The following is a 107,195-nucleotide window of genomic DNA, read 5'->3' on the forward strand; positions in this document are numbered from 1 at the left end:
CCGACGGGAATCACGGGTCCAACTGGAGCTACTGGAGCGACGGGTTCACAGCCGACGGTTGCTTTTCAGAATGCGGTTGATCAAGTGGTGATTCCTTTAGATGGTACTCCGACAAGTGTCTTGACGGCAACTATAACTGCAGTTGCCACTCAATTGGTGAAGATTGATACGACAATTCAGCTTAATATCACCCTTAATCCGCTGACACCTGATTTCTCCCTCGTGCTTTCTCTTGACTTGGAGAGAAATGGAATTATAATCAGCACCGAAACTCTTGAATTGAATCTATTCTATTCAGCCGGGCAATCTATTATTATTCCTCATACGTTTGTTGACCAAGTTCCGGCTTCCGGAATAACTGTGTATAATATGGTATTAACAGTTGGAAATACAAATAATGTAACACAAGTCGATATTACAAACCGGGCTTTAAACGCAACATCATTCCCTCTGCCATAAATGTTTAAAAGGTGATCGTTTTTTCAGTCACCTTTTTTGTATCGCTTTGATAACCATGAGTTTAGATACAATAGTTATGTAAAGTCGGCTGCAATGAAAATACGAATACAAGAGAGGGGGAGTGAATTGGCGATTGGCAACCTCATTGTCAATGGTGGTTTTGAAAGTGGAGATTTAACCGGGTGGGACGTGGCAAATGCCACTGTTAACAGTATATTTGCCCATTCAGGAACATACTCAGCACAATTTTTGATTGAAACAAACACTGCTTCACTTTCACAAATCGTCCCGGTTACGGTCGGTCAGGCATATCATTTTCAAGTTTCATTAGGAACCATTGGAACGGCTTCAAACCCTCAGGTTAACTTGCAAATCTTATATTTAAATTCATTAGGTGTACCGATTGCAACAGGTTTAGATGCAGCGATCACGATAGGCCATTTACCGAATGTAATTTTTAATACATGGACAGAGGTATACCAAACAACAGCTGTTGTTCCTGATGGAGTAACTGATGCTCAGATTATGATCAGTAAGGCATCTGTGAATACGAACACAACAATACTAATTGATGACGTGTCTCTCCTTCAAGTCATAGAGAATTCCGGTCCGACAGGCTCTACAGGATCAACAGGCCCAACAGGACGAACCGGGGCAACAGGAGCGACAGGAATAACAGGCCCAACAGGACGAACCGGGACAACGGGACCAACGGGAGCGACAGGAATAACAGGCCCAACAGGACGAACCGGAGCAACGGGAGTCACAGGATCGACTGGAGCCACGGGAGTCACAGGATCAACCGGAGCGACCGGAGTAACCGGGACAACGGGACCAACGGGAGCGACAGGAATAACAGGCCCAACAGGCCCAACTGCTAGTGCACCGACCTTGCTCTTCACAAGAACCAACGGGCCGCTCACTGTTTACCCGCCGTTAAATACAGAAGTTCCTGTTGCTGAACTGGAAATTCCAGTTAATACTTTGCAGAATGTAAAGTTTGATTATTCAGTCAGCGTCGATGTAACATCTACAGCCAATTCAAACTTTGTCTTTGAAATAAGATTATATAGGGGAGCAGTACAGATTCATACAAGACTTTTGTCAAGGTCTATTATTAGCGCAACTACTCAACGGTTTGCAGTAGCTGATACTACAGTGGATACAGCGCCGACCGCGGGAACGAACACGTACCAGCTGAGAGTTATTTTTACAACTGCTAATAATGTAACAGCCGCAACAGCTCTCAATATTGATTTTAACAGCATTCGTTTCCCGACAACATAATGACAACAGCAGACTGATATTTTAAAGATGAAAGACCTGACTTATGCACAGTTAGGTCTTTTTTCTCTAAAAGCTGTGCATGGTGCAGCCTTAAGAACATTTGAAAATGTGCCCAATAGAAGTGGGGTTTTGCCACACCTTTTTTCTTCGTGGAAATATTATGAAAATAGAGGTGGTGTAATGAGAAAAGGAGATACTTGGTATAACAGATACGATTCTTGGGATTGCGACTGCCGAAATTGTAAGGATTGTTGCTGTCATTTTCAACATAAAAGAAGAAATCAAAGGCGCAGTTATCATAATCGGGCACATTGCTGTGAAGGGTGCTGTTGCGAAAACTCTTGCTGTCATGAAAGATGGTGTCCGTGCTGTCATCCAAATCATTTTCATGTAAGAGGAGCGACTGGAGCAACAGGGTGCACCGGAGCAACGGGGCTGACCGGAGCAACAGGGCTGACTGGAGCAACGGGGTTCACTGGAGCAACGGGGTTCACTGGAGCAACGGGGCTGACTGGAGCAACGGGGTTTACAGGAGCAACCGGCGTCACTGGAGATCCCGGCGCGACTGGAGCAACCGGCGCCACGGGAGTAACGGGAGCCACGGGAGTAACCGGGGCGACAGGAATAACAGGAGCAACCGGGGTAACGGGGGCAACTGGGGTAACAGGCGCTACCGGAGTAACCGGAGCCATCGGGATCACCGGCGCTACCGGAGTAACCGGAGTAACCGGAGCAACTGGGATAACGGGAGCAACCGGGATCACCGGAGCGACCGGAATAACAGGAGCTACTGGAGTAACGGGCTTGACCGGAGCAACCGGAGATACTGGATCTACCGGAATAACGGGAGCCGCCGGAGTAACAGGAGCAACCGGGATAACGGGGGCAACTGGGGTAACAGGAGCAACCGGGGTAACAGGGGTAACCGGAGCGACAGGGATAACGGGAGTAACCGGAGATACTGGAGCGACGGGAGTAACCGGAGATACTGGAGCAACAGGAGTAACCGGGGTAACCGGAGCGACCGGAGTAACAGGAGCAACCGGAGATACTGGATCTACCGGAATAACGGGAGCCACTGGAGTAACAGGCGCCACCGGAGTAACAGGCGCTACCGGAGTAACTGGGGATACTGGAGCTACCGGGATAACGGGCACGACCGGAGTAACGGGAGCGACAGGAATAACAGGTGCAACCGGGGTAACGGGGGCAACCGGGGTAACAGGCATAACCGGAGCGATTGGAGTAACCGGAGCGATTGGAGTAACCGGAGCGACTGGAGTAACCGGGGATACTGGAGCAACTGGGATAACAGGAGCCACCGGCGCCACCGGAGCAACAGGAGCAACAGGAGTAACGGGCTCGACCGGAGAAATCGGCGCCACCGGAGTAACGGGAGCCACGGGAGTAACAGGCGCTACCGGAGTAACAGGCGCTACCGGGATAACGGGCACGACCGGAGTAACGGGAGCCACCGGGATAACGGGAGCCACGGGAGTAACAGGCGCTACCGGAGTAACAGGAGCAACCGGGATAACGGGATCAACAGGAGTAACAGGGATAACGGGAGCGACAGGAATAACAGGAGCAACCGGGATCACCGGAGCGACAGGAATAACGGGATCAACTGGAGATACTGGAGCCACCGGAGTAACAGGATCAACAGGAGTAACCGGGATCACCGGAGCCACTGGAATAACCGGAGCAACAGGAGCGACAGGAATAACGGGAGCCACCGGAGTAACCGGAGTAACCGGAGTAACGGGATCAACTGGAGTAACAGGAGCCACCGGAGTAACAGGAGCGACCGGAGTAACAGGCTCGACCGGAGCAACCGGAGATACTGGATCTACCGGAATAACGGGTGCAACCGGAGTAACGGGAGCCACAGGTGCAACTGGGGTAACGGGAACAACCGGAATAACCGGCGCAACAGGAGCAGGCGCAATCATTCCTTTTGCTTCAGGTCTCCCAACTGCCGTGACGACCATTGCCGGCGGATTAATCGGAACGGTGAGCCTTGTCGGGTTCGGCAATTCTGTGACGGGCGTCAATGTCGGAGGGGGAGGCGCAATTGATCTTACAGGAGCCGGAGGGACTCTGCTGAACTTTGCTTTTTCTGTTCCGAGAAGCGGAACCATTACATCAATTGCCGCCTATTTCAGTACAACCGCAGCATTGTCGCTTGTCGGCTCGACTGTTACGATAACCGCACAATTATACAGTTCCACAGTGCCGAATAATACGTTCACGCCGATTCCCGGAGCATCCGTCACTTTAGCTCCTCCCCTCACCGGCGTATTGTCAATCGGCAGCATCAGCAACGGAATCACGACAGGGCTGAACATTGCGGTAACTCCTCAAACCCGGCTGTTAATGGTATTCTCCGCCACTGCGACAGGCCTTTCGCTTATTAATACAGTGGCGGGATATGCAAGCGCGGGAGTTACGATTTCCTGATAGATTGCCAGACTGACTTCGGTCAGTCTTTTTTATGTGTTATATCAATTGTGTAAAAGTAAATATATATCTATCATCACCTTTTTGGTAAGCCACAAGAGAAAAAGATCACGAAAATTCTCAAAAATGAGAAATGAAGATTTAAAAAATGGTATGATTTTAGGAGGAAAGGACGGCTGGTGCTGTGTTGGAAGCGAAGCGGTTTTATGTCTCTCTGCAAATGAAAATCGCCGGATTAATTACGGCTTTATTAATACTTGTCATCGGAACGCTCACGGTTATATTTGCCTTTCAGCAATTAAAGGAAGGGCAGAAGCAGGCTGAACAGCTGGCGGTGCAAACGGCAAAAACCATTTCATACATGCCTCCTGTAAAAGAGGCGTTCCGGCTTGCGGATCAAGAGGCTTTTACAAAGTTAGATGTCATTGAACAAATGAAAGAACAGGCAGGCGCGCACGCCGTCTACATCACTGATCAAAAAGGGCATGTTGCATTTCATTCGGCCCGAAGCAGTATTCCGAAAGAAAATCAAAATCTGCAAAATAAAACCATCATGTTCGGCGGGTCACCGGTTTCCGACGGAATGAAGGCTGTCCGGGGGAGCGCCCCGGTTATTTTGGAGGAAAAAAATCATAACGAAGTCGTCGGAACGGTGACAGTCGAGTTTTTACAAGATGAGATAGAAAAAGATATGAAAGCGCATCTGCGGCATTTAGGCTATTTTGCATGTTTGGTGTTTCTTATCGGCATCGGGGGAGCGGCGGCGCTCGCAAAAAGCATCCGTAAAGATACACTCGGCCTTGAACCGCATGAAATTGCAGCGCTGTACAGGGAGCGCAATGCGATGCTCCTTGCGATTAAAGAAGGGATTATCGCCGTAAACAAAGAAGGCGCGGTAACCATGATGAATTTATCTGCGGCTGATATGCTGAATCTGCCGGAACCGATGATCGGAAGGCATATAAAAGAAATCATGCCGGGCGCAAATCTCATGCCGGTGTTGGCAGGGGGAGAATTACCGCCGAACGTGGAGGTGCGTGCCGGAAATAAAGTATTTATCTTAAACGTGAAAGAAATGAAGCAGACCGGACAAGTATACGGAGCGGTGATCAGCTTCCGGGAGAAAACAGAGCTCAAGAAACTGATTAACAAGCTGACTGAAATGAAAAAATACTCGGAGGATCTCCGGGCGCAAACGCATGAATTCTCGAATAAGCTTTACGCGATACTCGGTCTGTTAGAGCTGGGAGAATATAATGAAGCCATTGAACTGATAAAAGAAGAGTACGCCATCCAGAATGAACAGCACGAAATCCTCTTTCAAAACATTCATTCACAGCGGGTTCAGGCCATACTATTAGGAAAAATGGGAAAGGCGTCTGAGAAGAAAGTGAAGCTTTCAATAGATGAAAACAGCTTTTTAGAATCGCTGCCGGAGCATGTGGGTTCATCCCAGCTCATTACGATCATCGGAAATCTTATTGATAACGCTTTCGAAGCCGTCGCCGAAAAAGAGAAAAAAGAGGTCGCCTTTTTTATGACTGATATCGGCAGGGATATCGTCATCGAAGTGGCGGACTCAGGGGATGGCGTGCCTCAGGAAAAAACAGAAACCATATTTGAAAAGGGCTACTCTTCAAAGGGGACAAGGAGAGGATACGGCTTAGCCAATCTGAAAGAAGCCGTCAGTGAATTACAGGGATCGATAGAGATTTCGCAGCAAAAGAGCGGCGGAGCCGTATTTACGGTGTTTATACCGAAAGAAAGGCCAAAGGGGGAATCGGAGTGATTAACATCGCGATTGCAGAGGACGACTTTCGAATAGCGCAAATTCATGAAAAATTTATCGAACATCTTGATGGATTCAATGTCATCGGCAAAGCAATCAATGCCAAAGACACCATATCGCTGCTTGAGAAACGGCAGCCTGATCTGCTGCTTTTGGATATTTATATGCCGGATGAGCTGGGAACAGATCTGCTCCCGCTTATCCGCGGCCGTTTTCCTTCCGTTGATATCATCATTATTACGGCTTCTGCCGAAACAAGACTGCTGCAGGAAGCGCTCAGATCAGGCGTTTCCCACTATGTCATAAAGCCGGTGTCGGCACATAAATTTACAGAAGTGCTTTTGCAGTACCGTGAAAAAAGAGAATGGCTGCACTCACAGCCGGAGCTGAGCCAGTCCGTTATCGACATGTTTTTCGGAAGCGGTCAGAAAGAACAAAAACAGCTCAATGATCTGCCGACCGGGATTAATTCGATTACACTTCAAAAAATCAAAAACGCGCTCAGGGCAGCCCAAAAAGGGATGACGGCTGAAGAACTGGGCGAAAAAATGGGCGCCTCCAGAACAACGGCGCGGCGCTACGCCGAGTTTCTCGTTTCTCAGGAAGAAGCGCTCGCTGAATTAGAGTACGGCATTATCGGCAGGCCGGAACGGAAATATTATTTAGCACATGAATAAGGGATGGGAGAAATGAAGCGGTTGGGAGTGCTTCTTGTCATGCTGGCGGCGCTGGTTTCTTTTGACGGACGGCAGATGGCGGGCATCCGTTCAGCCGAAGGGCCGGTTGAAATTGTCGTCTCGGCAGCGCCTCAAGGGGGCTGGGACGTAACGGCAAAAGCTTTGCAATCGGTAATAGAGCGGAAGCAAATATTAGGCCGGCCCGTAAAGATCGTCTATAAACCCGGCGGAGGCGGAGACAGCGGCTGGAAATATGTAAACGAACGAAAAACGGATGTCATCAGTATGAATTCAAGCCTGCTGTTAAGCAATGAAATTTTGGGACAAAGCCGGCTGAAGGCAGCTGATTTTACGCCTTTGGCCATTATCGCAAAAGAGTGGCAGACCGTCGCTCTTCCGAAGGATTCAAAGATAAAAAGCGGAAAGCGGCTGCTCGGCGATATTAAAGCACATCCGGGCGGCATAAAAATCGGATTTGCGCCCGGCCTCGGAAATGATGACCAGCTCTCCTTTGCGAGAGCGGCGGAAATGGCCGGAATTTCTCCGTTTGATATCCGCTTTTTTCAATACGGGAGCAGCAATGAAGTCATTGAAGCTCTTATCAGCCACGAGATAGACGCCGCCTCAATGACCATTTCAGAAGCGAGAGACGCCTATCGGAAAGGGAAAATCACATTGGCGGCCGTTACGTCGGACAAAAGGCTCTCCGGCTTCAGCGATGTGCCGACATGGAAAGAGCAGGGGGTGCCGTTTGTCTTTGCGCACTGGAGAGGCATCATGGGGCCGAAAGACATGACCGAAGGCGAGATCGCCTATTGGGATCAGGCTTTGAAACAGATTACCTCATCCGCGGAGTGGAAGCAAATGTTGAAAAAACGGGATTGGGAGAGCTTTTATAAAAACAGCAGCGGCGCAAAACGCTTTTTAGAAGAGCAGACCGAGTTTTATAAAGAGATGATGAGCAGCGAAAAATAAGCCTTCCGCATATTTGCGGGAGGCTTTTTATTTATAAATGAACAAAATGAACGAAAAGGTTATAAAAAATTAAAAATCTTTAAAATCCAAAATATTTACTTCAATATCCAATTCTCATAAGATAGCAAAAAGGCGGATAAAGGGGATCGGGCCTTTAAAATGTAAGCGTATTCATAATAAGGGGGACATACTGTGTTAGCAATCTTAGGCTTTCTTATGATGCTTGTTTTTATGGTGCTGATTATGACAAAACGGCTTTCAGTGTTAACGGCGCTCGTATTAACGCCGATCGTGTTTGCGCTGTTTGCCGGGTTTTCTTTTAACCGGGTCGGCGAGATGATGATTTCCGGGATTGAACAGGTGGCGCCGATTGCAGTCATGATTATGTTTGCGATTCTTTATTTCGGCATTATGATTGATACCGGTTTATTTGATCCGATGGTGTCGCGTATTTTAAAGCTGGTTAAAGGCGACCCGCTCAAAATTGTAGTCGGAACAGCCGTTTTGACCATGCTTGTCGCACTGGACGGAGACGGCTCGACGACGTATATGATTACGACAAGCGCAATGCTGCCTTTGTATATCATGCTCGGAATCCGTCCGATTATTTTAGCGGGAATCGCCGGTGTCGGCATGGGTATCATGAACACGATACCATGGGGCGGCGCGACGCCGCGTGCGGCGAGTGCGCTCGGCGTTGACCCGGCAGAGCTGACGGGGCCGATGCTGCCTGTCATTGCCAGCGGCATGGTATGTATGATTGTGGTCGCTTATGTACTCGGAAGGATGGAAAGGAAACGGCTCGGGGTGATCGAATTAAAGCAGCCGTCCCATACAAATGAAACGGCTGCGGCTGCGGAAGATGAATGGAGGCGGCCGAAACTGTGGTGGTTCAATTTACTGTTAACGCTTTCTTTAGTGGGATTTTTAGTGTCAGGAAAAGTGAATTTAACTGTGCTGTTCATCATTGCGTTTTGTATCGCGCTGATTGTCAACTATCCGAAGCTTAACGATCAAAGGGAGCGTATTTCAGCCCATTCGAGCAATGTGCTTGCGATCGGTTCGATGATTTTTGCCGCAGGCGTGTTTACCGGAATTTTAACGGGGACGAAGATGGTTGATGAGATGGCCATTTCCCTCGTATCGCTTATTCCGGAACAGATGGGGGGATTTATTCCGGCGATTGTTGCCTTAACGAGCGGTATCTTTACGTTTCTGATGCCCAATGACGCCTATTTTTACGGCGTGCTGCCCATTTTGTCTGAGACCGCCGTGGCGTACGGTGTAGATAAGGTGGAAATCGCCCGCGCTTCGATCATCGGCCAGCCGATTCATATGTTAAGCCCGCTCGTGCCGTCGACGCATTTATTAGTCGGGCTTGCCGGGGTCACCATTGATGAACACCAGAAGTTTGCGATGAAATGGGCGGTTCTTGCCGTTATCGTCATGACGGCCTTTGCGCTCATCATCGGCGCAATCACGATTTTTTAACATAAAACACCCGGTTCGTCGCACACTAAAGGCATCAGAGGAGGTGCCATGATGAGTGATCCGTTTATGCCGCTTTTTTCAGTGAGAAGCGGCGCCGGTTTTAAAGCGGCGGACGGCGTTTACGGACTGACCGTGCAGATTGCGAATGTTTACTTTATCGAAAATCCCTCAGCTCCGCGGGAAATCATTCTGGTTGACGCGGGAATGCCGCAATCGGCAGAGATGATAACAGAAGAAATGAAACGCCGATTCAAAGAGGGGTATCAGCTGAAGGCGGTCATTTTGACACACGGTCATTTTGATCATGTCGGTGCGATTGAAGAGCTGCTTGAGCTTTGGGATGTGCCGGTTTACATTCATGAAAAGGAGCTCCCGTACGTCACGGGGAAAGCGGATTATCCGCCTGCCAGGCCCGATGCGAAAAAAGGGCTTGTCGCAAAGCTGTCACCGCTGTTTCCGCGCCATACGATCCGCATTCCGTCCGTTCAGGCACTGCCTTCAGACGGTACCGTTCCGTTTCTTGAAGAATGGAAATGGGTGCATACGCCCGGTCACACCCCCGGCCATATTTCATTATTCCGGGATAAAGACCGCGTTCTGCTTGCCGGTGATGCCGTGATCACTGTTGAACAGGAATCGCTTGCGGACGTTGTCATTCAAAAGCAAGAGCTTCACGGGCCGCCCGCTTATTTTACAGCGGATACGCAGACGGCGGCCGCATCCGTTCAGAAACTGGCCGAACTGGAGCCGGAAGCGCTTTTGACGGGTCACGGAATTCCGATGACGGGAAAAAACTACCGTGAGGATTTGCTTACACTGGCTGAAAAACTGCATTCCGTTTTGTAAAACACCTGCGAACATCACAGGTGTTTTTTCTTTGCAGTTTCCAGTATGATACAAAAAAACCATTGTGTTCACTCCTAAAAACGATACAATGGGAAACAGATGTAAATTGAAGGAGAGAGTTTTTTGAAACATACGGAAATACTTTGGGATGAGGCGAAGGATTTTATTGATGTCTGCTATCAGGAACTCGGAATGGAATCGCAAATCAACGCGCGTCTGCACGCGATAAAAGATGAGATAGATCGGACGGGAAGTTACGTCCATACGGCGGAAGAGCTTGAACACGGGGCGAAAATGGCGTGGCGCAACAGCAACCGCTGTATCGGGCGTCTGTTCTGGCAATCGCTGAACGTCATTGACCGGCGCGGTGTGAACACGAAAGAAGAGGTGCGCGACGCATTATTTGAACATATCAAAATCGCCACGAACGGCGGAAAAATTAAACCGACGATTACGATTTTCCCTCCTGAGAAGAATGGGGAAAAACAAGTGGAGATCTGGAATCACCAGCTCATCCGCTATGCGGGATATGAGACTGAAAAAGGAAGAGTCGGTGATCCGGCATCATATGAGCTGACGGCTGTCTGCGAAAAACTCGGCTGGCGCGGGAAGCGGACCGATTTTGATATTCTGCCGCTGCTTTTCCGGATGAAAGGGGACGGGCAGCCGGTCTGGTATGACCTGCCTCAGACGCTCGTGAAAGAAGTGCCGATCACCCATCCGGATATTGAAGAGTTTGCCGATTTAAATCTCAGATGGTACGGGGTTCCGATTATCGCCGATATGAGGCTTGAAATCGGCGGGCTGTCGTACAACGCGGCGCCTTTTAACGGATGGTATATGGGAACCGAAATCGGCGCAAGGAACCTTGCTGACGAAAAACGGTATGATATGCTCAAAAAAGCCGCTGCGGTCATGGGGATTTCCGCCAGCCTGAATACCGACCTGTGGAAAGATCAGGTGCTGGTGGAACTGAATAAAGCAGTGCTCTATTCATACAAAAAACACGGTGTCAGCATTGTCGATCACCATACGGCGGCGAATCAATTTAAACGCTTTGAAGAACAGGAACAAGACGCGGGCAGAAAGCTGACGGGCGACTGGACCTGGCTGATTCCGCCGATCTCGCCGGCTTCCACCCACATTTTCCATAAATCATATGACAATACGATTGTGAAGCCGAATTATTATTATCAGGACAAGCCTTATCAGTAACTGATGGTAAAAGTGCGGTACCCTTTCAGACGGTGTGATTCTTCGATGGTTACGTCTGTGACATTTGAGAAGGGGCTGCCTTTTCTGACTGCTTCGGCAAATTGTTTTAACGACTCTTCAGGACCTTCGGCAAGGATTTCCACCCGGCCGTCATCACGGTTTTTTACCCAGCCGGCTACCTTATGTCTGTCGGCTTCCATCTGGACGAAGTAGCGAAAACCTACGCCCTGAACCCGGCCGTCTGCAATCATATGATATTGAAGCATGGAAAAACCACCTTTTTCTTACTATGATAAAGGAAAGATATGAGATTTCGCAAAGGATGTGAACGAGGTGACGCAAGACTATTCTGTCTTATCTATCAATCTCGGAAAGCCCGCAATTCATGAATTTGCCGGCAGACAAATCAATTCCGGCATCATAAAGCGGCCCGCAGATTCTCCCGTCATGCTGTATAAAACCCATTTTGACGGGGACGGGCAAGCCGACTTGAAGCATCACGGAGGCCCCGATAAAGCGGTGTGCGTGTATCCCGCCGAGCATTATTCATATTGGGAAACAACGCTCGCGAGAAAACTTCCCGCCGCCGCGTTCGGGGAGAATGTAACGGTCATAGGACTTGCCGAACAAGACGTGTGGATCGGAGACGTCTTTCAGCTGGGGGAAGCCGTCGTTCAAGTAAGCCAGCCGCGCCAGCCCTGCGTCAAACTTGCGCTCAAATATGGCATCAAAGATATGGTGCTCCGTGTACAGCAGACGGGATTTACCGGCTTTTATTTCAGGGTGCTTGAAGAAGGATATGTCGATCCGCGTCCCGTCCTCAAGCGTCTGTCGAGAGGAAAAGAAAGCATTTCCGTCTGGTATGCGAATGAAGTGAAATATCGTGATTCCGGCAATCTGTCAGCGATTGAAGAAATACTGCGGGAAGAAGCGCTGTCAGAAAGCTGGAGGGAGTCCTTCCTTAAAAAAAGAGACAGGCTCACTAATGTATAGAAAAAAGCCGTGCTGCACTGACAGCACGGCTGATTTACGTTATGCTTGTTTTTTTGTTTCCAGCAGATTGGCAAGGAAGTACTTTTTGAAGCTTTGAAGCTTTCTTCCTTCATAGTGGGTAATTCCTTTTTTCTTTAACTCTTCTACATACCAGCCTTTACTGCCATAATGCATGTCAGAAAACTCCTTTCTCCGTTCTCCCGCTGGGGAGGTTTCTTCAGTTTTTGCCAAACTTTTGGCATTGTAACATCTATAAAAAGACGCTGAAAAGGGATAACGCAAAAACTGAGACTTTCGATTCAGAGATGTAAAGCTTTCTTACATATATATGTAAAGGGCGGTCTTTTCATGCTTAATGGCCGGTTAATTTTAACAGCACCGTTCCGAGTGTCATGATTCCGAAAACGACGCCGAAATAAATCAGCATCCCCTTCTTTTTCTTCACTCCGTAAACGGTGAGAATGATGCTTTCAATAAAGAAAATAAACCCGAAGATAATAAACCACATGTTGAAAAATGGCTCCTTTCACAGACATATGTCCAGTGTAGCACAACTCTTATAACGGAGCATAAAAAAGCCGGGCACTGTATCAGTGTCCGGCAAGTTTGACGAGAAGCTGGGCCAAATGCTGTTTTTCATTGTCATCCGCAATGTCCCACAGTTCTTGTAAGAGTTTTTCTTCCGCATTGCGGGGCTCCTCGTGTTTGGCGAGATAGTCCCCGAGGATGGCGGCGCTTTTGATGATTTTGCTGTCATCCAGACCCAGTTTTTTTCCGGCGGAAATTTTCTGATGAAGGTACGCCTTAAATTCCTCGAAATCCTCTAAAATCTGCTGTTTCGTTACGCCGTGCATGGCGTGTATTTCGTTTTCGATTTTGATTTTTTCTTTATCTTTTTTCATGCGTCTCCCTCCTTCGGGTTAGTTGTTGTATACCTGTTTGGAAGGGAGATGAAACATTACAATGCAGTTAAAATAATCGGTTTGTCTTTTGTGATCACGATGGTATGTTCCACTTGGGCGACAAGGCTTTTATCCGGCGTTTTAAACGTCCAGCCGTCTCCCGCTTCAACAATCGTTTCCGCTTTCGTGGAAATAAACGGCTCAAGCGCGATCACGGTTCCGTTTTTAAACAGCGCGTTATCAAACGGATCGTAGTAATTCATGATGTGGTTCGGCGCTTCGTGGAGGTTTCTGCCGATCCCGTGGCCCGTCAGCGTTTTAATGACGGTAAATCCGTTGGAGCGGGCTTCATGGTAGACGGCTCTGCCGATCTGGTTTTGGCGTTTGCCGGCTTTTGCCTGATCCAATCCTTTCTGAAATGCGGATGCTGCGCAGTTACAAAGCTTTTGCAGACGTTCATCGCCTTCTCCGAGCACAAATGAAATTCCCGTATCGGAATAAAAACCGCCGAACTCCGCCGAAATATCGATATTTACAAGATCTCCGGCTTTTAAGATTTTAGAGGCGCTCGGAATGCCGTGAGCGACTTCGTCATTTACGCTGATGCATGTCACGCCCGGGAAATCGTATTCCTTCTCCGGAGCGGAAGCGGCTCCGTGCTCGTCAAGCACCGCCTTTCCGATCAGGTCAAGATCTTTCGTGCTCATGCCGGGCTCGGCTTTTTTCTTCATTTCTTCACGCGCCAGCGCGACGATTCTGCCGATTTTTTTAAGGCCTTCTAATTCTTGATCGTTCGTTACAATCATTGTCATTCCCGCTTTCTATTTTTAATCATCTGATTCAAGCTTACCACAACTGGTTTATAAATAGAAAACCAACAAGCCTTATGTGAATAAATGAAGGAAAATTGGTATAGATCACTAGATAACTTATGTGGTATATTTAAGAAAAAAGAAGGGGGATGGGTAAAATGCTTCAATTTTTGCAAAAACTCGGAAAATCATTTATGCTTCCGATTGCCGTTCTGCCCGCCGTTGGTATTATTTTGGCCATCGGCAGAGAGGACTTATTAAATATTCCGTTCATTTACGCGGCGGGGACCGCGGTATTTGATCATCTGCCGCTGATTTTCGCGATCGGAATCGCGATTGGGATTTCGAAAGACAGCAACGGGGCCGCCGCTCTGTCGGGAGCAATTTCTTATATCATGCTGGACGCTGCTGTAAAATCAATCAATTCGACAAATAATATGGCCGTTTTCGGAGGGATTATCGCGGGGTTAATTGCGGGATACACGTATAATCGCTTTAAGGATACGAAGCTGCCCGAATATCTCGGGTTTTTCAGCGGGCGCAGGCTCGTTCCGATTGTAACGGCGCTGATTACCATTATTTTGGCGGGGATCTTCGGATTTGTGTGGCCGCCGATTCAGTCGGTGATTACGTCTTTCGGGGAATGGATGATCGGGCTTGGCGGAATCGGCGCCGGGATTTACGGGATTTTTAACCGGCTTTTGATTCCGTTCGGTCTTCATCATGTGCTGAATAATATTTTTTGGTTCCAGTTTGGCGATTTTCACGGAAAAACGGGAGATCTGGCCCGCTTCTTTGCGAAGGATCCGACGGCGGGAACTTATATGACGGGATTCTTCCCGATTATGATGTTCGGGCTTCCTGCCGCATGTCTGGCAATGATTGCCGCGGCTAAGCCAAGTAAGCGCAAAGCGACGGCCGGAATGATGATCGGTCTCGCGCTGACGGCATTTATTACCGGAATTACAGAGCCGATTGAATTTGCATTTATGTTTTTATCACCGCTTTTGTACGGGGTTCATGCTATATTAACCGGGTTCTCTTTATTTATCGTGAATGTTCTCGGAATCAGGTCAGGTTTTTCATTCTCGGCGGGGGCGATCGATTATCTCCTCAGCTACGGCATTGCCGAAAAACCGCTTTTGCTGCTCGTTGTCGGGCTTTGTTATGCAGTGATCTATTTTGTCGTCTTCTATATGCTCATCAAAACGTTAAACTTGAAAACGCCGGGACGGGAAGATGATGAGGGAGAGGAAGAAGTGCTTAGTGAAGATACGGCCGGTTCCGTCGAAGAACATGCCATGCTCAAGGGGCTCGGCGGCAGGCAAAACCTCGAAACGATTGATCACTGTGCGACCCGCCTCAGGCTGACCGTGCAGGATACGTCTCTCATTAATGAGGCGGCGCTTAAAAAAGCGGGAGCAAAAGGGGTTATCAAAACGGGGAATAAAACGGCGCAGGTCATTATCGGGCCGAACGTCGAATTTGTCGCGGAAGAGCTGAGAGAAGCCGTCCGCCGTGACGACCAGAAGCAGACTTGAAAAATCCGGATCACCTAGGTGATCCGGATTTTTTTTGAACATATATCAAGTTTCACATAATGTACAAAAAACAACGTTTTCTTCTATGTTAAGATTCATGTAGAACAAGTATGGAGATGATGTAAGGTGACATGGATTGCAGTTGTTTCAATTGTTGTCATAAGCCTGATTAAGATTGTGCTGACATGCCTTCCTACCGGAGCGGTGGAATGGATCCTCCGCAAGTTTGAAACCCATTCAAAGCTCAGTGACGCGTCCGCTGCCGTTTCCCTCGGCGGAAAACGTCTGGAAGGCGAAGACAAACGCCGGGTGATTGATGATTTTAACGAAGCCGTGTTTATCGAACGGCATTATATATACCCAGGGGATGAAGAGCGTTATCTTCATCCGCAAAACGGAGCCGATCCGCTTGTCATTAAGACGAGAAAAGGAAAAAAAGATGTGACGGTGTTTGTATACAGCTACGAAGATCATGTAGATGTCGTCAAACAGCAGAAAAAGAAAGTCGTCGCTTATTCAGTTCTTTCCGACAGCCTGCAAAAGCGCTCTATGGCCGCCGCCGGGAGCTGAACATAAAAAAGCCAGATCATTGATATGATCTGGCTTTTGTTTATTCTTTTTGATCATCTGCTGAGGAATCTTCACGCTTCGTATAATCAAATTGTGAAGGGTCCACTTTCTTAAAGCCTTTCGGCTGATAGAAACGAAGCAGATCGCCGTTGATGATCTTATCAGACATTTCAAGCTCAGTCTTGACGAGAGAGTCTTCTTTTTTGTCGACTTCTGAATCATCTAAAAGTCTTCCGGTTTTCGTATCGTAATACTTGCCGGACACTTTCGTATAGTTCGGCGAGATGAAGTCTCCGTTACGGAACGGAATGACTTCTCTGTGTTCTTTCGATAAGATATCTGAACCTGACATGAGATAATCTTTCGTATCGACGCCGAGCAGATGAAGAACGGTCGGCGCGACATCGACTTCACCGGCAAATTTATGATTGCGGCCGCCTTTCACGCCGGGAGCGTGGATAAAGAGCGGCACCCGCTGAAGCTGGGCATTGTCGTATTCAGTGATCTCATCTTTGCCGAGCACTTTCGCCATCGCTTTATTATGGTTTTCGGAGATGCCGTAGTGGTCTCCGTACATCACGATAATCGACTTATCGTACAGGCCGTCTTTTTTCAGGTCATGAAAGAACTGTTCAATTGATTCATCCAGATAGTTCGCGGACTGGAAGTAATTATTGACGACTGAATCGCCAAAGTCTCCCGCCGGGAAGTCCGTGTCTTCTTTATCCATTCCGAACGGGAAGTGGTTGGACAGCGTAATGAACTTCGTATAGAACGGCTGCGGCAGGCTCTTTAAGAGCGGCATGGATTCTTCGAAATACGGTTTGTCTTTCATGCCGTAGTTTTTCGTGTTTTCTTCGCTCATGTCATAATAAGCGGAATCGAAAAACTTATCGATGCCTTCCGCTTTGTACATTTCGTTACGGTTCCAGAAAGTCTGCGTATTTCCGTGGAAAGCGGCAGACGTGTACTTTTTGCCTTTTAAGATCGCAGGAACGGACTGCAGCGTGTTTTGCGCTTTATTGACGAAAACCGAACCTTGCGAAAGCGGGTACAGAGAGTTCTCCATCATAAATTCCGCATCAGATGTTTTACCTTGTCCCGTTTGGTGGAAAAAGTTATCAAAGTAGAATGTTTGATTATCGTGCGCCAGCTTATTTAAAAACGGCGTCACTTCCTTGCCGTTAATTTTATAGTCAATGATAAAGGATTGCAGAGACTCTAATGAGACGTAGATGACGTTTTTTCCTTCGGCTTTTCCGAAGTAGACGTTATTCGGCACGTCATAGTTGGCCTTCATATAGTTTTCCACATCCGTTACATCGCTTGAATCGGCAAGCGCGCGCTGGCTGTTTGATTTCACATTCTGCACGGCATCGTAAATCGTAAAGTTGTACGTGCCCAAGTATTTCACCAGATAGTTTCGGTCAAATGAGCGTGTCAAAAGCTCAGGACGGTCGGATTCCGCGACGGCGAGGTTGATCAGGAACATAAGCACGGCGGAAGCCAAAACGATTCTGAATGATTTCTTCGCCGGTTTTTCAGCCGGTTTTTTCATCTTAAGGGCCAAAATAATCAAAATGACGGTATCCAGGAAGTAGAAGGCGTCTGTCCATCTCATTAACGAGAACGCGCTGTCTCCGAGCTGGCCGCCGTTTGTCTTTGCCTGCATCATGACCGGGATGGTAATGAAATCATTAAAGAATCTATAATAGACGATGTTTGCAAAAAGCAAAAAAGACAATAAAAAATGAATCACAATAATGGCTGTCTGCTGTAATTTTTTCTTGAAAAGAAGCCCAAATCCAAGAAAGAACAAGCTGGAGCTCAGCGGATTCACAAAAAGCAATATTTTCTGGATCGTGTTGTCTATGCCGAGGTTAAAGTTTAAAATATAAGCGACATATGTTTTCACCCACAATAACACGACCGCTATCAAGAAGAAGGCAAGTCCTCTTTCTTTTATAAATGTTTTCATTGTTACACTCCTTTTTTCCGATCACGGTTTACACGGAACGATAGAAAAAACGAACGTAATCAATATACCATGAAACCAGCAAATAGAAAAGGTGGAAAAGGCTCATCGGAAAAAGGGCGAAAAACGCTGTCGCAACGGGGGTTGATCTGTTGAATTACAGCTTTGAAACATATAAATGGCACAAACTGGGCTTTGTGTTTCCGTTTAATCATACCCGGTTCTATTGAAAAAAGAGGTGAACAGTGATGGATATTGCCTATATCGTGGCTGAAGATAAAATCAAGCGCGCCATTAAGGATGGAGAGTTCGCCGGCATCAAAGGAATGGGAAAGCCCCTGCCGAAAGACGATGCCGCACATCTTCCGGAGTCGCTCAGAATGGGCTACCGCATATTAAAAAACGCCGGGATCGCCGAGGATGAGGGCGCGCTGAAGAAAGAGCTGATGACGCTCGATTATTTGATCGCCAAGTGCCGCAATGAACAGGAGCGGGATCACCTGCGGAACAAACGGACGGAAAAACAAGTCAGACTCGACAAACTGACGGAGGAGAAAGCCATGTTCTCAAAACCCGCATCTTCTCATTATAAGGAGAAAGTGTACAGACGGCTGGGCCGCCCGTAAGCCGGCTCTTTAGATTTTTTTCTGAAAAGGAATGTGCTCCATAAGGCGCGGGCAGGAAATGTGGAGCAGGCCGTTTACGCACTGCGCCTGTAACAGGTGGGGCTCAGCCGGTTCAGGAAGCTCAATCGTCTCATCGATTTCCCCGTAATACCGGTTTTGGCAGACGCCCATGTTCTTTGGAAAAAGGGGTGTGATGTTTCCTCTTATATGCAGCCGTGTTCTTGACAGCAGCCTCAATGTCAATTCTTCTTCGTAAACGCCGGGCATTTCCACAATGACGAATGTGTGCTGTTCATCCTGATAAATATCATAAGTCAGGGTGTTTTTTTGTAAGGAGAAAAAATCTTCGGGAGATTTCCGTTTCAGGACATTGGTCCAAAAGTCGCTGGGCTTGTGCTCGTTCGTAATCTCAAGCCACTTTCTCATTTTTTCGATATCCACTTCGGCAGAACCTCCCTATATTTGATTTGCGATCGGCATTGACGGGTTGGCGATCTGATCCTGGTCGCTCACGTCAGGGTCAAGATGGCCCGAATTCAAACATCCGGCGGCCGGCGAAAAATCCCCTAAAGAAAAGTTCGCGCCGACAAATTTGCTGTTGGCGGTGTGGCTGTTTTGTACGGTCTGACCGATATCGACGTTTCCGTTTTGCGTTGCTCCGTTTACTTTTATATTGACGACGTTAATTTGGTAAGGCATTCATAAAAACCCCTTTAATCTATAATGGGCGGCACCGGCGTAATATTTGCGGTATCTGCGGTTCCGATGGCTGTCTGGTCGTTGACATCAGGATCATTTAACAAGTTCTCCATCATCGATTCTATAGGTGACGTATCGCCGAATGAAGAGTTCAGTCCTTGTGATTTGTTATTTGTGGTGGGACTGTTGTATGCCGCTTCCCCAATCGTAATAGATCCGTTGCCAGAAATACTGTTAATCTTCAAATAGTACAGGTTGATAACAGTGGATGGCATCTCTTCACACCTCTTTAACTTAGTTGTACAGTACTGTATGCTTTTTGTGCTCCTGTTGTGAATTCCGCCCGGACATGTTCCCGATAAACAAGAAGTCAAGGCCCGGTTCCGGCGGGGCTTTTTTTGTTTCAGGGTCTTTCGCAGTATATTTGTGATGAAAGCGCTATAAAAATAGATTGACGACATGTATATACATCATTACAATAGAGTCATAAACATGTATATACAAGTTTGTGAGACAAAATGAAAACGGTTACGGAGGGGATGGCATGGGTGAGTTTAACCGGGCTGCGCGGCAGATCGCTGAAGCTGTCGGCGGAATCGAAAATATTGAGGCGGCGACTCATTGTGTGACGCGTTTGCGGTTTGCATTAATAGATGAAACCAAAGTAAACCAAAAAATGCTTGATGCAATAGACATTGTCAAAGGATCTTTTGCGGTAAACGGGCAGTTTCAAGTCGTGATCGGGCAGGGGACGGTCAACAAAGTATATGCGGAATTAGTGAAGGAAACGGGGATGGGTGAAGCGTCCAAGGATGACGTGAAGAAGGCGGCGGCGCAAAACATGAATCCTTTACAGCGTGCTGTGAAAACGCTTGCGGACATCTTTATTCCGATCTTGCCGGCGATCGTCACGGCCGGGCTGTTAATGGGTCTGAACAATATATTAACGGCGGAAGGCATTTTCTACAGCGCCAAATCGATTGTCCAAGTGTATCCGCAATGGGCGGATCTCGCCAATATGATTAATCTGATCGCGGGGACGGCCTTCGCTTTTCTGCCGGCTTTAATCGGCTGGTCGGCAGTGAAGCGGTTCGGAGGAAGCCCGCTCTTGGGTATCGTGCTCGGGCTGATGTTGGTGCATCCTGATCTGTTAAACGCATGGGGCTACGGGGCTGTCGAGCAGAGCGGCGATATTCCGGTGTGGAACCTGTTCGGCCTTGAGGTGCAGAAAGTCGGATATCAAGGTCAGGTGCTCCCGATCCTGCTGGCGTCTTATTTACTTGCCAGGCTTGAGCTCTTTTTGACGAAACGGACGCCGGAGGGCATTCAGCTGTTGGTCGTCGCGCCGGTGACGCTTTTGGTCATCGGTTTTCTATCCTTTGTCATCATCGGTCCGATTACCTTTGCGATCGGTAACGCGCTGACGGCGGGATTGATTGCCGTTTTCGGACAATTCTCCGCCATCGGAGGCCTGCTGTACGGAGGGCTGTATTCGGCGCTTGTGATCACGGGGATGCACCATACGTTTCTCGCGGTCGATCTTCAATTAATCGGATCAAAGCTCGGCGGCACATTTTTATGGCCGATGCTCGCATTGTCAAATATCGCTCAAGGATCGGCGGCTTTGGCCATGATGCTGATTACAAAAGATAAAAAACAGCGAGGGCTTTCACTGACGGCCGGCATTTCCGCATATTTGGGCATTACCGAACCGGCGATTTTCGGCGTGAATCTGCGTTACAAATTTCCGTTTGTGATCGCCATGATCAGTTCGGGAATCGCGGGGATGTTCATCTCCGTCAAAGGCGTTCTCGCAAGCTCGGTCGGAGTCGGCGGCGTGCCGGGGATCTTCTCCATTATGAGCCGGTACTGGGGTCCGTTTGCGATCGGAATGCTGATCGTGCTGATTCTCCCGTTTGCGGGAACATACGGGTATGCGCGGCTGAAACGGCAAAAATAGAAAACCTGCGGGGCGCCTTCTATCAGGCTGTCCCTTTTCCCTTTCAATTCAAAACATTACAGGCGGTGAAGAAAAATGAAAACAGACAGCACACCATGGTGGAAAAAGGCAGCGGTATATCAAATTTATCCGAAGAGCTTTAATGATACGACGGGAAACGGGATCGGTGATCTGAACGGTATTATCGAGAAGCTTGATTATTTGCAGAAGCTTTTGATTGATGTCATTTGGCTTACGCCGATTTACGATTCGCCGCAGAATGACAACGGTTATGACATTCGCGATTACTGCACCGTTTATGAAGAGTACGGAACGATGGAGGATTTTGAACGCCTTCTCGATGAAGCGCACAAAAGAGGAATCAAGGTCGTTATGGATCTTGTCGTCAACCATACATCAGTCGAGCATCGGTGGTTCAAAGAAGCGGTCTCGTCACCCGACAGTCCGTATCGGGATTTTTACATTTGGAAAGACGGAAAGGAAGACGGCCGGGCGCCGAACAACTGGGAATCAAAATTCGGCGGTTCCGCTTGGGAGCTCGACCCGGCGTCAGGCCAGCACTATCTGCATTTATTTGATGTGTCGCAGGCCGATTTGAACTGGGAAAATGAAGAGATGAGAAAAGAGGTTTACGACATGATGCATTTTTGGTTCCGAAAAGGAATCGACGGTTTCCGGCTGGATGTGATCAACCTCATTTCTAAAGACCAATCGTTTCCTGATGCCGAGGATGGGCGTGACGGGCGCCCTTATTATACGGACGGGCCGCGCGTGCACGAATTTCTCCATGAGATGAACCGGGAAGTGTTTTCGAAATATGACAGCATGACGGTCGGTGAAATGTCCTCGACAACGGCTGACCACTGCATCCGGTACACAAACCCTGAGAATAAAGAACTCGATATGACTTTTAACTTTCACCATTTAAAAGTGGATTATCCGAATGGTGAAAAATGGGCGCTCGCTCCGTTTGATTTTCTGAAGCTGAAACGGATTTTAGCGTTTTGGCAGACGGAGATGCAAAAAGGCGGAGGCTGGAACGCATTATTCTGGTGCAACCATGACCAGCCGCGGGCCGTATCCAGATACGGAGACGACGGCGTATACCGGACGAAATCAGCCAAAATGCTGGCGGCGGCCATTCATATGATGCAGGGCACGCCTTACATTTATCAAGGTGAAGAGATCGGCATGGGCAATCCGAAATTCGATGACATCGGCTCATACCGCGATGTCGAATCATTGAATATTTACAAAAAGATGAAGGAAGAAGGCGTGCCCGAAAAAGACATTATCGCCATTTTAAAAGAGAAATCAAGAGACAATGCAAGAACCCCCATTCAGTGGAACAGCGGGCCGCACGGCGGTTTCACGACGGGCACGCCTTGGATTCCGGCGGCGGATGATTATCGGGACGTTAACGCGGAAGCGGCTTTGCGGGACCCGGATTCAATTTTCTACCATTATCAGAAGCTCATCATGCTCAGAAAGGAATATGACATCGTGACTGAAGGAACGTTTGAGCTGCTTGCTGAAGACGATCCGGCGGTTCTGGCGTACGTCAGACACGGCAAGGATGAAAAACTGCTGTGCATCAACAACTTCTACGGGAAAGAAGCGGACTTTACGGTTCCGTTTAAAGACACGGACGGCTGGCGGTTTACGGTGCTGCTGACGAATGATGAACCGAGGGAAGGGCGGCCGGAACGATTGACGCTCCGTCCGTATGAATCGATCGTTTATCATCTGACAAAAGCGTGATACACTAATCTGGGTGGTCAAATGAAAGTGAATAAATACATCACAATCTATAAAGATATGGTGCGGCAGATCGAAAGCGGCCAGCGGCAGGCTGAAGACGTTCTTCCGTCTGAAAATGATTTGTGCGATCAATACGGCACATCACGAGAAACCGTCCGCAAAGCGCTCAATATGCTGGCGCAAAACGGCTACATCCAGAAAATCAAAGGCAAAGGCTCCGTCATATTAGACAGAGAAAAAATGCGTTTTCCCGTCTCAGGCCTGATCAGCTTCAAAGAGCTTTCGGAAACGCTCGGAAAAGAGACGAGAACGACGGTTCACCGTCTCGGGCTGATCCTGCCTCCCTCAGAAGCCGCAAAAGAGCTTGGTACAGAAGCGGATGAAAAGGTGTGGGAAGTCGTCAGATCAAGACGGATTGACGGAGAACATATTATTTTGGACAAGGATTACTTTGTGAAAAAACATGTGCCTCTATTGACGAAGGCGATTTGTGAAGATTCGATCTATGAGTATCTCGAAGGAGAACTTGGCCTCTCCATCAGCTACGCGCAAAAGGAAATTGTCGTGGAGCCGGCGGGGGAGGAGGACCGGAAGTATTTGGATCTAGGCGGGTTCAGCCATATGGCGGTCGTGAAAAACCGCGTCTTTTTGGAGGATACCAGCCTCTTTCAGTACACGGAAAGCCGGCACAGGCTCGATAAATTCCGTTTCGTCGACTTTGCGAGAAGAGAAAAATAAAAACGGACTGCCGCGGCAGCCCGTTTTTTTGTCAGTATCAAAATGAATACTATCCCACAAAAATGTGCGTACTGGTACTTTCAAAAATAATGGCTACAATAGTACATAACGATTGAAAAGGAGAGATCATGAATGTCAGATAAAAAACAGCAGATCATCGAAGCGTATCAATTCAGACACGCCACAAAGGAATTTGATCCTGAGAAAAAAATTTCAGAAAGCGATTTTGAATTCATTTTAGAAACGGGAAGATTATCCCCAAGCTCACTCGGTTTGGAGCCTTGGAAATTTGTCGTCGTTCAAAATCCGGAGCTTCGTGAAAAACTCCGCGAGTTCACATGGGGCGCGCAAAAGCAGCTGCCGACCGCAAGCCATTTCGTACTTCTGCTTGCCCGGACGGCAAAGGATATCCGTTTTGACGCCGACTATGTCAAAAACCACTTGCGGGAAGTCAAAAAAATGCCGGAAGATATGTATGAAGGCTATATCAGCAAAACGGAAGACTTTCAGAAAAATGATTTCAATCTGCTTGAATCAGATCGCGCGCTGTTTGACTGGGCATCCAAACAGACATACATCGCTCTCGGCAATATGATGACAGCCGCTGCGCAGATCGGAATCGACTCCTGCCCTGTAGAAGGCTTCAACTACAAAGAAATTCACCGGATTCTTGAAGAAGAAGGGCTTCTGGAAAACGGAAGTTTCGACATCTCTGTTATGGCCGCATTCGGCTACCGTGTCAGAGAACCGCGCCCGAAAACAAGATCTGCCTCAAAAGACGTTGTAAAGTGGGTATAAGATAAAAAAAGCTGCCGGGCGTGTCCCGGCAGCTTTTAACGTTTATTTGGTTTTGCTAAAAAACAGGCGGTAATCCAGGACGTAACGGGAATGATGATGCCGATCCCGATTCCGGCACAAAGAATGGTGACGGCTTCCGCACTGAATACTTTTGAGTTCACTATTTTTTCAGCTGAGTATGATAAGTCTTTAAACCAGATAATTAAAGCCAAATAGCTGCCGAAAAAAGCAAAGAATAACGTATTCGTATTCGTTCCTAAAATATCTCTCCCGATGCTTAATCCGAATGTGTACAGATCTTTTCTGCTCATGGACGGATTATGACTGTAAATTTCCCGCATGGGTGAAGTAATGGAAATCGCGACATCGGTAATCGCCCCTATCGTGCCCATGATGATCATGGCTGCGGTAACCTTCACAAAATCCACCCCGACAAACAGTGTGAATATGCCGATATCACCCAATTCTTCTTCACCGAATCCCTGAATCGAAGTATGTTTTGTTACAGACATAATAAAAAACAGCAGCAGTACAATCGTCAGCATTGCGGAAATAAAGGCGGTTACGGTTTTGACGTTTCCTCCATTAATATAAAAAAGAGTAATGCTGCAAATCACGGCGGAAGAGAGCAATGTTAAAACAATCGGATTGATATGCGGGTCTGTCATGAAAATGATGGTGAGAAAGAGAACACCGAAATTTAAGAATAACGCAATAAAAGACCTCGCTCCTTTTTTTCCGCCGATGATGACCATCAATAGAAATAAAATCGCCGCGAGAATTACGATGACATTCATGAGCTTGCCTTCTTTCGTTTAATAAAAAAGATAGAAGCATACAGACTGGCGGGTATGGCTAATACGATTCCGATCCCTCCGGCCAATGCTCTGGCTATTTCCAAGGAAATGTTCATAGAAAGAGTGAATCCTATCGGGGAATCATTTTTCAAATACAAAAGCATCATCGGAATAGAGCCGCTTATATAAGCAAAAAACAGAATGTTGGTCATCGCCCCCATGATGTCTTTTCCGATCTCCATCCCGGAACGTCTGAGAGCTTGTAATGAGATACCCTTGTTTTCTTCATATAATCCGAAGACAGATGACGTCATGGTAATGGCCACATCCATGACCGCTCCCAGTGATCCGATAAATACCCCGGCCATGAACACCGTGTGATAAGGGCGGGTTAAATACTGCATTTCCTCATATCTGAGACCTTTCTCACCGGTTGCCAGCATCACCAGATACGTAATCAGCAGGGAAACGAAAGTGCCTGCGAGCGTCGCGGCAATGGCTGCGTATGTTTTCGCGTGAAAACCGCTGACAAGCAGCAATGAGATGACAGTAAAGATGAGAATACAGATACCGCAGATGAAAATTAACCCTATATTAGGATGCTTCCTGTACAAATCTAATGCAAACGACAGTAAAACGGCGTTAAACATCAGGCTGACGATCGAAAAGAAGCCTTGTTTTTTGCCGACGATAAGCAAGGTGAAGATGAAAACCCAAGCGATCAGCAAAAGCTGCTTATCCCGTTTTTTATCTATAATGCTTCCCGATATATCCTTGTTTGATGGTTTCCCTTTATCAATAGAAACGAATACTTCATCGCCAATCGAATATTTCTGATCATTCGCTCCGGATGATGAATACTGATTGGACAAATGAATGAGCTGTCCTTTCTGACTGCCGTTTTCAAGTCTGGCAGTGATCGTCTGATTGAAAATCTTATCTTTGTTTTTATGCATGTCCTGTACGTCAGACTGATGTTCCAATGTTGTTTTCGTCACTTTGGCAATCGGCCGCTCATAAAAAGAAGCGTTGTGAGTGACGAAAATGAGCGAGCTGATAAAACAGAGCGCTGTTATCACGTAAAACAGCTTTTTCTTGTAAGACATGCGGTTTCGTTTGTGTCCTGTTATCTTCAAAAAAAGTCCTCCAAACAGGCGGCGCCGTATGAAAGAGAGGCCCTGCCGTGAAGTGTTAAACGATGCGGATGTATGTCTTTCGCGAATAACGTTCATATTTTATCACTCGGCCGTACGGCTGTCGACTCAGAGGGGGACCGAGAGAAAAAGCTCCCCTGAAATCAGATCAGGAGAGCTTTTGGATGAACCGCCCGATAAAAGCGGTCTTTTTATGCTTCGTTCACTTTTTTTGCTTTTCTTCTTTGATGCAGATACAGTGCCGTTCCGAGCGCGCTGATGAGAAACCCGGCAAGAAGGATGGAATACATCGTTGTGGCCGTATCAGGAAGCAGGCCGCCCGGCGATACTCCGTCCTGTGCAGGGCCGGATGACGGTTTTTGTCCGCTTGGCTGCTTTCCGGAGCCGTGGTCTCCGCTTGTCGGCGGCGCGCTCTTCGTGTTTGCGTTTAATATGGTGTATTCACTGAAATGATTTGTATAGCCCGTGACGAGATCGTGTGAAACCGAACCGTTGTCTGTTTTTGTATAGACGTTCTTTTTCCGGTCTACATGGTAAATGCCCGGCTGTTTCGCCTTTTTCGTATTCTCAATGCGCAGGGTGAGCTTTACCGGCGCTTTGAATGTTTTGATGTCTTTGTTTTTCTGCTTCATTGTAAAGTCGTATACATTTGAAAGCGCCCCGCTTACTTTTCCTTTCGGCGTCACGCCGAATCGTGTATCAGCTGAAGCAGCGTTTGCCATCGGCATTTTCATGCTGAACTTGTCATGCAGGATCGTAAGGGAAGAATCCGATGTTCTGTCCTTTAACAGGCCGATTTGTTTTTTGGTCACGCTGAGATCAATCGGCTTTTTGGCGCCGTCATTCTTATCGTAATACACGATCGGCGTGTTGGCGTTTTTGGCATAAACGGCAAATGCGCTGTCATCTTCAAGCGTCCACGAACCGTTTTTTTGTTTCGTCGGCAGATACACTTCCTGCGCGCGGCCGTCAACTTTCGGTTCCACCGCTTTTCCCACTTTTTCAAGCTGCTCGGTGAAGACCTCATAGTCGACAAAGCCAAGGTCTTCTTTATGGGACGCTTCGTTAAAGACGGAATATCCGTCTCCGCCTTCACCGACAAAGTTACTGGTGGCGACTCTGTATGTCTTCTTATCAGAAATCGGCTTTACGCTGCCGTCATCCTGTACGGCCGCAGCTTGAAGAACGCGGTGTCCCGGCTTTTTATTCAGTGTAAACGTGTATGTTAAACCGGCAACTTGAGGGAAGGCGCCGCCTTGAGCCTCAATTCCGCTTAACCCTTGCTCCAAGGCTTGTTTGATCTGTTTTCCGGTTAAATCCGCGACGTAAAGCGTGTTGCCGAACGGCATCACATTCAGCACATCGCCGAGTGTGATGTCTCCTTTATCAATGCCCGCGCGGATGCCGCCCCCGTTTGTGATCGCGATTTGGGCGCCGGCCGCTTCCTTCGCTTTTTGCAGCATGCCGTCCGCGATGAAGTTTCCGAGATTGGTTTCTTTGGAGCGGACATGCTCGCGCTGGCCGTCAAGTGCGACCTTTGTTGAGCCGACTTTTTCATTTTTGACGGAGACGAGCTCTTTTTTAAACGGATCAAGCTCTTTTTTCAGATCCGGGTCTTCTTTCGTCTGCTCGTTCACTGGCAGCGCCTGAAGAGAGGATTGTTCCGGCAGGACGATGCCGTTTTTGTCAAATGCGACATCGACACGGCCTAAATATTCGCCATATTCTTTTGCCTGGGCGACGATGGTCGGCTCTTCGTTTTTGACAACTTCCATTTTATCTACAAGCGTATGCGTATGTCCGCCGACGATCAAGTCGATGCCTTTTACCTTTTTGGCAAGATCGAGATCACGCTGATGCCCGATATGGGTCAGGGCGATAATTTTATTGACATGTTCATTATTCTGTATTTCTTTTACTGTATCTTGTGCGGATTGGAAGGCATCATGAAAGACAATGCTTTTTCCCGGGCTTGATGTGACGGACGTATCTTCTGTCGTTAAGCCGAATACGGCGACTTTTTCTCCGTTTACATCAAGCAGAATGTATGGATAGATGCCTGCTTTTTTCTTTTTCCCTGCCGTAAATGTGTCTGCTTTTTTCATGAATGGTCTGAGTTTTGACTCTTTGGACACATCGACATTTGAGCTGACGAGCGGAAAGTCAGGCGCTTGAAAATTGTATTTTCCGGACGGGTCAGCCGCGCTTCCGTTCCCGCTCAGGAAGCTGGCGAGAGCACCCGGGCCTTTATCAAACTCATGATTTCCGAAAGTCATTGCGTCGTAACCCATGCTGTTCATCAATTTTAAATCAGCCAGCCCCTGCCACTTTGTGAAATAGAGATCGCCTGAGAAAACGTCTCCCGCATCCAGCAAAATGCTGCGGTCGGTTTCGCTTCTGATTTCTTTGATTTTCGTCATCCGCCTCGCCGCGTTATCAAGGTGGGCGTGCGTGTCGTTTGTATGCATAACGGTGAGTTTCCATGCGTCATCTTTCGGCGGATCTGTGCCCGGTTCATCATCTTTGAATTGGAGCTTGTACTGTCCGTAGCCCGCGTTTTGTGATTCACCGATATAGGCGACGTCATCTGCGCGGTCGGCAAACGGCTTTGCGGCCAAGGAAGATTCAAATGTCATGTTTGCCCCTTTGACCGGAAGGATGGACCAGTTATGATCAGCCTGCGGATTAATCGTTTTCTGCTGGATGATGTAATCCATTAAGACCTGCCTGTTCTCATCGGCAGAAGAGTATACGATTTTATCATTGCTTAAGTGAGGGAATCCTCCGCCGCCTGAAGCGCGGTAATTATTTGTGACGATCAGAAATTCCTGCTTGGCGCTGACGGGCTTTCCTTGATAAGAAAGGTTGACGATCCGGCTTGCATCGGGATGAATGACTGTTCCGTTTTCGTTGTATTTCGCCGGTTTTGTGACATCGACCTGATAGGTGACACCGTCAATGACATCAAAATTGTATGAGCGGTAGGCGTCATTTAAAAGCGCTTGGCTGCCGCCTTTTGCCTGATCGATCTGATTAAATTGCCCTGCGGACATTTCGAGCCAGTCCTTCACTTCGCTTCCGTTCAGCTTGACGATCTGAACCGTGTTGTCATACAGGTACAAATCGCCGATATTTTTGATGGCGAGGTCGCCAGCGGAAATGTTTGTATAGTAGTTTGAGCCGTTCCGCCCGCCGGCTTTAAACGGGGCGCCCGCCGAGAGGATAGGCAGATCTTTGTATTCCGTATCCTTCATCTTATTTTCGGCGTACCATTTTTGCGCATCCGTTACGATTTGAATGGACGGATCATCTTTGACTTGGGCGAAGAAACTGTTGATATCGGCTTTTGTCTGGCCGACGGGTTCTCTGATGTATTTCAATGTGCCTTCGTGCGCTTTTTTGACGGTATTGACGACGGTTTCGTTTTCCGACGTCACATTGCCGGCAATCGGCTCGATGCTGCCTTTTGCATCTTCCACATGCCACGCGCTGTCTGTTTTTTCAAGCCGGAGGTCGATGACGCCCGCATATTTGCCCCAGCTGCTTGACATGACAACGGGGATGCCGTTAATCGTGCCTTTATCGACGTCAAATTGATCAGCGCCTTTGTATTCGGCATCAGGGAAAAGCCCGTGCTGATGGCCGGATACGATCGCATCAATTCCGCTGACTTTCGTTGCCAGGTCAAAAACGGCGTTTTCCGCTCCGGAAGACTGCGCTTTTTTTTCGATGCCGCTGTGGGCGAGGGCGATGACGATATCGGCTCCTTCAGCTTTCATTTTCGGAACGGTTTTCTTTGCGGATTCCACAATGTCTTCGACCTGAACGCGGCCTTCGAGATTTTTCTTATCCCACGTCATGATTTGGGGAGGAACAAAGCCGATGTAGCCGACTTTTATCTGATGCTTGCCGCCGTTTTCATCCGTGACGGTTTTGTCTTTTATGACATAAGGCGTATAACGGTTTTCGCCGCTTAATGTTTTCACATTGGCGTTAACGATCGGATAATCAGCGCCTTTGATTGTCCCGTCCAGAAATTCAAGCCCGTAATTAAATTCATGATTGCCGAGTGTTCCTGCGTCATAATGCAGACTGTTCATCACTTCAATGATCGGATGGGTCTTTGCGCCTGAAATAATATCATTTTTCTCATATTTTACGGCGTATTCTCCGAGGGGATTCCCCTGAATCAGATCCCCGTTATCGACAAGCAGCGTATTCGGGTTTTCGCGCCTGTGCTTCTCAATAAGCTGAGCCGTTCTGGCCAGCCCGAATTCCGTTGTCGGTTTGTCGCTGTAGTAATCGTAGTCCATCATGTTAGCGTGAACGTCAGTTGTGGCTAAAATGCTGAGATTCACACTGGAGGATTTGTTTTCTTCTGCTTTAATGGGTGATGTTGGGAGGATTAGACTAAGTATCATAACTAGGGGCAGCAGAATACGGAGTGTCATATTGACGCTGCATCGTCTTTTCTGTATTCTCACCTGTTCTCCACCTTTCAACAAATTTTGTCATGCAGTACCATTGTAAGAATATTTTGTGAAAGTTCATATAGATTTCATGATGATTCTTGTAAAAAGATGAAAAATGAGGATAATGACCTATGTAAAACGGATGAGCGGCAAACGCGTTACCTATGTTTGATGTTAGTGTGGCTGGGGTACATGGTTTTATGTAGACTTCATCAAGCAGGAGGTAGTAACTATGGGTAAAAAAATTGCAGTTGTATTAACCGATTATTTTGAGGATGTCGAGTATACTGAACCTGCGAAAGCTTTTAAAGATGCGGGTCATGAATTAACCGTAATTGAACAGGAAAAAGGAAAAACAGTCAAAGGCAAACAAGGGGAAGCGGAAGTGAAAGTAGACGCGTCCATCGATGATGTAAATCCGAAAGACTTTGACGCATTGCTGATCCCGGGCGGATTCTCGCCTGATATGCTGCGTGCGGATGATCGTTTCGTCCAATTTGCCAAAGCGTTTATGGATGACAAAAAACCGGTGTTCGCCATTTGCCACGGACCTCAGCTTCTCATTAACGCGAAAGCATTGGACGGGCGCAAAGCGACAGGGTTTACATCAATCCGAATCGACATGGAAAACGCGGGCGCGAATGTTGTGGATGAAGAAGTCGTCGTCTGCCAGAACCAGCTGGTCACAAGCCGCACACCGGATGACATACCGGCATTCAACCGCGAATCATTAAAACTGCTTGCGTAATATAAAAGCGGAGCGCCGTATCAGGCGTTCCGCTTTTTTTGTGAAGATTCCCGGATAACCAGCTCAGGCGCCAGAATAATGCGTTGTTTTTTGTGCTGGGAATTGGTGATTTTATGATGCAGCAATTGAGCCGCTTCTTTTCCCGACTGCCGCGGAAAGGAAGAAACGGTTGTAAGCGGGGGATAAGAAATTTCAGCTTCCGGCACGTTATCAAAGCCGACAATGTCAATATCTTCGCCCGGAACGAGCCCGGCTTTTCTAATCCCTTGCATGACGCCGAACGCGACCAAATCACTGAAGCAGAAAATCGCGGTCGGGCGCTCAGACCGGCGGAGGAGCTCCGTCACGGCTTCACAGCCTGCTTCGCGGGTCGGCGCGCTGTCAATGACATAGTCATTTTTTACTTCCAGATCCGCTTCACGGAGCGCTTTTTTAAACCCTTTCATGCGCTTCGTCCATGTTGACGAGTGCTTCACGCCGCCCAGAAACGCAATCTCCTGATGGCCTTTCTCAATGAAATGACGCACTGCCTTATAGGTGCCTTCCTCATAATCGGCTCCGACAAAATCACAGTCGGCATCGGCAATCTCCCTGACGGCGAGCACGACCGGAATGTCAAGCTGCTCAAGGCGGGAAAGGGTTTCCTCAGCCGTACCTGAAACCGGACACAAAATCAATCCGCCGACCCTGTGCTCCAGCATGGTCGAGATCAGCTGCTCCTGCTTCGCGACGGAATCAAATGTCGTGCCTAACAGCACCGTTAATCCGACTTCCTCAAGCGTATTCTGAACGCCGATCAGAAACTCTGAGAAAAACGTATTGGAAATGTCAGTAATAATCAATCCTACCGTTGTGGACGTCTGTGATCGCAAATTCGCGGCGACCCGATCATATACGTACCCCAGCTCCCGCATGGATTGCAGCACTTTCTCACGGGTCGCTTCGGAAATTCGCGGGTTATTGCGGACGATTAATGAAGCGGTGGATGTTGAGACGCCGGCATGTTCAGCGACCTGCTGCAATGTCACCCGGCGTTTTTTTTGCTGTTTCATACGTCGCATTCCTCACTTGGTTTTTATTCGTTACATCCATTATAAGCGTTTTGGCGCATGAGAAGAAAGAGAGAGGGGGAGAAAATGACAAAGCGCCGGAAGACGGATTGTCCTTCGGCGCTTCTGTCACAATAGGTTATTCAAACATTTGCTCTTTAATATACTGAACCGGCATTTCACGGCCTGTCCAATATTCAAACGCCATGGCGCCCTGCCAAAGCATCATGCCGAGGCCGTTAATGGTGTTGCAGCCGGCCGCTTGAGCTTGTTCAAGCAATTTCGACGTAACGGGGTTGTAAACGACGTCTGTCACAATCAAATCCGGACGGAGCATGGATGTATCTTCAATGACGCTCAAGCCTTCAAGCGGTTTCATGCCGACACCCGTTCCGTTTGTGAAAATATCGCTTGAAGCGATTTCAGCACGCAGCGCATCTTGATCTTCGAGCGGGAAGACTTTCGCTTTGCAAGAAGATCCCTTCATTTCTTCATTGATGATGCGGACGTTTTCTTCCGCTTTTTCGAAAAACGCGTCATTGCGGGCGAAAATAGAGATTTCTCCGAGGCCTTCCAATGCGGATTGAATCGCTATCGGAGTGGCGGCCCCGCCGGAACCGACCAGCGTCATTTTTTTGCCCGTGATATCGATGCCGTGTTCTTTTAAGTTGCGGACGTATCCCATACCGTCAGTGGAGTGTCCGATCAGTCTGCCGTTTTCATTAACGACTGTATTCACCGCGCCGGTGAATTTCGCTGAATCCGCGAGTTCATCGAGGTAAGGGAGAATGTTCATCTTGTTCGGCATCGAGACATTGAAGCCTCTGACGTTTAAGGCGCGCATTCCCGTTACCACATCTTCCAGCTGTTCATTGCCGACTTCAAACGCGAGGTAAGCGTAGTTCAATCCTAATTTTTTAAACGCCAGGTTGTGCATCGCCGGGGATAAAGAGTGTCCGATCGGTGTCGCGAATAATCCGATAAGCTGAGTTTTTCCGTTAATCCGTCCTAAATCTTTCTTCATGATGTATTCCTCCGTTAGTCCATTCATTTGTTTTTCATCCCGCTTTGAGGGCAGAAAAACGCTGATTACATATGATTATTTAAAATGCTGAGTACGCTGCGCAATTCTTCAACGGGAATCTGTCCGGGCGCTGATGCTTCTTTGCCCGCTCCGAACGTGCACGCTGAACCGAAGACTTCGCCGGCCAGGCGGCTGATCAGACCTGTTCCCGCCATTGACATCGTGATGATCGGCCGGTCTGCGTATTGTGTTTTCATCGTGTGAGTGGCATCCAATAAGACGAAAACATCTTCAGTGCTTTGCGGCATCACCGCGATTTTCGGAATGTGCGCGCCGTACGCCTGCATGTTCCGCAGCCGAGAAATGATTTCTTCTTTTTTCGGTGTCTGATGAAAATCATGATTGGACATGACGACATATACGCCGTTGTCTTCAGCGGTTTTCACAATTGATTTGACTTCCGCTTCTCCCGTAAACAACTCAACGTCTGCAAGGTCAATGTGTTTTGTTTCGATGGCGGTTTTAAGCAATTCAATGTAAAAGCGGTCATCAATAACTTTATTTCCGCCTTCTTTATGAGTTCTGAATGTGAAAAGCAGCGGTGTTGCGCCTGCGGCTTTCCGCAGCTTTTCAAGCATGCCTTTTACGGCGTCCAGGCTGTCAACGTGCTCGTACACATCCGCCCGCCACTCAATGATATCCGGGCGAAGCCTGTTGACGGCTTCAATTTCTTCGAGCAGTTCTTTCTCTCCGGCCGCCATCAGCGGCACAATGATCTTCGGAAGCCCTTCGCCGATGACCGTGTTTCTGATCGTGATAGATTGCATGATAAATCCTCTCCCTTAAAAAATAGTCAGGCTTTCATCACTTGCTTAAAGCGGATTCCGATAAACAATGCGAGAAGGGCGCTGACGGCCGCAATTCCGATATCAAGCAGAAAAACAGGCGTCAGGCCGGCCGCTTTGGAGATCGCTCCCGTTACAAGCGGAATGACAATAAAAGATAAGCTTGATGCTATATTAACAAAAGATGTGATCGTACCTTTATTTTTAGGGAATAAAACAGCCATAACCGTCATCGCCAATTGCAGAATGCCCGCAGTTGAAAGTCCGATGACAAAGGAGCTGATGACTGATACGGCCGGCTGATGGATGAAAATCAGAGCAAGCAGCGCGATTGCCGCGATCACAGGGTACAGCACCATTACCGTAATCGGCTGAATCACTCTGTTTAACAGCACAGCCAGCAATAATACGGACACAAGCGCACCGATGCTGTAATAGCTCAGCAATTTGACAGCCTGCACCTCAGGCATGCCCAAAACGGTTTGCCCGAACTTAGGAAGCCATACTTGAACGAGCATAAACAGCGCCGTAGATGAAAAGCCTAACAGAATGATCGCAAGACCTTCGCGCCATATCGACGGCTGTGATGTGAACGCGTCATCAGACGGAGAGGCTTCCGTCCGGCCGCCGTCTTCTTTTTGCTTATGATTCGGAAACGGAACTTTTAACAGGAAAAAGCCGTTCAGGAAGAAAATAATGCCCGGTACGAAAAACGTCCAGCCGTAAAACAAATGCCTGTCCGCAATAAACGCGATGAAAAACGGAAGCACCGTCGCGCCGATGGATACAAACGCTTTGATTAACACGGTTGCAGAGCTTGCGTTTTTCGGAAATCCTTCAATAAGCGCCGGATATGTCCCGGAATCCAAAAAGGAATTGGCGATCCCGGCGAAAATGGCGAAGATAAACGCGGCCGTATAGTTTGTCGAAAGCGGAATTCCGATTAGGAAAATCAGATACAGAAAGGCGCCCGACACGATAAACGGCCGTCTCCCGAATGTATCCGAAAGCTTCCCGGCAAACAGAAGCGAAATCAGCTTCCCGATCCCGATGGCGGAGACCAAATAGCTGACCCCGGCTGCGGATGTATGAAGCTGTTTTGATAATGCCTCCATATTGGATGCGATAATAATATTGATCATGCCCAGCAGGAAATAATTAATATAAAGACCCGCTGCCATTTTGGTGTATATGTTTTTCATGATGACATCCCCTAATGCGGTTAATAAAGAATTAAATTAATTTTTAAATTAACAAAAGCACAGAACCATTCCCCTTTATTGAACCACTGCCTTTCTTTGAAAACTGGTTTGATAAAACGGTTGCAGATACAAAACTTGAATAACGCTGATATCACAACGAGTATATCGTTCTACTAAATAAAAAAAGATAAGCGGCCCGCTCATTTAGTATATCGTTCTACCAAGTTCACAGTTACTATACTCCTTCTTTTTATATGTGTCAAACCGATGAACTTTTATTTTTTACTTTTTTAAATCAAAAAAAGACCCGCCGTTTTTCGGCAGGTCTGACACGGGTTTATTTTCTGAGAGAGGCGAGCTCCTCGGCAATGGCCTGCATTTCACTCGGGCTGAATGATGCTTTTTTCATGACCATTTGATGAAGGTATGTAAGATCTTCTATTTTTTCATCACTGAAATCTTCCGCTCTAATGACGCCGACATTGAGCATGTTGAGCTTTTGCGAAATGTCTTCAATCATTTTGTTTAACGTTTCTGTTTGTTGGCTCGGCAAATTCATGCATCCTTTCATGACCGTTTTCGTACCCTTTATTCTAACAGAATTCATTTAGAATAAAAGCTTATTTCCACAGCGGCAGAAAAGTTGCTAAGATGATGATAAGGTTTTTGATCCTCAAAATGCGGGGAAAGAATAGGGAGGTTATCGATATGATACATGTGCTGTTTGTCTGTCTGGGAAATATTTGCCGGTCGCCTATGGCAGAGGCGGTATTTTCTGATATGGTGAAGAAAAACGGGCTGAACGGGCAGATTAACATTGATTCAGCGGGAATCGGCGCCTGGCATGCGGGAAATCCGCCGCATGAAGGGACAAAGGAGATCCTAAAGAAGAAAGGGATCAGCGTAAGCGGCATCACGGCGAGGCAGGTGCGTGAGTCTGATCTGACCGATTTTGATTACGTCATTGCGATGGATGCAGAAAATATCGGACATCTGCGCAGCATGGCCGGTTATAAAAAAGCGGCGCCGCGTATTGCAAGGCTGCTTGATTATGTACCGGAGTCGGACCTTGCGGACGTGCCCGATCCGTATTATACCGGGAATTTCAGCGAGGTGTACGCTTTGGTCGAGTCCGGGTGCCGTCATTTGCTGGAGACAATAAAGAAAGACCATCATTTATAAGGGGGATTGACCGATGAAGCAGATACGCATCATGGCAAAAGCGATTCTGATCGGCGCTGCCGCCGGCGGAGCACTGTCCTTATTACATAAGCCGACGAGAGAGGCATGTTTCCGGAACATGGACGCGTGCAGGCGGCGTGCGGCATTTTATCGAAAACATCCTGAAGCCCTGAAACAGCAGGCTTCTGCAAAACTTGATCAAGTGAAAATCATCGCCAATACCGTATCGGAAGATCTGAGTTTTTTAAACGGGCAGATCACCAAGCTGAAGCAGACGACGCCGCAGGTCATTGACCTGTTAAAAGAAACGAAGGAGCATTTTTCGAAAAACGATCATTGAGGTGGGATGTCATGAGTTTTATAAAGGAGCTGTTTGCAAGGTTTTCTCTCCATGAAGGACAAAGTAAATCGGCGGAGCTGGCGTATTTTTTCCTGCTGTCATTGTTTCCGTTGATGATTTTCATGCTGACGCTCACCGCCTATCTTCCCATATCGGCAGAAGACGTGCTCGGGGCGGTCGATCAATACGCGCCCGACAGTGCCATGTCTATGGTGAAATCCATAACGGAGCAAACGCTGAACAAGCGCAGCGGCGGGCTTTTGTCATTCGGGATTATCGCCGTCATCTGGTCGGCTTCGAATGGTATGAACGCGATTGTCAGAGCATTTAACCATGCCTACGAAGTCGAGGAAAACCGCTCATTTATCATCATTCGCCTGACCTCAATTTTTTTAACCATCGCGATGGTGGTTACGATTTTAATCGCATTGCTTCTGCCGGTGTTCGGCAGAGAAATCGGAATGCTTGCCGCAGATTTCATCGGCGCCTCCGGCCTGTTTTTGCAGGTGTGGTCGGTTGTCCGCTGGGGTATCAGTCCGCTTATCCTTTTAATCGTGTTTACCGCGCTTTACATTTTCGCGCCGAATAAAAGGCTTTCCCTCCGTTTTGTGCTGCCGGGAGCCGTATTTGCGGCAGCAGGCTGGATTATCGTCAGTATGCTGTTCTCATTTTACGTCGGCACCTTTGCCAACTACAGCGCCACATACGGGAGCATCGGGGGAATAATCGTCCTTATGATCTGGTTTTACCTTACGGGAACACTGCTGATTTTAGGAGGAGAAATCAACGCGCTTTTACATAAACGTAAAAAGCTTCCTGATGAAAATCCGTACCGCGGGAGCAAGCTATAGAGGAACGGAGACGTTCAAGCTGAAAAACGGAGGGGAATCGATTATGACCAAGCATACGAAAAAAGGCGGAAGCCATAATAAACAAAACTCCAAAAACGGCCCGAAGAATAAAACAAGCGGAAGCGCTAACGGGCAGAACGGATACCACTAGAAAGAAGCCGCCTGACTTAGATCAGGCGGCTTTTTTATGAGGCCGGAAAAGAATGGGATTCGGATGCGGGACTGTGCTTTGTTTTCCCGAAGACGAGCGCAAGCCAAATACAGACCAGAATCACCGTAATAAAGTAAAACAAATTGGCGTTTTCAAACCGCTGCATATACCAGCCGCCCGCCACCGGGCCGATCATGCTGCCGAGGCTGAAGGAAATGCCGCAGAGCAGATTGCCCGCCGGCAGCAGATGGGACGGCAGCAGGTCGCTCATATAGCTGATGCCGAGGGAAAACATACTGCCGACCGCCATTCCCGCCGTGAAAAAGCAGCAGCCGATGACAGAAGGCGACGGAAACAGTCCGGCCGTCAAAAAGCAAAGGGCACCCGTTAATAAGATGACGAGCAGGACACGTTTTCTCCCGAATCGATCGCTTAATAAACCGAGAGGGAACTGGAATACAATACTCCCGATGGCAAAAGCGGGCAATATCAGCGCGACGGCATCAACGGATATGCCTAAGCGCAGGGCGTACACGGGAAAGCTTCCGTTCAGCGCCGTTTCTAAAAAACCGTACCCGAAAGCCGGGAGAAAAGCGACCCAGCCGAAAAGAAGGGCGCGGTAAAACCGTTTTGCGCTGTTGTCCCCGGATGTTTCATCCGGACCTTGCGCCGGGTACTCGTTACGTAAGACAAATACAAACAGCCAGGCGGCAAGACTGATACAGCCGGATACGATAAACGGAAGGGACGGACTTGTTTTCACAAGAGGGACCATGAACGGGCCGACAGCGAATCCGAGCCCGAAGGACAGTCCGTACAGCGAAATGTTTCTTCCTCTGTTTCGGGGCGTTGACTTTGACGTCACCCACGTTTGGGTTGAAAAATGCAGCATATGATCCCCGATTCCGATAAGCAGCCGAAGAAAAAACCATAACCATATGGATTGAAGCCAAATAAAACTGAATAAGCTGATGATAACAAGAAATCCGCCCATGACCATCAGAGGTTTGAATCCGAGCTTGCGCAGCGGGGCCTCCATAAACGGCGACGCCAGAAGCACGCCGATATAAAGGCCGGTTGCGTGAAGTCCGTTTATAGCGGCTGATTCCCCGTTCGTTTCAAAAATGACGGAGATCACCGGCAGAAGCATGCCTTGGGAAAATCCGGAGATGGAAACAAGCAGAACCAAAATAAAGAAGTACAGTCGTGACATCGCGTATTTTCTCCTTCGTCAGTATCTTTCTTGATCGTACACGGATTTGTCGCGTCCGGCAACCTGAAAATGCCAATTCGGGCTGCCGCGGAAGTGTAATTGAGGGAGTTTTTGAGAAGAATATAAAAAGACTCATTCGAAAAAAGGAGCCAGGCAGATATGAATCGGATTTTTTTCTTTACGGCTGCGGCGGGAGTGCCGCTTTCAGTCATCGGCGGCCTGATGCACTGGCCGTCAGCGGTTTTGTTTATTATTTATTGCTTGACGATTATTGCGCTTGCAAGTTATATGGGGAGAGCGACTGAATCTCTTGCCATTATCGCGGGACCGCGGATCGGCGGTCTGCTGAATGCCACGTTCGGCAATGCGGTAGAGCTGATAATATCGCTTTTCGCCTTAAAAGAAGGGCTGACGGGCATCGTGCTTGCCTCACTGACCGGTTCGGTGCTCGGCAATCTTCTGCTCGTCGCGGGACTGTCGTTTTTTATCGGCGGTTTGAAATACAAGCGGCAGGAATTCAATATTCATGATGCCCGGCATAATTCAGGCCTGCTGATTTTTGCCATTATCGTTGCTTTTGTCATTCCCGAAGTGTTTTCCATGGATATGGGGGAAAAAAACAAGCTTGATTTGAGTGTCGGCATCAGCATCATCATGATCCTTTTGTACGTGGCAGCTCTTTATTTCAAGCTCGTCACCCACCGCGGTGTTTATCAGCCGAATCAGCCGGAGGCAAAGGAAGAAGAGGAGCAGCCTGAGTGGTCGGGGAAAAGAGCGACAGCCGTCTTATTTATTTCAACCATTATCGTCGCCTACATATCTGAAAATCTTGTCCATACGTTTCATGCGGTGGCTGAACAGTTCGGCTGGAGCGAGCTGTTTATCGGGGTGATTATCGTCGCAATCGTCGGAAATGCCGCAGAGCATGCGTCGGCGATTATTATGGCGTACAAAGACAAGATGGATGTCGCCGTTGAAATCGCGGTAGGCTCGACTTTGCAGATCGCCATGTTTGTGGCTCCGGTTCTTGTGATCTGTTCCATCTTTTTTCCGGTCAATATGCCGCTTGTATTCACATTGCCCGAGCTTGTCGCGATGATCTCATCCGTCCTTTTGATGACGATGATTTCAAATGACGGTGATTCGAACTGGTTTGAGGGGGCTACGCTCCTTGCCGCTTATGTCATTATGGCGATCGGTTTTTTCCTGCTTTAACCTGTAAAAAATGCGGATAACAACGTTTGCGGAGGAAAAGACTAAAGGAAAATGCTATAGAAAGAGTGATATGATGAGAAAGCTGTTTCATGCCACACTGATTCTGCTGTTATCCTTTAGTTTTTTCGCAACGCCGTCTGCCGCTGCAAAGAAACCGTTTAAAGTTCCCAACTCTGTCGTAAGCATTTCAAAGGAAAATACGTATCCGAATGCTTCACAGGACCAGCCGATGCTTCAGCCGAGCAAACTGGCAAAGGAATTGTTAGATACATCCGAGATCAACATCGAAAATCCGCATCTGATAAAGATGCTGAATGAATCCTCGGTTTCCGGTTCACCGCTTGCCATCGGATACCGGGCGACAATATTTCTCGGGAAATGGGCGCTCGGCTATCAATCGAACGAAACCGTCGCCAACTGGGAATATAAAAAAATCAATACGAACAGAGCGGATAACCGGGGCGGGCAGCAAACCGCGGTTATCTCATACGCCCAAGAACAGCAATACAAAATCAAAGGCGGGCTCACAGCGAAGGTGCCGAACGCAGAAGACGTAAAAAGCATGATGATGCAAAAAGCGATGAAGAAAACAAAACTGCCGCTCGCGTTTGAAACGGTTATCGGCGCAGGCACAAAACGCGATCAAACCTACAAAATTTCTCCGCAGCGGCTCGGCTACCTGCACGCCTACGCTCCGGCCGTTAATGAAAAAGGAAAAGTAACATACGGTGAAGTGTATTTGGTGCTGAAAGGCAGCAAGCGGAAACTTGTCGTCAAAAATGTGACTTCGCAAGGAATCGGGGCTTGGATTCCGGTGCAGGATCACGTCACATTCGGTTTTCAAATGACAGCGCAGCCGAGATAAATAAAAAAAGCTGATTCCGGTTCGGGAATCAGCTTTTTTGTGTGTGATACATTTCCTCGAGCAATTGCACATTGTTGTTGTACAGCTCCCGGGCAAGAACGCGTCTCACCGCAAGGCTCGCCGAGAAGTATTCTGTGTCTTGAACCATGCCTTTCACTGTAAATTCAATGCCTCTGGTTAATTTGTTCAGACTCATAATTCCATGCACTTGAAACGGCTCCGTCGCATTGAGAAATTCATCCCGCTTCAGTGAATCGCGAAGCTCATCATTGAGCATGTCGCAGGCTTTTTCTAACACGGCGTATACCCGCTCGGGATCTTCCTTGTAACTGATCACGACGGACTCGGTAATCCGCATAAAATCAATGTTATAGTTTTGAAGCTGTCTGACCTCACCGTTAGATATGGTAAGCAGCTTGCCGGTCCACTCACGGATCTGGAGGGAACGGAGTCCGATTTCTTCGACTGTGCCGTTGAACAGATTGTTAATCGTCACGTAATCACCTTTATGAAGCTGGCGTTCGTATATTAAAAAGACACCGGCCAATATGTCCTTGATTAACGACTGGGCGCCGAAACCGATGACGATACCGGCAACACCCGCCCCGGCTAAAATTCGGCCGAAATCATGAACGAATAAAGAAATGACGTAAAAGATAAAACCGATCGTCGCCGTATACTGGGTGATGGATCGGACGAGGCTTTCAATCGTTTTCCCTTTCCGTTCCTCCAAGAAATCCGTGCGTTTAAATAACACCTGGACAAAGCGGTTGATCAGAAAAACACCGGCGTAAAGCACGAGAGCGACGATGATGATCTCAACCACTTTGCTTTTCAAAATGTCCGTAATTGTCGTTTCCATCTTTTGTTAACCTCTGGCTTTTCGTAATGAAAAATCTGTGTCCTGATAATAACTGTTTTTGACAAGGACGTTCGGGCCGAGGCACCGGACGTTTGTGCAGCGGCAGTTCAGCTCTTTGCTCAGCTTCGTCTGTCTCCACTTGTCATATGCTTCGGGAAGGCTGTCTGTTTTAATATTGCCGAGCGGCGGTGTATCGCCGAAATCCGTGACAATGATATTTCCGTCAAAAATGTTGACATTCAGGCGGGAGCGGCCGTCAGGGTCGTTTCGCACCGTAACGTTTTTCGCTTCCCGCAAGCGGCGGAGGAGCTTCTGGTCTTCTTCATCAGGGCTGCATGCGTAAAACGGGAGCGTGCCGAACAGCATCCATGTCTCTTCATCGCGAATGTCGAGCAGATGATGAATGGCCTGTCTCATGTCCTTCAGGCTGAGTGATTCAAGCGCGCTGGCGAAATCACTCGGATACATCGGATGGACTTCGTGCCGCTGGCATTTCATTTCTTCGGTAATTTGCCGGTGAATATGTTCAATATGCGGCAGCGTCCGTTTGTTCAGCATCGTTTCCGCTGAAACCATTACGCCTGCTTCGACAAGCGTGCGGCTGTTTTCAATCATTTTGTCAAAATAGCGCGCCCGCTGTTCAAATGTCGGTTTCTTCTCCATCATCGCAAATCCGATGTCGGCAAAGTCCTCGACCGTTCCCCAGTTGTGAGAAATGTGAAGAACGTCCAAATAAGGAATAATCCGTTCGTAGCGCCCGATATCAAGCGTCAGGTTTGAATTGATCTGTGTGCGCACCCCGCGTTCATGCGCATATTTTAAAAGCGGGACGACGTATTCCTTTACCGATTTCAGCGAAAGCATCGGTTCGCCGCCCGTAATGCTGATAGAGCGTAACAGAGGAATTTCATCAAGCCGCTTTAATAAAAGGTCGATCGGCAGCGCATCCGGGTCTTTCGGCTGGAGCGTGTACCCGACGGCGCAGTGCTCGCATCTCATATTGCACAAAGTCGTTGTTGTGAATTCAACGTTCGTCAGTTTCATATCTCCATACTGGTCGACATCCATGTACGCTTCCCAAGGATCGTACTCCGGTGTGATCGGACGCAGTGTTGTGTTTTGTGTCATGACTATCTAACTCCTTTATAAATGGGGCATACTAACGTCTGCCAACTGTTAATTTTAGACCTGATCTGCCAAGATCGCAAGTAGCGGAACCATTGAAAAACGGCAAAAAATACGCTACCATTATAAAAAATGAATGGAGTGGAAGTATGGGGAATGCAGTAAACAGCAAAGATCAGCAGCTCGATTACCTGAAGAACAGACTCGATATGTTTATGAATGTCATTGATTCATTAGACCCTGAATCAACGGACGTTGAAGATATAGACCGGCTCATCGGCATGCTTGATGATCTGGAAGCAAAATACGAACGCTTTAAAAAGGATTGGGAATAAACCCCGGCGGATGCCGGGGTTTTTCTTTTTCCATAATGCGGCTGTATAAAAGGGCAGAGCCTACTGCAAAATAAGGAAAAATGCAGAAGGAGTGCTGGTCATGAAATGGTTTTGTTCAATTTGCTGCATGGCCGTTTTACTTGCGGGAGGCATCAACAGTGCAGAAGCCGTGCCGAATGAACGGATAAACTGGGGCTTTAAACGCAGCGTCAATCATCAGCCGCCGGATGCCGGCAGACAGCTGGACAATCTGGTCAAAAAATATGATGCCTTTTATTTGGGCAATACGAAAGAAAAGACCATCTATTTAACGTTTGATAACGGATATGAAAATGGGTACACCCCGAAAGTGCTTGATGTGTTAAAAAAACATCACGTCACGGGCACTTTTTTTGTCACGGGTCATTTTGTGAAAGAGCAGCCTGATTTGATTAAACGGATGTCAAAGGAAGGCCATATCATCGGCAATCATTCTTTTCATCATCCTGATCTGACGACAAAAACGGGCGATCAGATTCAAGACGAACTCGATTCCGTCACGGAAGCTGTGTACAACATTACCGGAAAGCGGGACAACCTGTATCTCCGTCCGCCGCGCGGCGTATTCAGCGAATATGTCCTCAAAGAAACGAAGCGCCTCGGCTACCAAACCGTTTTCTGGTCCGTCGCATTTGTCGACTGGAAGGTTAACGAGCAAAAAGGGAAACAATACGCCTATGATCACATGATAAAGCAGGCGCATCCCGGCGCGATCTACCTTCTCCACACCGTTTCAAAGGACAATTCAGAAGCTCTGGACGATGCGATTACCGATTTGAAAAAAGAAGGCTACACGTTTAAAAGCATTGATGACCTGATGTTTGAGAAAGAAATGAAGCTGCCGTGCCTGTAGAAAACACCTCTCCTGGTAATGGAGAGGTGTTTTGTTATTTCAGGCATTTAATCAAAGCGGCCCAATCCAGATCCCCGAAGCCTTGTGCGATCCCGCTTTCAAAATGGCTCTTGGCCAGTTCGGCAAGAGGGAGTTTTGCGGAAACGTGTTCTGCGGCGGCGAGCGCCAGATTGGTATCCTTCAGCCCTAAAGACATTTTGAAACCGGCCGGCTCAAATTTCTCCTCAGCCATGATCGTGCCGTAATTTTGATAGACGGGAGAGCCAAAGAGCGCGCCGGCGATTTCTAAAAATTGTTTTTGCTCTAACCCGTACTTCTCCATCATTAAGAACGATTCAGATAACGCCTCAAGCATGGACACCAGCAAGAAATTGACGCTGATTTTCGCGGCATTGGCCGTTTTTGTTTCTTCACCAGTGTCAAATACTTGCTGACTCAGGATGTTAAGCAGCGGTTCGGCCTTTTTCTTCGCTTCCGCCGGTCCGGCTGTGATGATGCGAAGCTCGGCCTTCTCGGCGGCATCGGGGCGGCCGAGGACGGGAGCGGCAATAAAGGACTGTCCTCTGCCCGAATGTGCGGCGGAAAGCTGTTCTGACAGCACCGTACTGATCGTGCTCATTGAAATATGAATGCCGTTTTCAGATAACCCGGCAATAATGCCGCAAGCTCCGAACGTTACATCTATTACGGCGTCATCGTCTGACAGCATGGACAGCACGATGTCCGCATGTTCAGCTGCCTGTCGGGGCGTTTCGGCATATTCTGCCCCTTTATCCAGCAGGTCAGCCGCTTTTTCTTTCGTCCGGTTATATACAGTCAGACTGTATCCGGCTTTCATAATATTTTCGGCGATGGGGCGGCCCATATTGCCGAGTCCGACGATGGCGATCTTCATTTGACAGTCCCTCCAATGAAAAGTTTTCCACCATTATACATGCAAAATGGTTAATCTGCTGTGTACAGGATTGCCACTTTCAGTTCAGGTTCTGAAGACCATCCGGAGTCTGAAGCGGATTTCCCCTTATAAAATCCGGTAAATCGGGTTTTGATGATTGTTTTTGTACGGGGTTTTACAGTGAATGTTTTTGATTTGAATGTGACGTCCTTTATGTTTTCTGATAAATCCGGGGTGACAGAAATGGTTTGTTCCCCTTTTCCGTAATGATTGATATAAAGCGTGCAGCTCATGCCCGCTCTTTTTCGCTCAACCAGATGACTGCATTCGCTGCGGTGCTTCACATATTCGACAGCCTCTTTTTCGGGCGCGAACTGTTTTAAGGAAAAAGCGGCATATTCGGTGGCAGGACTGATACCGGAAGCGGCCCCCATACTGAGAAAGATCAGAAACAGCCCCGCCGCGGGAAGCGTCCGCCTGAACGCGGCGGCACACCAGATTAACGCCGCAAAGTAAAGCACGACCCCGGGGATGACGGAGATATGGGCTCCATCTTCCGGCCAAGAGGAAAAGCCGAGTAACTCAAAGATGTAATCAGACACCGTACGGCCGTTATACAGCGGTGCAATGGACATGACACTGAAAGCCAGGAGGACAGAAGAAATGATTTTGTGAGAAAGGATGGTAACGGTGCACACCTCTTTACGTTTTTTTCCAGACTATCATGTTTTCTCAAAAAAAAGAACAGCCGGCAGCCGTTCTTACTTGAAAATATTAAACCAGCCTTTGCGGGCGAACCAAAACAGCATGGCGGCCACAAGAACGGCCATTACGCCCAAAACGATAAAATACCCGTATTTCCAATGAAGCTCAGGCATGTTATCGAAATTCATGCCGTAAACCCCTGCGATGAACGTCAGCGGGATAAAAATGGTCGAGACGATGGTTAATGTCATCATAATGGCGTTCATCCGGTTTGAATTCAGCGTCACATAGCTGTCCCGCAAATCTGACGTCATATCACGGTTTGACTCGATCAGCTCAGCCAGTTTTAACAGGTGGTCATAAATATCGCTGAAATACGCTTTCGTTTCACGGCTTTCTTTTACATGGTCAAGGCTCAAAATCCGGTACATTAAATCGCGCATCGGAATGATCGTCCGCCTCAGGTTCAAAAGATCAGTCCGCAATTCAAACACTTCATTCATTAAAGTGCCGTAAGATTTATGGGTTCTGCTGTCTTCAATTTCATTCAGCCGGTCTTCAATTTTGTACAGCACGGGGAAATATTCATCGACAAGCTGATCCATAATCATATAAGTGATGTGCCCGGGCCCTTTTTTGGCTAATCCCGGAGAAGCGAAAAACCGTTCTCTCACCTTTGAGACGCCGGGCGATTCGTGCAAATGGAAGCTGACGATGAAACGGTCGGACTGAAAAATGTCCACCTCTTCCATTTCCAGTGTGTCCGGGTTCAGAGCGTGGAGCACATAAAAACGGTAGCCGTCATAATGGTCGATTTTCGGCCGCTGCATATGCTGAAAGCAATCCTCGATCGCAAGCGGATGAAAGTGAAAATAATCACGCAGCAGCTCGGTTTCATGCATCTCAGCGCCGAAAAAATCAATCCAGTACCATGCGATGTCCGGTTGTTCTGTACGTGATAGGGGGATATTATCTAATATCTCATTATGTGTTGTGATTGCGGTTATATGTATCATAAACAACCCTCCGCCTGCCATTATATCATGCGGCGTTATGAAGAAAAGTATACGAATTGCCGCCCGGCCGCTTCATGATATACTTGGACAAAAAGGGGTGGAGCATATGTGGAAGGAAACGGTTTCGGTCACACCGCCGTATCATTTTGATAAAGTCCTTGAAAGACTGTCGCTCGATCCGCTGAATGCGGTCGATCTTCATACAAGATCAATCAAAGTGCCGCTCAGAACACGGGACGGCAAACTGTCCGTCATCACGGTTCAAGCGGAAGGCACCGCCGCAGACCCGGTCTTTCTCGTCAGCGGAGAAACGGACCGCGAGGAGATGATTGAACGGATCAAACACATTTTTCAGTGGGAGCAGCCGCTTCAGCCTGTGCTTGATCATTTCTCAAAAACAAATCTGTCGGCGCTTTTTGAGGAGCATGCGGGAACCCCGCTCGTCTTGGAATATGGCGTCTACAACTGTCTCATGAAATGCATCATCCACCAGCAGCTCAACCTGTCCTTCGCTTTTACTTTAACGGAACGGTTCGTCCATGCCTTCGGTGAACAAAAAGACGGCGTCTGGTGCTATCCCGAGCCGAAAACGATCGCGGGGCTTGAGTATCAGGACTTGCGGGAGCTCCAGTTCAGCATGAGAAAAGCGGAATATGCGATTGACATTTCACGGATGATTGCAGAAGGAGCGCTCAATCTGGCGGAACTTACCCATTTGTCGGATGAAGACATTATGAAAAAGCTGATCACCATCAGAGGCATCGGCCCGTGGACCGTCCAAAACGTCCTCATGTTCGGCCTCGGCCGCCCGAATCTGTTTCCTTTGGCGGACATCGGCCTGCAAAACGCCGTCAAACGCCGCTTCGCCCTTGAGGATAAACCGTCAAAAGACGTGATGCTCCAGGTAAGCAGCGAATGGGCGCCGTATTTAAGCTATGCGTCCTTGTACTTGTGGAGAAGTATTGAATGATGAGGATTTTTGGAAACTTCCAGTGAAAAACATGAAGGAATCGCCGGCTGCATGTTATACTGAAAAGATGTGATATTTCAAATCAGCCGTTTTCCCATGAGAAAGGCTTTATATAGAAACGGAGAGAAAAAAACGTGAATCAACATCAAAAAAAGGCGCCTGCCGAATTGAAAATCGGACAGACATTTCCGCTGACCATCAAACGTCTCGGCATTAACGGAGAGGGCGTCGGCTATTTTAAGAAAAAAGTTGTCTTCGTTCCCGGCGCTCTGCCCGGTGAAGAAGTCGTTGCCGAAGCGACAAATGTGCAGCCGAAATTTTCAGAAGCACGCGTCAAAAAAATCCGCAAGCCGTCTGAACACCGCGTCACGCCGCCATGCCCGGTCTACGACCAGTGCGGCGGCTGTCAGCTTCAGCATCTGGCATACACCCAGCAGCTTCGCGAAAAACGCGACATCGTCATTCAGTCTCTGGAACGTCATACGAGATTCAATGTCGAAGAAATGAACATTAAAGATACGATCGGAATGGACAACCCTTGGAATTACCGGAACAAAAGCCAGTTCCAAGTCGGACGCTCGCAAAGCGGCAGCATCATTGCCGGCTTATACGGACTGGATTCCCATAAAATCGTTCCGATTAAGGAATGCATTGTCCAGCATCCGGCGACAAACAAAACAACGGGTATCGTCCGCCGTATTTTGGAAAAACACAACGTATCCGTTTATAACGAACGGACCAAAAAAGGCGATGTCCGCACCATCGTGACGAGAGTCGGTTTTGAAACAGGCGAAGTGCAGGTCGTGCTTGTCACCGCGAAAGAGACACTGCCGAATAAAGACGAAATCGTCAAAGCCATTCAGAACCGTCTGCCGGAAGTGAAATCGATTATTCAAAACGTCAACGGCGCGCGCACATCCGTCATTTTCGGTGACAAAACAAAAGCGCTGGCCGGAAGCCATGCCATTCAAGAAGTGCTCGGTGACGTGTCATTTGAACTGAGCGCCCGCGCCTTCTTCCAGCTCAACCCGGAGCAGACGGTCAAGCTGTATGACGAAGTGAAACAAGCGGCTCAGCTGACAGGAAAAGAAAAAGTCGTAGACGCGTATTGCGGCGTCGGTACGATCGGCATGTGGGTTTCAAGCGGCGCAAAAGAGATCCGCGGCATGGACGTCATTAAAGAATCAATTGACGATGCGAAGAAAAACGCCAAGAAACACGGCATCAAAAACGCGGCATATGTCACAGGAACAGCCGAACACTGGCTCCCGAAATGGACGAAAGAAGGCTTCCGCCCTGACGTGGTCATCGTCGACCCGCCGAGAACGGGCTGTGACAGAACATTTTTAGATACCATTAAAAAAGTAAAACCGAAACGCTTCGTCTACGTATCCTGCAATCCTTCCACACTGGCGAAAGACTTGCAGACGCTGTCGAAGGACTATCGCGTCGAATATATTCAGCCTGTTGATATGTTTCCGCAGACGGCTCATGTGGAAGCCGTGGCGAAGCTTGTATTAAAATCGTCTAACTAAAATAAACAATTCGTAATCAGACCTGGATTTCGGTAAATTAAACAATTCCGATTTCCGGGTTTTTTCATGTTTTGCCCTTGTCCTATCTGTCTTTTGTCTTTATTTAACTGATAAAAAGAGTTGAAAAAAACGTATGGAAAAGCAAGTGAAAAACAGCCAAGTAGGCTGCTTTCTATTAACACTTTCTTTTTTTCGTTTGGAAACGGCATTACAGACAAAATATGAAGATCTTGTTGTGAACCAGAAGCAATAACAAGTCGTTCAAGTTCCGTGAATACTTGTAATTTTAGTTAATATTTTGTAAACTTCTTTCTTAAAGAATAAAGTCCCCGACACTCATCGGCACATCTACTATTGGCGATAGTTGTAATAAATGATAAAAAGAAGGTGAAACCGAATGAGAGATATTGGAACCTCAACCACTGAACGAAGGTTCTGAAGCAGAAGCTGTAAAAGGCAAGGTTGCTTACTTACACTAATCACAACAGCAGTTGGCACATCTACTATTAGCAACAACTGTGGATAAAAGATCAAACACACTAAAAAAGCATGTTTGGTCGTTATACATGATATGAAAGCCTAGACAGGAAAAAAGGACCCCAATCATTTTCCTTATTCCCAAAGAAGGAATAAATCCGAGGCGGAAACGCAAGTGATAACAACTATTACAGTAATACCTGCGATGGTTATATCCTTAATAAGTAATTATCGCGACAATCATGCTTCATCATATAATGATGTTAGATTGTCACTTGGCTAAAAAGTATTGCAGAAAAGGAAATGGATAATGAAATGGATAAAGTAAACAAAAAACGACCGTTGTATAAAAAAGGTTGGTTTCTCACGGTTTTGGCATTTTTAGTTTCACAGCTTTATTTTAATTTTGCAGAATTAACGGGATGGGGTCCTAATTATAGAGAAATGAATGGATTCCCAGCAAACATAGCTGAACTGGATTTCTTTCAAACATATCTTTCATTCTATGATAATCCATGGTTTAATATTGTCACTGTTTTCTTGGGGGTTTTCACTGTTATACAAATCATCACAGGTATAACAAAGGATATTCGAAATGAAAGCAATAACTTCTGATGCCTTATTTAATGATGAAAGAAAATGAACACTTTCTTATTAATCTTATGAATGAAGACTGCGGCACTTAGTCAGCAGTCTATTTTATTGGTTTTGGATCAGGATTACCGAATCGTAACCTTATACAAACATTTATAGATGATTTCTGTGGCACCTTATAAATGTAATTATTTATTTTTTTATGCAGATATTTTGTTTATAAGTAATAACTTTAAAACTAAAACGTTATAAAGATATTGACATATGGCCAATTATTTTGCATTGGTAATAGGGAGAACTCATATGATATTCTATTTAGGTTGGAATCCTTTTTGTCCAAAAAGAGCAAAAGTAAGGCCGCTAAGAAAAATGAAGGTCAGCGCTACTATTAATAAACCACAATATAAATAAAAAATAGGTGTAGATAATCATCACACTTTTTTCTCTCTCAAACCCTTTTAAAGGTTAAGGAGTTGGCTGAGTTGATCAGAAATGAACGATATGGGGTTAACTATAGCGATAGTCTATTACGTTAACTCAATTAAGGCGTTCTGCTTCAGTTTGCTTTTCACTTTTTCACGTGTAAAAAGTGAAATGTTCAAAATTTACTATCGTTTGATAAGAAGTGCTGACACATGCTATAAGTGTAAAAGAAGCATGGTCAGTTTTTAATTTTGGGATCAAGGTTTGGCTGTATCCCATCATGAAAGGATTTGGATTTGTTATGACAGATAACTTCTGGCGTGAATTACCACGGCCATTTTTTGTACTGGCACCAATGGAAGATGTGACGGATGTCGTTTTTCGCCATGTTGTGAGTGAAGCCGGCAGACCTGATGTGTTTTTCACAGAGTTTACAAACTCAGAAAGCTATTGTCACCCGGATGGGAAGGATAGTGTGCGCGGCCGTTTGACTTTCACGGAGGATGAACAGCCGATGGTTGCCCACATATGGGGAGATAAGCCTGAAAACTTTCGCCAAATGAGTATTGGGATGGCGGAATTAGGGTTTAAGGGCCTGGATATCAATATGGGCTGTCCTGTACCTAATGTGGCGGGGAATGGAAAGGGAAGCGGCCTGATTTGCCGTCCTGAAGTTGCAGCCGAATTAATACAGGCGGCGAAAGCAGGAGGTCTGCCGGTAAGTGTGAAGACCAGACTTGGCTACACGGATATAGACGAATGGCGCGGCTGGCTGACACACATACTGAAACAAGACATTGCGAATCTTTCCATTCATCTGCGTACAAGAGCGGAAATGAGTAAAGTAGATGCGCATTGGGAGCTCATCCCGGAAATCAAGAAACTTCGTGATGAGATAGCGCCGGATACCCTATTGACGATCAATGGGGATATTCCTGACCGTGAAACCGGCTTGAAACTCGCTGAACAATACGGTGTTGACGGGATTATGATTGGACGAGGCATTTTTACTAATCCATTCGCCTTTGAAAAGGAGCCGAGAGAGCATAGCAGTAAGGAATTGCTTGATCTTTTGAGATTACACCTGGATCTTCATGATGAATATTCAAAAGCAGAAGCTCGAGCATATAAACCGCTCCCCCGCTTTTTCAAGATATATCTCCGCGGATTCCGTGGAGCAAGTGAATTAAGAAATCAATGCATGAATACAAAGTCAACAGATGAAGTGCGTGCATTGCTCGATGACTTTGAGAGAAAGTATCTTGATGGGATGGAGCAAGAGTGACATAAATACCTCTTCATCCGGCCCGGATTTCGGTTTGAATTCCGGGTCTTTTTGTGTGCAGTTTTTACCCAGACAGATCCATGGCCAGTTTCGTCATGCAGAAATAAACGAATCATGGTACATTGATAGGAGATACATCATAAAGGGGAGAGAAAAATGAAACGACTGTGCATCATCCCCTGCGGCAAGAAAAAAATTTGGGATGTCCATTCAGATACAGGTCCGGTAAGGGCGGAAGACGCTTATCTCAGCCCGTTTCATCAGGCGTGCGAGCGTTATGCGAAAGCATTTTTCGATGAGTGGGTAATTTTGTCGGCAAAGCACGGATTCCTTCGTCCGGATGATATGGTTCCCGGAAATTACGATGTCACTTTTGGAACCGGTCATCCGGAGATCATGGCAGCGGACGAGCTGCGCCGTCAATTTCATGAAAAAGGCTTTTCCGACATCGAAGAGCTTGTCATGCTTGGCGGGAAAAAATACCGAAGCGTCCTAAACGCCGTCATCAGAGAGCATCAGCATATCACCTGGCCTTTGTCATCGTATAAAGGCATTGGCTACATGCTTCAAGCGCTGAATCGGGCTGTTGAAGAAAAGCATGAACTGCAGCACGTGGATATGAAAAAAAAGAGTGTAACCACTCAAACGCCACGATAGACTGTATGCAGAAGAATGAAGCAGTTAAAAGATTTCCGAGGAAATAAATACGTCGATCATTGTCAAAGACAGGGTGATGCCCGGTCTTTTTTGTATGCTTTAAAACGAGACAAAGGGAACAGATTGAGACAAAATGAGACACCTGTCTCAAACTGTCTCCATTGTAAAAATAAAAACATTCATTTTACGGGCTTCAAAGGCTGGCATGCTTCTTGCATTTATAAGTGTGAACCCTAAATAGAAGGAGGCGCACAAAATGGAATTGTTAAAACGAGAAGGCTTGTCATTAACTGAGGAGAAAGCGCTGTGGATGTACCAAAAGATGCTGGAAATCAGGGGCTTTGAAGACAAAGTGCATGAACTGTTCGCGCAAGGAGTGCTTCCCGGATTCGTCCATTTGTATGCCGGTGAAGAAGCGGTAGCTGCGGGGGTGTGCGCTCATTTAGATGATGGCGACAGCATTACAAGCACACACAGGGGACATGGCCATTGTATCGCCAAAGGCTGTGATCTGGACGGCATGATGGCGGAAATATTCGGAAAAGCGACCGGACTGTGTAAAGGCAAAGGCGGTTCTATGCACATTGCGGATCTTGATAAAGGCATGTTAGGCGCAAATGGAATCGTCGGGGGCGGATTCACGCTCGCATGCGGATCAGCGCTCACGGCTAAATATAAACAAACTAAAAATGTAAGCGTTTGCTTTTTTGGGGACGGAGCCAATAACCAAGGGACCTTCCATGAAGGGCTGAACTTAGCGGCAGTATGGAACCTTCCTGTCGTGTTCATCGCCGAAAACAACGGCTACGGCGAAGCCACGACATTTGAGTACGCATCAGCCTGTAATTCAATCGCCGATCGGGCGGCTGCCTACAACATGCCGGGGGTCACGGTGGACGGAAAAGATATTTTAGCAGTTTATCAGGCAGCCGGGGAAGCGATAGAAAGAGCAAGAAACGGCGGAGGCCCATCTTTGATTGAATGTATGACTTACAGAAACTACGGCCATTTCGAAGGGGATGCCCAAACTTATAAAACAAAGGATGAAAAGACTGAGCATCTTGAAGAAAAGGATGCCATTCAAGGCTTTAAAAACTATCTTCTAAAAGAAACAGATGCAAATAAACTGTCAGACATCGAACAGCGTGTCAGCGAATCGATTGAAAAAGCCGTCTCGTTCAGCGAAAAGAGTCCATATCCGAAAGAGTCAGAGCTGTTGACAGACGTCTACGTGTCATATGAAAAAGGGGGAATGTGAGATGGCGAGAGTCATAAGCATGTCGGACGCGATCAATGAAGCAATGAAGCTTGCGATGAGAAAAGACGACAATGTGCTTGTAATCGGTGAAGATGTCGCCGGGGGAGCGGCGGTCGATCACTTGCAAGATGATGAAGCATGGGGCGGTGTACTGGGGGTCACAAAGGGGCTCGTACAGGAATTCGGCAGAAGCAGGGTGCTGGACACACCAATTTCTGAGGCGGGCTACATGGGTGCGGCCATGGCTGCGGCATCCACGGGGCTGAGACCGATTGCGGAACTGATGTTTAACGATTTTATCGGAACGTGCTTTGACCAAGTGATCAACCAAGGGGCGAAATTCCGCTATATGTTCGGCGGTAAAGCGCAAGTGCCGATCACCGTCCGCACCACATACGGAGCCGGGTTCCGGGCAGCCGCTCAGCATTCGCAGGCGCTGTATGGCCTGTTCACCAGCATCCCGGGTCTGAAGACGGTTGTGCCGTCCAATCCGTATGACGCCAAAGGTTTGCTGCTTTCGGCAATAGAAGACAATGATCCGGTATTCTTTTTTGAAGATAAAACGTCCTACAACATGAAGGGCGAGGTGCCGGAAGATTATTATACAATTCCGCTCGGAAAGGCGGATATCAAACGCGAAGGCAGCGACATCACGCTCTTTGCGGTCGGCAAGCAGGTCAATACTGCGCTTGAAGCGGCTGCGCAGCTTTCTGAGAAAGGCATCGACGCCGAGGTGCTTGATCCCCGGAGTCTGTCTCCTTTAGATGAGGAAGCGATTTTCACATCGTTAGAAAAAACAAACCGGCTGATCATCATTGACGAAGCCAATCCGCGCTGTAGCATCGCCACGGATATTGCTGCGATTGTCGCCGATAAGGGCTTTGATTTGCTTGATGCGCCGATTAAGCGGATTACAGCGCCGCATACACCAGTGCCGTTTTCGCCGGTGCTTGAAGATCAATATTTGCCGACACCAGACCAAATTGTCAGCGTCACGCTTGAATTGCTTGGCGAGCCGGCAATGAATTAAAGGGGGGATATAGAATGGCTGTAAAAGTAGTAATGCCGAAGCTGGGAATGGCGATGAAGAAAGGTGAAGTATCCGTCTGGAATAAAAAAGTCGGCGACCCGGTTGAAAAGGGAGAAAGCATCGCCAGCATCAACTCGGAAAAAATAGAAATGGAAATAGAAGCGCCTGAAAGCGGCACGCTTCTCCATATTAAAGTCAAAGAGGGAGAAGGAGTCCCGCCGGGAACGCCCATCTGTTATATCGGGGAAAACGGCGAAGAAGTGCGGGAGAAGGAGGCGCCGGCTCCTGAAAATGCAGGGAAACCGCAATCTGAACCTGAACATATTCCCGCTCCCAAAGCCGTGCAAAAGCGTAAACACCGCGTGAAAATATCTCCCGTTGCCCGAAAAATGGCGGAGAAAGCCGGGTTGAAAGTTGATACGCTGAACGGGACGGGGCCCGGAGGCAGAATCGTAAAAGCTGACGTCATCAAGGCCATGAAGACGGAATCTGAACCGCAGTCTTCGGTTCAGACGGCACAGCCGGAGGGAAAACCGGCTTCAGCGATGAGAAAAGTGATTGCAGACCGAATGCACAAAAGCCTGCAAAACAGCGCCCAGCTGACGCTGACGATGAAAGCGGACATTACGGAGCTTGTAAAATGGCAGCAGCAGCTCGCCGACAGCGCGAAAAAGCGGAGCGGTGTTAAACTGACGGTCACACATTTCGTATCCCGGGCCGCGGTGCTTGCGCTGAAACAGCATCCTGAGCTGAACAGCTCTTATCAAGAGGAGCGGATCATCACCTATCCATATGTCCACCTCGGGATGGCGGTTTCTCTTGAAAACGGTCTCGTCGTGCCGGTGATTCGGGATGCGGAAAAGCTTTCATTCCTTGAGCTTGCGGATCACATCAGCACATCGGCACGCCGGGCGCGGGAAGGCAATGCTTCCGGAGATGACCTGCACGGATCGACATTTTCTATTACAAATCTCGGGGGTTATGGAATTGAGCATTTCACCCCGATTCTTAATCCGCCTGAAGCCGGTATTCTCGGAGTAGGCGCAAGCTATGAAACGCCTGCGTTTAAAGGAGATGAGCTTGTCAAAAGCACCATGCTGCCGCTGAGCCTTACCTTTGACCACAGAGTATGTGACGGCGCACCGGCTGCGGACTTCCTGAAAACGGTCAAAGCGCTGCTTGAAGAGCCGGCCGGATTGATTTTATAGAGAGGGTGAAGAGATTGACACTAGCCATTATCGGCGGCGGGCCTGCCGGATATGCAGCTGCCGTGACTGCCGCGCGGAGGGGAGAAGAAGTCGTTCTGATCGACAAAGGGCCGCTCGGAGGCACTTGTCTCAATGAGGGGTGCATTCCGACAAAGTCGCTTTTGGAAAGCGCGAATGTGCTCGATAAAATCAGGCACGCAGATACATTCGGCATCGAACTGCCGCAAAACATTACACTCAATTGGGCCCGCATGCAGGGGCGCAAACGGCAAATCGTCAGCCAGCTCGTGCAGGGAATTCAATACTTAATGAAAGCAAATCAGATTAAAGTCATCAGCGGGACAGCTTCATTTCTCACAGAGCAGACATTGCTAGTTGAAGGAGAAGGAGGCGCAAAAGACATTCTGGAAGCGGATCGGATATTGATTGCATCCGGATCTGAACCGGCGGAGCTGCCGTTTGCCCCATTTGACGGCGATTGGGTGATCGACAGCAAAGACGCGCTTTCTTTACAGCAAATTCCTTCTTCTCTGCTTATTGTCGGGGGAGGTGTGATCGGCTGTGAATTTGCCTCTTTATTCAGCCGGTTTAAAACGAAAGTGACGGTGATTGAATCGGCTGACCGGCTGCTCCCGGCAGAAGACGGAGAAATTGCCGCCGTTTTCGAAGACTCTTTAAGAGACAGCGGGGCTGATATTCAGACGAAAGCCGCCCTTCAGCGGATTGACAAAGAAAGGAAAACCGCCGTGTGGACAAAAGACGGCAAAGAAATTGAGGCGCAGGCTGATCACATTTTGGTTGCAATCGGGAGAAAACCGCGTTTGCAAGGCCTGAATCTGGAGCAGGCCGGCATCCGGTATTCTCCGCGCGGCATTGAAGTCAATGACCATATGCAGACCAATGTGCCTCATATATACGCATGCGGCGATGCGGCCGGAGGAATGCAGCTCGCGCATGCCGCCATTCATGAAGGAATCACAGCCGCCGCGCATGCCTCGGGAAAGGACAGCAAAGTCAATATGCGGGCGGTGCCCCGCTGTATTTATACATCGCCGGAAATGGCCGCTGTCGGGCTGACGGAAACACAGGCGAGAGAGACATACGGAGATGTGAAAATCGGAGAATGCTCATTTTCTGCTAACGGAAAAGCGTTAATTAAACATCAGCATGGCGGCAAAATGAAAATCATTGCCGAACCGGAATTCGGAGAAATCGTCGGCGTGTCAATGATCGGGCCGGACGTGACGGAATTGATCGGTCAGGCGGTCATGATGATGAACGGTGAAATGACGGCGGATATGTCGGAGCACTTTATCGCGGCGCATCCGACTCTGTCAGAAACGCTTCAGGAAGCCCTGCTGAATGTCACCGGACTTGCGGTGCATTCCGTATAACCGGAATACCCTTTCTCAGATGAGAAGGGGTATTTTTCGTTGAAAGCGCTTTATTTTTCCCCTACAATATATGAAAAGATGGTCTGAACAGGGGGGAGCGAATACAATGAATGTCATTCGGAATGATTTTAAAACCTGGAAGCGCTTTGTGAAAGAAGGCGTGCTTGATGAATCCCGTATTCAGAAGCGGGTGGCCGCCTCATGGCACCGCTGCAAAAAAGCCGACGTCAACCCTTATCTCGAAAAGGGGCCGAATGTAATGCCGGCAGATCATTTAGAAAGGCAGGCCGAAAAGCATGCGTTATTTTTAGCGGCCTCAACGCCGTATGCAGAAAGAATGAAAACGGCGATGCGGGAAATGGAAATGATGGTTCTCCTGATTGATTCAGACGGCGTTGTCCATTCAGTTGACGGCCACCCGCGCACCATTCATGAAGCGAACCGCATCAATTTCTTAAAAGGCGCCCGCTGGACGGAAACGGCCGTCGGCACGAATGCGATCGGGACGGCTCTTTATACAAATGAGCCGGTCATGATACACGGCTCTGAACATTATTCGCTCGCTTCTCATCAATGGAGCTGTTCCGCCGCACCGATCCGTTATGAAGACGGGCGGCTGGCGGGTGTCATTGATATTTCCTGCCCCGCCGCCCGCGCTCAGCCGTTTATGCTCGGAATTGCCTCCTCCATCGCTTTTACGGCGGAACGGGAGCTTGCCCTAAAGATCAAAATGACAGAACTTGACATGATCAGCAAATTCGCCGGGCTTACCCGGTCTCACGATCCGATCGTGCTTTGCAATGACATGAGCCGGGTTATCGCCGCAAGCCGTCCCGTTCAGCATTTTACCGGACATACGCTGCGCGAGCTTGAGGAACAGGGCTATCACATCAAGCAGGCGAAGCGGGAGGAGAACGGCTACACATGCGTTTATTTATCCAAACGAGAAGAAAAGCCGTCTTTTATATTCCATGGTGCGGCAGGCAAAAGCCCGTCATCCCGACATATGCTTCAGCAGCTGGAGCTTGTCACCCGAACGGACGCAACCGTTTGTCTTACGGGAGAAACCGGGACGGGAAAGGAGGTTGCCGCCCGGGCGATTCATAACAACAGCTCCAGGAAAAACGGCCCGTTTATCGCCGTCAATTGCGGAGCGGTCCCCGAAAAGCTGATTGAAAGCGAACTGTTCGGCTACTCGGAAGGCGCCTTCACCGGGGCCAAACGGAAAGGACATAACGGCGCTTTGCAAAAAGCCGATAAAGGCACTCTTTTCCTCGATGAAATCGGAGAAATATCACACTCCATGCAGGTCGCTCTGTTACGGGTGCTGCAGGAACGGAAAGTCACCCCGGTCGGCGGGACAAAAGAGATTCCCGTTGACATCAGAATCATCACTGCCACCCACACTGATCTGAGACAGCTTGTCGAATACAAAAAGCTGAGAGAAGATTTATTTTACCGGCTTCACGTCTGTCCGATCCACCTCCCTCCATTAAGAGAACGCACCGAAGACATTCCCGGCCTCTTCCTTGAATTTCAGCGAAATCGCGGCTGGCGGGGGGAGCTTCCTGATGACTTTTTAGACCTATTAAAGAGCCGGAAATGGCCGGGGAATATCAGGGAATTGTTTAATGTATTTGAACGTCTTTCCGTCATGTTCCCGGACGGGCGGCTGTCAGAACGCCCCATCGCAGCCCTGCTTGAAGCGTCAGGTCTTAAAGAGGCGGCCGAGTCTTATGAACAGGAAGAAGCGTCCCCTGTCTCCATCCGGGAGCACATTCAGAAAAACATCATCGTAAACGCGCTTGAATCAGCGAAGGGGAATGTCACGCTGGCCGCCAAAATGGCCGGAATCCCGCGGAGCACGTTTTACAAACGCCTCAAAAAATTCAAACTCACCGCCGGACAATTGTAAGAAACAAGCATACTTCTCTTGGCTGCCGGACACGTTATGTGTGAGGCCTAAAGGAGGTTTGAGACGTGAATACACAGCGTGCGAAAGACATTTCGGAATCCGCCGCCATGGCGTATGTGACGTACGAAGGAGTCCCGATTTATATTCAGCATGTCAACGAAGACAAGGAAACAGCCAGAATTTTTCCGATCGGAAATCCGCAATTTGAGCAGGAAGTGCTGCTTTCTGATTTACAAGAGCATTTTTGAGAATGGGTCTGCTGATGACAGCAGGCCTTTTTCGTACCTGTGGGAACTTTCCCGCTTTTTGAGAAAAATAACTAAAAATGATTAAATGATCTAACTCCTCCAAACCCGGTACAGATCGGACCTTCTCATGATATAAATAAAATGTAAACGTTATCAGAGGAGGGCTTCACATGACAGACAAATCATTCTCAATCGTTATTGCAGGCGGCGGCAGCACATTTACCCCCGGAATTGTATTAATGCTTTTGAATCACCTGGAAGAGTTTCCGATCAGAAAGCTGAAACTTTATGACAATGATAAAGAAAGGCAGGAGCGGATTGCGGGTGCGTGTGAGGTATTCATAAAAGAAAAAGCGCCGGACATTGAATTTCTGGCGACTGATGACCCAGAGACGGCTTTTACGGATGTTGACTTCGTCATGGCGCATATCCGCGTCGGAAAATATGCGATGCGCGCGCTCGATGAACAAATCCCGCTGAAGTACGGCGTGGTCGGCCAGGAAACATGCGGGCCGGGCGGAATCGCATACGGCATGCGCTCTATCGGCGGTGTTCTGGAGATTCTTGATTATATGGAAACGTACTCGCCTGACGCATGGATGCTGAATTACTCCAATCCGGCGGCGATTGTGGCCGAAGCTACACGGCGCCTCAGACCGAATTCAAAAATATTGAACATCTGCGACATGCCGGTCGGAATTGAGGATCGCATGGCGAACATCCTCGGATTATCTTCACGAAAAGAAATGAACGTCCGTTACTACGGCTTGAACCACTTTGGCTGGTGGACGTCCATCACAGACCGGCATGGCAATGATTTAATGCCGAAGCTGAAAGAGCATGTCCGTGAATACGGCTACGTTCCGAAGACGGAGGCCGAACAGACTGAAGCAAGCTGGAATGACACATTCAAAAAAGCGCGCGACGTTCAGGCGGCTGATCCGGATACGCTTCCGAACACATATCTGCAATATTACTTATTCCCGGATGATATGGTAAAAAAATCAAATCCGAACCATACGAGAGCCAACGAAGTCATGGAAGGGCGGGAAGCTTTCATTTTCAACCAATGCGATATGATTACGCGCGAACAATCATCGGAGAACAGTGAAATTAAAATTGATGATCATGCTTCCTATATCGTCGACCTTGCCCGGGCCATCGCTTACAACACAGGGGAGAGAATGCTGTTAATCGTTGAAAATAACGGCGCGATCGCAAACTTTGATCCGTCAGCCATGGTTGAGATTCCTTGTCTCGTAGGTTCAAACGGACCGGAACCGCTCTCAGTCGGGAACATACCGCAATTTCAAAAAGGCCTGATGGAACAGCAGGTGTCTGTCGAAAAACTGACGGCTGAAGCGTGGGAAGAGCGGTCATTTCAAAAGCTGTGGCAGGCGCTGATCCTGTCAAAAACAGTGCCGAATGCCCGTGTGGCAAGACTGATTCTTGAAGATCTGATGGAGGCTAACAAGGACTACTGGCCTGAGCTTGATGTGAGTCCGTCTCCTATTTCCTGATGACAATCTTCCCCGTTTTCTTTATCTGTTATTCTATATAATAGAAAGAAAACGGGGGGATTTTTGGGATGAGTCTTGAAGAACTGGTTAACCAGCATTACGCGAAATTAAATGACAACGATTTTTATATTTTAAAATATATATTGAATCATAAACATACGTGCTACCATCTCGGTATCAATGACATGGCGAAAGCCTGCAATGTCTCTCGGTCTTCCATCCTGCGGCTCGCCCAAAAACTGGGCTTCAGCGGCTACAGTGAATTCCGGGTTTTTCTGAAATGGGAGGATCAGCCTGAAGAGGGCGAGAATATGACGTTTGAAAAGCTGCTGGATGATATTGAAGCCAATGTAAAATACGTGAAGTCAAAAGATATGACGGAGATGTGCCGGCTGATAGATGAAGCAAAACGGATTTTCGTTTACGGATCGGGGACGGCTCAGAGGGTGTGCGCCCGTGAGCTGCAGCGGATGTTTGTATCCCGGCGGAAGTATCTGATTTTAATTCAGGACATCACAGAGTTTGATATCATGTGTGATGATTTTAAGGTTGATGACGTATTCATCATTATTTCTTTATCAGGCGAAACACCCGAATTAATTCCGCAGGTAAGGACCCTGTCCGCAAAGGGAGTTCCGTTTATTTCAATCACCAATCTGAAAAACAACGTACTGGCGCAAACGACGCCGTATAATCTTTATGCGACCAGCAAGCCGGTGACGTTAAGCGATAAAACGGAAATCGTCGCATTTGCCCCGTTTTTTCTGGTGGGCGAAGCGTTATTCCGCGCATATGTTGATTATAAAGAGCTCGAAAATTTTGATAAATAGCGGGAGGTCACGTGAAATGATGCAAAAAGTCCAGCGCTTCGGCAGCGCGATGTTTGTGCCTGTTTTATTATTTGCATTTTCCGGTATTATTGTCGGTCTGAGTACGCTGTTTAAAAATAAAACGCTGATGGGGCCGCTGGCTGATCCTGACGGGCTTTGGTATCAATGCTGGTACGTCATTGAACAGGGCGGCTGGACCGTCTTTAATCAAATGCCGCTCCTGTTTGCGATCGGCATACCTGTCGCCTTAGCGAAAAAAGCGCAGGCGCGGGCCTGTTTGGAAGCGCTTACAGTTTATCTGACATTCAATTACTTTATCAATGCGATTCTGACGGTTTGGGGCGGGGCTTTTCATGTCGATATGACTCAGGAAGCGGGCGGAACGAGCGGGCTGACGATGATCGCCGGGATCAAAACGCTTGATACGAATATTATCGGCGCCATCTTTATTTCATCTATTGTCGTGTATTTGCACAATCGTTATTTTGATAAAAAACTGCCGGATTTTCTGGGGATTTTTCAAGGATCTTCCTACATCGTTATCATTTCTTTCTTCATTATGATACCGATTTCACTTGCGGTGGCATACGTATGGCCGATGGTTCAGTCCGGAATCGGCTCGCTGCAAAGTTTTCTCGTTTCTTCCGGGGCGATCGGCGTGTGGATTTACACGTTCCTGGAGCGGATTTTAATTCCGACCGGCCTGCATCATTTTATTTACTCTCCGTTTATTTACGGTCCGGCTGTGGCTGAAGGCGGTATCGTCACCTATTGGGCGCAGCATCTCGGGGAATACTCTCAAAGCGTCAAACCGCTGAAAGAATTGTTCCCGCAGGGGGGATTCGCGCTTCACGGCAACTCGAAAATCTTCGGCATTCCGGGAATCGCGCTCGCTTTTTACGCCACGGCTTCAAAGGAGAAGAAAAAAATCGTCGCCGGCCTATTGATCCCGGTCACCTTGACGTCCATTGTCGCGGGAATTACAGAGCCGATTGAATTTACATTCCTTTTTATCTCTCCGTTTTTATTTGCGGTTCATGCTTTGCTTGCCGCTTCCATGGCAACCGTCATGTATATGGCCGGCGTCGTCGGAAATATGGGGGGCGGTTTGATCGAAGCTGCGACCTTGAACTGGATCCCGCTGGCGTCAAGCCACGGCTTGACGTATGTATACCAGATCATCATCGGGTTGTGTTTTACCGCTGTTTACTTTTTCGTCTTCCGTTTCCTCATTCTCAAATTCAACATCGCCACACCGGGCAGAGAAAAAGAGGAAGGGCAGGAAACAAAGCTCTATTCGAAAAAGGAGTACAGAGAACGGAAGCGGGCTTCAAAAGAAACAGCGGCGGCAGACGAAACACAGCGGGATACAGCCGCTTTGTATATTGAAGCGCTGGGCGGAAAGGACAATATTACGGAGGTCACCAATTGCGCCACCCGTCTCCGCGTCACTGTCGCTGATGAATCAAAGGTCAAAAGTGACGCCGATTTCAGAGAGCTGGGAGCCCACGGCGTCGTCAGAAAAGGCAGGGCGCTTCAGGTCATTGTCGGATTAGGCGTTCCGCAAATGCGGGAGCGCATTGAGCAGCAATTGGATCAATAAGGTCAAAACCTTCCCTCCCCGGGAAGGTTTTATCTTTTTCGCAGATTATTGAAAAAACGGCATACCAAATTTCTTTATTCATTTGCCGGAAAGGCATAAAATAATAATATTGAACAAAGGATTTGGAGGCTTACACATGTCTAAGGCTTTATCATATGTAAAACCGTATTCTCTTTTGGCGGGAATCGCTCTGTTTTTCATGCTCATCGAGCTTGCGGTAGAGCTGATACAGCCCCTGCTGATCGGGAAAATCATTGACGAAGGAATTTTAAAGCAGGATCTCGGTACGGTTTGGCTGTGGGGCGGCGTGATGATCGGACTGACCGCTGTTTCATTCGCATCGGGCATTTTAAATTCGTTCTACTCCGCCCACATCAGCCAGAGCTATGCGTATGATACGCGAAAAGGGCTTTTTCAAAAGATTCAATCCTTCTCCTATTCGACGTTTGCGCAATTCTCATCCACATCGTTTATCACCCGGCTGACAAACGATGTGACACAGGTTCAGAATATGCTTTTCATGAGTCTCCGGTTTATGCTCCGGGCGCCGTTAATGATTGCGGGGGGCATTATTCTCTCGCTGACCGTCAATGCGAAACTCGGGTTTTTTCTGCTGATCACGGTGCCGATTTTGCTTTTGTTTTTGCTGTGGGTGCTGAAAAGAGGCGGCGCGCTGTTTCGGTCTGTGCAAAAGCGGCTTGATCAGGTCAACACGATCATGCAGGAAAACCTGACGGCGATCAAACTGATTAAAGCGCTCCTCCGTGCAAACCACGAAGTGAAACGTTTTTTGAAATCGAATACGAAGCTGATGGAAAAAACGGTCTCCGCTTTTCGTCTCGTGGAAGCGGCGATGCCGATTTTAATGCTGCTGATGAACATTTGCATTTTGTTTATCTTATGGTTCGGCGCCAAAAGCATTGCTCAGGGCGGAGCGCAGGTCGGCGATGTCGTTTCCGTCATTAACTATGCGACGCGGATTACAGGCGCGCTGTCCGTCCTTCCTTTTCTCATCATGGTATTTTCCCGGGCGAAGGCTTCCGGAGAAAGAATCGGCGAGGTGCTGGAAACAGAAGGCGGCGAGGGAACGGGGCAGGACCCGGCACGGGCGCTTGCAGGCGGGATTGAGTTTCGCGAAGTGTCCTTCCGCTATCCGGGCATGGAAAAAGACGCGCTGCATCACGTGTCCTTTTCTGCCAGCCCGAAAGAAACGGTTGCCATTATGGGCGCGACAGGTTCAGGAAAATCAACGCTTTTTCAGCTGATTCCGCGCCTGTACACGGCTGATTCGGGCAGTATTTTCATAGACGGCAAACCGATCGGTGAATTCTCCGCTTGCGGGCTGCGCAGGGAAATCGGCTATGTTCCGCAGGAAGTGCTTCTGTTTTCGGGCACCATCCGTGAAAATATCGCCTGGGGGCGGGAGGATGCTTCACTAGATGAAGTAATGGAAGCGGCCCAAGACGCGCAAATCCATGACACGATTATGAAGCTGTCAAACGGATACGACACGGTGCTGGGACAGCGGGGCGTCAATTTGTCAGGCGGGCAGAAGCAGCGGATTTCCATCGCGCGCGCTTTTATCAGAAAGCCGTCCCTCCTGCTGTTAGATGACAGTACGAGCGCGCTTGATCTTCAAACGGAAGCGAAGCTTTTACAAGCGATCAGATCCTATGAATGCACGACACTGATTATTACGCAGAAAATAACGACTGCAATGAAGGCTGACACCATCTTATTGCTTGAAGACGGCGAACTGCTGGCCAAAGGCACGCACAAAGAGCTGATGGCACAGTCTCATCTGTACCGGCAGATTTATGAATCACAATTCGGAAAGGAGGGAGCTGACAATGCAAAAAGACATTCGTAAACCTTTCCGATATCCGAAAATACCGCTCAAATCAAATGAAGGCGGCAGAAAACGCGCGAAAGCAAAAGATACAAAAGGCACGCTGCGCAGAATCTGGTCTTATGTAGCCGAGAAAAAAGGGCTTTTAACCCTTGTGATCATCATGGTAGTCATAAGCGCCATATTCGGCCTGCTCGGACCGTTCGTCATCGGGAAAGCGATTGATCATTTTATCGTCGGACAGACGACAGACGGATTGGCGGGGGTGCTGTTCATCCTGTTTGGGATTTACCTCGTGCAATCATTGTCCTTATGGTTTCAAAACTATTGGATGATCAATATCTCGCAAAGCACCGTGTTTAAAATGCGGAGCGAGCTGTTTACCCATCTGCATGAGCTGCCGATTCCGTTTTTTGATAAACAGCGGCTCGGGGACTTAATGAGCCGGGTCACCAATGATATCGAAAATGTCAGCTCCACTTTAAATACATCCGTCATTCAAGTGCTGTCGAGCGTCATTACATTCGTCGGCACAATCTCCGTCATGCTGTACATGAGTCCGCTTTTAACATTGATCACGCTTTTGATTATTCCGATCATGCTTTTGAGCATTAAATGGATCACCAACCGGACGGGATTGCTGTTTAAACAGCAGCAGAAAAACCTCGGCGAGCTGAACGGTTTTATTGAAGAGTCGATATCAGGGGCGAAGGTCATTAAAGCCTATTCGAGGGAAGACCGCGTCATGAAACAATTTTTAGAAAAAAACGCGGCGTTACAATCATCGGGGTTTTGGGCGCAGACAATTTCGGGATTCATTCCGAAAGTCATGAACTCTTTAAACAATTTAAGCTTTACGATTATAGCGGCGGTCGGCGGGCTGTTTGCGCTGAAGGGATGGATCTCGATCGGTTCCATCGTCGTATTCGCCGAATACTCGCGGCAGTTCACGCGCCCTTTAAATGATTTAGCCAATCAGTTCAATACGATGTTATCGGCCATCGCCGGGGCTGAACGGGTGTTTGACGTGCTGGATGAAAAAGAGGAGCGGGAAGATGAAGAGCATGCGCTGTACCAGCCGATCAAAACGGGAGAGATTGAATTCCGAGATGTCTCCTTCGGCTATCAGGAAGACAGCCTGATCTTAAAACACCTGTCCTTCAGCGTTCCGAAAGGACAGTCCATCGCCTTCGTCGGACCGACCGGAGCGGGTAAAACAACCGTTACAAGCCTGATCGCCCGTTTTTACGAGCCGAATAACGGAAAAATTCTCATTGACGGAACGGACATCAAAAAACTGACGAGATCCAGTCTGAGAAAAAACATGGGGTTTGTCCTGCAGGATTCTTTTCTCTTTCAGGGCACCATCAGGGAGAATATCCGCTACGGCCGGCTGGATGCTTCTGACAAAGAGGTGGAGGAAGCCGCAAAAGCCGCCAATGCCCACGGGTTCATCGAACGGCTCCCGAAAGGCTATGATACCGTTCTTACCCAAAACGGCGCGGGCATCAGCCAAGGACAAAAACAGCTCATTTCCATCGCGAGAGCTGTGCTGGCGGACCCGGTGCTGCTCATTTTGGATGAAGCGACGAGCAACATTGACACAGTGACCGAAGTGAAAATACAAGAAGCGCTCGGCCGTTTAATGACGGGCAGAACAAGCGTCATCATCGCTCACAGGCTGAACACAATTCAAAAAGCCGATCAGATTCTTGTGCTGAAAGACGGCGAAATGGCTGAAAAAGGAACCCATGCCGAACTTCTCAGCCAGAACGGGTTTTACCGGGAATTATATGAAAGCCAGTTCCGGGAATCATAGATAGGGAAAAAGACCTCCGACAGAGTGCAGAGGTCTTTTTTTCGCGAAGGCAAATAGTACTTTTAAGTTATTTTCGTTAAATGTAACAAAATTACTTGACGTAAATAAGTTATGTATATATACTAGCTTACATAAAGTAAGTGATAATAATTTTCAAGGAGGATTTTATGAATAAATCATTCGAAACAGGAACACTGCTTTTAAGGGTTGTAACAGGTATTATCTTTTTTGTTCACGGTTTATCCAAGTTTCAAGGGTTGGAAGGAACTACGCAATTTTTCCAGAGCATCGGGATTCCGGCCTTTATGGTCTATGTCATCGCGACGATTGAGCTTGTCGGCGGGGTTCTGATCTTTTTCGGTTTGGCAACGCGCATTATCGGCGTTCTGTTTGCCGTCACATTAGTCGGCGCCATCTTCACGGCGAAGCTTTCCTCACCATTTATGGGCGGATCGGAATTTGATTTCATCTTACTGGTTGCGTCAATTCACTTAGCGCTTTCAGGAAGCCGTCTGCTTTCATTGGATCAGCTCCTTTTCAAATCAAAAAAGGGAGAAACTTTTTCAGCATAAGAAAGAAGGCGTTCAAATGACCGGCATTCATCAAGATACGGCAATCGGTTATGTCAAATTGACCATTAAAAATATGGAACGTTCGCTCGGCTTTTACCGGAATGTAATCGGCCTTCAAGTCATCTCGCAGACAGATCGTTCAGCAAGACTGTCAGCAGACGGAAAACGCGTCCTGCTGGTGCTTGAAGAAAATCCAAGCGCCGTCGTTCTGCCGGAGCGGTCTGTCACCGGCCTTTACCATTTCGCGATACTTCTGCCTGACCGGAAAGAACTCGGCATCGCATTGGCCAGGCTGATTGAAAACGGCATCGCGCTCGGTCAGGGGGATCACGCGGTCAGTGAGGCTCTTTACCTGTCTGATCCGGACGGCAACGGTATTGAAATATACGTCGATCGTCCCCGCAGCACGTGGCACCGGGATGCAGAGGGCAATTATGTCATGCAAACGGCGCCCGTCGATGTGGACGGGCTTTTGGAAGAAGCCGGAGCTGAACGGAAAAGCCGTCTCCCAGAAGGAACTGTTATCGGCCACATCCATCTTCATGTGACGGACTTACAGGAAGCCAAAGCGTTTTACACCGATATTCTCGGTTTTGATATTGTCGGCAATTACGCGGGCATGTCCGCTCTGTTTGTTTCAGCGGGAGGGTATCACCATCACATCGGTCTGAATATATGGGCCGGAAAACATGCGCCGCCGAAACCGGGAAATGCAAGCGGGCTGGATTATTACACCATCGCGCTGCCGCATCAAAAAGAGCTGTCACGTGTGACAAAAGCGCTGACCGATGCCGGCTTTGAGATCGAAGAAAAAGAAGAGGGCGTATTCGTCAAAGACCCTGTATCAGGGGCGGATATCGCATTTACACTGTAAGAAACAAACCTTGCCGTCTAACCGGCAAGGTTTTTTATTTTTCTGAAGTTTTCTTGAAAAGGCTCGGGAAAGAAGAACGTCGATTTGCAATATACACACGGCTTTTGTGTGACTAAAGAGAGCGAACATCTCAGTGAGGCGCAAAAATGACGCGTGGCGCCCGCCATCGCCGGCCCGAGCTCAGGGCATCCGCTGGATTGAAAAAGCTGTATGGGCAGAATTTGAATAGAAAAAGGCAAAAGCCGCATCCGGTCACAAGATGCGGCTTTTCATACACAATTTACAATTGTGTGAAAAATGCCCAAAATAAATTGTGCTTCCTGATTCTTCCTGATATGATAAGCCGAAAAAGGAGAACCTGAACAAATGAACTCAAATGCAGCACAGACGGAACAGCCGATGAAGCATAACGGAAACCGGATGACGGTCAAGGACTTTATCATTCTTGCCAAACCGGGGATTATCATCTCAAATTCACTCGCCGCATTGGGCGGATTTTGGATCGCATGGATTCAGTCAGAAAGGACGGGCGGAGGGCCCGGTATATTTGCCACCATGGCGGTTGCCATGATCGGAACGGCGTTGGTCATGGCATCAAGCACTGTTTTTAATAACTTCTTTGACCGCGGCATGGACGCAAAGATGGCACGAACCCGCACCCGCGCAAGCGTCACGGGAAAAATACCGCCGCCGGTCATGATCCTGTACGGCACATGTCTCGGCGCCTGCGGATTCATCATGCTTGCTTCACTTAATGTACTGACCGCCGTTCTTGGCCTGCTTGCCTTTTTGCTGTATGCCGTCGTGTATACGCTTTGGTTTAAAAGACAATCCGTCTGGAGCACATTTGTCGGCAGCTTTCCCGGGGCGGCTCCGCCTTTAATCGGTTATTGCGCGCTGGCCGGGTACATTGATATGCCCGCGATTTTGTTATTCGCGATTATGTTTTTGTGGCAGCCGCCGCATTTCTGGGCGATCGGAATCAGGCGAAAGGAAGAGTATCGTGCCGCCGGCATTCCGCTTTTGCCGATCATAAAAGGCAATCGCGCCACAAAAATAAAAATGCTGCGCTATATTGCGGTTCTGACTGCGGTTTCGCTGCTCGTTCCTCTTTATATAGACGTCAGCCCGTTTTATACCGCGTCCGCTCTCCTGCTCGGGGCCATCTGGCTGTACCGGAGCGTCAAAGGCTTTCAGGCGGCGGATGACACGCAATGGTCGAAGGGGATGTTTTTTTATTCGATTGTGTATTTCAGTCTGCTTTTTCTTATTTTAATGGCTGATTCGTTTATCAATGCGGTTCTCAGAACGTAAACAGGCGGCTTGCAGATACAGAGCCGCCCCGTTTTGTTTATGCTTTTTTGATGAGAGCCAAAATATCTTCAAGCCAGGAAATATAATTCCGTTCCCGCTCAAGCGCTTTTGTCAGCACGAGATAATGGCCGAAATCAGGAGAAGAAAAAGAATCCGCCTCCGCGGACGATGTCATCAGTTCTTGATAACTGTTTTCCAGATGGGACAATTTCTCCTTCCGCTTTACGAGCTGGTCGGTGAATAGCTCATCCGCTTCTTCCTGCGTCAAAGCTGAGATGAAATAAGCCTTCAGCATAAATTCATCCTTCACCGTTTCCGGAATCGGGTCTTTTTTCGTCAGCCAGGCAGCAAGCTCCAGCTCTCCCCTGTCAGTCAGCGTGTACATTTTTTTCTCAAGCTTTGTTCCTTGAATCGCAGTGCGAAACGTAATAAATCCCTCAGCCGTCAGTTTTTTTAATTCCGGATAAATCTGGCTGTGCTTTGCGCTCCAAAACTGGCCGAGCTCTTCCTTAAAATAGCTCGATATATCATATCCGCTCAATTCGCCTTTTCGCAAAAGCCCTAAAATCGCGTACTTTAAAATTCTCATGTTGTCCTCCAAGCCATTCATTTGACAGCTAGTATACCATACGGCCGCTCAAAAACGCAGAAGTGCCGGATGCTTGTCATTGAATCTGCGGCGGCAAAATCAGCGAAAATATGCAGAAAGGGGTTATCGAAACGGCAGCGGTACTGGAAAAAGCCTTTCTCATGTCTTTGCCTCATTCATATGACAACATGATATAATCATTGTAAAAATTAAGAAATAATGGGAGGGACATATGAAGACGGTGATTGTGTATGCAAACCCGGATGAGAACAGTTTCAATGCGGCTCTCGTAAAATACGTCGTCATGGCTTTAAAGGACAGCGGCCAAAGCTATACGGTCATTGACTTATACGCCGACCAATTTGATCCCGTGCTGAAGTACGGCGGCGAAAAAAAGCGCTCTGACATGAACCGGGACGCTGAAACGAAGAAATACCGGAAACTGATGAAAGAAGCGGATCATCTCATTTTCATCTACCCGCTGTGGTGGGGAGGCGTTCCGGCGATTATGAAAGGCTTTTTTGACAGAGTGCTTGTCGCCGGAGAAGCCTACACATATGAAAACGGCCGCGTAAAAGGACTGCTCCGGGCAGAGACGGCACAGGTCTTTTATACGGCGGATTCCCCGGGCTGGTACTTAAAGTGGTTCCGGAAAAACTCGGACTGGATTACGCTGAAAAAAGGCATTCTGCAATTTTGCGGCATTCAAAAAGCCGAGCGGAACCTTTTTTCTGTCGTCAAAACGAGCACACCCGAGCTGCGGGAAAAATGGCTGCGCCAAGCATACGCTAAAGTCCGGCGCGCTTGTGAAAAAGGAGCGGCCGCATGCAGATAAAAGAAATTTTCGTGATTCGCTGCCTGTCCTGTTTAAGTGTGGTTCTGCTTCACGTAGTTTCAATGGTGCTGATGATTCAGGAAGAGTCCTTAGCCAGTGCCGCCCATACGGTTGATGCTTTTCGGACCCTGTTGATGTTCAGCACGCCGGCGTTTATCTTTATTTCGGAATTTCTGCTTGCCAGGTCATACCCGGGAGGCGTTCCCGCGGGTTTTTTAAAGAAAAGGGGCAAAGTCATTTTCGTGCCGTTTCTGTTTATTGCCGCGGTGGATGCCATTTTAATGAAAAGCGTGGCGGAAGAAGGAGCCGGCTTCGTTTCAGTGATCGGTAAATTTTTAGAGAATGTGTTTTTAGGAAACTTCATCGGCTACTTCATTCTTGTGATCTTTCAATTTTACATTCTCCATATGCTGCTGCACCGCTGGCTGAACAACAAATCTCCCATGTGGGTGCTGTCTGTTTCGTTTATCATCAACGCCGTCTATCTGGCTTACTTTTCCATCTTTCATCCGCCGGCATCATCGGGGCTTGATTCTATTTTTCCGTTCTTTTGGGTTCCGTTTCCGGGCTGGGTGTTTTATTTCTGTCTGGCATTTTATTGCGGAAAGGAATATCCGCGTTTTTTATCGCTCATCAATCAGTACCGTTATGCGGTTTACTTCAGTGCGGCCGTATCGGCAATATTGATTGTGGCCGTTTCATATATCAGCGGCGGCTCCATTTCCTCTAAGCGTCCGGATATTATGATTTACGCGGTCAGTATGATCTTTCTGTGTTTTCATCTGTTTTCAAAGCTCAAAAAAGTGCCCGCGATTGTGATGATGATCAGCAACTATTCGTTTTCAATCTATCTGCTGCACTCCTACTTTTTAATCAGCGGATATCTTCTGGAAGGCTATTTGCGATCAATGCCTTTAGCGGCTGCCATCCTTCTTTTATTTTTGATCTGCACGCTCGGTCCCATTTTCTTATCTTGGGTGTGCAACCATTTCAGATACGGATACCTGTTTGTCGGGAAAGTGTATCAGCCGAAGCAGACCAAAAGAAATACGGCGGCGCATCAAGGCCGCACAGTCTGAAAAAAAGGCGGCGTTTCGGCCGCCTTTTTGATACGGAAGTTGACATAACCTGCAAACGAAACCCCCCGCGGCAAGCCGGAAGCGAATGCCAGGCAAGCAGTATCGGGCAGCCTATCTCTAATTTTAATAGAGCTTTCACTGTAAGGCTGAAGACCCCGCCTGCGGCCGTTTTGACGGATGCATTTATGACAACATAACGCCATCGATTTTCTCCCTTGTGAAGACCGATATATTGTATACTTATAGGAAATACTTTCAAAAAAAGTGAAAAAGAGAAAAACTGTGAGCTTGGATGAACGACTAAAAAGGAGCGGGGACATTATGAATGACTGTGTCAAAACATTCGGAGAACTTCCGGACGAACTTTATTCCTTTGCGGGAGGAAAAGGAAGCATTCTCTCTAAAATGTATCAAAGCGGGTATCCTGTGCCTGAAGGGTTTGTGATTTTGCCGTCTGCCTTTCAGGACGGACAGCTGCGCCATCAGGCGAGAGAGGCTATTGATCAATATGTGAAATCCATCCGCAGCCGCCATGCATCTGCGTTGTTTGCCGTACGCTCATCCGCGCTGAGCGAGGATTCAGCTCAGGCTTCCTTTGCCGGAGAATTCGATACGGTGTTGAATGTCAAAACAGATCAAGACATGTCCAGGGCGATTGATGAAGTCCGCCGATCGGCACAGTCAGAAAGGGTAAAAGCGTACAGCGCCGTTCAGGGAATGGAAGATGAGCATGAAATCGCAATCGTCATCCAGCTGATGATACCGTCTGAGATATCCGGAGTGCTGTTTACCGCAGATCCAATTACGGGGAGCAGGCGGGAGATGACAGGCAATTACGTCTACGGTCTCGGGGAGCAGCTCGTTTCCGGGGAAGCCGATGCCTATTCTTTTAAACTGGCACGGCCCAAGAAAAAATACGACGGCCCCGGGGAATTTCGCAAATATGCGTCAAAGCTCTATAAACTGGCGAAAAAGCTGGAAAAAGATCTTGGAGGGCCGCAGGATATTGAATGGGCCGCCGCGGGCGGGACATTGTATATTCTTCAATCCCGCCCGATTACGACCTTGCAAGCCGGAAATCTGGAAACCTATGAATGGAATGATTCTTTCAGCGGGGATTTTTTATGGACAAACACAAATATAGGAGAAGCGATTCCCGATGTGATGACGCCGCTGACATGGTCGCTCCTCCGGAATCTGGATGAAGAGTCGGGCATTATTCCGGGTTATTATGTCTGGTCCGGCAATATTTGCGGCAGAGCCTATAACAATATGAGCCAGCCTCTTTCCGTTCTCGCCGCTTTCGGTCTGAATCCGAAAGGCGGTAAAATAGGAAAAATGATGAGCGATACATTGGGAGAAATCCCGGCGGAAATGAAGATTCCTTTATATCCGTTCTCAAAGTATGAACTTTTGAAGATCATCTCGAAAAAACTGAAACCGTATCTGTCGAAAATGAAGCACGCGAAAAAAAACATGTCCTCCTACTTGGACGAATCGCCGGAGTGGTGCCGGAATATTGAGGAAAAGCTGAAACGGGCCGAAACGGAGCGGACATTATTATCGATATGGGACAATGAGATCTATCCGTATTTATGCAACGCGTGGTTTGCGTTAATATCCGGCGGGCGTGATTCTGCGCAATCCTCTTCGTTGTTAACCTCTCAATTAACAAAACTCGCAGGGATAGAAGATGCGAATCTCCTGCTGTCCAATCTGAGGGGAAAAGGCGGCCTGGCCAGCCTGGAGCCGATTATCGGCATTGATCAAGTCATGAAAGGCCGTATGAGCGAGGAAGAATATCTCAGGAACCAAGGCCACCGTGGCCCGCATGAATACGAACTTTCCATACCGCATCCGGGAGAAAACCGGGATTGGCTGACGAAGCAGATCAAAGAACACAAGGAGTCGGGTATTGATGCCGAACAACTGCTTTTGAAACAGCAGCGGGCGCATGAACAGGCCTTCCGAAGATTTGAAGAAAAGTTTCCTCATAAGGTCAAATGGCTCAAAGCCAAAATGGAAAAAGCGTCAGAATACGCGAATATTAGAGAAACAACCAGATCCGAATTTGTCAGGGTGTACCGGACAGCCAGAGCATTCGCGCTCAGAGCGGCGGAAATGACCGGCATGAAGGACGATATTTTCTTCTTGTATCTGCATGAAATAACCGATCTGCTCGCGGGGAAAGAGCCGGCGGTTGCGTCGATTCAAGCGAGAAAGCAAAACTATGAAACCTATAAAAAACTGCCGCCGTTCCCATCCGTTATTAACGGAAGATTCAATCCGTTTAAATGGGCTGAGGATCCTGACAGAAGAGCGGATTATTACGATGCTTTTATGCCGGCGGAAACTGATGATGCGCATACTTTAAAAGGTTTCGCGGGAGCGGCCGGGAGAGTGGAGGGCATTGTCCGTGTCCTTGATGCTCCGGAAGACGGGGATTCTTTTGCGGCGGGGGAAATTTTAGTGACTTCGACAACCAATGTAGGCTGGACCCCGCTTTTTCCAAGAGCGGCTGCTATCATAACGGACGTCGGCGCCCCTTTGTCCCACGCGGCGATCGTTGCCCGGGAACTGGGAATTCCTGCCGTTGTCGGGTGCGGAAATGCAACGTCAAAACTGAAAACGGGGGACAGGGTGGCCGTTGACGGCGGGCAAGGCATTGTCCAGCTGGAACCGCGGCAGACTCCGGTCACTTCTGAAGAGGAAAATGGTAAACTGATAGAATAAAAACATGGGAAAGGAGCCGCGCATGAATAAAGCAGTTATTAACGGGGAGCAAATCAGAAGTATGAGCGACCTGCACCAGACATTGAAAAAGGAACTTGCCCTTCCCGAATACTACGGTGAAAACCTTGACGCTTTATGGGATTGTCTGACCGGCTGGGTGGAATACCCCCTCGTTTTAGAATGGAGACAGTTTGAACAAAGCAAGCAGCTTACAGAAAATGGCGCCGAGAGTGTGCTTCAGGTCTTTCGTGAAGCGAAAGCGGAAGGCTGCGACATCACCATCATACTTTCATAATACGATCAACGGGAGAGAGACAAAAATGGAACAACAAATCCTCAGCTATCCGATTGGAGAGTATCAACCGGCTGAATCGATTTCGGCCGGACAGAAACAAGAATGGATCAATACGCTCGAACACGCTCCGGCCAAACTGAAACAAGCTGTCAGAGCGATGTCGGACAGTCAGCTTGATACGCCGTACCGCGAAGGGGGATGGACTGTCCGCCAAGTGGTTCACCATCTGGCGGACAGCCACATGAACGGCTATACCCGGTTTAAATTGAGCTTAACGGAGAATGAACCGGAAATCCGTCCTTATGATGAAAAAGGCTGGGCCGATCTTCATGATTCCAAAACCGCCGCTTGCGGGGATGCGCTTGAGCTGTTAACGATCCTGCACAGAAGATGGGCCGCTCTTTTGCGCTCCATGACGGAAGCCCAATTCAAACGGACATACTTCCATCCTGTATCTAAAGAGACGATTACGCTGGAACAAGCGCTCGGACTATATGTCTGGCACTCTGAACATCACATCGCCCATATTACTGAGCTTTCCCGGAGGATGGGCTGGCATCTGTCTTAGAGGGTGCCGGCTTTCGGAAAAACGCCAAAACAGCCGCAGATACAATCGTGCATAATGAAATGACGGCGGCTGCCGTATAAAGATGGTGGTAGCCGCTGGCAATGCCCGCTTCAATCGCATCAGAAACCGCTTTTTTGACAGCGGGAACGGGGATTCGGCTCACTTGCTCCTGCAACGAAGAAAGTCCGCCGCCGATATCCGGCGTTTGCGCCTGATCAGCGGGAATGCCGCTTTTCGCTAAACGGTTTTTGATGTCATCTCCGATCCGGTCAAAGCCCGCTGTAATGAAGCCGGCATATAAAGCCGGAGCGAGCGTCAGCCCGACCTGCCTTACGAGTGACAGCGTGCCGAGCGCTGTTCCTTTGTTTTGGCCCGCCGTTTCTGATACAAGCACATTCAGCGGAGCCCCGAGCAGAAATCCGAAACCGATCCCCGCAATGACACTCGCTGTGACAAATTCCCATTTATCCGTCACCCATAACGGAAACAGGCTGAAGCCTGCAAATGCGATGGCGCCTGATACAACCGCGGAAAAGACCGGACCTTTTTTATCCGTGATCGCCCCGCCGAGCCACGCTCCGATGCCTGACGCCAACGCGAGCGGCGTCATCCAATAACCCGCTTTCTCCGCCGATACGTGCAAATATTGCTCCGCATAAGAAGGAATAAAAATGACCGCAGCGAGCAGCCCTCCCGATAAAAATCCGATGACGAGCGTCCATTGAAACACTTTATTTTGCAGCAGCGAGTAGGCGAGAATCGGATCGCCCCCTCGGTTTTCAACCCGCTTTTCGACCTTAAGCAGCACCAGAAAGAGAAGTGCAGCTCCCAAAAGATACCCGTATACCTTTACGTCCATTATGCTTTCTGACAGCTTCGCCCCATCGAGATTCGTGATACCGATCATACAAGATAAGATCGCAAGAGACAGCAGCATTGTGCCGGCGAGGTCAAGCCGTTTCGCCTCAGGCTCTTTCGTTTCAGCGATAAACAAACCGCCGCACACAACCAAAGCGGCGGCAATCGGCAGGTTAATCAAGAACAGCCAATGCCACGACCCGGTTACATCAAGCAAAAAGCTCCCGATATTCGGTCCGAGGACGGCCGCCATACCGTTCATCGCCCCTAAAAGCCCGAGAGCTTTCCCTTGTTTCTCCTTCGGAAGCACGGCCAGCACATGCGAACTCCCGATAATAAAAATTCCGCCGCCGCCAAGCGCCTGAATGAGCCGTGCCGCCAAAAACATCGGGAAGCTCTGACTGAGTGCGACAAGCAAAGAGCCGAGTCCGAACAGCCCGACTTCCATCATAAACAGCTTTTTCCGCCCGTATCGGTCCGACAGCTTGCCGACAATCGGCACACTGACACTGAGTCCCAATGTGTAAAGGGTCACTCCCCACGATCCCCATGAAGGAGAAACATCAAAAGAGCTGTTAATCGTCGTCAGAGCAGCGGAAATAATTCCGTTGTCCAGCGCCGCCATGAACACACCGATCGTAAAGAGAGTGATGGCCCGGCTCTGTTTTTTTTCTGTTTGCAATGGCTCCGGCATACTGATCAATCCTTCCGTTTTTAATTCACTTCGAATATATTATTCACTTCAAGTGAATTAAATGTCAAACAAAAAAAGGCCGCCGATACCGGCAGGCCTTTTTCATCTCTATCCCTGTTTGGAAGAATCAAGCGCTCTTGCCAAAATGGAAAGCCCTTGATTGACCGTTTGTTTTTCTTCAGCGGTCAGTGTTTCCAATGAACGCTTCAATTTTACATGTCCTTTTTGATAAAGGCTGCGGAAAATATCTTTCGCGTTTTCCGTTAATTGAACGACGACTGAACGGCGGTCTTCTTCTGACGGAGCGCGTGTAATGAAACATGATTTTTCTAAACGGTCAAGCAGCCCCGTCGTATTTGAAAGGGAAGCGCCCATTTTCTCCGCTATGTCACTCACCTTAAGCGTCCCGTGGTTGTTCAGAAGCATCAGCACCTTCATTTGCGGCATGCTCATATCAAGCTTCATCCACTCCGACACATCGCCGAGCCCCGCCGATGTCATCACTTTCATGTACAGCACCCAAATATCCCGTTCCTCAGGAGAAAAAATATCGCCGCTTAATACTGTTGTATCATGCAGATTATAATCCATCGTCTCACTTCCTCATTTATACTCCTGCATACCATATTACTGATTTTAATCAGAGAAAGAAAGTTGCAGACGAGTTTTGTTTGAATGTGAGGTGGTAGTGTATAATATGTTGGAGATTATTGGGGGAATTATAATAAATAAGCTATTTTATGATGATTGGAGAGAACATTGCTGACTAAAAAGAATGCCTTATCGATATTAAAAGTATTATTTCCTATTGCAGTTTTGCTTTTAGTCATTTATCAGTCCAAAAAGGAATTGACAGACCTTTCTTTTAAACGAACGCTGTACATTATTAACGGGATTGAGCGTTACGATTTATTTATTCTCGTTCTGCTCGGCCTTCTTGCCGTCAGCGCAATGTCCTTTTATGACTTTGTGCTGAAACGGACGCTTCGCCTCAACATTCCGAATTGGAAAGTATTCAGGGTCTCCTTTATCGCCAATTCCTTTAACAATGTCCTTGGATTCGGCGGTCTGGCGGGTGTCGGGCTGCGGACGATGCTATACAAAGAACATACGAATGACGTAAAACGCCTCGTCGCAGGCATCGCCTGGCTTACGTCCTCAGCGCTGCTCGGGCTGTCCGTCTTCAGTATCCTGACCATCGCCCGGGTTCTGCCGGTTGGAGAGATTACAGGTGAGAAACCGTGGCTGTGGGCTGTTATCGCCGGAGTGGCGCTTATCGTGCCGGCAGCCTTAATCGCCGCTGGGATCAACAATAAAAAAGCTGGCGCAGAAGACGGTGAAGCAAAACCGAGGCATCCGGTTTTTTCTTACATCGGGGCATCGTTTGCCGAATGGTTTGCGGCGGCTGTCGTCATGTATTATTCCTTGTATGTCATGGGAATTCACGCGGATGTCCGCCATGTATTCGGTGTATTTGCCATTGCCGCTATCGGGGGAATCATCAGTCTTGTGCCGGGAGGATTCGGTTCGTTTGACCTTCTGTTTCTGCTCGGCATGCAGAATATGGGCTTTCCGCAGGAGGCGGTTGTGACATCCATCGTCATCTACCGGATTGTGTATTCATTTATTCCGTTTGTGTTCGGGCTGTTCTTTGCGGCTGGCGATTTAACGGAAAATACGCTTAAACGGCTGGAATCAAATCCGAAGATGGCGCCCGCCGTGGAAACGACGAACGTGCTTCTCGTATTCCAGCGCGCTATCTTAATCAGGGTGCTTTACGGTTCGCTGTCGCTTTTGGTTTTCATGGCGGGAGTGGTCGTGCTGGCGTCCGTCGCCCTGCCGATTGACAGGGAGACGGTCATCCCGCATATTCCGCGCCCGGCGCTCCTTGCGTTTAACGCGTTATCGTTAAGCGCGGCTTTGATTCTTTTAATCTTGCCGATTGAATTATACAAACGGACGAAACGTTCTTATTCAATGGCGGTTGCCGCGTTGGTCGGCGGTTTTGTGTTCAGTTTCTTAAAAGGATTGAACATCAGCGCGATCTTTATTCTGCCTGTCGTCATCGTATTGCTTGTGCTGTTAAAGCGGCAGTTTATCAGAGAGCAGGCTTCGTATACGCTCGGCCAGATGATTTTTGCGGCCGCTCTGTTTATTATCGCCTTGTTTAACTACAATCTCATTGCCGGCTTTATTTGGGATAAAATGAATCGGCTGCTGCGCCACGATTATTTCGTCCATAACAATTCGCACATTACATATGCCACGATGACGGCCATTATTGTTGTGCCGCTGTTTTTCCTTTTGTTTACGTTCTTTTATCATAAAAGATCGAAGCCGATCGGAGAAAAGGCCGATCCTGAACGGCTGAAGTCCTTTTTGGCGGAAGAAGGCGGAAACGCACTCAGCCATCTCGGCTTTCTCGGGGATAAGCGGTTTTATTTCTCAAGCGACGGCAAAGCGCTTTTATTGTTCAGCCAGATTTCCAGAAGGCTTGTCGTGCTCGGTGATCCGTCAGGACAGAGAGACTCTTTTCCGCTTGTGATTGAAGAATTTCTGAATGAAGCGCATAAGCAGGGGCTGAGTGTCATGTTTTATCAGATCGAACGTGAAGATCTGGCGCTGTATCATGACTTCGGCTATAACTTCTTCAAGCTCGGAGAAGAAGCGTTCGTGGATATGGAGGCCTTTACGCTCTCAGGTAAGAAAAAAGCGGGGCTGCGGGCGATTAACAACAAATTTGACCGCGAAGGCTACACATTTCATGTCGGGGAACCGCCGTTTTCCTCCGAGTTTATCGCCAAGCTGAAAGACATTTCGGACGAATGGCTCGGACCGAAAAAAGAGAAAGGTTTTTCTCTCGGTTTCTTCGACCGGGATTATTTGGAACAGGCGCCGATTGCTTACGTGAAAGACGCGGAAGGGGAGATCATCGCTTTTGCCAACCTGATGCCGATGTATCAGGAAGGCGAGATATCCGTCGACTTGATGCGTTATCGGAAAAGCGCGCCGAACGGTATTATGGACGCGCTTTTCATCCGTCTGTTTCTCTGGGCGCAGGAAAAAGGCTATACCACCTTCAATATGGGCATGGCGCCTTTGTCAAACGTAGGAACGGCTTTTACATCTTTCTGGTCGGAAAGAATCGCGGCCGTCATCTTCAACAACGTCCGGTATATGTACAGCTTCAGCGGGCTGCGGGCCTTTAAAGAAAAATACAAACCGGAGTGGCGCGGGAAATACTTGGCGTACCGCAAAAACAGATCGCTGTCCGTCACGATGATTCTCGTCACCCGCCTGATCGGAAAAACCAAAAAAAGACGCCGTTAAAAGGCGTCTTTTTTTTCGAAGAATTAACTAAAAATTCTAATTTCACTCTGTTATACTGAATAACATGATCATAAGGTGAAAGGAAGGCTGATGAATGAAACAGGCAACCGTGTTTAAATATGAAGCGTTTTCCAATATTCCTGATTTGGGAAATCCCGCGGGAATCGTCTTTAACGGAGATGATTATTCAGATGAAGAGATGCAGATGATCGCCGAAATGGCAGGGTACAACGAAACCTCATTTCTCTGTAAAAGCGGAGAAGCCGATCTGCGCATCCGCTATTTTACACCCGGCCATGAAATGAATTTATGCGGACATGCTACCGTCGCCTCTCTTTACGCATTAATTGAAAAGGGAAGGCTTCAGGCTGATCAGACATATCAAATTGAAACAAAAGCCGGCATTCTTCCCGCAAAAGCCGCTGAACGAAACGGCCGGGTATACATCACACTCGAACAGGCTCCCCCGCAATTTCTGCCGTTTACGGGCGACAAAGAAAAGCTTGCCGCCTCGCTCGGGATTACGGCTGAGGATTTTCACAGCGGGCTGCCGATTGTTTACGGATCAACGGGGATCTGGACACTGATTGTTCCGCTGAGATCACTTAAAGCATCACGGAATATGGTGCCGGACAACGCACAATTCCCCGCTATTTTGCGCGATCTTCCGAAAGCGAGCGTTCATCCGTTTTCTCTGGAAACCGTTCATCCGGAAAGTGATCTGCACGGACGCCATTTTTCTTCCCCTTTCTCCGGAACGACCGAAGATCCCGTCACGGGAACCGCTTCAGGCGTCATGGCAGCCTATATGCGGCAATACGGAGGCTCCGAAGCCGAATGCCTCACGATTGAACAAGGCCAGGAAATCGGGAAAGACGGAAAAGTGGAAATCAGGATCGCGGAGGAAAACGGAGAGATGAACATCAAGATGACGGGAACGGCCGTGTATGCCGAAACAATCAATTTTCAGCTTCCGTAACGGTTTACAAAAGCCGGTCGTATCCGTTATATTATAAATGATAATCATTTTCATTTGGATAGGAAGGTGAATCGGCATGCCGAAAACCGAACAATTACAGCAAAACGAAAGTCTTGCACATACAATCAGAAACAGAAGATCCATCCGGTCGTTTAAACCGGAAACCGTACCTTCTGAAGTCATATTAGATATGCTTGAAACGGCCGTTTACGCACCGAACCACAGACTGACGGAGCCATGGCGTTTTATCTACGCAGCAAGCGAAGCGGGAAAAGCAAAGCTTGCGGACAGCTACGTCTCATTTTTCAAAAAGATAAAAGATGATTTCAACGAGGAAAAAGAGCGGAACATGAGAAAAAACCTCAGCGCCGTTCCGGGATTTTTGCTGGTCGTCTTAAAAGAAGATGAAAATGAATTTACGAGAAACGATGATTTTGCGGCGCTGAGCGGCATGATTCAAAACCTTCAGCTTCTCGCACATGAAAACGGCATCGGCATGGTCTGGAAAAGCGGCCGCATTATGTATGACAAACAGGTGCACCAAGACTTCGGCCTTGCTGACAATGAGCGCTTTGCCGCCATCATTCAAACGGGCTATCCGGATGAACAGCCTAAGGCGAAAGAACGGACGCCGGCAAAAAGCCTGTTTACCGAACTGTAAAAAAAATCCCCGTCTCTATACAGAGGCGGGGATTTCGTATTAGCGGGTTTTGCTTTTAGCTCTGTTGTCAGCGGCTTTCATCCGCGCCTGCGCTTCACGGTCAGCGGAATCAGCAAGCTCGCTTGAATATTCCTCGTACGTGCCGTCTGTTTCGTGTTTCAAAGCATCCGGAACTTGAGGAAGTTTTTGTTTGTTTTTATCACGGTTTTTGTGAGTATGATTTCTGCCCATATCAATCGCCCCCTGAAAAAAGTGATGTCAAACAAACATAGTATCTGCCCGGTCCCGATCTTTATTCAGTTTATTTCCGTTTGGCTGCTCTTTCCGCTTTTTTGAATTCACCGGAATAAAGGACTTCCTGCATTTTTTTCAGATTGGCTCCCTGCTGATGTTTTTCGCGCTTCTTTTCCATAAAAGAAGACCCTCCTTCAAAACAGAATACCAATAGGATTGGCTTTTATTTCCGTTTTTATGCAGATAAGAGATCCTTTAAAGCCAAATCAAGTTCTTCATACGTAAATTGAAAACCGGATGTCAGCGCCTGCTTAGGCAGGGCGAGCTGGCCTTTTACGATCAGCAGGCTCATTTCTCCCAAGGCCTTCTCCAGAAAAAATTCCGGTACGGGAATCCAATGGGGGCGGTGCAGGACACTTGCGATCGTCTTTCCGAATTGCTTCATTTCTACGGGGTTCGGCGATGTCACATTCATGGGACCGGACAAGTCATCATGCTCCGCCGCAAAAGCAATAAGTTCCGCGGCGTCATCGACATGAACCCATGACAGCCATTGCCGTCCAGAGCCGACGGTGCCTCCGGCTAACAGCTTATAAGGGAGAACCATGAGCGGCAGGGCGCCTTTTTCACCGAGCATCACCCCGAATCTGGCATATACCGTCCGGATGCCGAGCGCTTCAATTTTCTGGCCTTCACGCTCCCATATATGAGCCGTATGACTGAGAAAGTCTTCATTTGACGTATCGGACTGTTCGGTGAACGTTTTCTCTGTACTTGTGCCGTAAATGCCGACGGCGCTGGCCTGAATCAAAGCCCGGGGTTTTTTCGGCTGCTGCTTCATAATCCGTCTGACTTCTCTCGTCGCTTCTACCCGGCTTGAGATGATTTGTTCCTTCGTTGTGTCCGTCCAGCGGTCAAAGATGGATTTGCCGGCGAGGTTCACCCATACATCAATAGGGGGAAGCTCGCGCTCAGGCGCCGCGTTTTCGGCCAGCCATTGAACATATGTCACATTTTTTTGTTCGGTTTCTCTCTGTTTTCTTGATAAAATATAGACATGATGTCCCCGGCGGGTAAACACACCTGTCAGATGCCGGCCCAGAAAACCAGTGCCGCCTGTCATCGCGATATTCATATCCATCTCTCCTTACACGTTGATACATATACTGTACCTCATTTGCCAAAAAGAAAAACGCCTGAACATCGGGGCGGGAAAGGAGACCGGGATGCCGTTTATTACAAAAATATCGACCCAAAAGAAAAATACCGAGCGCTTCAACATCTTTCTTGATGAGAAATATGCATTCAGCGTCGACGCCGACGTGCTTGTGCGTTTTGACCTGAAAAAAGGGAAAGAACTGGACGAGTTTGACATTCTTGAAATCCAGTACGGCGATGACGTGAAAAAAGCCTTTAACCGCGCCGTAGAATTTTTATCATACCGGATGCGCTCTGAAAAAGAAGTCCGGGATCATCTGAAGAAAAAAGAAACACCGGACATGGTCATTTCTGAAGTCATCCATAAACTGTACGATTACAGCTACTTAAATGACAAAGAATTTGCCGAAGCCTATGCGAGCACCCACAAAAAAACAAACGGCAAAGGCCCTGACGTCCTGTTCCGCGAGCTGAAAGCGAAAGGAATAGACGACGATACCATCAAGGAGACGCTCAGTGCGTTTACATTTGATGAGCAGATACAAGAAGCGCTGAAACATATCGGCAAAATCCTGAAAAAAGACAAAAAGCTGTCCACAAAAGAGATCAGACAGCGGGCGCAGATGCAGCTTCAGCGAAAAGGTTTCCCTTTCGACGTCATCAATGCCGCTCTGGAACAGACTGAGTATGAAAATGATGATGAAGCCGAGATGGAAGCTCTGAAGGCTCATGCGGAAAAAGCGATCAGGAAATACCGCTATGACGGCAGTTATGAAAGCGGAATGAAGGTCAAACAGTACTTATTCAGAAAAGGATTCTCGATTGACGATATTGATCAATTCTTGCAGGAAGAGGAGTAAACTGAAATGGACAAACGATACAGTCAAATGACGCCTCATGAACTACAGACAGAAATTGCGGGACTGACGGAAAAAGCGCGAAAAGCGGAACAGATGGGCATTGTAAATGAACTGGCCGTGCTTGAACGGAAAATTACGATGGCCAAAGCTTACATGCTGAACCCGGAAGACTTTCGGCCCGGCGGGGTGTATCAGATAGAAGGTTCTGATGACACTTTCCGCATTGATTACATCAACGGCGTATTCGCCTGGGGACACAGATCTTCCCCGTCTGACGGGGAAGAAGCACTGCCGATTTCCGTTTTAAAAGAAAAAAAATAACAAAAGAGGCCGGTTCCGGCCTCTTTTTCTTTTCGGGCACATTCGTTTCATACTTTCAGTAAAAAATGATTGAATTCATTTTTGATATCTTTTAAGATGGAATTCGTTGTTTTTTAAATAAAAAGGAGGCGATTTGCGTTGAATATCAAAATGAAACAGCCATCTGTGAAATTAATGATTTTTGTGTTAATGATTTGCACATTTTCCATCGGGTATACGGAATATGCTGTCATGGGTATTCTGACGTCGATTGCCGATGACTTTCATATACATGTATCTTCAGCGGGCATGCTTGTTACGGCGTACGCGGCGAGCGTCTGCCTGACGGGCCCGATCGTAACCATTATCGCGGTTAAGCTGCCAAGAAAGCCGGTGTTGCTAGGGTTAATGGGCATCTTCGTCCTTGCCAACCTGATGAGCGTCTTTGCGCCAAACTTCGCCGTGCTGGCGATTTCCAGAATTTTATCCGCATCCATCCACGGAGCTTTTTTTGCGATCGCCATGGTGTTTGCGAGTGAAATGGTGCCGCCTGAAAAACGTTCCGCCGCCGCGGCTTCCATGAACGGCGGATTAACCGTGGCGCTGATGCTCGGTGTCCCGTTCGGCTCTTATTTAGGAGATGCCCTTAACTGGCGGGCCGTCTTTTTCATTATTTCCGTTTTAGGCATGATCGGGCTGATCGGACTGATGCTGGTCGTACCGAACCGGAAACCGAAAGTGATTCCGATGCTGATGAATGAATGGAGTGTCTTTAAGCATAAGCAAGTGATTTTTTCCTTTGCGATCACCATTCTCGGCTACTCAGGCGTATTTATCGCTTACACGTTTATTGAGCCGATTTTAAGAGATTCAGCGGGGTTCGGCACAGTCGGCATCACAGGCGCATTATTTGCCTACGGTCTCGGCGGAGTGGCGGGGAATTTCTTCGCGGGGAAAGTGCCGCTCAAACTGCTGACACGCACGATGATCGGTGTGATGATCGGCTTGATCGGCGTCTTGGCGATTTTCCCTTATATCGCTGTTTTTCCCGCCGCCGCGGTTTCAGCGACATTTTTATTCGGCGCATGTGCGTTCGGCACGCCGCCGCTTTTGCAGACCAAGGTTATTTCTTCCTCAGAAAACGGCACGACAATCGCCGCTGCGGTGAGCGTTTCCGCCTTTAACCTGGCAAACGCGCTCGGCGCCTGGATCGGCGGATTGATTCTCGGGGGAACGGGATCTTACTCATGGCTGTTTGCCGGCGGTGCGCTGATGACGGCTCTCGGCCTTGTGCTTTCCACGTTCGCTCATCTGTCTGAGAAGAAAGATGTCTATGAATACCAAGTGCATAAAGGGTAACAAAAAGCTTGCAGGGGATATTCCGCCTGCAAGCTTTTTTCAGTGCTTCAATGTAATGCTGATCACCGTATGTTTATCACTCTCAGCTAAGGACATATTCCGGGTTTCCGGTACTCCGTCTTTTTCAAAAACGACGGCATAGGTTCCTTTCGCGCCGCTTTTCCATGCAATCTCGCCGTGGTGATCAGTCTTGCCTATTATCTCTCCGCGGTCTATATTCGGCTGATGATCTGACTCCGCCGCTTTCATCACGGTGACCGTCACACCGGCCGCCGGTGAACCGTCTGCATCCTCAACATGGAGCGTAACGGGCAATGCTTTTTTGGCGGCGGAATCATTCGCTTTGCCGCATCCGCATAAAACGGCCGCCGCGAGAAAGAAAACAAAAGCTTTATTGATTTGACCAATATTGAATGTTGTCGAATACACTGTTTGTCACCCTTGTTCCCAGATTGTAAGACGACCCGCCGTTTGTATGAATCGCAATGGCGGTCTGGCCGGTGTCGCTGTAATTGCGGTAAACGGGCGATCCGCTCTGGCAGCCGTACGTATCTGTCGTATAAGTGAGTTTATATGTCTCGGCAGAACGAATCGGCTTGCTGTCCGACCACATGGAACCGGACACTTTGTCGCACGGATATCCTGTCACGGTTGAGGAAAGCCCGGCCGGACTGGAACTGTTGGTCGTCCGGTAGCCGTACCAGCCGACAGTATTCCCGGGCGACCCGTTTACTTTGATTGCCCCGTAGTCGTAGTTTGTGTCACCGTTTTCTGTCCACCCTTTGACACTGTAGAATGTCTTGCCTGAATAAGAGCCGTACGGGTACGATGATCCGTTGCGGCCCGGAGCTGCCGTAATTTTAGATGCCCAGCCGTTTTTCTGGTCATACACGCAATGTCCCGCCGTAACGATCGTGTCGGCATTGACAAAAAAACCGGTGCATCCGTAGGTGCTTGTGCTGCCGCTGTATGTAACGGTCAGCTGTGCTGTCGCTCGATATGGAAATGATGTTGTAGGAGAAATTCTGATTCGTTCGTCTGTCCCAATAATACTGGAAGGCTTTAATGACTTGATGTCAGCTTTGCTGTTTTGTGCAAGCTGTCTTTTGGTGAGGCCCGTTCCTTCATAAGCGGGGGATGTCTGTGTTGTTTGTACAGGCTGATTCTGATTTGCGTCAAACTCCTCACCGCTGTTTGATACAGATGTCTGCGGGCTGCCCGCTGCTTCAGCTGAAACAGCAAATAATGAAACTGACAGTAAGAATGCGGTAAGGCTCAGCAATCGTTGTGAAACTGTCTTCATTTTATAAAACCCCTCCTTTTTTGTCTACCGGTTTTCGTTTTAACATTTAACATATTATGGAATTTATTTAGCGTTATGACCGCAAAAGGATGTTTTTTTCCGCAAAAAAAAGACCGGGTCATTCCCGGTCTCTTACGGTGTGTGTTATCGTCTGCCTGAAGCTCTCATGCGCTCTTGCGGGTGCGAATTAATTGAACCGTCCGCCCGTTTAGAAGCGTAGTCATCCTTTGCCCGCGGTTCGCCTTCAAACTTATTATTGTTCTGATTAGGAAATCCTTTTGCCTTGTTCCGGACCATTTGTTTTCCCCCTCGGCCAATATCAAAAGGTTGCGCCTTCTGGACTGAAGACGTAAAGTTAGTATATGCCTGTGACAAGCTGCGTAAAAGCAGCAGGTTTTCCCAAGGAAAGGAGACAGAGACATGAATACATATATCGACAAACTGACGAATTTGCTGCTTGAGAAAAATGACATGCTCAGCTATTTGCAAGCGCGAACTTGGGTTGAGCTTTTATGGGGAGATTTCGAAGCGACTTACGCAAAAGCCGGCCGCCCGTATCAAGGAGAGCAAATGACGGAACGCGTGGTCAAGGAATGGATCGAATCATACGGCAGCAAGCTCCATATGTTCCAGAGCGTACGGGAAGACGTTTCTCATTATTTGGATCAAAGCAGGGGTCTCCTGCATTAACATAGCAGTTCGCCCGCCGGATACCGTCCGGCGGTTTTTTCTTTTTATAAAAGAAATAGGAAAATCATGTTTGACGGCCCGCGGAATGTGGAAATGTGTAATAACTTATAAAATAGCGGGGAGGAACCACAATGAACATGAAAAAGGGGTTAACCGCATTTATTCCGGCCGCAGGACTTTGCTTATTTTTAGCCGCAGGCACCGTTTTTTTTGATCCGGCAGCGAATGCCGCAGCAGTTCAGCAGACAAAAATAGACACCGCAGCAGATACATATATCGTGAAAGCAGGAGAACTTAACGTCCGCAAAGAACCAAATAAACAAGGGTCGATTATCGGCACGCTTCGTTCAGAGGATTCCGTAAAGGTTAAACGGCTTCAAGGAGCAGATTGGGCTGAGATTGACTACAAAGGGCACAAAGCCTATATCTCCACACATTTTCTGATGAAGCAGCCGGTGAAGGCGGTGACGGCGAAACAAACCGCTTTTTATACGCCGACTTTGGAAACCGGCAAAAAAGGGTCCGTTAAAGCGGGTGAAACCGTCAATGTGCTCGGCTGGGGGTTCAGCCATGACGGAGGGTTTGACCGTAAATGGGCGTACGTCACATACGGCGGGAAAGCAGGTTATGTGAAAACGGCCGACTTAACTCAAAAATAAAGATTCAGGCAGGCGAATGAGCCTGCTTTTTTTCTGAAACCTTCCGCCTTTCCTTTCGTAAAAGATGAAAAGGAGAGTGAGGGATATGATAATGGTGATCGGCGGCCTTCTGATGGCTGCGGCCGGCATTTTAGTCACATTTTTTCCGCCGAAGTCGATCAACAGCCTGTACGGATATCGGACGAAGCGCTCTATGGCGGATGAGTCGCAGTGGAAAGAAGGCAATCGATTCAGTGCGCTTCTCATGATTTTGTTCGGCCTTATATCGGCGGCAGCTGGATTTGCGGGCAGCCTGCTTATCCGGCTGACTCAGCCGTTCGCCCTGATCGTTCAGGCCGTACTGTTGATTGCGATCAGCGTACTGATCATCGTCTTAACAGAAAGAAGATTGAAACAAACGGGGAGGAGAATCGATGAATGACATTACGTTTCACATGATCGAAACAAACGGAGTGACGCTGCACACGGCTTCAGCCGGTCCGAAAGACGGTCCTTTGGCGGTGCTGCTGCACGGGTTTCCGGAATTCTGGTACGGCTGGAAGAGCCAGATCAAACCGCTGGCGGATGCCGGATACCATGTTGTCGTGCCTGATCAGCGCGGCTATAATCTCAGTGACAAACCGGAGGGCATTGAAAACTATACCATTGATACGCTCAGAGACGACATTATCGGGCTGATCACTCATTTTACAGATGACAAAGCCGTCGTCATCGGCCACGATTGGGGAGGAGCCGTGGCCTGGCATTTGGCATCCACGCGGCCGCAATACGTTGAAAAATTGATCACGGTCAATATCCCGCACCCGGCGGTTATGCGGAAGGTCACACCGTTCTACCCGCCGCAGTGGAAGAAAAGCTCTTATATCGCGTTCTTTCAGCTTCCGGAAAAGCCGGAACGGAGATTGTCTGAAGACGATTACCGCGTATTGGATCACGCGATCGGCTTATCTGAACGCCCGGCGCTTTTTTCACGGGAAGATGTCGACAGCTACAAAGAAGCTTGGGGCAGAAAAGGAGCGCTCACGGCGATGCTGAACTGGTACCGGGCGATCAGAGCCGGCGGTTTAGGCCCTGCCGTTCCGCTTAAAATGCCCGTTCCGTACCGATTAATATGGGGCGTCAATGACCGAGCGCTGAGCAAAAAGCTCGCCAAGGAAACAAAACGGATGATTCCAAACGGCGACTTAATCTTCATAGATGATGCCTCACATTGGGTCATTCACGAAAAACCGCGCATTGTCAGCCATTTGATTCATGAATACCTTCAGCAATAAAGTCTGTCCCGCGTACAGACTTTTTCTTTTTTTTCTCATATCTGCCGAAAAACATGACAAAATATAAATCATATGCAGAAAAAATTTTCTTTCCCTGTAACAAAAAAAGGGTTTAAACGTCATTAAAAAAAGGAAAAGCCTTACTGAAGTTTTGCGGACAATTCCTTTAAGGCCGTCCTAAAAAAAGAATAATACAAAGAAGGTGCCTTCATGAAACAAAGGTTAATCTCAATTATTATTCCGTCTTACAATGAAGGGAACAACGTCAAGCTCATCCATGAATCTTTAAAAAAAGAGTTTCAGACGATTCATTATGACTATGAAATTTTCTACATCAATGACGGAAGCGCGGATGACACCCTTCAGCAGATTAAAGAACTGGCCGCCAGAAACCATCGCGTCAAATACATATCTTTTTCCCGCAACTTCGGGAAAGAAGCGGCCATTTTGGCAGGATTTGAACACGTGCAGGGCGAAGCGGTAATCGTGATGGACGCCGATCTGCAGCATCCGACCCATCTGCTGAAAGACTTCATTCAAGGCTATGAAGAAGGGTATGACCAAGTCATCGCGCAACGCAACCGAAAAGGGGACAGCCCCGTGCGTTCCGTGCTTTCTTCCCTGTATTATAAATTTATCAACAAAGCCGTCGAAGTGGACCTGCGTGACGGGGTCGGAGATTTCCGCCTGCTGAGCCGGCAGGCCGTTGATGCCCTTTTGAAGCTGAGTGAAGGGAACCGTTTCTCGAAAGGGCTGTTCTGCTGGATCGGGTTTGACCAGAAAATCGTATTTTATGAAAATGTCGAAAGGAAGAACGGCACGTCCAAATGGTCATTCAGCAATCTGTTCAACTACGGAATGGACGGTGTCGTCTCCTTCAACAACAAGCCCCTTAGGGTATGCTTTTTCACCGGTATTCTGATATTGCTTCTGTCGATGGTTTATATTGTAACGACCTTTGTTCATATTCTGACACACGGCGTGTCCGTACCCGGATACTTCACCATTATTTCCGCCGTGCTGTTTTTAGGGGGCATCCAGCTTTTGAGTCTCGGCATCATCGGAGAATACATCGGCCGGATTTACTATGAAACAAAAAAACGCCCGCACTATTTAATTAAAGAAGCGAATATAACATACGGAGAACAAAATGAAACGAATTATACAAAAAAGCGCAAGTGGAACCATTAAACAGCCGCCGCTGTGCGCAGGGTCTGGGGACGTTGTATGAAAAAAAACAAATGGATCTTGCCGGCAGCCTGTGTGCTGGCTGCGGCAGCCGCTCATATTTTTTTCTTAAAAGAGTGGTCGGCAGGCCGCTATATGACGGGGTCTGGAGACGGGATCGCCCAAATGGCGGTCTTCAAAAAGCTGCTGTTTGATCAATATATGAACGGCAGGCTGTTTTACAGCTATTCGTTCGGACTGGGCGGGGGCGTGTACAGTCAGCTCGGCTATTATTTCTCTACTTCTTTTCTATTCCTGTTTATCTCCGCCGCTGTCCGCTTTTTGCAGCTTATTCAGCTGACGGGTGAGGCTGATGCGCTGTTTTGGGCGCAGGCCTCCGTTTTTATCAGCATTGTCAAGCAGAGTTTTATCATATTCACGGCAGCGTGTGTGTTCCGTTATTTCGTTAAACGGACGGTGCCTGCTTTTGCCGGCGCCGTGTTGTACGGGGTCTCGATTATCTACTTCCGGCATGAGGTATATTGGGACTTTTTCACTGACAGTATGGTGTGGCTGCCGTTGCTTGTGTTGGGCGCGGAAAAAATCATCCGGGAAAAAAAGCCGGCGTGGTTTATCTTCGCCTGTGCGCTGACATTGATCAACAACTTTTATTTTGCGTATATTAATCTGATTTTCATCGGCGTTTATATCTTATTCAGGTGGGTGATCCCCCTTGAAGGCAATGAGGCGGAAAGGCTCACTCAATGCAGGATATTTATTCTGTCGGGCCTTCTCGGGTTCGGCATAAGCGCAGTTTCCTTTATTCCTGTCGTATACGGATACCTTCATAATCTGCGGCCTCCGTATTCAGAGCATATTGCATGGCTTGATTTTTCCGACAACATTTTATTTTCTAGCCGGATAATCATCCTGCCGGCGGCTTTTTTGCTTTTTCTATTTACATTTACTTTATACAAAAACCGCTTGTTCCGGCTGTTTGCGGGAATCAGTCTGCTGTATATTCTGTTTCACTTCAGTCCGTTCGCGGCAAGTGCCTTTAACGGTTTTTCAGCTCCGCAGAACAGGTTTGAATACGTCCTATGCTTCACGATTGCCGGAACTGTTTCAGCCGGGCTTTCTAAGCTTTCAGACATCAGCATGAAGAGTATGCTGATGTCCGCCGTACTCGTCGTTCTGCTCTATTGGAGCCAGGTGAGGCGGTACAGTCTGGATATTTCTGATCACGCCAACCTGCCCGTCATCCTTCTTCTGGTGCTGAGCATAGCCGCTTTCTTTGCAGCAAAGACAAGACTGAAAGGCGCGGTGCCTGCCGTCTATGCCGTCATTTTGCTTACGGCGGTGCTTACGGCTAATACATATGAAAAATATGCTTTATCAGAAGGCGGGAAGATTTATACGGTATCGCATACCTTTATGACGGGTGCTGACTATAAAGGCAAAGAACAATCAGAGCTCATTCAGCGTCTGAAAGAAAAAGACCCTGATCCGTTTGCCCGTTTAGATTGGATGAACGGTGTTTTCAATAACACCCCGATCATATACGGGTTCAACGGATTCAGCGTATACTCAAGCATACTGAACCGCAATCTGCTGTCCTTTTACTGGAACGACCTCCAGATTGACATGGGCAGAGAAAGCGTCAGCCGCTATGCGACATTAGGAAACAGGGCTAATTTATACAGCCTGCTTTACGGAAAATATTATATGACGGAAAAAACAAACGAGGCCGGCGTGCCGTACGGGTTCAAAAAAATCATGGAATCAACCCATTATGCGGTTTATCAAAATCAATATATGCTTCCATTCGTACGGACAGCCGATCGCGTATATAACGAGGGCGGCCTGAAAAAAGCGCCCGCCCTTGCCAGGGAGCGGGCAATGCTTGACGGGATCGTCATGGAATCAAGCACAACCAACACGAAAAAAGCGCCTGAGGCGAAAAATATGATCCGCCATGCAGAGGTAGCGGCCGAACATGGCGATTATCATAACGGCATCCTGACGGTAAACGAAGACGGCGGCGGCCTGATCATTACGCCGCAAGCCGCTAAGATGGACGGCGGCGATTATTACGTCAGCTTTTATTTGAAGAATAAAGCGAAGGACCAGGGCTTTACATTAAAAGTGAACGATTACACGACAACGAGAAAATCGAATCAATCCATTTACAAAACAGGTGTCAACGATCTTACTGTGAGAGTGCCGAAAACAAAAAACATTCAAATCCGTCTGCCGAAAGGATCGTATCAGCTTGACAGACTGGCGCTTTATGAAGAACGATACGATACGCTGAAAAGCGCATACCGAAAAGCGGAAAAAGAACCGCGGGCCGATCTAAGCTGGCGCGGAAATACGCTTCATATCTCGTATGATAACAAAACCCGCGCGCCGTATATCATGCTTCCGATTCCATATGAAAAAGGCTGGGAGCTGAAGATAAACGGCAGAAAAGAGCAGATTGAAAAAGCGGATTATTCCTTTATCGGATTTAAAGCGCAAAAAGGAAAAAACGATATTCAATTAACGTATTACCCGCCGTTTTTTAAACCCGCGGCCGCTCTATCGGTGATCAGCCTCGTGTTTGCGGTTATATATGTGAGAAGACAAAAAAAGCCCGGCTCTTAAACAGAGCCGAGCTTTAATTTTTTCTGCAATTTTTCCTCGCTGAAAATCCAGCCCGTGTAAGAAGAGAGAAGCTCTAAATCATGACTGAGGTGGACGATGGCGACAAAAGGATAGTGGCCTTTGCTCCGGTAGCGCAAATCAATAAAGCGCACCTCATAATGATCTTTAAAGGTATCGACCTCCCACCTGTAAACGGGGGAAAATGAAAGAAAGGCTGCAATATTTTCGTCCTGTTTCGCGGCCTTCATCACATCGGTTTCCGGAACGGGCACGCGGTTGAATGTATCCAATATCACGACATGGCCGTCAAGGCTTCTGCCGACATAAAAGGCATGCGCCGTCGTCACGGCGATACGCCACTGCCTGAATTTCATCGTCGGCGAAATAATGATGGTTTCAATCTCCTCTTCAATCATTTCGCGCAGCCTTCGCTTTATCCTCAGCTGCATCAAAAACCGGACGGTGTAATAACCTGCGAGGATGATATAAAGCATCAGAAATGTCACGCCCGGATGACCTCCGATATACCACACGGCAATCGCGGCCAAATGGCTGACGAAAATAAACGGATCAAAGGTATTGATTAAACCGAGAGCGATCCATTTTCTCGAAAACGGGCGGATGGCCTGCGTGCCGTACGCGTTAAAAATGTCAACAAACACATGCAAAACGACAGCGAGAAGCGTCCACAGCCACAGGTGCAAAAAGTTCGCTTCCGGATAAAACATAAACAAAATACCCGGAATCAGAACGGACCAAAATAAAACGGCGGGAATGGAGTGCGTGAACCCTCTATGATTTCGAATATAAACGGCATTATTTTTCAGCTTCAATATGGTATCAATATCAGGTGCCTGAGAGCCGGCAAGAGCGGCGATCATAACTGCCTGAGACATGGGGGTGTGCATGCCGACGGCAGGATCAAGAGTTGCGATTCCGCCAAGCGCGATACCCATGACAACGTGAGTGCCAGTATCCATTGTTGACCTCCTAGCAGGCGTTAACAATCAGTCGCCCGCATATTTCGCATTATAAGATATTCCCCATTTTCTGTTTGCCCAATCATGGCGTTTATCCGCCGTTCTCATATGTTTCCGCTTTTTCTTTATCACTATTTAATGTAACATATTATCGTAACGTGCCCTAAGTTTACACCAAAATACGGTGTCAAGAAAAGCGGAACCCGAAACATCTGAGGAGAAGATATGAACGCACTTGAAGAAAAAATGAAACAAAAAGATATAGACAAATTTCGCGAGGACTTAATTACATGGTTCGAAAGAGAACAGAGAATTCTGCCGTGGAGAGAAAATCAGGACCCGTATCGGGTGTGGGTGTCAGAGGTGATGCTGCAGCAGACGCGCGTAGATACCGTCATCCCTTATTTCCGGCGGTTTGTTGAGCAATTTCCGACCGTTTCGGCGCTCGCTGAAGCCGATGAGGAAAAAGTGCTCAAAGCCTGGGAAGGGCTAGGTTATTACTCCCGTGTAAGAAATCTGCAAAGTGCCGTAAAAGAAGTGCATGAGCGGTACGGGGGAGTCGTCCCTGCCGAGGAAAAGGAATTTGGCGGACTGAAAGGCGTCGGCCCTTATACAAAAGGCGCCGTGCTCAGCATCGCATACAACAAACCGATCCCCGCCGTAGACGGCAATGTGATGCGTGTCATGTCGAGAATTCTTTCCATATGGGACGATATCGCAAAACCTAAAACCAGAACCATTTTCGAACAGGCGGTATCCGCTTTCATTTCTCATGAAAAACCATCTGAATTCAATCAGGGTTTAATGGAGCTCGGCGCGATCATCTGCACCCCGAAATCGCCGTCCTGCCTGCTTTGCCCCGTACAAAAGCACTGTTCGGCATTTGCGGAAGGGACAGAGCGGGAGCTGCCCGTTAAAAGCAAAAAGAAAAAGCCCGGAATAAAAACAATGGCAGCCGTTGTGCTGACAGACGATCAAGGCGATGTCTATATTCATAAACGGCCGCCAAAAGGCTTGCTCGCCAACTTGTGGGAGTTTCCGAATACCGAAACCCAGAAAGGAATCAAAACCGAAAGAGAGCAGCTTGAAGCCTATTTAGAAAAAGAGATGGGAACAACCGCTGAAATCGGGGAGCTGGAAGGTATCGTAGAACATGTTTTCACCCATCTCGTCTGGAATATTTCGGTCTTTTTCGGTAAAGTAAAACAAGTGTCGGATACAACGGAATTCATACGGGTCACAAAAGAGGAGCTCGAGGAATACGCATTTCCCGTTTCCCATCAAAAGATATGGAAAATGGCGGAAGAAAGCGGCCGCCTGTAAAAAGCGTCAGTCATAGCTGACGCGAGTGCCGTGGCCGTAATCCGCTTCATTCCGTTTCAGTCCGCCGCGGGCTTCGATTTCCTGAATCAGTTCCCGGTATTTGGACTGGCCTTCTTCGTTTAAATACGGCATAATTTGCTGGAAGGCATGATGGAAATAGGCGAGCTCTGAATCTCTCCAATCTTTTTTGGGCATCATGGCCAATTCGCCCATATCACGTCCGACATACATATAAAAGACCCCTTTCAACACATATTGCTTTTATTGTTTGTTGAATGAAAAGAACTATACACAGCAAGGAGCTGAGGAAAAATGGAACAAAATAAATGCGCACTGATCACGGGAAGCAGCCGCGGCGTCGGGAAAGCAGCGGCCATCAGACTCGCGGAAAAAGGATACAACATCGTCATCAATTACGCCCGCAGTAAAAAAGCGGCATTAGAAACCGCCGAAGAAATTGAAAAACTCGGCGTGAAAACGCTCGTCATTAAAGCCAATGTCGGCCAGCCGGCAAAAATCAAAGACATGTTCCGCCAGATTGACGAAACATTCGGCAGACTGGACGTGTTCGTCAATAATGCGGCTTCAGGCGTGCTGAGACCGGTCATGGAACTCGAAGAAACACACTGGGACTGGACGATGAATATCAATGCGAAAGCATTGCTTTTCTGCGCCCAGGAAGCGGCAAAGATGATGGAGAAAAACGGAGGCGGCCACATCGTCAGCATCAGCTCGCTCGGCAGCATCCGCTATCTTGAAAACTATACGACGGTCGGTGTCTCAAAAGCCGCTTTAGAATCGTTAACCCGTTATCTGGCGGTTGAGCTGTCCCCGAAAAATATCATCGTAAACGCGGTGTCAGGCGGAGCGATAGATACGGACGCGCTGAAGCATTTCCCTAACAGAGATGAACTGCTGGAAGATGCCCGCCAAAATACGCCGGCCGGCAGAATGGTCGAGATTAAAGATATGATCGACACGGTGGAGTTTTTAGTTTCTTCAAAAGCGGATATGATCCGCGGCCAGACCATCATTATTGACGGCGGACGCTCTCTGCTCGTATAAGTTTTAAAAAAGATGAATAGCCCTATCGTCTCCTGCGCATTCTAAAGTGCGTGGAGGTGATAACAATGGCAAACTCAAAATTCAGCAAAACAGACGTTCAGCAGGTGAAAAGACAAAACCAGCAATCAGCTTCCGGTCAGGGTCAATTCGGCACTGAATTCGGCAGTGAAACTGATGCGCAGCAGGTTAGAAAGCAAAACCAATCTGCTGAACAAAACAAACAGCAAAACAGCTAATCACTGAAACGAAAAAGCACTTCATCTTCGGATGGAAGTGCTTTTTTCTGTTGCCGAAACGACAAAACTTGTGATTCCTCTACAGAATGAGTCAAAGGGTTTTCCGGCGGAAAATCGAAATGGTAAGGAGTATCAACCTAAAAGCCTAAGGAGGAACCCGATGTCAGAGTTTGAAAAGCTTGTAAGTGAACAGATGAAAATCATGGATCAGCTTCTCGAGCTGCAGTCAGAACTTGACCGCTGCCGGCAGGTGGAAGCGGAACTCATCAGTCTGGAAAGAGATGCAAAGCTGGACAATGTACAGGACGAAATTGCGACAAAGCGAAAAGACCTGGCCGGCATACAGGAGTTATTCCAAAGGCAGACAGAGCAAGTCATCCAGTCTTATCGCAGCACGGAAAAGCCGTCTTCCTATGTGCAGAAATGAATGTGCCATTCCGGAAGCGGAGTGGTTCTTTTATTTTCATTTTTTAATTCGTAACGTTATAATAGTGAAAAGACTTGTCGGAAAGCAATTGCGGCTGCATTGACTGCAGGGCTTTACAGAAAGTAGGGGAGAAATATGGGATATCCCAAGGAAGGAGAAACCATTCAAATTCACAGCTATAAGCATAACGGGCTGCTTCATCGAATTTGGAATGAAACGACGATTTTAAAAAGTACGGAATTGTGTATCATCGGAGCCAACGACCGGACAATGGTGACGGAATCCGACGGACGGACGTGGGTGACGAGAGAACCGGCGATCTGCTACTTTCATGCCCGTCAGTGGTTTAACGTCATCGGAATGCTGAGAGATGACGGGGTACACTATTATTGCAACATCAGCTCGCCGTTCGCTTATGACGGAGAGGCCATCAAATATATTGATTACGATTTGGATGTCAAGGTGTTTCCGGATATGACGTATAACATTCTTGACGAGGATGAATACGATGACCACCGCAAATCAATGAATTACCCTAAAGAGATCGACAGCATTCTGAAGGAGTATCTGAATACGCTGCTGCACTGGATTCATCAGCGGAAAGGACCGTTTGCTCCGGAATTTGTTGATATGTGGTATGAACGGTATCTGCGCTATACAAAATAAAGAATACAATAAAAAACCTGTTGGGGTGTCAACAGGTTTTTCACATGGGCTCACACGCCTTAAAGAGAGAGGGGGATAAAGTGTGGGCGTAATCAGACGCTATATGCAATTTGTAAAACCTTATAAAAAACAAATTTTAATCACAGTGTTAATCGGCATCATAAAATTCTCCATCCCGCTGGCTCTCCCGCTTCTGTTAAAATACGTGGTCGATGACATTATTCAAGGGAGCGGAACGGCAAGCGCTAAAACATCATCGCTATTCACGATAATGGGCATCATGTTCGTGCTGTTTTTAATTCTGCGTCCCCCGGTAGAGTACTATCGGCAATACTTCGCGCAATGGACGGGCAGCCGGGTGCTCTATGATATCAGGGGAGTATTGTTTGATCATATTCAAAAATTGAGCCTGAGGTTTTATGCCAACACGAGAACGGGCGAAGTCATTTCCCGGGTGATAAATGATGTCGAACAGACAAAAGACTTTGTCATAACGGGACTGATGAATATCTGGCTTGATATGATGACGGTGCTGATCGTCATCTGCATTATGTTTACACTCGATGTCAAGCTGACATTGATATCTGTCATTTTGTTTCCGTTATACGGAATTTCAGTGAAATACTTTTACGGCCGTCTCCGAAAACTGACACGGGAGCGTTCTCAGGCACTCGCCCAAGTTCAGGGACATTTGCACGAACGAGTTCAGGGGATGCCCGTCATCAGAAGTTTTGCCATTGAAGATTATGAACAAGCCAATTTTGATGAAAAAAACGGACATTTTCTGGACAGAGCGATCCGTCATACGAATTGGAACGCAAAAACGTTTGCAGTCGTGAATACCATTACGGATTTGGCGCCGCTGCTCGTTATCGCGTTTGCGGGTTATTTTGTCATAAACGGTCCGCTGACGGTAGGGACGATGGTTGCGTTCGTCGGCTATATTGACAGAATGTACAATCCGGTCAGAAGATTGATCAACTCATCGACGACGCTGACCCAGTCGATCGCTTCAATGGACCGCATATTTGAATTTATCGACGAGCCGTATGAACTGACTGATAAACCGAATGCAGTAAAAGCTGACGGCATTAAGGGCGAAGTTGAATTCCGAAATGTCTCGTTCCGTTATGAGGAAGGAAAAGAAACGATTTTGCAGGACGTTTCCTTAAAGGTGACAAAAGGGGAAACCGTCGCGCTCGTCGGGATGAGCGGCGGCGGTAAATCGACGCTTGTCAGCCTCATACCGCGTTTTTATGATGTATCCGGCGGCAGCCTGCTGATTGACGGCACAGATATTCGCGATTATGAAGCGAGAAGCCTCCGCAATCAAGTCGGAATGGTGCTTCAGGATACGTTTCTGTTCAGTGAGACGATTCGTGAAAATATCGCCATCGGTAAACCGGGAGCGTCTCTGGATGAGGTGGTTGCGGCTGCGAAAGCGGCAAATGCCCATGAATTTATTATGAATTTCCCCGAAGGCTATGAAACCAAAGTCGGCGAACGGGGCGTCAAATTGTCAGGCGGGCAGAAACAGCGGATTTCCATCGCGCGTGTATTCTTAAAAAATCCGCCGCTGTTAATCTTGGATGAAGCGACATCGGCTCTTGATCTGGAAAGTGAACACTACATTCAGGAAGCGATGGAAAAGCTTGCGAAAAACCGGACGACATTTATCGTCGCCCACAGGCTGTCCACGATTACGCACGCGGATAAAATTGTCGTCATGGAAAACGGCGCTGTCGTCGAAACCGGCACGCACGAGGAATTAATGGCCCAAGGCGGCCAGTACAGACACTTATTTACGATTCAGAATTTGAACTGATACAAAAACGTATGCCGTCCGAATGGGCGGCATACGTTTTTTTTAATGCAAAAAAACCCGGTTATCTAGAGCACCGGGTTACTCATCATCGTCTGTTTCTAATTCGCTGTCTTTCGGGTGGTATGTCTGAAAACTCGTAATTAATGTATCGAGATGCTCCAGCTGCTCGCGGTATTCCGCAACCGCAGCCATAATGCTGAGCATATTGTAATCAAGCAGTTCATCCTCGCAGTTCTGCTGATTTTTCAAGAAAGACTTCGTCAAAAGCTGTTTATATCTTATGCTTTCTTCAGCATCGTCATCATGCGGTTTGATCTTGCCGACCGTCCGCATCAGAATCCTTTCGTGCCAATGAAGCAGATAATCAATTTCTTCTGTCAGCGTCTCCTGAAATTCCTCCGGCATATGATAAATCTCGTTTTCATAGCGGTGCAGCTTTTTCAGCGTATCAAGCGCCCGATTCGCCGTAATAATCGCCTGTCTGAACAATACAAGCTTGCGCGACTTTACATACGTCGTTTTCTTAAAGTAGCTTCTCTCCTCTTTATAAAGAAGGTACGTATGATCAAGCTTCATCATCTTTTCCTTCAGCTTCTCAATATCCTCTTTCAATATCGAGTGTTCCGTGGACTGACGCATCGTCAGCCTGATCCATTTCATGATCTCATCGGTATATTCAACCGTATGATGAGTCAGCTTCGTTTCGTATTTCGGCGGAAGAAACACAAGGTTCACAATAAAAGAAGACAGCACGCCTAAAATAACGGTGCTTGTTCGTATCAGAGCGAACGTCAGGAAGCTGTTTCCCGGTGTTTCTAAAATTGCGATAACCGTCACGAGCGCAATCGAAATGGTGTGTTCAATTTTCAGTTTTAACATGATCGTGATGACAATCACTGCGGTCAATCCGATCATAATCGGACTCGGTCCGAAAATCAGTCCGAATGCCGTAGCGATGACAGCGCCGATGATATTTGCCTGAACCTGATCAATAATGATAAGAAAAGACCTGTAAATAGAGGGCTGTATGGCAAATATAGCTGCAATCCCGGCAAAGATCGGCGACGGAAGTCCGATCCATGATGCTAAGTAGAGCGCGAGCGTAATCGCAATCCCTGTTTTAAAAATGCGGGCACCAAGTTTCATTGGTTTGTGCGTGCATTCCTTTCTCTAATAAATTATGTGCCGAACGAACGGCTGACACTTACATTTCCCTGTCGGCTGATTTGCTAAACAATAAAGTAATATACAGGGATCATACCAATTATTCAAGGTCTTTTTTTGAAAAAACCATTATCTCACAAATCGGACAAAAAGAAAAAGCGGAAGCCCCGGGCTCCCGCTTGTTTCAGCAGTTATTTTTTCATATGTCTGAACGCATCTTCAACGGCTTGTAAAGTGGCGTCGATATCCTCTTCAGTATGTGCGGTTGTGATAAACCAAGCTTCATACTTCGATGGAGCGAGATTGATGCCGCGCTCAAGCATCAGCTTGAAGAACTTGGCGAATGCTTCTCCGTCCGTATTTTCCGCCTGCTCGTAATTGACGATCTTTTCATCAGTGAAGTAAACCGTGAGCGCGCCTTTTAAACGGTTGACGGTGATGGTAATGCCGTGTGTCTCCGCATGGGCGAGAATGCCTTGCTCAAGTCTGGCGCCGAGCTCATCAAGCCGCTCATAAACGCCTTCTTCCTTCAGCACTTCCAGGCAGGCGATGCCTGATAGGATAGATGCCGGGTTTCCGGCCATTGTGCCGGCTTGATATGCCGGGCCGAGCGGAGCAACCTGCTCCATGATCTCTTTTTTGCCTCCGTAAGCGCCGATCGGCAAGCCGCCCCCGATAATTTTACCGAGCGCCGTTAAATCAGGCTTCACTTGAAGAAGATCCTGCGCGCCTCCGTACATAAAACGGAACGCCGTGATCACTTCATCATAAATGACGAGCGCGCCCGCTTTATGGGTCAATTCATTTACCTGTTCTAAAAATCCTTCTTCAGGTTCAACGATGCCGAAGTTGCCGACGATCGGCTCGACGAGAACCGCTGCAATTTCTGAACCCCACTTATCCAGCGCGGCTTTGTAGCTTTCAATATCATTGAAAGGAACGGTAATCACCTCATTGGCGATGCTTTTCGGCACGCCGGCGGAATCAGGAGTGCCGAGCGTAGACGGACCGGAACCCGCAGCGACAAGTACGAGATCAGAATGGCCGTGATAGCAGCCGGCGAATTTAATGATTTTTGTCCGGCCTGTATAAGCGCGTGCAACCCGGATCGTTGTCATTACCGCTTCAGTGCCTGAGTTTACGAATCGTACTTTATCAAGTGAAGGAATGGCCTCCTTCAGCATTTTGGCGAAAGTGACCTCATGTTTGGTCGGCGTCCCGTACAGCACGCCGTTTTCAGCCGCTGTTTTAATCGCTTCAGTAATATGCGGATGGGCATGTCCGGTAATAATCGGGCCGTAAGCCGCTAAATAATCGATATACTGATTCCCGTCTACATCCCAGAAATAAGCGCCGTTCGCTTTTTCCATCGCAACGGGTGAACCGCCGCCTACCGCTTTATAGGATCTGGACGGGCTGTTCACGCCTCCGACGATATGCTCTAACGCTTCCTTATGAAGTTCAACTGATTTTGTATACAAAAAATGACCCTCCTAATATCTCCTTACATCATGTTCTATTGTAGCATGCTTCATTGCGAGCACAACGGTTCATGCTTCCAGAAAAGAGCGGAAGGATAACGGTTGTAATCTTAACGTGAATTGGATACGCTTAATAAAAAACCCGGAGGTATAAGAAATGACGATTGAAATCGGACAAACAGCACCGGATATGAAATTAGTGAATGACAGCGGGGAAGAAGTAGCATTGACGGATTTTAAAGGGAAGTACGTCGTTCTCTATTTTTATCCGAAAGACATGACACCCGGATGCACGACGGAAGCATGTGATTTCCGTGATCAGCACGAAAGTTTCGCGGGACTTGATGCGGTTATTATCGGAGTAAGCCCTGACAGCCGTGATAAACATGAAAAATTTAAGCAAAAACACGATCTTCCTTTCCAGCTCCTCGTTGATGATGAGCACAAATTGGCGGAAGCTTTTGATGTGTGGAAGCTGAAAAAGAATTTTGGGAAAGAATATATGGGTATCGAGCGATCCACTTTTTTGTTAGATAAAGAAGGCCGTCTTGTGAAGGAGTGGAGAAAGGTAAAAGTGAAAGATCACGTTGCCGAGGCGCTTCGAGAATTGGAACAAATTGCGTCTAATTAATGGACAAATGCTGAACTCACGGGGTTTTCTTCAGATTACATTTGACAGGAGACCGGAAAAAGATGTACACTAATTATAAACATTATAAAGTAAGAATCTTTTTTAGAAGAGAGGTGCATGACGGATGGCTGCACATGAATTAAAAGAAGCCTTAGACACGTTGAAGGATACGGGAGTCCGGATTACTCCTCAACGTCATGCCATTCTGGAATATCTCGTGGATTCTATGGCACATCCGACAGCGGACGATATATATAAAGCCTTGGAAGGGAAATTCCCTAATATGAGTGTTGCGACAGTGTATAACAATTTGCGTGTATTCCGGGAAGCTGGGCTTGTAAAGGAACTGACGTACGGAGATGCGTCCAGCAGATTTGACTTTGTCACCTCTGACCATTATCACGCCATTTGTGAAAGCTGCGGAAAAATCGTAGACTTCCATTATCCCGGGCTTGACGAAGTGGAACAGCTTGCGGCTCACGTCACGGGGTTTAAGGTAAGCCACCACCGTTTGGAGATTTACGGCGTCTGCCAAGAATGTTCCAAAAAAGAAAACCACTAAACGAAGCTGACCGCTTTGATACGGTCAGCTTCGTTTATTTTACACTGTTTTTTCTGTTATAAGACTCATCGAACGCTTTGCCTTCCAATCCTTTATCCAATGTAAGCGGCTCTCTGCAATGCATGCACATATCCACTCTGCCCAGAATCTTCGTTTCTTTCTCGCAAGCGGGGCACATCACCCGGACCGCTTTTGTGGACAGCATGCCGATCCAAAAATAAACGGCGGTGCTGAGCCCGATCGACAGCAGGCCGAGAATCATAAACAAGCTGGCAAGCAAAACAGACTGCTTAAAGAACAGCCCGATGTACATAATGATAAACCCAACGAAAACCAAACTTAACGCAAACGTTCTGATCTTATTAATTTTGCTTGAGTATTTCGCCATGTCCATCCCCCTCTCGTTTAACTATAGCACAAAACAGATGGCATATTCTTCATGTTTTCGTAAGAAAAGGGAAGAATAAATATGGCACCTGAAAGGAAATTTGTTATAATAGTGCAATGTGTTTAGAAAAAAGGACTTTCATGTTTTATCATAGAAATGTAGAAACAATAGCTAGTGAAACAATCGCATTGGAGGAATCGTAATGGACAATCTTCTCCGTCCAATTTACCAAGAAAGAGCAAGTCATCCCGATACGCTGGCCGTCCTTATGATTGAGAGAAGGAGTAAAGCATCATCCATCACGGATAACTTTGATGCGGTCATGCTTGTCATTGTCAAACAGGCTGATGAACCTCTTTTTATAAAGCATTATGAATTCGAACAAAAAACCGCTTCTTTACATATTGTAACGGATGCTCTGCTTCAGGAATGGATTCTGCTTGGGACCAATAGAAGAGTCATAGATTGGATCATCAACGGCAAAGTGCTGTTTGACCGCAATGAATATATATCTGAACTCAATGACCGGCTCAGCACTTTTCCTTTCGCCGAGCGGAAATTAAAGATCGGAATGGAATACGGCAAGCTGATCAGAAGATTTGTAGAAGGAAAAGCGTTTTTTGAAGCTGATCATTTTCTGGATGCATATTATGCGGTAGTGCATGCTCTTCACCATTTGGCCCGCATAGAAGTGATTGACCGGGGGTTTTATCCCGAAACGACAGTCTGGAACCAGGTCCGTCACATTGAGCCGCAGGTATATAAGCTATATTCCGAACTTGTCGAGAGTCACGAAAGTTTGGAGAAAAGGCTCGAATTATTATTCTTAGCAAATGATTTTCTCATCCATTCAAAAGCTGAAATCGGTTCTGCCCACCTTTTTCAAGTGATGAAAGAAAAAGAAATGTGGCAGTTTGGAGAATTGCTTCAGCACCCTGAACTGGTGCACTTCACCCAAGATCTTGGTGTTATGCTTGATTACCTGACGGAAAAAGGCTTTGTTGAAGTATCTCAAATAGAGACCAAAGGGCAGGAAGTATATCATCGAGGATATTCTTTCAAAAAAAGTGTTGACGCTGAATCATAGGCATGGTATATTATTAAACGTCGCTGATGCGCTTCAACAAAAAGCTCACAGCGGCGGAGAAATAAAAACAAAAAAACATTTGACAGCAACTCGCTGAAATGTTATACTGAAAAAGTCGCCTCGAGATGAGGTTGAAATGATCTTTGAAAACTAAACAAGACAAAACGTACCTGTTAATTCAAAGTTTTAAATAAATCGCACA

At 47.8% G+C, this 107,195-nt stretch carries 105 protein-coding genes and 3 pseudogenes; 71 read left to right on the plus strand and 37 right to left on the minus strand.

Translation table 11 applies throughout. The annotated features are described in order from the left end of the window. The 9 genes and pseudogenes from BGM27_RS14845 to nosA form a co-directional block, all read left to right on the plus strand. Window positions 1-459: pseudogene (locus BGM27_RS14845) on the plus strand (NTTRR-F1 domain); the annotation flags it as partial. Window positions 460-585: 126 nt separating this feature from the next. Then, complete coding sequence (locus BGM27_RS20755) at window positions 586-1,746, plus strand: NTTRR-F1 domain (RefSeq protein ID WP_020953939.1); 1,161 nt, start codon at window positions 586-588, stop codon at window positions 1,744-1,746. 180 nt (window positions 1,747-1,926) lie between these two features. Next, entirely contained in the window at window positions 1,927-4,206 is a 2,280-nt protein-coding gene (locus tag BGM27_RS14855) for an exosporium glycoprotein BclB-related protein (RefSeq protein ID WP_038462144.1), read from the plus strand. Between the two features lie 184 nt (window positions 4,207-4,390). Further along, complete coding sequence (locus tag BGM27_RS14860) at window positions 4,391-5,995, plus strand: sensor histidine kinase (protein ID WP_007408482.1); 1,605 nt, start codon at window positions 4,391-4,393, stop codon at window positions 5,993-5,995. Continuing rightward, on the plus strand, window positions 5,992-6,672 hold the full coding sequence (locus BGM27_RS14865) for a response regulator (protein WP_007408483.1): 681 nt from the start codon (window positions 5,992-5,994) through the stop codon (window positions 6,670-6,672). The genes BGM27_RS14860 and BGM27_RS14865 overlap by 4 nt, the downstream gene beginning before the upstream one ends. Before the next feature lie 12 nt (window positions 6,673-6,684). After that, window positions 6,685-7,647: a tripartite tricarboxylate transporter substrate binding protein gene (locus BGM27_RS14870; RefSeq protein ID WP_032865212.1), complete on the plus strand. Its 963-nt coding sequence runs from the start codon at window positions 6,685-6,687 to the stop codon at window positions 7,645-7,647. A gap of 192 nt (window positions 7,648-7,839) precedes the next feature. Beyond that, window positions 7,840-9,138, plus strand: coding sequence for an Mg(2+)/citrate complex secondary transporter CitM (gene citM / locus BGM27_RS14875; RefSeq protein ID WP_007408485.1), 1,299 nt, complete (start codon window positions 7,840-7,842; stop codon window positions 9,136-9,138). Between the two features lie 51 nt (window positions 9,139-9,189). Further along, window positions 9,190-9,984 carry an MBL fold metallo-hydrolase gene (locus tag BGM27_RS14880; RefSeq protein ID WP_007408486.1) on the plus strand — a complete coding sequence of 265 codons (795 nt, stop codon included), beginning with the start codon at window positions 9,190-9,192 and terminating at the stop codon, window positions 9,982-9,984. A 123-nt stretch (window positions 9,985-10,107) separates the two neighbouring features. Then, window positions 10,108-11,199 carry a nitric oxide synthase gene (nosA, locus tag BGM27_RS14885; RefSeq protein WP_007408487.1) on the plus strand — a complete coding sequence of 364 codons (1,092 nt, stop codon included), beginning with the start codon at window positions 10,108-10,110 and terminating at the stop codon, window positions 11,197-11,199. Here nosA and BGM27_RS14890 read toward each other — a convergent pair. Next, window positions 11,193-11,465: an acylphosphatase gene (locus BGM27_RS14890; RefSeq protein WP_007408488.1), complete on the minus strand. Its 273-nt coding sequence runs from the start codon at window positions 11,463-11,465 to the stop codon at window positions 11,193-11,195. The two genes, nosA and BGM27_RS14890, sit on opposite strands and share 7 nt — an antisense overlap. Before the next feature lie 67 nt (window positions 11,466-11,532). On the opposite strand from BGM27_RS14890, the gene BGM27_RS14895 reads away from it, so the two are divergent. Continuing rightward, on the plus strand, window positions 11,533-12,192 hold the full coding sequence (locus BGM27_RS14895) for an MOSC domain-containing protein (protein ID WP_007408489.1): 660 nt from the start codon (window positions 11,533-11,535) through the stop codon (window positions 12,190-12,192). 39 nt (window positions 12,193-12,231) lie between these two features. Here BGM27_RS14895 and BGM27_RS14900 read toward each other — a convergent pair whose 3' ends face one another. The 4 genes from BGM27_RS14900 to map all read right to left on the minus strand — a co-directional run bounded on the left by BGM27_RS14900 (window position 12,232) and on the right by map (window position 13,900). After that, on the minus strand, window positions 12,232-12,366 hold the full coding sequence (locus BGM27_RS14900; RefSeq protein ID WP_003155609.1) for a YflJ family protein: 135 nt from the start codon (window positions 12,364-12,366) through the stop codon (window positions 12,232-12,234). Between the two features lie 178 nt (window positions 12,367-12,544). After that, window positions 12,545-12,700: a hypothetical protein gene (locus tag BGM27_RS14905; protein ID WP_003155608.1), complete on the minus strand. Its 156-nt coding sequence runs from the start codon at window positions 12,698-12,700 to the stop codon at window positions 12,545-12,547. Window positions 12,701-12,782: 82 nt separating this feature from the next. Next, entirely contained in the window at window positions 12,783-13,094 is a 312-nt protein-coding gene (locus BGM27_RS14910; RefSeq protein WP_003155607.1) for a DUF3243 domain-containing protein, read from the minus strand. 56 nt (window positions 13,095-13,150) lie between these two features. Further along, window positions 13,151-13,900 (minus strand): type I methionyl aminopeptidase, encoded by a 750-nt coding sequence (gene map, locus BGM27_RS14915; RefSeq protein ID WP_007408490.1) that lies wholly within the window; start codon window positions 13,898-13,900, stop codon window positions 13,151-13,153. A 164-nt stretch (window positions 13,901-14,064) separates the two neighbouring features. On the opposite strand from map, the gene nagE reads away from it, so the two are divergent. Together nagE and BGM27_RS14925 are read left to right on the plus strand one after the other, a co-directional pair. Beyond that, entirely contained in the window at window positions 14,065-15,447 is a 1,383-nt protein-coding gene (nagE, locus tag BGM27_RS14920; RefSeq protein ID WP_007408491.1) for an N-acetylglucosamine-specific PTS transporter subunit IIBC, read from the plus strand. Window positions 15,448-15,573: 126 nt separating this feature from the next. After that, window positions 15,574-16,017 carry a YfmQ family protein gene (locus tag BGM27_RS14925; RefSeq protein WP_007408492.1) on the plus strand — a complete coding sequence of 148 codons (444 nt, stop codon included), beginning with the start codon at window positions 15,574-15,576 and terminating at the stop codon, window positions 16,015-16,017. Between the two features lie 40 nt (window positions 16,018-16,057). Here BGM27_RS14925 and ltaS read toward each other — a convergent pair whose 3' ends face one another. Beyond that, window positions 16,058-17,995, minus strand: coding sequence for a lipoteichoic acid synthase (ltaS, locus tag BGM27_RS14930; protein ID WP_007408493.1), 1,938 nt, complete (start codon window positions 17,993-17,995; stop codon window positions 16,058-16,060). Between the two features lie 245 nt (window positions 17,996-18,240). Between ltaS and BGM27_RS14935 the strand changes: the two genes are divergently transcribed. Beyond that, window positions 18,241-18,618 carry a DnaJ family domain-containing protein gene (locus tag BGM27_RS14935; protein ID WP_007408494.1) on the plus strand — a complete coding sequence of 126 codons (378 nt, stop codon included), beginning with the start codon at window positions 18,241-18,243 and terminating at the stop codon, window positions 18,616-18,618. 9 nt (window positions 18,619-18,627) lie between these two features. On the opposite strand, the gene BGM27_RS14940 is transcribed toward BGM27_RS14935, so the two are convergent. From BGM27_RS14940 to BGM27_RS14950, 3 genes are read right to left on the minus strand one after another with little or no spacing between them, the layout of a single operon-like run. Then, the gene (locus BGM27_RS14940) at window positions 18,628-19,059 is read right to left on the minus strand and encodes an Hsp20/alpha crystallin family protein (protein WP_007408495.1); all 432 of its coding nucleotides are present in this window, start codon (window positions 19,057-19,059) and stop codon (window positions 18,628-18,630) included. A gap of 15 nt (window positions 19,060-19,074) precedes the next feature. After that, a complete protein-coding gene (locus BGM27_RS14945) occupies window positions 19,075-19,317 on the minus strand; it encodes a spore germination protein (RefSeq protein ID WP_003155595.1) in 243 nt (80 codons plus the stop codon). Between the two features lie 14 nt (window positions 19,318-19,331). Next, the gene (locus BGM27_RS14950) at window positions 19,332-19,592 is read right to left on the minus strand and encodes a spore germination protein (protein WP_007408496.1); all 261 of its coding nucleotides are present in this window, start codon (window positions 19,590-19,592) and stop codon (window positions 19,332-19,334) included. Between the two features lie 269 nt (window positions 19,593-19,861). On the opposite strand from BGM27_RS14950, the gene treP reads away from it, so the two are divergent. From treP to BGM27_RS14970, 4 genes are all read left to right on the plus strand, one after another. Then, window positions 19,862-21,277, plus strand: a complete 1,416-nt coding sequence (treP, locus tag BGM27_RS14955; RefSeq protein ID WP_007408497.1) for a PTS system trehalose-specific EIIBC component — start codon at window positions 19,862-19,864, stop codon at window positions 21,275-21,277. Window positions 21,278-21,352: 75 nt separating this feature from the next. Beyond that, entirely contained in the window at window positions 21,353-23,038 is a 1,686-nt protein-coding gene (treC, locus tag BGM27_RS14960; protein WP_007408498.1) for an alpha,alpha-phosphotrehalase, read from the plus strand. Between the two features lie 21 nt (window positions 23,039-23,059). Further along, window positions 23,060-23,776, plus strand: a complete 717-nt coding sequence (treR, locus tag BGM27_RS14965) for a trehalose operon repressor (protein WP_007408499.1) — start codon at window positions 23,060-23,062, stop codon at window positions 23,774-23,776. Window positions 23,777-23,908: 132 nt separating this feature from the next. Then, window positions 23,909-24,574 (plus strand): NAD(P)H-dependent oxidoreductase, encoded by a 666-nt coding sequence (locus tag BGM27_RS14970; protein WP_003155588.1) that lies wholly within the window; start codon window positions 23,909-23,911, stop codon window positions 24,572-24,574. 35 nt (window positions 24,575-24,609) lie between these two features. Here the strand turns inward: BGM27_RS14970 and BGM27_RS14975 are convergent, their stop codons facing one another. The 3 genes from BGM27_RS14975 to BGM27_RS14985 form a co-directional block, all read right to left on the minus strand. Next, window positions 24,610-25,371 carry a YibE/F family protein gene (locus BGM27_RS14975; protein ID WP_007408500.1) on the minus strand — a complete coding sequence of 254 codons (762 nt, stop codon included), beginning with the start codon at window positions 25,369-25,371 and terminating at the stop codon, window positions 24,610-24,612. Further along, window positions 25,368-26,507 carry a YibE/F family protein gene (locus BGM27_RS14980; protein ID WP_007408501.1) on the minus strand — a complete coding sequence of 380 codons (1,140 nt, stop codon included), beginning with the start codon at window positions 26,505-26,507 and terminating at the stop codon, window positions 25,368-25,370. Before BGM27_RS14980 ends, BGM27_RS14975 begins: the two co-directional genes overlap by 4 nt. Before the next feature lie 209 nt (window positions 26,508-26,716). Further along, window positions 26,717-31,009: a multifunctional 2',3'-cyclic-nucleotide 2'-phosphodiesterase/3'-nucleotidase/5'-nucleotidase gene (locus BGM27_RS14985; RefSeq protein ID WP_020953941.1), complete on the minus strand. Its 4,293-nt coding sequence runs from the start codon at window positions 31,007-31,009 to the stop codon at window positions 26,717-26,719. Between the two features lie 220 nt (window positions 31,010-31,229). On the opposite strand from BGM27_RS14985, the gene BGM27_RS14990 reads away from it, so the two are divergent. Beyond that, window positions 31,230-31,745 (plus strand): type 1 glutamine amidotransferase domain-containing protein, encoded by a 516-nt coding sequence (locus BGM27_RS14990; RefSeq protein ID WP_003155578.1) that lies wholly within the window; start codon window positions 31,230-31,232, stop codon window positions 31,743-31,745. Window positions 31,746-31,765: 20 nt separating this feature from the next. Here BGM27_RS14990 and BGM27_RS14995 read toward each other — a convergent pair whose 3' ends face one another. The 5 genes from BGM27_RS14995 to BGM27_RS15015 form a co-directional block, all read right to left on the minus strand. After that, window positions 31,766-32,797, minus strand: coding sequence for a LacI family DNA-binding transcriptional regulator (locus BGM27_RS14995; protein WP_007408503.1), 1,032 nt, complete (start codon window positions 32,795-32,797; stop codon window positions 31,766-31,768). Window positions 32,798-32,933: 136 nt separating this feature from the next. Continuing rightward, window positions 32,934-33,818 carry a shikimate dehydrogenase gene (locus BGM27_RS15000; protein ID WP_007408504.1) on the minus strand — a complete coding sequence of 295 codons (885 nt, stop codon included), beginning with the start codon at window positions 33,816-33,818 and terminating at the stop codon, window positions 32,934-32,936. Window positions 33,819-33,883: 65 nt separating this feature from the next. Then, window positions 33,884-34,645 (minus strand): type I 3-dehydroquinate dehydratase, encoded by a 762-nt coding sequence (gene aroD, locus BGM27_RS15005; RefSeq protein WP_007408505.1) that lies wholly within the window; start codon window positions 34,643-34,645, stop codon window positions 33,884-33,886. 26 nt (window positions 34,646-34,671) lie between these two features. Further along, complete coding sequence (locus BGM27_RS15010; RefSeq protein WP_007408506.1) at window positions 34,672-35,865, minus strand: MFS transporter; 1,194 nt, start codon at window positions 35,863-35,865, stop codon at window positions 34,672-34,674. Between the two features lie 337 nt (window positions 35,866-36,202). Further along, a complete protein-coding gene (locus tag BGM27_RS15015; protein ID WP_003155571.1) occupies window positions 36,203-36,418 on the minus strand; it encodes a DUF1128 domain-containing protein in 216 nt (71 codons plus the stop codon). 155 nt (window positions 36,419-36,573) lie between these two features. Between BGM27_RS15015 and BGM27_RS15020 the strand changes: the two genes are divergently transcribed. From BGM27_RS15020 to BGM27_RS15030, 3 genes are read left to right on the plus strand one after another with little or no spacing between them, the layout of a single operon-like run. After that, window positions 36,574-37,047, plus strand: a complete 474-nt coding sequence (locus tag BGM27_RS15020) for a low molecular weight protein-tyrosine-phosphatase (protein ID WP_007408507.1) — start codon at window positions 36,574-36,576, stop codon at window positions 37,045-37,047. A gap of 13 nt (window positions 37,048-37,060) precedes the next feature. Then, window positions 37,061-37,387 carry a hypothetical protein gene (locus BGM27_RS15025; RefSeq protein WP_007408508.1) on the plus strand — a complete coding sequence of 109 codons (327 nt, stop codon included), beginning with the start codon at window positions 37,061-37,063 and terminating at the stop codon, window positions 37,385-37,387. A gap of 11 nt (window positions 37,388-37,398) precedes the next feature. Next, entirely contained in the window at window positions 37,399-38,238 is an 840-nt protein-coding gene (locus BGM27_RS15030; protein WP_007408509.1) for a YihY family inner membrane protein, read from the plus strand. A gap of 185 nt (window positions 38,239-38,423) precedes the next feature. Here BGM27_RS15030 and BGM27_RS15035 read toward each other — a convergent pair whose 3' ends face one another. After that, a complete protein-coding gene (locus BGM27_RS15035) occupies window positions 38,424-39,602 on the minus strand; it encodes an MFS transporter (RefSeq protein WP_007408510.1) in 1,179 nt (392 codons plus the stop codon). Window positions 39,603-39,761: 159 nt separating this feature from the next. On the opposite strand from BGM27_RS15035, the gene cax reads away from it, so the two are divergent. Further along, a complete protein-coding gene (gene cax, locus BGM27_RS15040) occupies window positions 39,762-40,817 on the plus strand; it encodes a calcium/proton exchanger (RefSeq protein WP_007408511.1) in 1,056 nt (351 codons plus the stop codon). A 70-nt stretch (window positions 40,818-40,887) separates the two neighbouring features. Then, entirely contained in the window at window positions 40,888-41,682 is a 795-nt protein-coding gene (locus BGM27_RS15045) for a YfkD famly protein (RefSeq protein WP_023356782.1), read from the plus strand. A 28-nt stretch (window positions 41,683-41,710) separates the two neighbouring features. On the opposite strand, the gene BGM27_RS15050 is transcribed toward BGM27_RS15045, so the two are convergent. Together BGM27_RS15050 and yfkAB are read right to left on the minus strand one after the other, a co-directional pair. Beyond that, the gene (locus BGM27_RS15050) at window positions 41,711-42,544 is read right to left on the minus strand and encodes a mechanosensitive ion channel family protein (RefSeq protein WP_007408513.1); all 834 of its coding nucleotides are present in this window, start codon (window positions 42,542-42,544) and stop codon (window positions 41,711-41,713) included. Window positions 42,545-42,550: 6 nt separating this feature from the next. Further along, window positions 42,551-43,672 carry a radical SAM/CxCxxxxC motif protein YfkAB gene (gene yfkAB, locus BGM27_RS15055; RefSeq protein ID WP_007408514.1) on the minus strand — a complete coding sequence of 374 codons (1,122 nt, stop codon included), beginning with the start codon at window positions 43,670-43,672 and terminating at the stop codon, window positions 42,551-42,553. Between the two features lie 146 nt (window positions 43,673-43,818). Here yfkAB and BGM27_RS15060 point away from each other — a divergent pair, with 146 nt between their 5' ends. Both BGM27_RS15060 and pdaA read left to right on the plus strand, forming a co-directional pair. Beyond that, complete coding sequence (locus BGM27_RS15060) at window positions 43,819-44,004, plus strand: SE1561 family protein (RefSeq protein WP_003155558.1); 186 nt, start codon at window positions 43,819-43,821, stop codon at window positions 44,002-44,004. A gap of 100 nt (window positions 44,005-44,104) precedes the next feature. Next, window positions 44,105-44,896 carry a delta-lactam-biosynthetic de-N-acetylase gene (pdaA, locus tag BGM27_RS15065; RefSeq protein ID WP_007408515.1) on the plus strand — a complete coding sequence of 264 codons (792 nt, stop codon included), beginning with the start codon at window positions 44,105-44,107 and terminating at the stop codon, window positions 44,894-44,896. A 34-nt stretch (window positions 44,897-44,930) separates the two neighbouring features. On the opposite strand, the gene BGM27_RS15070 is transcribed toward pdaA, so the two are convergent. From BGM27_RS15070 to corA, 3 genes are all read right to left on the minus strand, one after another. Continuing rightward, window positions 44,931-45,791 (minus strand): NAD(P)-dependent oxidoreductase, encoded by an 861-nt coding sequence (locus tag BGM27_RS15070; protein ID WP_007408516.1) that lies wholly within the window; start codon window positions 45,789-45,791, stop codon window positions 44,931-44,933. Between the two features lie 50 nt (window positions 45,792-45,841). Beyond that, entirely contained in the window at window positions 45,842-46,489 is a 648-nt protein-coding gene (locus BGM27_RS15075; RefSeq protein ID WP_007408517.1) for a hypothetical protein, read from the minus strand. Between the two features lie 63 nt (window positions 46,490-46,552). Continuing rightward, a complete protein-coding gene (gene corA, locus BGM27_RS15080) occupies window positions 46,553-47,512 on the minus strand; it encodes a magnesium/cobalt transporter CorA (RefSeq protein ID WP_007408518.1) in 960 nt (319 codons plus the stop codon). Window positions 47,513-47,618: 106 nt separating this feature from the next. Here corA and BGM27_RS15085 point away from each other — a divergent pair, with 106 nt between their 5' ends. The 20 genes and pseudogenes from BGM27_RS15085 to cyoE all read left to right on the plus strand — a co-directional run bounded on the left by BGM27_RS15085 (window position 47,619) and on the right by cyoE (window position 70,887). Beyond that, entirely contained in the window at window positions 47,619-48,482 is an 864-nt protein-coding gene (locus tag BGM27_RS15085; protein WP_007408519.1) for a DNA-3-methyladenine glycosylase family protein, read from the plus strand. A gap of 134 nt (window positions 48,483-48,616) precedes the next feature. Beyond that, the gene (gene rlmD / locus BGM27_RS15090; RefSeq protein WP_007408520.1) at window positions 48,617-50,017 is read left to right on the plus strand and encodes a 23S rRNA (uracil(1939)-C(5))-methyltransferase RlmD; all 1,401 of its coding nucleotides are present in this window, start codon (window positions 48,617-48,619) and stop codon (window positions 50,015-50,017) included. A gap of 792 nt (window positions 50,018-50,809) precedes the next feature. Further along, window positions 50,810-51,109 (plus strand): YfzA family protein, encoded by a 300-nt coding sequence (locus BGM27_RS15095; protein WP_007408521.1) that lies wholly within the window; start codon window positions 50,810-50,812, stop codon window positions 51,107-51,109. 703 nt (window positions 51,110-51,812) lie between these two features. Next, a complete protein-coding gene (locus BGM27_RS15100) occupies window positions 51,813-52,796 on the plus strand; it encodes a tRNA dihydrouridine synthase (RefSeq protein ID WP_007408522.1) in 984 nt (327 codons plus the stop codon). 156 nt (window positions 52,797-52,952) lie between these two features. Beyond that, window positions 52,953-53,453 carry a DUF6884 domain-containing protein gene (locus BGM27_RS15105; protein ID WP_007408523.1) on the plus strand — a complete coding sequence of 167 codons (501 nt, stop codon included), beginning with the start codon at window positions 52,953-52,955 and terminating at the stop codon, window positions 53,451-53,453. Window positions 53,454-53,709: 256 nt separating this feature from the next. Then, window positions 53,710-54,711, plus strand: coding sequence for an acetoin:2,6-dichlorophenolindophenol oxidoreductase subunit alpha (gene acoA, locus BGM27_RS15110; protein ID WP_007408524.1), 1,002 nt, complete (start codon window positions 53,710-53,712; stop codon window positions 54,709-54,711). Between the two features lies 1 nt (window position 54,712). After that, window positions 54,713-55,741: an acetoin:2,6-dichlorophenolindophenol oxidoreductase subunit beta gene (gene acoB / locus BGM27_RS15115; protein WP_007408525.1), complete on the plus strand. Its 1,029-nt coding sequence runs from the start codon at window positions 54,713-54,715 to the stop codon at window positions 55,739-55,741. 14 nt (window positions 55,742-55,755) lie between these two features. Further along, on the plus strand, window positions 55,756-56,949 hold the full coding sequence (locus BGM27_RS15120) for a dihydrolipoamide acetyltransferase family protein (protein ID WP_007408526.1): 1,194 nt from the start codon (window positions 55,756-55,758) through the stop codon (window positions 56,947-56,949). A gap of 14 nt (window positions 56,950-56,963) precedes the next feature. Further along, window positions 56,964-58,343: a dihydrolipoyl dehydrogenase gene (gene lpdA, locus BGM27_RS15125; protein WP_007408527.1), complete on the plus strand. Its 1,380-nt coding sequence runs from the start codon at window positions 56,964-56,966 to the stop codon at window positions 58,341-58,343. A gap of 106 nt (window positions 58,344-58,449) precedes the next feature. After that, window positions 58,450-60,258 carry a sigma-54-dependent Fis family transcriptional regulator gene (locus BGM27_RS15130; protein WP_007408528.1) on the plus strand — a complete coding sequence of 603 codons (1,809 nt, stop codon included), beginning with the start codon at window positions 58,450-58,452 and terminating at the stop codon, window positions 60,256-60,258. A gap of 65 nt (window positions 60,259-60,323) precedes the next feature. After that, on the plus strand, window positions 60,324-60,506 hold the full coding sequence (locus BGM27_RS15135; RefSeq protein ID WP_003155535.1) for an H-type small acid-soluble spore protein: 183 nt from the start codon (window positions 60,324-60,326) through the stop codon (window positions 60,504-60,506). 170 nt (window positions 60,507-60,676) lie between these two features. Further along, a complete protein-coding gene (gene glvA, locus BGM27_RS15140) occupies window positions 60,677-62,026 on the plus strand; it encodes a maltose-6'-phosphate glucosidase (RefSeq protein ID WP_007408529.1) in 1,350 nt (449 codons plus the stop codon). 68 nt (window positions 62,027-62,094) lie between these two features. Next, window positions 62,095-62,856, plus strand: a complete 762-nt coding sequence (locus BGM27_RS15145) for a MurR/RpiR family transcriptional regulator (RefSeq protein ID WP_007408530.1) — start codon at window positions 62,095-62,097, stop codon at window positions 62,854-62,856. Window positions 62,857-62,872: 16 nt separating this feature from the next. Continuing rightward, complete coding sequence (locus BGM27_RS15150; RefSeq protein ID WP_007408531.1) at window positions 62,873-64,459, plus strand: alpha-glucoside-specific PTS transporter subunit IIBC; 1,587 nt, start codon at window positions 62,873-62,875, stop codon at window positions 64,457-64,459. A gap of 136 nt (window positions 64,460-64,595) precedes the next feature. Further along, a complete protein-coding gene (locus tag BGM27_RS15155) occupies window positions 64,596-66,329 on the plus strand; it encodes an ABC transporter ATP-binding protein (protein WP_007408532.1) in 1,734 nt (577 codons plus the stop codon). Next, on the plus strand, window positions 66,310-68,127 hold the full coding sequence (locus BGM27_RS15160) for an ABC transporter ATP-binding protein (protein ID WP_020953943.1): 1,818 nt from the start codon (window positions 66,310-66,312) through the stop codon (window positions 68,125-68,127). The genes BGM27_RS15155 and BGM27_RS15160 overlap by 20 nt, the downstream gene beginning before the upstream one ends. Window positions 68,128-68,294: 167 nt before the next feature. Beyond that, the gene (locus tag BGM27_RS15165; protein ID WP_007408534.1) at window positions 68,295-68,699 is read left to right on the plus strand and encodes a DoxX family oxidoreductase CatD; all 405 of its coding nucleotides are present in this window, start codon (window positions 68,295-68,297) and stop codon (window positions 68,697-68,699) included. 16 nt (window positions 68,700-68,715) lie between these two features. Next, window positions 68,716-69,573 carry a catechol 2,3-dioxygenase gene (gene catE / locus BGM27_RS15170; protein ID WP_007408535.1) on the plus strand — a complete coding sequence of 286 codons (858 nt, stop codon included), beginning with the start codon at window positions 68,716-68,718 and terminating at the stop codon, window positions 69,571-69,573. A gap of 78 nt (window positions 69,574-69,651) precedes the next feature. Continuing rightward, window positions 69,652-69,720: pseudogene (locus tag BGM27_RS20795) on the plus strand (hypothetical protein); the annotation flags it as partial. A gap of 219 nt (window positions 69,721-69,939) precedes the next feature. Continuing rightward, a complete protein-coding gene (gene cyoE / locus BGM27_RS15175; RefSeq protein ID WP_007408537.1) occupies window positions 69,940-70,887 on the plus strand; it encodes a heme o synthase in 948 nt (315 codons plus the stop codon). A 37-nt stretch (window positions 70,888-70,924) separates the two neighbouring features. On the opposite strand, the gene BGM27_RS15180 is transcribed toward cyoE, so the two are convergent. Next, window positions 70,925-71,476 (minus strand): PadR family transcriptional regulator, encoded by a 552-nt coding sequence (locus BGM27_RS15180; RefSeq protein WP_007408538.1) that lies wholly within the window; start codon window positions 71,474-71,476, stop codon window positions 70,925-70,927. A gap of 232 nt (window positions 71,477-71,708) precedes the next feature. Here BGM27_RS15180 and BGM27_RS15185 point away from each other — a divergent pair, with 232 nt between their 5' ends. The 5 genes from BGM27_RS15185 (at window position 71,709) to bstA (ending at window position 76,986) form a co-directional block, all read left to right on the plus strand. Next, the gene (locus tag BGM27_RS15185) at window positions 71,709-72,311 is read left to right on the plus strand and encodes an NAD(P)H-dependent oxidoreductase (RefSeq protein ID WP_007408540.1); all 603 of its coding nucleotides are present in this window, start codon (window positions 71,709-71,711) and stop codon (window positions 72,309-72,311) included. Continuing rightward, window positions 72,302-73,390 (plus strand): acyltransferase family protein, encoded by a 1,089-nt coding sequence (locus BGM27_RS15190; protein WP_007408541.1) that lies wholly within the window; start codon window positions 72,302-72,304, stop codon window positions 73,388-73,390. The genes BGM27_RS15185 and BGM27_RS15190 overlap by 10 nt, the downstream gene beginning before the upstream one ends. A gap of 321 nt (window positions 73,391-73,711) precedes the next feature. Then, window positions 73,712-76,123 carry a PEP/pyruvate-binding domain-containing protein gene (locus BGM27_RS15195; RefSeq protein ID WP_007408542.1) on the plus strand — a complete coding sequence of 804 codons (2,412 nt, stop codon included), beginning with the start codon at window positions 73,712-73,714 and terminating at the stop codon, window positions 76,121-76,123. Window positions 76,124-76,145: 22 nt separating this feature from the next. Next, the gene (locus tag BGM27_RS15200; RefSeq protein WP_007408543.1) at window positions 76,146-76,418 is read left to right on the plus strand and encodes a ribonuclease inhibitor Barstar; all 273 of its coding nucleotides are present in this window, start codon (window positions 76,146-76,148) and stop codon (window positions 76,416-76,418) included. Window positions 76,419-76,443: 25 nt separating this feature from the next. Beyond that, window positions 76,444-76,986: a bacillithiol transferase BstA gene (gene bstA, locus BGM27_RS15205; protein ID WP_007408544.1), complete on the plus strand. Its 543-nt coding sequence runs from the start codon at window positions 76,444-76,446 to the stop codon at window positions 76,984-76,986. On the opposite strand, the gene BGM27_RS15210 is transcribed toward bstA, so the two are convergent. Both BGM27_RS15210 and BGM27_RS15215 read right to left on the minus strand, forming a co-directional pair. Beyond that, entirely contained in the window at window positions 76,946-78,538 is a 1,593-nt protein-coding gene (locus tag BGM27_RS15210) for an MFS transporter (protein WP_007408545.1), read from the minus strand. The genes bstA and BGM27_RS15210 overlap by 41 nt on opposite strands. Window positions 78,539-78,646: 108 nt before the next feature. Next, window positions 78,647-79,129 (minus strand): MarR family transcriptional regulator, encoded by a 483-nt coding sequence (locus tag BGM27_RS15215; protein WP_007408546.1) that lies wholly within the window; start codon window positions 79,127-79,129, stop codon window positions 78,647-78,649. 168 nt (window positions 79,130-79,297) lie between these two features. On the opposite strand from BGM27_RS15215, the gene mprF reads away from it, so the two are divergent. The 3 genes from mprF to BGM27_RS15230 all read left to right on the plus strand — a co-directional run bounded on the left by mprF (window position 79,298) and on the right by BGM27_RS15230 (window position 83,508). Further along, window positions 79,298-81,868: a bifunctional lysylphosphatidylglycerol flippase/synthetase MprF gene (gene mprF / locus BGM27_RS15220; RefSeq protein WP_007408547.1), complete on the plus strand. Its 2,571-nt coding sequence runs from the start codon at window positions 79,298-79,300 to the stop codon at window positions 81,866-81,868. Between the two features lie 94 nt (window positions 81,869-81,962). After that, complete coding sequence (locus BGM27_RS15225; protein WP_007408548.1) at window positions 81,963-82,847, plus strand: PhzF family phenazine biosynthesis isomerase; 885 nt, start codon at window positions 81,963-81,965, stop codon at window positions 82,845-82,847. A gap of 76 nt (window positions 82,848-82,923) precedes the next feature. Then, window positions 82,924-83,508 (plus strand): nitroreductase family protein, encoded by a 585-nt coding sequence (locus BGM27_RS15230; protein ID WP_007408549.1) that lies wholly within the window; start codon window positions 82,924-82,926, stop codon window positions 83,506-83,508. Window positions 83,509-83,547: 39 nt separating this feature from the next. Here the strand turns inward: BGM27_RS15230 and BGM27_RS15235 are convergent, their stop codons facing one another. From BGM27_RS15235 to BGM27_RS15245, 3 genes are all read right to left on the minus strand, one after another. After that, window positions 83,548-83,739: a YfhD family protein gene (locus BGM27_RS15235; RefSeq protein ID WP_007408550.1), complete on the minus strand. Its 192-nt coding sequence runs from the start codon at window positions 83,737-83,739 to the stop codon at window positions 83,548-83,550. A 70-nt stretch (window positions 83,740-83,809) separates the two neighbouring features. After that, a complete protein-coding gene (locus tag BGM27_RS15240; protein ID WP_003155504.1) occupies window positions 83,810-83,920 on the minus strand; it encodes a YfhE family protein in 111 nt (36 codons plus the stop codon). Window positions 83,921-83,977: 57 nt separating this feature from the next. Next, entirely contained in the window at window positions 83,978-84,877 is a 900-nt protein-coding gene (locus BGM27_RS15245; RefSeq protein ID WP_007408551.1) for a TIGR01777 family oxidoreductase, read from the minus strand. 91 nt (window positions 84,878-84,968) lie between these two features. Between BGM27_RS15245 and recX the strand changes: the two genes are divergently transcribed. From recX to BGM27_RS15260, 3 genes are all read left to right on the plus strand, one after another. After that, the gene (gene recX / locus BGM27_RS15250; protein ID WP_007408552.1) at window positions 84,969-85,760 is read left to right on the plus strand and encodes a recombination regulator RecX; all 792 of its coding nucleotides are present in this window, start codon (window positions 84,969-84,971) and stop codon (window positions 85,758-85,760) included. Between the two features lie 6 nt (window positions 85,761-85,766). Then, window positions 85,767-86,081 carry a YfhH family protein gene (locus BGM27_RS15255; RefSeq protein WP_007408553.1) on the plus strand — a complete coding sequence of 105 codons (315 nt, stop codon included), beginning with the start codon at window positions 85,767-85,769 and terminating at the stop codon, window positions 86,079-86,081. Window positions 86,082-86,225: 144 nt separating this feature from the next. Then, window positions 86,226-87,419, plus strand: coding sequence for an MFS transporter (locus BGM27_RS15260; RefSeq protein WP_025284446.1), 1,194 nt, complete (start codon window positions 86,226-86,228; stop codon window positions 87,417-87,419). Window positions 87,420-87,458: 39 nt separating this feature from the next. On the opposite strand, the gene BGM27_RS15265 is transcribed toward BGM27_RS15260, so the two are convergent. The 3 genes from BGM27_RS15265 to BGM27_RS15275 form a co-directional block, all read right to left on the minus strand. Continuing rightward, window positions 87,459-87,848 carry a DUF2606 family protein gene (locus tag BGM27_RS15265; protein WP_007408555.1) on the minus strand — a complete coding sequence of 130 codons (390 nt, stop codon included), beginning with the start codon at window positions 87,846-87,848 and terminating at the stop codon, window positions 87,459-87,461. Then, on the minus strand, window positions 87,811-88,722 hold the full coding sequence (locus BGM27_RS15270) for a trypsin-like serine peptidase (RefSeq protein WP_007408556.1): 912 nt from the start codon (window positions 88,720-88,722) through the stop codon (window positions 87,811-87,813). The genes BGM27_RS15265 and BGM27_RS15270 overlap by 38 nt, the downstream gene beginning before the upstream one ends. 144 nt (window positions 88,723-88,866) lie before the next feature. Beyond that, a complete protein-coding gene (locus BGM27_RS15275) occupies window positions 88,867-89,019 on the minus strand; it encodes a small, acid-soluble spore protein K (protein WP_003155495.1) in 153 nt (50 codons plus the stop codon). Window positions 89,020-89,142: 123 nt separating this feature from the next. On the opposite strand from BGM27_RS15275, the gene BGM27_RS15280 reads away from it, so the two are divergent. From BGM27_RS15280 to BGM27_RS15305, 6 genes are all read left to right on the plus strand, one after another. After that, entirely contained in the window at window positions 89,143-89,412 is a 270-nt protein-coding gene (locus BGM27_RS15280; protein WP_003155492.1) for a YfhJ family protein, read from the plus strand. 131 nt (window positions 89,413-89,543) lie between these two features. After that, window positions 89,544-90,071, plus strand: coding sequence for an SH3 domain-containing protein (locus tag BGM27_RS15285; RefSeq protein WP_007408557.1), 528 nt, complete (start codon window positions 89,544-89,546; stop codon window positions 90,069-90,071). 85 nt (window positions 90,072-90,156) lie between these two features. Then, entirely contained in the window at window positions 90,157-90,492 is a 336-nt protein-coding gene (locus tag BGM27_RS15290) for an SdpI family protein (RefSeq protein WP_007408558.1), read from the plus strand. After that, complete coding sequence (locus tag BGM27_RS15295; protein ID WP_007408559.1) at window positions 90,485-91,345, plus strand: alpha/beta fold hydrolase; 861 nt, start codon at window positions 90,485-90,487, stop codon at window positions 91,343-91,345. Before BGM27_RS15290 ends, BGM27_RS15295 begins: the two co-directional genes overlap by 8 nt. 210 nt (window positions 91,346-91,555) lie before the next feature. Continuing rightward, a complete protein-coding gene (locus BGM27_RS15300) occupies window positions 91,556-92,536 on the plus strand; it encodes a glycosyltransferase family 2 protein (protein ID WP_003155484.1) in 981 nt (326 codons plus the stop codon). A 36-nt stretch (window positions 92,537-92,572) separates the two neighbouring features. Next, window positions 92,573-95,158, plus strand: a complete 2,586-nt coding sequence (locus BGM27_RS15305; RefSeq protein WP_007408560.1) for a YfhO family protein — start codon at window positions 92,573-92,575, stop codon at window positions 95,156-95,158. Here BGM27_RS15305 and BGM27_RS15310 read toward each other — a convergent pair. Then, entirely contained in the window at window positions 95,155-96,138 is a 984-nt protein-coding gene (locus BGM27_RS15310) for a metal-dependent hydrolase (RefSeq protein WP_007408561.1), read from the minus strand. The two genes, BGM27_RS15305 and BGM27_RS15310, sit on opposite strands and share 4 nt — an antisense overlap. Before the next feature lie 225 nt (window positions 96,139-96,363). Between BGM27_RS15310 and mutY the strand changes: the two genes are divergently transcribed. Beyond that, window positions 96,364-97,461: an A/G-specific adenine glycosylase gene (gene mutY, locus BGM27_RS15315; protein ID WP_007408562.1), complete on the plus strand. Its 1,098-nt coding sequence runs from the start codon at window positions 96,364-96,366 to the stop codon at window positions 97,459-97,461. A gap of 6 nt (window positions 97,462-97,467) precedes the next feature. On the opposite strand, the gene BGM27_RS15320 is transcribed toward mutY, so the two are convergent. Beyond that, window positions 97,468-97,692: a hypothetical protein gene (locus BGM27_RS15320; protein WP_007408563.1), complete on the minus strand. Its 225-nt coding sequence runs from the start codon at window positions 97,690-97,692 to the stop codon at window positions 97,468-97,470. Window positions 97,693-97,773: 81 nt separating this feature from the next. On the opposite strand from BGM27_RS15320, the gene fabL reads away from it, so the two are divergent. The 5 genes and pseudogenes from fabL (at window position 97,774) to BGM27_RS15345 (ending at window position 101,680) form a co-directional block, all read left to right on the plus strand. Continuing rightward, entirely contained in the window at window positions 97,774-98,526 is a 753-nt protein-coding gene (fabL, locus tag BGM27_RS15325; protein ID WP_003155478.1) for an enoyl-[acyl-carrier-protein] reductase FabL, read from the plus strand. A gap of 83 nt (window positions 98,527-98,609) precedes the next feature. After that, a pseudogene (locus tag BGM27_RS15330) lies at window positions 98,610-98,762 on the plus strand (gamma-type small acid-soluble spore protein); the annotation flags it as partial. Between the two features lie 160 nt (window positions 98,763-98,922). Beyond that, on the plus strand, window positions 98,923-99,189 hold the full coding sequence (locus BGM27_RS15335) for a YgaB family protein (protein WP_003155476.1): 267 nt from the start codon (window positions 98,923-98,925) through the stop codon (window positions 99,187-99,189). A 135-nt stretch (window positions 99,190-99,324) separates the two neighbouring features. After that, window positions 99,325-99,855: a nucleoside tri-diphosphate phosphatase gene (gene ntdP, locus BGM27_RS15340; RefSeq protein WP_003155475.1), complete on the plus strand. Its 531-nt coding sequence runs from the start codon at window positions 99,325-99,327 to the stop codon at window positions 99,853-99,855. Window positions 99,856-99,937: 82 nt separating this feature from the next. Continuing rightward, window positions 99,938-101,680, plus strand: a complete 1,743-nt coding sequence (locus BGM27_RS15345; protein ID WP_007408565.1) for an ABC transporter ATP-binding protein — start codon at window positions 99,938-99,940, stop codon at window positions 101,678-101,680. 78 nt (window positions 101,681-101,758) lie between these two features. Here the strand turns inward: BGM27_RS15345 and BGM27_RS15350 are convergent, their stop codons facing one another. Further along, window positions 101,759-102,826 (minus strand): aromatic acid exporter family protein, encoded by a 1,068-nt coding sequence (locus tag BGM27_RS15350; RefSeq protein WP_007408566.1) that lies wholly within the window; start codon window positions 102,824-102,826, stop codon window positions 101,759-101,761. A gap of 209 nt (window positions 102,827-103,035) precedes the next feature. Further along, window positions 103,036-104,325: a glutamate-1-semialdehyde 2,1-aminomutase gene (locus BGM27_RS15355; RefSeq protein ID WP_007408567.1), complete on the minus strand. Its 1,290-nt coding sequence runs from the start codon at window positions 104,323-104,325 to the stop codon at window positions 103,036-103,038. Window positions 104,326-104,482: 157 nt separating this feature from the next. Between BGM27_RS15355 and bcp the strand changes: the two genes are divergently transcribed. Together bcp and perR are read left to right on the plus strand one after the other, a co-directional pair. Continuing rightward, a complete protein-coding gene (gene bcp, locus BGM27_RS15360; protein WP_003155466.1) occupies window positions 104,483-104,956 on the plus strand; it encodes a thioredoxin-dependent thiol peroxidase in 474 nt (157 codons plus the stop codon). 124 nt (window positions 104,957-105,080) lie between these two features. Further along, on the plus strand, window positions 105,081-105,518 hold the full coding sequence (perR, locus tag BGM27_RS15365; protein ID WP_003155465.1) for a peroxide-responsive transcriptional repressor PerR: 438 nt from the start codon (window positions 105,081-105,083) through the stop codon (window positions 105,516-105,518). A gap of 34 nt (window positions 105,519-105,552) precedes the next feature. On the opposite strand, the gene BGM27_RS15370 is transcribed toward perR, so the two are convergent. After that, entirely contained in the window at window positions 105,553-105,906 is a 354-nt protein-coding gene (locus BGM27_RS15370; protein WP_007408568.1) for a YgzB family protein, read from the minus strand. A gap of 202 nt (window positions 105,907-106,108) precedes the next feature. Between BGM27_RS15370 and BGM27_RS15375 the strand changes: the two genes are divergently transcribed. Then, a complete protein-coding gene (locus BGM27_RS15375; RefSeq protein WP_007408569.1) occupies window positions 106,109-106,993 on the plus strand; it encodes a nucleotidyltransferase-like protein in 885 nt (294 codons plus the stop codon). Window positions 106,994-107,195 lie beyond the last annotated feature (202 nt).

Source organism: Bacillus sp. FJAT-27001, assembly GCF_019039175.1.
GTDB classification, from domain to species: domain Bacteria; phylum Bacillota; class Bacilli; order Bacillales; family Bacillaceae; genus Bacillus; species Bacillus velezensis.

What these genes read in the sequence shown, in the direction of transcription:
- BGM27_RS14855 (WP_038462144.1), top strand. Translation starts at nt 1,927, where the DNA reads ATGAGAAAAGGAGATACTTGGTATAACAGATACGATTCTTGGGATTGC.
- BGM27_RS14870 (WP_032865212.1), top strand. Translation starts at nt 6,685, where the DNA reads ATGAAGCGGTTGGGAGTGCTTCTTGTCATGCTGGCGGCGCTGGTTTCT.
- BGM27_RS14880 (WP_007408486.1), top strand. Translation starts at nt 9,190, where the DNA reads ATGAGTGATCCGTTTATGCCGCTTTTTTCAGTGAGAAGCGGCGCCGGT.
- BGM27_RS14890 (WP_007408488.1), bottom strand. Translation starts at nt 11,465, where the DNA reads ATGCTTCAATATCATATGATTGCAGACGGCCGGGTTCAGGGCGTAGGT.
- BGM27_RS14900 (WP_003155609.1), bottom strand. Translation starts at nt 12,366, where the DNA reads ATGCATTATGGCAGTAAAGGCTGGTATGTAGAAGAGTTAAAGAAAAAA.
- BGM27_RS14905 (WP_003155608.1), bottom strand. Translation starts at nt 12,700, where the DNA reads ATGTGGTTTATTATCTTCGGGTTTATTTTCTTTATTGAAAGCATCATT.
- BGM27_RS14910 (WP_003155607.1), bottom strand. Translation starts at nt 13,094, where the DNA reads ATGAAAAAAGATAAAGAAAAAATCAAAATCGAAAACGAAATACACGCC.
- map (WP_007408490.1), bottom strand. Translation starts at nt 13,900, where the DNA reads ATGATTGTAACGAACGATCAAGAATTAGAAGGCCTTAAAAAAATCGGC.
- nagE (WP_007408491.1), top strand. Translation starts at nt 14,065, where the DNA reads ATGCTTCAATTTTTGCAAAAACTCGGAAAATCATTTATGCTTCCGATT.
- ltaS (WP_007408493.1), bottom strand. Translation starts at nt 17,995, where the DNA reads ATGAAAACATTTATAAAAGAAAGAGGACTTGCCTTCTTCTTGATAGCG.
- BGM27_RS14935 (WP_007408494.1), top strand. Translation starts at nt 18,241, where the DNA reads ATGGATATTGCCTATATCGTGGCTGAAGATAAAATCAAGCGCGCCATT.
- BGM27_RS14945 (WP_003155595.1), bottom strand. Translation starts at nt 19,317, where the DNA reads ATGCCTTACCAAATTAACGTCGTCAATATAAAAGTAAACGGAGCAACG.
- BGM27_RS14950 (WP_007408496.1), bottom strand. Translation starts at nt 19,592, where the DNA reads ATGCCATCCACTGTTATCAACCTGTACTATTTGAAGATTAACAGTATT.
- treP (WP_007408497.1), top strand. Translation starts at nt 19,862, where the DNA reads ATGGGTGAGTTTAACCGGGCTGCGCGGCAGATCGCTGAAGCTGTCGGC.
- treC (WP_007408498.1), top strand. Translation starts at nt 21,353, where the DNA reads ATGAAAACAGACAGCACACCATGGTGGAAAAAGGCAGCGGTATATCAA.
- treR (WP_007408499.1), top strand. Translation starts at nt 23,060, where the DNA reads ATGAAAGTGAATAAATACATCACAATCTATAAAGATATGGTGCGGCAG.
- BGM27_RS14970 (WP_003155588.1), top strand. Translation starts at nt 23,909, where the DNA reads ATGTCAGATAAAAAACAGCAGATCATCGAAGCGTATCAATTCAGACAC.
- BGM27_RS14975 (WP_007408500.1), bottom strand. Translation starts at nt 25,371, where the DNA reads ATGAATGTCATCGTAATTCTCGCGGCGATTTTATTTCTATTGATGGTC.
- BGM27_RS14990 (WP_003155578.1), top strand. Translation starts at nt 31,230, where the DNA reads ATGGGTAAAAAAATTGCAGTTGTATTAACCGATTATTTTGAGGATGTC.
- BGM27_RS14995 (WP_007408503.1), bottom strand. Translation starts at nt 32,797, where the DNA reads ATGAAACAGCAAAAAAAACGCCGGGTGACATTGCAGCAGGTCGCTGAA.
- BGM27_RS15000 (WP_007408504.1), bottom strand. Translation starts at nt 33,818, where the DNA reads ATGAAGAAAGATTTAGGACGGATTAACGGAAAAACTCAGCTTATCGGA.
- aroD (WP_007408505.1), bottom strand. Translation starts at nt 34,645, where the DNA reads ATGCAATCTATCACGATCAGAAACACGGTCATCGGCGAAGGGCTTCCG.
- BGM27_RS15010 (WP_007408506.1), bottom strand. Translation starts at nt 35,865, where the DNA reads ATGAAAAACATATACACCAAAATGGCAGCGGGTCTTTATATTAATTAT.
- BGM27_RS15020 (WP_007408507.1), top strand. Translation starts at nt 36,574, where the DNA reads ATGATACATGTGCTGTTTGTCTGTCTGGGAAATATTTGCCGGTCGCCT.
- BGM27_RS15025 (WP_007408508.1), top strand. Translation starts at nt 37,061, where the DNA reads ATGAAGCAGATACGCATCATGGCAAAAGCGATTCTGATCGGCGCTGCC.
- BGM27_RS15030 (WP_007408509.1), top strand. Translation starts at nt 37,399, where the DNA reads ATGAGTTTTATAAAGGAGCTGTTTGCAAGGTTTTCTCTCCATGAAGGA.
- BGM27_RS15035 (WP_007408510.1), bottom strand. Translation starts at nt 39,602, where the DNA reads ATGTCACGACTGTACTTCTTTATTTTGGTTCTGCTTGTTTCCATCTCC.
- cax (WP_007408511.1), top strand. Translation starts at nt 39,762, where the DNA reads ATGAATCGGATTTTTTTCTTTACGGCTGCGGCGGGAGTGCCGCTTTCA.
- BGM27_RS15045 (WP_023356782.1), top strand. Translation starts at nt 40,888, where the DNA reads ATGATGAGAAAGCTGTTTCATGCCACACTGATTCTGCTGTTATCCTTT.
- BGM27_RS15050 (WP_007408513.1), bottom strand. Translation starts at nt 42,544, where the DNA reads ATGGAAACGACAATTACGGACATTTTGAAAAGCAAAGTGGTTGAGATC.
- yfkAB (WP_007408514.1), bottom strand. Translation starts at nt 43,672, where the DNA reads ATGACACAAAACACAACACTGCGTCCGATCACACCGGAGTACGATCCT.
- BGM27_RS15060 (WP_003155558.1), top strand. Translation starts at nt 43,819, where the DNA reads ATGGGGAATGCAGTAAACAGCAAAGATCAGCAGCTCGATTACCTGAAG.
- pdaA (WP_007408515.1), top strand. Translation starts at nt 44,105, where the DNA reads ATGAAATGGTTTTGTTCAATTTGCTGCATGGCCGTTTTACTTGCGGGA.
- BGM27_RS15070 (WP_007408516.1), bottom strand. Translation starts at nt 45,791, where the DNA reads ATGAAGATCGCCATCGTCGGACTCGGCAATATGGGCCGCCCCATCGCC.
- corA (WP_007408518.1), bottom strand. Translation starts at nt 47,512, where the DNA reads ATGATACATATAACCGCAATCACAACACATAATGAGATATTAGATAAT.
- BGM27_RS15085 (WP_007408519.1), top strand. Translation starts at nt 47,619, where the DNA reads ATGTGGAAGGAAACGGTTTCGGTCACACCGCCGTATCATTTTGATAAA.
- BGM27_RS15095 (WP_007408521.1), top strand. Translation starts at nt 50,810, where the DNA reads ATGGATAAAGTAAACAAAAAACGACCGTTGTATAAAAAAGGTTGGTTT.
- BGM27_RS15100 (WP_007408522.1), top strand. Translation starts at nt 51,813, where the DNA reads ATGACAGATAACTTCTGGCGTGAATTACCACGGCCATTTTTTGTACTG.
- BGM27_RS15105 (WP_007408523.1), top strand. Translation starts at nt 52,953, where the DNA reads ATGAAACGACTGTGCATCATCCCCTGCGGCAAGAAAAAAATTTGGGAT.
- acoA (WP_007408524.1), top strand. Translation starts at nt 53,710, where the DNA reads ATGGAATTGTTAAAACGAGAAGGCTTGTCATTAACTGAGGAGAAAGCG.
- acoB (WP_007408525.1), top strand. Translation starts at nt 54,713, where the DNA reads ATGGCGAGAGTCATAAGCATGTCGGACGCGATCAATGAAGCAATGAAG.
- BGM27_RS15120 (WP_007408526.1), top strand. Translation starts at nt 55,756, where the DNA reads ATGGCTGTAAAAGTAGTAATGCCGAAGCTGGGAATGGCGATGAAGAAA.
- BGM27_RS15130 (WP_007408528.1), top strand. Translation starts at nt 58,450, where the DNA reads ATGAATGTCATTCGGAATGATTTTAAAACCTGGAAGCGCTTTGTGAAA.
- glvA (WP_007408529.1), top strand. Translation starts at nt 60,677, where the DNA reads ATGACAGACAAATCATTCTCAATCGTTATTGCAGGCGGCGGCAGCACA.
- BGM27_RS15145 (WP_007408530.1), top strand. Translation starts at nt 62,095, where the DNA reads ATGAGTCTTGAAGAACTGGTTAACCAGCATTACGCGAAATTAAATGAC.
- BGM27_RS15150 (WP_007408531.1), top strand. Translation starts at nt 62,873, where the DNA reads ATGATGCAAAAAGTCCAGCGCTTCGGCAGCGCGATGTTTGTGCCTGTT.
- BGM27_RS15155 (WP_007408532.1), top strand. Translation starts at nt 64,596, where the DNA reads ATGTCTAAGGCTTTATCATATGTAAAACCGTATTCTCTTTTGGCGGGA.
- BGM27_RS15160 (WP_020953943.1), top strand. Translation starts at nt 66,310, where the DNA reads ATGCAAAAAGACATTCGTAAACCTTTCCGATATCCGAAAATACCGCTC.
- BGM27_RS15165 (WP_007408534.1), top strand. Translation starts at nt 68,295, where the DNA reads ATGAATAAATCATTCGAAACAGGAACACTGCTTTTAAGGGTTGTAACA.
- catE (WP_007408535.1), top strand. Translation starts at nt 68,716, where the DNA reads ATGACCGGCATTCATCAAGATACGGCAATCGGTTATGTCAAATTGACC.
- cyoE (WP_007408537.1), top strand. Translation starts at nt 69,940, where the DNA reads ATGAACTCAAATGCAGCACAGACGGAACAGCCGATGAAGCATAACGGA.
- BGM27_RS15180 (WP_007408538.1), bottom strand. Translation starts at nt 71,476, where the DNA reads ATGAGAATTTTAAAGTACGCGATTTTAGGGCTTTTGCGAAAAGGCGAA.
- BGM27_RS15185 (WP_007408540.1), top strand. Translation starts at nt 71,709, where the DNA reads ATGAAGACGGTGATTGTGTATGCAAACCCGGATGAGAACAGTTTCAAT.
- BGM27_RS15190 (WP_007408541.1), top strand. Translation starts at nt 72,302, where the DNA reads ATGCAGATAAAAGAAATTTTCGTGATTCGCTGCCTGTCCTGTTTAAGT.
- BGM27_RS15195 (WP_007408542.1), top strand. Translation starts at nt 73,712, where the DNA reads ATGAATGACTGTGTCAAAACATTCGGAGAACTTCCGGACGAACTTTAT.
- BGM27_RS15200 (WP_007408543.1), top strand. Translation starts at nt 76,146, where the DNA reads ATGAATAAAGCAGTTATTAACGGGGAGCAAATCAGAAGTATGAGCGAC.
- bstA (WP_007408544.1), top strand. Translation starts at nt 76,444, where the DNA reads ATGGAACAACAAATCCTCAGCTATCCGATTGGAGAGTATCAACCGGCT.
- BGM27_RS15210 (WP_007408545.1), bottom strand. Translation starts at nt 78,538, where the DNA reads ATGCCGGAGCCATTGCAAACAGAAAAAAAACAGAGCCGGGCCATCACT.
- BGM27_RS15215 (WP_007408546.1), bottom strand. Translation starts at nt 79,129, where the DNA reads ATGGATTATAATCTGCATGATACAACAGTATTAAGCGGCGATATTTTT.
- BGM27_RS15225 (WP_007408548.1), top strand. Translation starts at nt 81,963, where the DNA reads ATGAAACAGGCAACCGTGTTTAAATATGAAGCGTTTTCCAATATTCCT.
- BGM27_RS15230 (WP_007408549.1), top strand. Translation starts at nt 82,924, where the DNA reads ATGCCGAAAACCGAACAATTACAGCAAAACGAAAGTCTTGCACATACA.
- BGM27_RS15235 (WP_007408550.1), bottom strand. Translation starts at nt 83,739, where the DNA reads ATGGGCAGAAATCATACTCACAAAAACCGTGATAAAAACAAACAAAAA.
- BGM27_RS15240 (WP_003155504.1), bottom strand. Translation starts at nt 83,920, where the DNA reads ATGGAAAAGAAGCGCGAAAAACATCAGCAGGGAGCCAATCTGAAAAAA.
- BGM27_RS15245 (WP_007408551.1), bottom strand. Translation starts at nt 84,877, where the DNA reads ATGAATATCGCGATGACAGGCGGCACTGGTTTTCTGGGCCGGCATCTG.
- recX (WP_007408552.1), top strand. Translation starts at nt 84,969, where the DNA reads ATGCCGTTTATTACAAAAATATCGACCCAAAAGAAAAATACCGAGCGC.
- BGM27_RS15255 (WP_007408553.1), top strand. Translation starts at nt 85,767, where the DNA reads ATGGACAAACGATACAGTCAAATGACGCCTCATGAACTACAGACAGAA.
- BGM27_RS15270 (WP_007408556.1), bottom strand. Translation starts at nt 88,722, where the DNA reads ATGAAGACAGTTTCACAACGATTGCTGAGCCTTACCGCATTCTTACTG.
- BGM27_RS15275 (WP_003155495.1), bottom strand. Translation starts at nt 89,019, where the DNA reads ATGGTCCGGAACAAGGCAAAAGGATTTCCTAATCAGAACAATAATAAG.
- BGM27_RS15280 (WP_003155492.1), top strand. Translation starts at nt 89,143, where the DNA reads ATGAATACATATATCGACAAACTGACGAATTTGCTGCTTGAGAAAAAT.
- BGM27_RS15285 (WP_007408557.1), top strand. Translation starts at nt 89,544, where the DNA reads ATGAACATGAAAAAGGGGTTAACCGCATTTATTCCGGCCGCAGGACTT.
- BGM27_RS15290 (WP_007408558.1), top strand. Translation starts at nt 90,157, where the DNA reads ATGATAATGGTGATCGGCGGCCTTCTGATGGCTGCGGCCGGCATTTTA.
- BGM27_RS15295 (WP_007408559.1), top strand. Translation starts at nt 90,485, where the DNA reads ATGAATGACATTACGTTTCACATGATCGAAACAAACGGAGTGACGCTG.
- BGM27_RS15300 (WP_003155484.1), top strand. Translation starts at nt 91,556, where the DNA reads ATGAAACAAAGGTTAATCTCAATTATTATTCCGTCTTACAATGAAGGG.
- BGM27_RS15305 (WP_007408560.1), top strand. Translation starts at nt 92,573, where the DNA reads ATGAAAAAAAACAAATGGATCTTGCCGGCAGCCTGTGTGCTGGCTGCG.
- BGM27_RS15310 (WP_007408561.1), bottom strand. Translation starts at nt 96,138, where the DNA reads ATGGATACTGGCACTCACGTTGTCATGGGTATCGCGCTTGGCGGAATC.
- mutY (WP_007408562.1), top strand. Translation starts at nt 96,364, where the DNA reads ATGAACGCACTTGAAGAAAAAATGAAACAAAAAGATATAGACAAATTT.
- BGM27_RS15320 (WP_007408563.1), bottom strand. Translation starts at nt 97,692, where the DNA reads ATGTATGTCGGACGTGATATGGGCGAATTGGCCATGATGCCCAAAAAA.
- fabL (WP_003155478.1), top strand. Translation starts at nt 97,774, where the DNA reads ATGGAACAAAATAAATGCGCACTGATCACGGGAAGCAGCCGCGGCGTC.
- BGM27_RS15335 (WP_003155476.1), top strand. Translation starts at nt 98,923, where the DNA reads ATGTCAGAGTTTGAAAAGCTTGTAAGTGAACAGATGAAAATCATGGAT.
- ntdP (WP_003155475.1), top strand. Translation starts at nt 99,325, where the DNA reads ATGGGATATCCCAAGGAAGGAGAAACCATTCAAATTCACAGCTATAAG.
- BGM27_RS15350 (WP_007408566.1), bottom strand. Translation starts at nt 102,826, where the DNA reads ATGAAACTTGGTGCCCGCATTTTTAAAACAGGGATTGCGATTACGCTC.
- bcp (WP_003155466.1), top strand. Translation starts at nt 104,483, where the DNA reads ATGACGATTGAAATCGGACAAACAGCACCGGATATGAAATTAGTGAAT.
- perR (WP_003155465.1), top strand. Translation starts at nt 105,081, where the DNA reads ATGGCTGCACATGAATTAAAAGAAGCCTTAGACACGTTGAAGGATACG.
- BGM27_RS15370 (WP_007408568.1), bottom strand. Translation starts at nt 105,906, where the DNA reads ATGGCGAAATACTCAAGCAAAATTAATAAGATCAGAACGTTTGCGTTA.
- BGM27_RS15375 (WP_007408569.1), top strand. Translation starts at nt 106,109, where the DNA reads ATGGACAATCTTCTCCGTCCAATTTACCAAGAAAGAGCAAGTCATCCC.